Origin of the sequence: Streptomyces pilosus (assembly GCF_014649835.1) — a bacterium.
In the GTDB taxonomy this organism is placed as follows: domain Bacteria; phylum Actinomycetota; class Actinomycetes; order Streptomycetales; family Streptomycetaceae; genus Streptomyces; species Streptomyces pilosus.
This window is the reverse complement of record NZ_BMTU01000003.1, coordinates 1-113,996: the sequence shown is the minus strand read 5'-3', so window position 1 is coordinate 113,996 and position 113,996 is coordinate 1. Positions and strand designations below refer to the sequence as shown.

The window sequence follows — 113,996 nt, the reverse complement described above, 5'->3', positions numbered from 1 at the left end:
TCAGGGGCGGGATGACCATGCCCGGACGGACGCCGGGGACGGACAGCAGCACCCGCACGACCTGCCGCAGCAGCATGAGCGCGATCAGCGTCAGCGCGAGGCAGAAGAGCACCCAGCTCAGGACCGGGCGGTGCGGCCCGAGACCGTGGAGGGGGAGCAGGAAGTAGGCGGCGACCATCACCACCACCCCGGCCACCTGGGCCAGCCAGGGCCACAGGGTGCCCCAGGCCGTGGGCGCGCGCCCTACGCCCGGCTCTCGCGGCGGGGTGCGCACAGGGCCCAGATGATGAAGCCGTCGATGATGATGAGGACGATCGACCACACCGGGTAGTACGGCAGCCACACGAAGTTGGCGATCATGCTGAGCCCGGCCAGGGCCACGCCCACCATCCTGGCCCACGTGGCCCCCTGGAACAGGGCGATGCCGGCGGCGGTCACCAGCGCGCCGAGGATCAGGTGGACCCAGCCCCAGCCGGTCAGGCTGAACTCGTAGGTGAAGTTCCGGGTGCTGACGAAGACGTCGTCCTCGGCGATGGCGGCGATCCCCTGGAAGATCGCCATGATGCCGCCGAAGGTCATCAGGACCGCCGCGGCGACCGTCCAGCTCGTCGCCCAGGTGCTCTCCGCCCGCGTCCCGGTCCCGTGGTGGCGCGTACCGCTGACATTGCTCGCCATGTGTTCGGCCTTTCGGACATCCCCGAGCCGTGCCATGCCTCAGAGATCAGAGTGGCACCGCCGGCCGGGCCCGGCACCTCGGCGGACCCGTGCCGTCGCGGGGCGCCCCCGGCGTCAGCCGGTCCCGCGCCGCTCCTCCATGAAGGAGCCGGCGAGGGAGGTCGCACGGGTGAACCAGTCGTGGAGGACGGCCAGCTCGTCGGCGGAGTAGTCCGCGAAGAGCCCGGCGAGACGGGCGTAGTACGGCTCGTAGAGCTCCCGGACGCGGGCCACGGCCTCCGGCCGTGCGGCCACGCGGACGCGGCGGCGGTCGGCGGGATCGGGGCGGCGGGTGACGTAGCCCGCGCGTTCGAGGCGGTTGAGGATCCCCGTCATCGCGCCCGTCGTGACGTGCACGCGCTCCGCCAGCTCGCCCGCCGTGAGCAGGTCCTCCCCGGCCGCGATGACGAAGCCGAAGCAGGTGATGTCGGTGACGTTCAGCCCCACCAGCTGGGCCATCTCCTGCTGGCCGACCAGATGGGTGGCGATGAGCTGGTCCATCGCCCACATCGCCTGTTCCTGTGTGGCGGGCGGGCGCGGAGTGGCGTGCATCCCGGGGTTCCCCTTTTCCCTTAGCTCATGAGAGATTTCTGTAGTAAATTGCTCACGACGTGAGACATCACGTCGTGGGAACGCCGACTGCGCGAAGGGGCAGACATGAGCGCGCATCCATATGACCACGGGCACACGGTCGCCGGCTGGACCGGTTTCGCCGTCGCCATCGCCGGTACCACCGTGCTGGGCGTGGGCGTCTGCGCCGGGTCCGGACCGCTGCTGATCGCGGGCGCGGGCGTCGTGGTGGTCTCCCTCCTCGTCACCTGGGGACTGCACCTGGCCGGGTGGGGCAAACCGTCGGGGCCGCGGCCGAGGGACCAGTGGGACTGGCGGGTGCGGGACGCGGGCGCCCGCGAGGGGCACACGGAGTGCGTCGGGTGCCTGCTGGCGGGCCGCGGACGGAAGCCGGCGGCCCCGGCTCCCGTACGGAACGCCAGGCCCGCCGCCCGCGGTGAGGCCCGGGCCGCCGCCGGGACCGCGGCGGCCGGGGGCTGAGCCGCCGGGCGGGAGCGTTGTCAGTGGGTCCCCCTACGCTCGGCGTGATGGCACAGGCATGGAGGTGTACGGGGCTGCGGTGGACGGCGGACGGGCCCGTGCTGATCTGGGACGGCGGCCGGCGCTCGGTGCTGACCCGGGGCAGGCGGGTGGCCTTCGGCGTCGCGGAGGGGGACGTGCGGACCTGCGTGGGGGCGCGGGGACACGCGTGTCCGCTCGGGGCGGCGGTGCCCGGGCGCAGTACGGGGGCGCGCTGCGAGGAGTGCGCCCGGCTGGACCGGGCGCACTCGGTGGCCGCCGACACCCTCGCGGACGATCCGCGGCCCTACCGCGTGTACCTGGCCTGGTTCGGGCCCGGGATGGCCAAGGCCGGGATCACCGCGGTGCAGCGGGGGCGGGCCCGGCTGCTGGAGCAGGGCGCGGTCTGTTTCACCTGGCTGGGCAGCGGGCCGCTGATGGCGGCGCGCCGCACCGAGGAGCTGCTGCGCTCCGCGCTCGGTGTGCCCGACCGGATCCCCTACGCCGCCAAGCGGGCGGCGAGGGCGGTGCTCCCGGCGACGGCCGGGGAGCGCGCGGAGGAGATCGCCGGGTTGCACGAGCGGGCCCGCGCCCTCAGCGGGTGGCCGGAGTCGCTCACCCCCGCCCCGTTCGAACCCGTCGACCACGTCGGCGTGTTCGGGCTGACGGAGGGGCCGGCCGCGGTGGGGGAGGTCCGCGAGCTGGTCGCCGGGGGCGCGGTGAGCGGTGAGCTGGTGGCCGCCGCCGGACCCGATCTGCACCTGCTGACGGGCGGCGGGGTGGTGGTCCTGGACACCAGGCTGCTCACCGGGTGGGACCTGCTCCCGGCCACCGGGAGGGAAGGTGCGGTGCCGGTCGGTCCGCTGAAGGAGAAGCCGGCCGCGCAGGACGGGCTGTTCTGACCCCGCCCCTGGACCGGCGGCGCGTCCGCGGGTGATCGTGTCGGCATGAGCGATCACCGCGTGACCCGAGCCGAAGCCGGCGACGTGCGGCGTTTCTGGGAGGGACTCGGGCTGCCGGGGCTCGTCGACGTGCACACGCACTTCATGCCGGAACGGGTGCTGCGCAAGGTGTGGGCCTATTTCGACGCGCTGGGACCGCTGACCGGCGGCGTCGAGTGGCCGATCACCTACCGCGCGGAGGAGGGCGAACGGGCCGCGATCCTGCGGGCGTTCGGCGTGCGGGCGTTCACCGCGATGCTCTACCCGCACAAGCCGGGCATGGCGCGCTGGCTCAACGCGTGGGCGGCCGGTTTCGCCCGGCGCACGCCCGACTGCCTGCACACCGCGACGCTGTTCCCCGAGCCGGACGTCGCGGACTACGTCGCGGAGGCGGTGGACGCGGGTGCGCGCGTCTTCAAGGCACACGTGCAGGTGGGCGCGTACGACCCGGCCGACGAGGCGCTCGACGCGGCCTGGGGCCTGCTCGCCGACGCGGGGGTGCCGGTGGTGATCCACTGCGGGTCGGGTCCCGCGCCGGGCAAGCACACCGGCCCCGGGCCGGTCGCCCGGGTGCTGGCCCGCCACCCCCGACTGCGACTGGTGGTGGCCCACCTCGGGATGCCCGAGTACGAGGACTTCCTGGACCTCGCCGAGCGGTACGGGGAGGTGCGGCTGGACACCACGATGGCGCTCACCGACTTCAGCGAGCGCATGGCGCCGTTCCCCCGGCGGGCGCTGCCCCGGCTGGACGCCCTCGGGGACCGGGTCCTGCTGGGTACGGACTTCCCCAACATCCCCTATCCGTACGTGCACCAGCTGCACGCGCTGGAGCGGCTGGGGCTCGGTGAGGCGTGGCTGCGGGGGGTGTGTCACGACAACGCGGCACGGCTCTTCGGGCTGCCGGGGCGGTGAGGGCGGGGGACCGGGGGTTTCTCAGGGAAAACACAGGCGGGGGAAAGAGTGTTCTCAGAGGTGCCCCCCATCGTGTGCGGTATGACCACGACCTCGCCCCAGGGGCGCACCGCACTGCTCAGGCCGGACGGGAGCCCCGTCCGCGTGCTCGTGGTGGACGACGAGCAGTCGATCACCGAGCTGCTGTCCATGGCCCTGCGCTACGAGGGCTGGCAGATCCGCAGCGCCGGGGACGGACAGGGCGCCCTGCGCGCCGCCCGTGACTTCCGGCCCGACGCCGTCGTCCTGGACATGATGCTGCCGGACATGGACGGGCTGGCCGTCCTCGGGCGGCTGCGCCGCGACCTGCCCGACGTGCCCGTGCTGTTCCTGACCGCCAAGGACGCCGTCGAGGACCGGATCGCCGGACTGACGGCCGGCGGGGACGACTACGTCACCAAGCCGTTCAGCCTGGAGGAGGTCGTCGCCCGGCTGCGCGGACTGATCCGCCGCTCCGGCGCCGCCGACCGCCGCCCCGGCTCCGTGCTGGTCGTCGGCGATCTCACCCTCGACGAGGACAGCCACGAGGTCACCCGGGCCGGTCAGGGCATCCACCTCACCGCCACCGAGTTCGAACTGCTGCGCTTCCTCATGCGCAACCCGCGGCGCGTGCTCAGCAAGGCCCAGATCCTCGACCGGGTCTGGTCCTACGACTTCGGCGGCCAGGCGAACGTCGTCGAGCTGTACATCTCCTACCTGCGCCGGAAGATCGACGCCGGCCGGGAGCCGATGATCCACACCCGGCGCGGCGCCGGCTACCTGATCAAGCCCGCGGTGTCGTGAACGGGCGGCGGCGACCGCGCCCACGGACCCTGCGGACGCGGCTCGTCGTCGCGTCCGTGGCGCTGATCGCGGTGGTGTGCGCGGTCATCGGCACGGTGACGACACTGGCGCTGCGGTCCCATCTGTACGCGCAACTGGACGGCCAGGTGCGCGAGGTGGCCATGCGGGCGGCGGGCGGCCCGGCCGGCGGCCGGCCGCTCCCCGAACCGCTGCGCCAGGACGACCCCCTCGGCTTCGTCACCAAGGGCCCTCAGGGCTTCGGCGTCATCGGCGCGACCGTCGAGGACGGCCGGGTGACCGGGGGCGTGGTGAGCAACGAGAAGGTCGTGAACGAGGTCACCGCGCCCGAGGCCGGTGACCTCACCGACGCCCAGCTGGCGGCCCTCGGCACCGTCCCGCGCGACCACGACGAGCACACCGCGGACATCCCCGGACTGGGGAGTTACCGGGTCGCCCACCAGGTCGGCACCAACGGCGCCTTCTACGTCGCCCTCCCCACGGCCGATGTGGACAGCACGATCAACACCCTGATCCTCGTGGAGATCAGCGTCACCGCCGCCGGTCTCGTCGCGGCCTCGCTGGCCGGTGCCGTCCTCATCGGCGTCGCCACCCGCCCCCTGCGCAGGGTCGCGGCCACCGCCACCCGCGTCTCCGAACTCCCCCTGCACCGCGGCGAGGTCACCCTCGAGGAGCGCGTCCCCCCGTCCGAGTGCGACCCGCACACCGAGGTCGGCCGGGTCGGGGCCGCGCTGAACCGGATGCTCGACCACGTCCACGGCGCCCTGCACGCCCGCCAGGAGAGCGAGACACGGGTACGGCAGTTCGTCGCGGACGCCGGCCACGAGCTGCGCACACCGCTCGCCTCGATCCGCGGGTACGCCGAGCTCACCCGCCGCGGCCGGGAGGAGGTCGGCCCCGACACCCGGCACGCGCTCGGCCGGATCGAGTCCGAGGCGGGCCGGATGTCCCTGCTGGTCGAGGACCTGCTGCTGCTGGCCCGGCTGGACGCGGGCCGCCCCCTGCAGTGCGGGCCGACCGACCTCGTACCGCTCGTCGTGGACACCGTCAGCGACGCCCGCGCCGCAGGTCAGGACCATGTCTGGCGACTGGAACTACCCGATGGCCCCGCCCCGGTGACCGGTGACGCGGCCCGGCTCCAGCAGGTCCTCGTCAACCTGCTCGGCAACGCCCGCACCCACACCCCGCCGGGCACCACCGTCACCGCGCGGGTGCGCCGCGACGGTCCCTGGCTCCGGGTGGACGTCGCGGACGACGGTCCCGGCATCCCGCCCGCCCTGCTCCCCCACGTCTTCGAACGGTTCGCGCGCGGCGACTCGGCGCGCACCCGGTCCACCGGGTCGACCGGCCTGGGCCTGGCCATCGTGCAGGCCGTCGCCGCCGCGCACGGCGGAGCGGTGACCGTCGACAGCGCCCCCGGGCGCACCGTGTTCAGCCTCCACCTGCCCGCCGTGGACGCCCGGCCGGCGCCGCCGTACTCACAGTCGGGGCACAGCCTCACCACACGGGTACGACAGGGCGCCTGACGAGAGTCGGTTCCATGCGAACCGATTCCTCTCCCGGCACCCTGCCGGCACGGGAGCACCTCCCGGCCGCCGGGGCCGGCACGCCGGTCCTGGACGTCGTGATCCCCGTCCACAACGAGGAGAAGGACCTCCGGCCGTGCGTCCGCAGACTGCACGAGCACCTCCGCCGCACCTTCCCCTACGCGTTCCGCATCACGATCGCCGACAACGCCTCCACCGACGGCACCCCGCAGGTGGCCGGCGAGCTGGCGGAGCGGATCGCGGAGGTCCGGGCCGTCCGCCTGGAGCAGAAGGGCCGCGGCCGGGCGCTGCGGACGGTCTGGGAGGACTCCGACGCCCCCGTCCTCGCCTACATGGACGTCGACCTCTCCACCGACCTCAACGCCCTGCTGCCGCTGGTCGCCCCGCTGATCTCCGGCCACTCCGACCTCGCCATCGGCTCCCGGCTGAGCCGCAGCGCGCGGGTGGTGCGCGGCGCCAAGCGGGAGTTCATCAGCCGCGCCTACAACCTGATCCTGCGCGGCTCCCTCCAGGCCCGCTTCTCCCCTCACGTTCGGGGTGCGCGGGCGTGCCGGGGCCGTCCGGCACCAGGCGCAGGGGCTGGTCGTCTTCGGCATCGGTCTCGCGCTGACCAGCGGCTCGCTCGCCGCGCTGAACACGGCCGGCGGCGACCCCGCCCACGCCACCGAACTCGCGGTGCTCGTCGCCGCGAACCTCGCGGCCACCGTGCTGCGGTTCCTGCTGTTCCGGGCGTGGGTCTTCCCCGACGGAGCCGAGGGCACGACCGCTGCCCACACCCCGGCCGTCCCCGCTCCCCACACCCCGGCCGTCCCCGCCCCCCGCACCCCTTCCGACCCCGCCGACCACGACCCGAGGGACTTCCGATGACCACGCAGTACGACCGGACGCGCCCCCCGGCCGATCCGTCCCTCCCGGACACCGCGCCCGTGCCGCCCGGCCCGGCGACGCCCGGCACCACGCGGGATCCGCGCTGGGCACGCCCCGCCCTGCTCGCCCTGCTGCTGGTGACCGGCGCGCTCTACCTGTACAACCTGAGCGCCTCCGGCTACGCCAACTCCTTCTACTCGGCGGCCGTGCAGGCCGGCAGCGAGTCGTGGAAGGCGTTCTTCTTCGGTTCCCTGGACGCGGCGAACGCCATCACCGTCGACAAGCCCCCGGCCTCCCTGTGGCCGATGGAGCTGTCGGTGCGGATCTTCGGCCTGAACTCCTGGGCGATCCTCGTGCCGGAGGTGCTGATGGGTGTCGGCACGGTCGCCGTCGTGTACGCGTCCGTCCGCCGCCGCTTCGGCGCGGTGGCCGGTCTGATCGCGGGCGCGGTCCTCGCGCTCACCCCGGTCGCGGCGCTGATGTTCCGGTTCAACAACCCGGACGCGATGCTGGCGCTGCTGATGTCCCTCGCCTGCTACCTCGTCCTGCGGGCCGTCGAGGACGGCCGTACCAAGTGGCTGGTGTGGGCCGGGGCCGTGATCGGCTTCGCCTTCCTCACCAAGACGCTGCAGGCGTTCCTGATCCTTCCTCCCCTCGCGCTCGTCCACGGTGTCTGCGCGCCGGTGCGGGTGCGGAAGCGGCTGGTGCAACTCGCCCTGGCGACGGCCGCGCTGGTCGTGTCCGGGGGCTGGTGGGTGGCGGTCGTGGAACTCTGGCCCGCGTCCTCGCGGCCGTACATCGGCGGCTCGCAGAACAACAGCTTCCTGGAACTGACCTTCGGCTACAACGGCCTCGGCCGGCTCAACGGCGACGAGACGGGCAGCGTCGGGGGCGGCGGCATGGGCGGTGGCGGCGGCCAGTGGGGGGAGACCGGCTGGGACCGGATGTTCGACTCCGAGGTCGGCGGCCAGATCTCCTGGCTGCTGCCGGCCGCGCTGATCCTGCTCGCCGGGGGCCTGGTCCTCACCCGCAAGGCCGCACGGACCGACCCCGCCCGGGCGTCGTTCCTGGTGTGGGGCGGCTCGCTGCTGATGACCACGGCCGTCTTCAGCTACATGGCCGGCATCTTCCACCAGTACTACACGGTGGCCCTCGCCCCCTACCTCGCGGCCGTGACCGGCATGGGCACGGTGGCCCTGTGGGAGAGGCGGCGGGAGCCGTGGGCGGCGCTCACCCTGGCCGCGGCCGGCACGGCGACGGCGGCCTGGGGGTACGTCCTGCTCGACCGCACGCCCGACTACCTGCCCTGGTTGAAGTGGCCGGTCCTGGTGGGCGGGCTGGTCGCCGCGCTCGGCCTGGTCCTCGCGGGCCGGGTGGGGCGCCGGGTGGCGCTCGGCGCGGCGGGCCTCGCCCTGGCGGCGGCGCTGGCCGGTCCGACGGCGTACACGCTGAGCACCGTCCAGCAGGGGCACTCCGGTTCGATCGTCACGGCCGGTCCGGCGGGGGCCGGCATGGGCGGCGGCGGACGGCCCGGAGGCGGCGGCGGTCCCGGCGGTTTCCCCGGCGGCGGGCAGAACCAGCGGGGCCAGGCACCGCCCGGAGGCGCCACGGACGGCGACGGCGGCAACGGCGGCTTCCCCGGCGGCGGACCGACGGGCCAGGACGGCCAGGACGGCCAGGACGGCGGAGGGAACGGACAACTCCCCGGCCGGACCCAGCGGAACACCCCCGGCGGCGGCGCCGAGGCCGGCGGGATGCCCGGCGCCGGCGGCACGGGCGGCCTCCTCGGCGGTACGAACGTCGGCGCGGAGGCGAAGGAACTGCTGGAGACGGACGCCGGCGACCACACCTGGGCCGCCGCCGCCGTCGGCGCCCAGAACGCCGCCGCCTACCAGCTCGCCACCGGAGCACCCGTCATGGCCATCGGCGGCTTCAACGGCACCGACCCCTCGCCGACACTCGCGCAGTTCCAGGAGTACGTGGCGGACGGGAGGATCCACTACTTCGTCGCCGGCGGCGGCATGGGCGGCGGCGGCCGCGACTCCGGCACCTCCGCGCAGATCACGGCCTGGGTGGAGGAGAACTTCACGGAGGTGACGGCCGGCACGGCGACCTTCTACGACCTCACCCGCGAGCGGACCGGCGGCTGACCTCCCGCCGGCCCGGGGACGAGCCTGCTGGTGGGGGCGGCGGCCGTGCTGCTCGGCGGAACCGTCCGGTCCCGGCCGGGAGCGGGGCCGCCCCCTCAGTCCCGCTCGGCGAGGCGCGCGGGGAAACCGCCGGTGGCCACCGGCCCCCAGCGCTCCGGGGTGATCCGGATGATCGACTTGCCCTGCCCGACCATCGCCGCCCGGTACTCGTCCCAGTCGGGGTGCTCACCGGCGATGTTCCGGTAGTACTCCACCAGCGGCTCCACGGACTCGGGCGCGTCCAGCACCTCGGCGGTGCCGTCGATCTGCACCCACGGCCCGTTCCACTCGTCGCTCAGGACGATCAGGCTCACCCGGTCGTCCCTCTTGGCGTTCCGCGTCTTGGCGCGCTCCGGGTACGTGGAGACCACGATGCGTCCCGAGTCGTCGACCCCGCAGGTCAGCGGCGAGCCCTGGGGGCCGCCGTCCGCCCGCCGGGTCAGCAGGACGGCCCGGTGGCGGGGCCGTACGAAGTCCAGCAGCTCGTCCAGGGAGACACGGGTGTTCGTCGCGATGTTCGGTGCCATGGCGTCAGGCTAGGCCCTGGGCCGCCATCGCCTCGGGGAGGTTGTCGAAGACCGGGATGTCGCGGCGCACGCCGGTCAGTTCCAGTACGCGGCTCGCCAGGCCGTCCGGGCGGGCCACCACGTGGACCACGGTCTCCGGGCGCAGCAGCCGGTTCACGTCGTTGATGAGACGGACGCCCTGGGAGTCCATGAACTCCGTGGCGGTGAGGTCGAGGACCAGGAGCGGCGCCGGCCGGCCGGGGCGGGGCAGGGCGCGGGCCATGATCCGCGGCAGCAGCCCGTCCGCGTTGGAGAAGTCGATCTCGGGTGGGAACGGGAACCGTGCGGGTGCGGTGGGTGCGTGTTCCCCGGAGGGATCGGGAGGGAAGGTCACGACAGTCACCTGGCAGACGTGCGTCCGGGATTCCGGCAAGGCCTCTTCCTGACCCGCACCCATTGCACCACGTAGGAGCGCGTCGCAGGAAGCGGCTAAAATTCTGTCCGTCCTGTGCTCGCAGTCGGGAATGTGCTGCGGAGCTCTCCTGCGCACGGCCGGTTCGGTCGTGCTCGCCGAAGAGGTTCGTGGTGGCTGCGTCCCGGTTTTCTGATTTGCCCCGTTTCCCTGCCGGTCACGACCTGGCGGAAGCGCTGACGGACGCAGCCCGCCGACTGCACGAGACCTCCACCACCGACAGCACCCTGGACACGGCGGTCCGGCTCACCGTGGACCTGGTGCCGGGTGCCGAGCACGCGGGCATCTCCGTCATCGAGCGCGACAACCGCAGACAGACCCTCGCCTGGACCGACGAGGTGGTGCGCACCGCCGAGGACGGCCTGCCCGCGCCGGGGAAGCAGCCGTACTGGCAGCGGCTGTGGACCGCCCCGGTGGCCGGGGTCGAGGACAGCGAGGGTGACGAGGGCGCGGACGACCTGTCCGGCCTCGGCCTGCGTTCCGTGCTCTCGCTGCGGCTGCGCGCCGACCGGCGCCGGCTGACCGTGCTCACCGCATACGCCCGCAAACCGCGCGCCTTCGACGAGTCCGCGCTGCGGGTCGGCCGGCTGTTCACCGCGCACGTGGGCATCGCCCTGGACTCCGCCACCGTGCGCGAGCAGCTCACCGAGGCCATGCGGACCCGGGACCTGATCGGCCAGGCCACCGGCATCCTCATGGAGCGCATGGACATCGACGCGGCCGGCGCCTTCGACAGCCTGGTTCGGGCCTCGCAGCGGGAGAACGTGAAGCTGCGGGACCTCGCCCGCCGCATCGTCGACGCCCAGGAAGCGCCCTGACGGGTTCTCAGAGGGCCGGGAGCGACTCGCCCCGCACCGCCTGGACGTCCAGTTCCACCCGCAGCGTCGTGCCGATGGCCGCGACACCGGCCTGGACGACCTGGTTGTAGTGCATCGCGAAGTCCTCGCGCCGCAGTTCGGCCGTGGCACGGAAGGCCGCCCGGGTGCCGCCCCAGGGGTCCGCGCCGGTGCCGAGGTGGGTCAGGTCCAGGTCGACGGGGCGGACGACCCCGCGCAGGGACAGCTCGCCGTGGACCGTCCAGCGGTCGGGACCCGTCCCGGTCAGGCCGGTGGACCGGTAGGTGATCTCGGGGTGGCGCTCGGCGTCCAGGAAGTCCGCGGACCGCAGGTGCGTGTCGCGGGTGCCGTTGCCGGTGTCGATGGACGCGGCCCGGATCACCGCCTCCACCCGGGACTTCGCGATGTCGTCCGGCGCGACCTCCACCACGGCGGTGAAGTCGGTGAACCGGCCCCGCACGCTGGAGATGCCCAGGTGCTGGGCGACGGCGGCCACGCTCGAGTGCGCCGGGTCCACGGTCCACGGCCCCGGCGGCGGCAGCTCGGCACCGCCCTGACGGGCCAGGGTGACCGCCCCCACCTCGGCGCGTCCACGGGCGGTGACGAGGGCGCTGGCGGCGGCGGGCGCGTACCCGACCGCGGTGACGATCACGGTGTACGCCCCCGGCGCGAGCGCGGTGGAGTCCCGTACGGCGCCCTCGGTGTCCGCCGCGGCGCGCAGCACCTGCGTTCCGGTGGCGTCGGTGAGGGTGACGACCGCGTGCGGCACGGCCCACCCGTCCCGGGTGCGGATTCTCGCGGTCAGTGGCATTGCGTTCGCTCCCTCGAGTCCCTCGCGGACCCGTCGTCGTGGGACCGGCCCGCGGCGGGGCGCGTCTCCGCTACAGGACGCGCGGCCCGCCACGGGCCGGGGTTCTCGGTCACTCGTCCGGGTGGGCGAGCTCGATGTCGTGGCCGTCGGTTCCGCCGCCGCTGACGGTCAGCGTGGTGGCGACCGGCGGATAGCCGGCGGCGATGACGGTGTACTCGCCACCGTCCAGGTCGGCGAAGGCGTACGCGCCGTCCGCACCCGTCGTCGCCGTGCCGGTCACGTTGCCCGCCGCGTCGACCAGGGTGACCCGGGCGTCGGCCAGCGGCCCGTGCGGGGTGCGGACCACGCCCAGCAGCCGGGCGCCCGTCTCCAGGCCGACCTCGACGCGGGTCGTCCCGGCGCCGCCGACCTCCACGGGCAGCGCGCGCGGCCGGTACCCGTCGGCGTTCACCGCGAGGGTCACCGTGCCGGGCACCAGCTCGGCGAAGGAGAACTCGCCCTGCTCACCGGTGCTCCCGGTGGCCAGCAGGTCGCCGCGCACGTCGGTGACGATCACCATGGCGTCCGGCACCGGCTCCCCGGTGGCGTCGGCGTGCACCGAGCCGGCCAGCCCGCCGGTACCGCTGAGCAGGATGTCGTGGGCGACGCTCGCGCCGTCCACCACGACCGTGGACGCCTGCGGCTGGTGGCCGTCGGCCGCGGCGATCAGGACGTACGACCCGGCTCCGGGCGCGTCCACCGTGTAGCCGCCGTCGGCCCGGGCCACCGAGCGGCCCAGCTGGCGCCCGCCGAGCGAGATCAGCGTGACGGCCGCCTGCGGCACGGGGCCGCCGTCGGCGCCGCGCACCACGCCGCGCACCGGGACGCCTCCCGCGGCGTGCTCCTCCGCGGGGGCGGCCGGAGCCGGGGCGGCGGCCGCCGCAGGGGTGGCGGTGTCCTCCTCGGCGCGGGCTGGGACGCTCCCGGCGGCCGGGGTCACCGCTCCGGCCTGCTCCTCCGCCGCCTGGGCCAGCGCGCCGGTGGTCCGCAGCGGGACCTCCTTGATGAACAGGGTCACCAGGAAGGCGAGCAGGGCGACCGGGGTGACGTACAGGAAGATGTCGGCGATGCCGTGCCCGTAGGCGCTCTCCAGCCAGGTGCGGATGGGCGGGGGCAGCAGGTCCATGTCGGGGATCGCGCCGCTGCCGGAGGCCTTGGCGGCCGCCGCCTGCTCCTGCGGTGCGAGCTGTCCGACGGTGTCCTGGGCGTAGTGGCTGATCCGGGTCGACATGACCGAGCCGAGGACGGAGACGCCGACCGCGCCGCCGAGGGACCGGAAGAAGGTCACGACGGAGGAGGCGGAGCCCAGGTCGCTCGGGGCCACCTGGTTCTGTGTGCACAGCACCAGGTTCTGCATCATCATGCCGACGCCGAGACCCAGCAGCGCCATGAAGAGGGCGATGTGCCAGTACGGGGTGTCGTAACGCATGGTGCCGAGCAGGCCCAGGCCCGCCGTGAGCAGCACGCCGCCGGCCAGCAGCCAGGCCTTCCACCGGCCGGTCCGGGTGATGACGATGCCGGAGACCGTGGACGACACGAAGATGCCGCCGATCATCGGGATGGTCATGACGCCCGACATGGTCGGGGACTTGTCCCGGGCCAGCTGGAAGTACTGGCTGAAGTAGACGGTGCCGGCGAACATCGCGATGCCGACGAACAGCGAGGCCAGCGAGGCCAGGGTGATGGTGCGGTTGCGGAACAGGCGCAGCGGGATGATCGGCTCGGCGGCCCTGCTCTCGACGAACAGGAAGACCAGCGTCAGCAGGACCGAGCCGCCGACCATGACGCCCGTCTGCCAGGACAGCCAGTCGTACTTGTCGTCGGCGAAGGTGACCCAGACGAGCAGCAGGCTGACGGCGGCGGTGACGAAGAAGGCGCCGGCCCAGTCGACCTCGACCCGGCGCTTGGCCAGGGGAAGGTGCAGCGTCTTCTGCAGGACGACGAGCGCGATCAGCGCGAAGGGCACACCGACGTAGAGGCACCAGCGCCAGCCGAGCCAGCTGGTGTCGGTGATGACACCGCCGAGCAGCGGGCCGCCGACGGTGGCGACGGCGAAGGTGGCGCCGAGGTATCCGGAGTAGCGGCCGCGTTCCCGCGGGGAGATCATCGCGGCCATGATGATCTGGGCGAGGGCAGCCAGACCGCCGGCGCCCAGGCCCTGGATGGCACGCGCGCTGATGAGCATCGCCGGGTTCTGCGCCAGTCCGGCCACGACGGAGCCGAGGACGAAGACGCAGAGGGCTATCTGGACCAGGACCTTCTTGCTGAACAGGTCGGCGAGCTTGCCCCACAGCGGGGTGGAGGCGGTCATCGTCAGCAGCGAGGCCGTGACGACCCAGGTGTAGGCGCTCTGGCCGCCGCCGAGGTCACCGACTATCTCGGGCAGCGCGTTGGTGACGATGGTCGACGACAGGATGGCGGCGAACATGCCGAGCAGCAGCCCGGACAGTGCCTCCATGATCTGCCGGTGGGTCATCGGAGCGTCTGCGGAGGAGCCTCCCCCGTGCTTGGCATGAGCCCGCACACCGGATGGTGTGGTCGTTGCCATGGGCGTCCTTCTCTTAAGTGCTTGCGGGTGTACGGGTGGTCTGTTCGCGTGCGGGAGGCGCCGGCCGGGGCACGGTGCGGCACTCGCCGAAGCTGTCCCTGAGCCGGGCCATCAGCTGGGTGAGGCGTCCGACCTCCTCGTCGGACCAGTCGTCCAGGCGCTCGGCGAGCAGCCGGGTGGTCCGCCGGAACAGCTCGTCGAGCTGCGTCCGCCCGGCGGGGGTGAGGCGCAGGATGCGGGACCGTTTGTCGGCGGGGTCAGGGGAGCGCTCGATCCAGCCGCGCTCGGCCAGGTGGGCGACGTGGCGGCTGGTGACCGACATGTCCACGGAGAGCAGCTCGGCGAGCCTGCTCATGCGCATGGGGCCGTGCCGGCCGAGGAGCGTCAGCACGGACGCGGAGCCGCCGGGGCAGCCGGCCGGCATGATCCGGTTCATCTCCCGCTTGACGACGCCGAAGGCGCTGAACTGCCGGACCAGTTCCTCGTACCGCGCCGTCCCGGCCATGGCACCTCCCGTTTCGTTGCTCGAAGCAACCGTAGGGTTCGATGGTTGCTACAGGCAAGCAAAAAAGGCGCGGACGGCTCAAAAACTTGGCAAAGGCAAGTAATCGCGACAGTAAACGCGCAGGTCGCGGGGGTCGCGGGGCTTCCGTACCGAGCTGCCGCCGGGCTCCGTGCGGCCTGTCCCCGCCCCGCTTGGGCCGCCCGCCGGGCATTCGCTAGGGTCTCGTGACATGGCTAACACCCAGGGCCCGCAGGGCAATCACGACCCCGCCGGCAGCACCCAGATGTTCCGCGCGTTCGTCGACGAGGCCCCCCAGGGCCGGCAGGCCGCGTCCACCGGCGGCGGACCCCGCGTCGGCCTGATCATCGGCGTCGTCCTCGCCGTGGCGGTCGTCGCCGCGGTGGCCTGGCTGGCGCTGAAGTAGCGCGAGCGGCCGGAGAAACGCGGCGGGCCGCCGTGGCGCCCTCGACAGGCGCCCCGGCGGCCACGCGTCCGTTTCCACCCGCGGAGCCGCTCGCTCCGCGGTGTGCGGTGCCTCAGTCCGAGATCAGGCCCTCGCGCAGCTGGGCTAGGGTCCGCGTGAGCAGCCGCGAGACGTGCATCTGGGAGATGCCGACCTCCTCGCCGATCTGCGACTGCGTCATGTTGGCGAAGAAGCGCAGCATGATGATCCGCCGCTCCCGGGGCGGCAGCTTGGCCAGCAGCGGCTTGAGCGACTCCCGGTACTCCACGCCCTCCAGCGCCGTGTCCTCGTAGCCGAGGCGGTCCGCGAGCGACCCCTCGCCGCCGTCGTCCTCGGGGGCCGGGGAGTCGAGCGAGGACGCCGTGTAGGCGTTGCCGACGGCGAGCCCGTCGACCACGTCCTCCTCCGACACGCCCAGCACGGCGGCGAGTTCGGCGACCGTCGGGGAGCGGTCCAGCTTCTGTGAGAGCTCGTCGCCGGCCTTGGTCAGCGCCAGGCGCAGTTCCTGGAGCCGGCGCGGCACCCGCACCGACCACGACGTGTCCCGGAAGAACCGCTTGATCTCGCCGACCACCGTCGGCATCGCGAACGTCGGGAACTCCACGCCCCGTTCGCAGTCGAAACGGTCGATCGCCTTGATCAGCCCGATGGTGCCGACCTGGACGATGTCCTCCATCGGCTCGTTGCGCGAGCGGAACCGAGCCGCCGCGTAGCGCACCAGGGGGAGGTTGAGCTCGATCAGCGTGTCCCGGACGTAGGCACGCTCCGGGCTGTCCTCCTCGAGTACGGCGAGCCGCAGGAACAGGGAGCGGGACAGGGTGCGGGTGTCGAGGGCCGCCGTGTCCGGCAGTTCAGCCGTCTCCGGGAGCTGCGCCTGGTCCGGGAGCTCCGGAGCCGGTGTGGCCGGGCCTTGGTCGATGGGGCCGAGTGCGTCGAGAGCATGGGGAGCTGTTTCGCTCTCCGCGAGCGTGAGCACCTTCGAGCTGCCCTGTTCTGCGGACATGCCACCCCCTTTGGGTCGCGGGACGGTCGCGGCGGACGTTCCCGATCTGAGGAACGCAGCCTTCACCTGAATACCGGCGCCGGAGCTCCGGCAAACGCGCTTCCGGCAGAATGTCACATGTCGGCAACGCGCTGTAGTGACATGTCGACATCCAAGTGACGAAACAGCCCTGCAAACAAGGGGTCTGACGGACTTTCGGCTGAGAAAGGCGCGTAGCGGCGCTTCTGTGAGATTCGCTCGTTCCGGTTACGCGTCGATCCTGTTTGCGGACCGCAGCCGCTGGAAGCTGCGCGCCAGCAGGCGCGACACGTGCATCTGCGAGACGCCGAGCTCCGCACTGATCTGGGACTGGGTGAGATTGCTGTAGTAACGCAGCAGCAGGATGCGCTGCTCCCGTTCGGGCAACTGGACGAGGAGGTGCCGGACCAGGTCGCGGTGCTCGACGCCGTCGAGGGCGGGGTCCTCGTAGCCGAGCCGGTCCAGCAGCCCGGGCATCCCGTCGCCCTCCTGTGCGGCCTCCAGGGAGGTGGCGTGGTACGAGCGTCCGGCCTCGATGCAGGACAGCACCTCGTCCTCGGAGATGCGCAGCCGTTCGGCGATCTCGGCGGTCGTGGGGAGCCGCCCGAAGGCGGTCGTGAGGTCCTCCGTCGCGCTGTTGACCTGGACCCACAGCTCGTGCAGCCGGCGCGGTACGTGGACGGTGCGGACGTTGTCGCGGAAGTAGCGCTTGATCTCGCCGACCACCGTGGGCATCGCGAACGTCGGGAACTGCACCCCCCGCTCCGGGTCGAAGCGGTCGATGGCGTTGATGAGCCCGATGGTGCCGACCTGGACGACGTCCTCCATCGGCTCGTTGCGGGAGCGGAAGCGGGCGGCCGCGTAGCGCACGAGCGGGAGATTCGCCTCGATCAGCGCCGCGCGCACGCGGGCGTGCTCCGGCGTGCCCGGCTCCATCTCCTTGAGCTGTCCGAAGAGCAGTTGGGTCAGGGCCCGGGTGTCGGCGCCCCGCCGCTTGGCGGGGGTCTGGACCGCGTCGGGGGACACGTCGTCCTGGGGCGGCGCAGTACTGGCCGGCACGGTCAACGCCACCTCGTCATCGTTCTCATGTCCGTCAACACATCCGTCAAAAGCGGTCATAGCATCACAAGACTGACTCACTGTGTGCAAGCACCGCATATTCCGTGTTGAGCGGTGAGCGTGGGGCGGGCACGAGAAAACCCCCCGCCGGCACGGCGGGGGGCGCGGACGGACGGAGGGTCAGAACTCGTAGTCGGCGATCACCCAGGTGGCGAACTCGCGCCACATGTCCACGCCCGCCCGGTGCTCCGGGTGCTCCACGTACCGGCGCAGCGCCTCGGCGTCGTCGAACGCGGAGTTGATGGCGAAGTCGTAGGCGATGGGGCGGTCGCTGATGTTCCAGGCGCACTCCCAGAAGCGGATCTCCGGGATCCTGCCGTCGAGCGAGCGGAAGGCCTCCTCGCCCCGGACGACCCTCGGGTCGTCGCGCCCGACGCCCTCGTTCAGCCGGAAGAGCACCAGGTGGCGGATCATCACTTACCTCCGTTGGCGAGCCAGGTCATGAAGTCCCCGATGGCCTTGGCGGCCTCGGAGATGCCCTCGAACCCCACCTGGACGTACTCGGCGGCTTTCTCGGGGTCCGTGATGATCAGGTACAGCACGAAGACCACGAGCAGGTAGACGACGGCCTTCTTCGCGTTCACCGCCATCGCGGCCCTCCCCTGTCACTGCTGTGCACCGGTGTCACATGCGTCGAGCGGGCCCATGATCGCACGAAGGGCCCCGTCTGACGACGAGGCCCTTCACCAGCGGTAGCGGAGGGATTTGAACCCTCGGTGACTTGCGCCACACTCGCTTTCGAGGCGAGCTCCTTCGGCCGCTCGGACACGCTACCGAGGGAGACCTTACAGCACAGTGCGGTGTGGTTTGAAATCAATCATCAGCGGTTCCGGAAGAACTCCGTGAGCTGCCGGGAGCACTCCTCGGCGAGCACTCCGCCGATCACCTCGGGCCGGTGGTTGAGCCGCCGGTCGCGGACGAGGTCCCACAGGGAGCCGACCGCGCCCGCCTTCTCGTCCCGGGCGCCGTAGACGACGCGGTCGACGCGGGACTGCTGGAGGGCGCCCGCGCACATCGTGCACGGTTCCAGCGTCACCACCAGGGTGCAGCCGGTCAGCCGCCACTCCCCGAGCGCGGCGGCGGCCCGCCGGACGGCGAGGACCTCCGCGTGCGCCGTGGGGTCGCCGGCCGCCTCGCGTTCGTTGTGGGCGGCGGCCAGCACGGTGGTGCCGTCCGGTGCCAGCACGACGGCGCCGACGGGGACGTCCCCGCCCCGGACGGCCCGTGCGGCCTCGTCCAGGGCGAGTCGCATCGCCGCCCGCCAGCGGTCGCGTACCGGGTCCGGCGGTCCGGACGCGGTGGTGGTGGTCGGCACGGTCAGCGGACGGTCTCCAGTACTTCCGAGGCGCCGAGGGCGTCGGCGATCTCGTTGACGGCGTCCCCGGCCAGGGAACGCAGCTCCTTCTCGGTGACGCCGAGGTCCTCCAGGACCTGCGCGTCGCCGACCGGCCCGTGCGGTACGGCGTCGGCGGAACCGGCGGCCGCGGGGCCGTCGTCGGCGTCCTCGTCGTCCGGTTCACCGTCCTCCGTGCCGTCGAGGTCGAGGGCGTCCAGGTCGGCGGCGTCGGCTCCGGGGGCGCGGCCGAGCAGTTCGTCGGTGAGCAGGATCTCGCCGTAGCTGCTGCGGGAGGCCGCGGCGGCGTCGGAGACGTAGACCCGGGGATCCTCCTCGCCGTCCACGCGGACGACGCCGAACCACCCCTCCTCCTGCTCGATCAGCACGAGCACCGTGTCGTCGTCCGGAGAGGCCTCCCGGGCCAGGTCGGCCAGATCGGACAGGGTCTCCACATCGTCGAGCTCCGTGTCGCTCGCTTCCCACCCGTCTTCGGTGCGCGCGAGCAGTGCGGCGAAGTACACCGTGACTCTCCCACTGGTCATAGGCGTGCCGGTTGGGAATCCCCCCGGCGGAGGCAGCGGGCGGGGGTCCGTGTCGCCGGCCCCGCCCACTCGGAATCGTGGCAGAAACACGGCCGTAGGGGGACGTCTTCGGCTCCCTGTGTCCGGCAGTTTTGATCGCACCGCGCCGAGTGCGCCCCCGGAGGGACCCACCAGCGCACTCGCTGCCGCTGTCGCTGCCACGTGCGGATCGTACGCGGCCGGGACCGCCGTGGAGGTGCGCCGCTCGGAACGGGAAGTTCCACCGCGGGAACAGTGGTTGAGGGCTGAACCGGATCGGTGCTACCAGCGGAAGGTGCGCATGCGCATCGCGTGGCGCAGCCGGGCGGCCTTGGCGCGGCGCGGCTGGACCCGGTCGCGCAGCGCGCGGGCCTCGGCGAGTTCGCGCAGGAACCGGGCGCGGCGCCGTCGTCGTTCGGTCTCCGTCTCGCCCTCCGTGCCGCCCCTGTTGCGGAAGAGGGCGGCCGTTTCGCGCAGCGACGGATCGTCTCGGTGGTCCTGGTCAGGCATCGGTTGCATCACTCCCGTCCGTCCCTCCCACCTTCCCCCCGACGGCCGGTTTGACGCCAGCGAACGAGTGAGGGGCGGCCCGGAGCGCTTGCCGGGCCGCGGGGACACCGGGCCCCGGGGCCCGGTTACTGTTGACGGCATGCGTCTCCACGTCGTCGACCACCCCCTGGTCGCCCACAAGCTCACCACTCTGCGCGACCGTCGCACCGACTCCGCGACCTTCCGCCGTCTCGCCGACGAACTGGTCACCCTGCTCGCCTACGAGGCCACGCGCGACGTGCGCACCGAGCAGGTCGACATCCGGACGCCGGTGGAGCCGACCACGGGCGTCAAGCTCTCCCACCCGCGCCCGCTGGTGGTGCCGATCCTGCGCGCCGGGCTCGGCATGCTGGACGGCATGGTCCGGCTGCTGCCGACCGCCGAGGTGGGCTTCCTCGGCATGATCCGCAACGAGGAGACGCTGCAGGCCTCGACGTACGCCACCCGGATGCCGGAGGACCTCTCCGGGCGTCAGGTGTACGTGCTGGACCCGATGCTCGCCACCGGCGGCACGCTGGTCGCGGCGATCCAGGAGCTGATCAAGCGCGGTGCGGACGACGTCACCGCCGTGGTGCTGCTGGCCGCGCCGGAGGGCGTGGAGGTCATGGAGCGGGAGCTGGCCGGCACGCCGGTGACCGTGGTGACGGCGTCGGTCGACGAGCGGCTCAACGAGCAGGGGTACATCGTGCCGGGCCTCGGCGACGCGGGGGACCGGATGTACGGGGCGGCCGAGTAGCCGGCGGTCCTCTCCGCCCCCGCGTGCTCAGCAGTTCTTCTTCGAGGCGGGCGTCGGCTCCGGTGCGGCCAGTGCGGTCAGCGCCCGGTCGGCGTCCGCCTTCTTCGTCAGCTCACTGAACGCGTCGCCGATGACGAGGTCGATCTCGGCGCCCTTGCGCGCGGGGTCGGTGCGGCGTTCGGCACCGGCGAGCTGGGTGCCGAGCACCGGCAGCGAGGTGTCGAGGGCGGTGGCGGGCCCGATCAGCACCCCGGTGCCCTTCACCTTCTTGTCGTACTCCTTGGTCGCGTTGGCGACCTCGCCGATCCTGAAGCCGCGCTTCTTCAGCTCGTCGGCGGTCTTCTGGGCCAGGCCGCCCTTGGTGGTGGCGTTGAGGACGTTGACCGTGATGGTTCCGGGCACGGGGAACGCCCTGGGCGCGGTCGCGGGGGTCGCCTTGGTGGCGCAGGCCGCCTTCGTGCCGACCGCGGAGGCGGAGTCGCCGCCGGTGAACACGTCGATGAGCTGCAGGGTGCCCCAGCCGCCGACACCCAGGACGGCCGCGGAGGCGACGGACAGCGCGACGAGCTTCCCGCGCCGCCGGGGCCGGCGCATCCGCGGGTATCGGTCGCCCGTGATCCGGTACTGGCCGCCCATGCCGGGTGGGGTGAGCATGCTCATGAGCGCAGACTAGTGCGCCCGGGCTGCAATGCCTACTAGATGATCATTCGACTGGGTGCAGTGCGGGAGCAGTCCAACCCGAAAGGGCGAAAACCCGGCTGTGGGAAGGGCTTCGGCCGGGTGTCAGCCGAGCTCGAGCACGCGGGCGTGCAGCACCTGGCGCTGCTGGAGCGCGGCGCGCACGGCGCGGTGCAGCCCGTCCTCCAGGTACAGGTCGCCCTGCCACTTCACGACGTGCGCGAAGAGGTCGCCGTAGAAGGTCGAGTCCTCGGCGAGGAGCGTCTCGAGGTCCAGCTGCTGCTTGGTCGTCACGAGCTGATCGAGGCGGACCGGGCGCGGCGCGACGTCCGCCCACTGCCGGGTGCTTTCCCGGCCGTGGTCGGGGTACGGCCGGCCGTTTCCGATGCGCTTGAAGATCACACGGAAAGCCTACCGGTCAAGGCGTTCCGGGCGCAGCCATGGCGACGCAGTGCGACACCGGAAAAAGCGGGGCGAACGCGGAGCAGGCGGGCTTCCCGGGTGGGCGGCGTCCGCCGTCCGGCGCCCCGTACGAGGTGCAGCGACCCGTGTCACGCACTCCCGGCCACCCGATTCCCCCGAAAGTGTCCCCACCCGCGCCTCCGCGAACGGCCATCCGGCACGCGCCCGGGCGACCGCGCCGGGCGTGCGTGCGGGTGGTGGCGCGCGCAGCGCGGATGCGGGTCGGCGGGGGTGCCTGATCAGGCGCTGCCCGTGGGCGCGGGCGGGAGCGCGGACGGGCCGGGTGCCGGCCGGCCGGGGTGGGAAGCCGGTCGGGCCGTCCCGGCGGGGTGGGGAGTCATGCGGACGGCTTCTTCGCGGACTTGGCCGCCTTGGCCGACTTGGCCGCTGCCTTCATCTCCTGCTTGTGGGCCCGGACCTTGGTCAGGGACTCCGGACCGGTGATGTCGGCGACGGAGCGGAAGGACTTCTCCTCGCCGTAGGCACCCGCGGCCTCGCGCCAGCCGGTGGGGCGGACCCCGAGCTGCTTGCCCAGCAGGGCGAGGAAGATCTGGGCCTTCTGCTTGCCGAACCCGGGCAGGTCCTCCAGCCGCTTCAGCAGTTCCCCGCCGTCGCCGACGTCCCGCCACACGGCCTCGGCATCACCGTCGTAGTGCTCGACGAGGTACCGGCACAGCTGCTGGATGCGGCCCGCCATCGAGCCCGGGTAACGGTGCACGGCCGGCTTGTCGGAGAGCACCGCGGCGAACGCCTCGGGGTCGTACGCGGCGATCAGGTGCGCGTCCAGGTCGTCCGCGCCGAGCCGCCGGGCGATCGTCGCCGGACCCTTGAACGCCCACTCCATGGGGATCTGCTGGTCCAGCAGCATCCCGGTCAGCGCGGCGAGCGGACTGCGGCCCAGCAGCCGGTCGGCCTCGGGGTCCTGGGCGAGGTGAAGAGTGACGTCCATGCCCCCGATGATCGCGCGTCGCGGCTCAGCTCGCGCGCCAGTACCCCAGCGCCTGCATCCGCTGCTTGGGCACACCCAGATCCTTGCGCAGGAACGCCGAGAGGGTGCGGGTGGTGGCGGTGTCGCAGGCGATCCAGACGTACGGGTCGGGGCCGGCCCGCAGCAGTGCGGGCAGCTCGGCCCGGACCCGCTCGACCAGTGCCGCGCCCGCGTCCCTGCGGGGGACCTCGCGCACCTCGTGCCGGCCGGGGTCGGCGAGGCAGGGCAGGCCGTCGAGGGTGCCCTCGAACCAGATGGTCGCCGGGGCGTCGCCCAGCGCGCCGAGCAGGGAGTTGATGGCCGGCAGCGAGGCCGGGTCGCCCACCACGAAGACGTGGGAGGGGGCGGGGGAGGGGTCCTCGAACCCGGTGCCCTGCACGGTCGCCTCGATGGTGTCCCCGGGCTCCGCCGTCCGGGCCCAGTCGCTGGCACACCCCTCGTGCAGGGCGAACTCCAGGGCGAAGGTGCCGGCCGCCGGGTCCGGGTCGACCAGGGTGTACGCGCGCTGGTGCGGCCTGCCCGCGTTGTCGAACCACAGCCGCACCCACATCGTCGGGTGCACGCCGGCCGCCGCCAGCAGTCCGCCGTCGGTGAAGCGCACCCGCCGGTAGTCGGCGGTGACGTCCTCGCTCCCCGTCACGGTGAACATGAAGTCCTTGGCGCGCATCAATTTGAGGACCGCGCCCTCCCAACCCCGCCCCTGCCCCATCGCGCCCTCACCCTTCGCGTACGATTCCGCCACGATTACTTAGGGGAGCCTAACCTAAAGGGAAATGAGGGCACAGTGACCGGCGAGATCTTTCGCGATCCCTGGGGCATCCCGCACCTGCGCGCGGACGGTGCGCACGAACTCGCGCGTCTCCAGGGCCGGGTCACCGCCCGCGACCGGGCCTGGCAGATCGAGGTCGAACGCCACCGCGCCCAGGGCACCTCGGCCGCCTTCCTCGGCGCGGAGGCGCTCCCCTGGGACCGCTTCGCCCGCCGCGTCCGCCTGGCGGACACCGCCCGCCGCTGCTTCACCGCACTGGAGCGGGAGGACCCCGAGTCGGCGGCATGGGTGCGGGCGTACGTGGCGGGGGTCAACGACGTCCTGGCGTCCGACGGCACCGTGCGCGCCCCCGAGTTCGCGCGGGCCGGGCTCTCCCCCGGCCGCTGGGAGCCGTGGACCCCGCTCGCGGTCTGGCTCGGCACGCACATCCTCTTCGCCGGGTTCCCCGCCAAGCTGTGGCGCGAGCACGTCACCACGCGGCTCGGAGCCGGCGCCGTCGGCCTGTTCGCCGCCGACGGGCCCGGCACCTCCGGCAGCAACGGCTGGCTGGTCGCCGGGGAGCGCACGGTGACCGGGCACGCGGTGATCGCCGGCGACCCGCACCGGTTCATCGAGGACCCGGGCGTGTACCAGCAGATCCGGCTCTCCTGCCCGGAGTTCGACGTCGTCGGCCTCGCCGTGCCCGGTGTCCCCGGCATCGCCCACTTCGGCCACACCGGCACGGTCGCCTGGGCCATCACCAACGCCATGGCCGACTACCAGGACCTGTACCGCGAGCGGCTGCGGCGCACCGGCGCCGGCGTGGAGGCGCTCGGCCCGGACGGCACCTGGCGGCGGGCCGCCCGGCACACGGAGACCATCGAGGTGGCGGGCGAGGATCCCGTCGAGATCGAGGTCGTCGAGACCGACCGCGGCCCCGTCGTCATCGGCGGCCCCGAGGGCCTCGACGACGGGGTGACGGACCCCGGCGGGCCCCCGCTCGCCGTCGCCCTGCGCTACCCGCCCCGTGTCACCGCCGACCTGGGCTTCGGCGCGCTGCTGCCCCTGCTGCGGGCCCGCCGGGTGGCCGACGTGGACCGGGCCGCCGACCGGTGGGCCGAGCCGGTCAACGTGCTCGTGGCCGCCGACACCGACGGCGACACCCTGCACCGGGTCGCCGGCCGCGTCCCGGTCCGCGCCGAGGCCAACCGGACCCGGCTGGTCCCCGCGTGGGACCCGGAGTACGCCTGGCGGGGCTGGCACGAACCCCCGCGGGACGGACTGACCGACGGCATCGCCGTCATGGCCAACCAGCGCGGCCCGGCCGCCCCCCTCGGCGTCGAGTTCGCCCCGCCGCACCGCGCGCGCCGCATCGCCACCCTGCTGGGCCGGCGGCCCCGCTGGTCCGCCGCCGACATGGCCGCGATCCACACGGACACCCACCTCGCCTCGGCCGCCCCCCTCCTGGAGCACCTCGCCGCGCTCGGCACCGAGGACCTCACCGGGCCCGCCGCCACCCTGCGCGACCGCCTGCTGCGGTGGGACCGCCACATGGACGCGGACAGCGCCGACGCGGCCGCCTTCGCCGCGGTGCGCACCGCGCTCGTCCGCCGCCTCGCCGCCCACCCCGCCCTCGCGACGGCGGCCACACCCCCGCCCTACCCGGAGGTGTTCCGTCCCTGGCTCGCGCTGCTCCCCCGGGTCGGCTACGCCCTCGAACACCTGCTCACGGCCGAGGACCTGTTCGGCATCGACCGGCCGGCGGCCGTCCGCGCGGCGCTGGAGGAGGTCGCCGCCGAACCGCCCGCCGGGACCTGGGGCGACACCCACCGCCTCGCCCCCTGGCGGGCCCTGCCGCCGTCCGGGACGCCGCACGACGAACCCCGCCTCTCCGGTGACCACGACTGCGTGCTGTGCACCTCCCCCGTGCCCGGTCTCACCGACCTCGCCGCGCGCGGTCCCGCCGCCCGCTACGTCTGGGACCTGGCCCGCCGCGAGGACAGCCGCTGGGTGGTGCCGCACGGCGCCTCGGGCGTGCCCGGCTCACCCCACCACCGCGACCAGCAGCCCCTGTGGCTCGCCGGCGACCTGGCCCCGGTCCTCACCGACTGGGCGCAGCTGACGAAGGAGACCGATGTCTGACCCGTACGCCTCCCGCACGGCCGTCCACGAGCAGGAGGTCGACGGCTTCGGCGCCGTACGCGTCCTGCCGCTGGACCCGGCCGCCGACGCCCCCCTGCTGCACCGCTGGGTGAGCGAGGAACGCGCCGCCTTCTGGGGCATGAACAGCCTGACCGAGCAGCGGGTCGCCGAGATCTACGCCCACATGGACACCCTCGACACCCACCATGCCTACCTGGTCCTCAAGGACGGCACCCCGGCCGCGCTGCTCCAGACGTACGAGCCGGAGGCCGACCGCGTCGGCGCCTGTTACCCCGTCGAACCCGGCGACATCGGCATCCACCTGCTCCTCGCCCCCGCCGAGCCCGGTGAGGCCCGGTCCGGCTGGACCGGCAGGCTGACGGCCGCTCTCGTCACCTACGTGCTGCGGGTGCTGGACCGCCGGCGGGTGGTGGTCGACCCGGACGTCGCCAACGTGAAGGCGGTCGCCCGCTTCGCGCGGCAGGGCTTCACCACCGGACCGGTGGTCGTGCTGCCGGAGGTCGACCTGCCCGACGTGTACATCCCGGAGAAGAAGGCCCAGCTCGCCTTCCTCACCCGCGAGGTAGCGTTCGGCGGGTGACCCCGGACGAACTCGTCGCGCACTACGGTCTGGAGCCGCTGCCCCGTGAGGGCGGGCGGTTCCGGCAGACCTGGGCGGGCCCGCCGCGCCCGGACGGCCGGCCGGCGGGCACCGCCATCGTCGCCCTGCTCACCGACGCCCCCGGCGACTTCTCCGCCCTGCACCGCCTGCCCGCCGACGAGATCTGGCACCACTACCTCGGCGACCCGCTCCAGTTGCTCCTGCTCGCCCCCGACGGCACCTCCCGCACCCCCGTCCTCGGTCCGGACGTGCTCGGCGGCCAGCACGTCCAGCTGACCGTCCCCGCCGGCACCTGGATGGGCGCGCGGGTCGCCGCGGGCGGCGCCTGGACGCTGTTCGGCTGCACCATGGCGCCCGGCTTCACCTACGAGGGCTACGAGCACGGCGAGGCCGGTGAACTGACGGCGCGCCACCCCGGACGGGCGGCGCTCATCCGGGACCTGTGCCGCCCGTGAGCCGGCCGGGTCTCCTCGACGGCCAGGCCGCCCTGATCACCGGTGCGGGCGGCGGCATCGGCCGGGGCATCGCACGGCGGTTCGCCGAGGAGGGCGCGGCCGTCGCCCTGCACTGCCGGACCGCGCTCGACTCCGCGCGGGACACCGCCGGCCGCATCCGGGAGGCGGGCGGCGCGGCCGTCGTCCTCCGGGGCGACCTCACCGACGAGGACGCCTGCCACCGCGTGGTGGCCGAGGCGGCCGAACGGTTCGGCGGACGGCTGACCGCGCTGGTCAACAACGCCGGGATCCAGCCCGTGCGGCACCTCCCCGCGACGACCGCCGCCGAGTGGCGCGCGGTCGTGGACACCAACCTCACCGGTGTCTTCGCCTGCACCCGTGCCGCGGCGGAGCTGATGCGGGACACCGGCGGCACCGTCACCCACATCGCCTCGGTCGAGGCCCACCACCCGCCCCCCGGCCACGCCCACTACGCCGCCTCCAAGGCGGCGGTGGTGGCGCACGCCCGCGCGGCCGCCCAGGAGTACGGACCGTGGGGCGTCCGCGTCAACACCGTCTCGCCCGGCCTGATCGACCGGGAGGGCCTGGCCGACGCCTGGCCGGAGGGCGTGCGCCGGTGGCGCGAGGCGTCCGCCGTGGGCCGGCTCGGCCGCCCGGAGGACATCGGCGACGCCTGCGTGTTCCTGGCCTCCCGGCTCGCCTCCTGGGTCACCGGCCACGACCTGGTGGTGGACGGGGGAGTGACCGCCCGGCCCACCTGGTGAGCAGACCGGGCCCCTCGTCCGTACCTACCGTGAAGCCGGACGGCCGGGGAGTGGGGTAGGACGTGGAGCGAGGGCGCGGCGGGGCGGCGGGCGGCACCGGGCGGAGCAGGGCTCCCGGCGGCGGGACCCGGCGGCTGCGGGGGCTGGTGCTGCTGGGCAGCATGCTGGTGCTGCTCGTCCTCGGCAGCGCCGCCCCGGCGAGCGCCCACGCCGCCCTCCGCGCCAGCGACCCCGGGGCCGGCAGCGTCGTGAAGACCGCGCCCCGGCACATCACCCTGACGTTCACCGAGTCCGTCGGACTGCTCGACGACTCCTTCCGCGTCTACAGCCCGGACAACCACCGTGTCGAGCTGGGCGAACCGCAGCACGCGGACGGCGCCTCCGACACCGCCCGCGCGGCCCTGCCGGCCGGCCTCGCCGAAGGCACCTACACGGTGGCCTGGCGGGTGGTATCCGCCGACAGCCACCCGGTCTCCGGCGCCTTCACCTTCTCCCTCGGCGCCCCCTCGCCGACCCCGCCCGCCGCCCCCGGGGACCACGCCGAACACCCCGTCACCAAGAGCCTCTACGACACCGGCCGCTACCTCGCCTACATCGCCGCCGCCCTGCTGATCGGCACGGCCGCGTTCGCCGCCCTGTGCCGCCCGCCCGACACGGCCCCGCTGCGGCTGCCGCTGCTCACCGGCTGGTGGACCCTGCTGATCGCCACGTCCACGCTGCTCGTGCTGCGCGCTCCCTACGAGAACGGCACGTCCCCCACGACCGCCCTCGACCTCGGAGCCTTCACCGGCACCCTCAGCGGCCGCCCGGGCCTCGCCCTGCTGACCCGGCTGGCGCTGCTCCTGCTGACGGCGGCCGTCCTGCTCCCGCTCGCCCGGCGCGGCGGTCCCCGGGCCCGCCTGGCGGCCGGCGCCGCCGTCTCCGTCGCCTTCGCCCTCACCTGGGCGGCCGCCGAGCACGCCTCCGCGGGCATCCAGGTCCCGGCGGCGATGACGTCGTCCGTCCTGCACCTGCTGGCGACGGCCTGCTGGCTCGGCGGACTCACGGCCCTGCTCCTCACCCTGTACCGCGCGAAGACCCCGCCCCCGCCGGAGACGGTCGCCCGCTTCTCCCGCCTGGCCTTCCTCTCGGTGACCGTCCTGGTCGTCACCGGTCTCTACCAGTCCTGGCGGGGCCTCGGCTCCTGGTCGGCGCTCACCGACTCCCCGTACGGCCGCACCCTGACGGCCAAGCTCGCGGCGGCCGTCTTCCTGCTGGCGGCGGCGGGCCTCTCCCGGCGCTGGACGACCCTGCTGGTGACGCGGGCGGCGGCACCGGCGACGGTGGACGCACGGGTACCGGAGCCGGTGGGAGCGCCGGTCGGGGCCGGGCCCGGGGGACCGGCGGCGGACGCGGCGGACGGGGCGGACGTGCCGAAAGCGGCGGACACGGCGGACGTGCCGGAGGTGCCGAACGCGGCGGACGTGCCGGGCGAGCCCGCCATGCCCCCGCCGCCCACCGCCGACCACTACCGGCGTGCCCTGCGCCGTTCCGTGCTGGCGGAGGTGATGGTGGCCGTCGTCGTCCTGCTGATCACCACGGTGCTGACCGGCACCCTCCCCGCCCGCGCCGAGGCCGAGGCCGCCCGGGCGCCCCGCCCGCAGGTGGCCGGGCTGCCCGGGGCGGAGGCGTTCACCATCCCCTACGACGTCGGCACACCCGACGGCCGCGGCACGGTGCAGATCCAGATGGACCCGGGCCGGGTGGGCGAGAACGGCCTCCAGGCGGTGGTCTTCGGCCCCCGTGGCGCCCTGACCTTCGTCCCCGAACTGCGCGTCTCCTTCACCCTCGCCGCCGAGGACATCGGCCCCATCGACGCCAGGCTCACCGACCGCGGCGGCTACTGGGCCACCAGCGACCTCACCCTCCCCCTCGAAGGCACCTGGACGATGAAGCTGACGATCCGCGTCTCCGACCTGGACCAGGTGACGGAGACCCGGCAGGTGGAGATCACCCGCTGAGCACCGCGCCGGACCCGCGGCTCGTGCGAGGCGTAAGAATTCCGTCATCCGCAGGCTGTTCCGGACGCACGGCCCGCCCCCGTTGAATGAACCGCACCTGCTGACACGCGGAGAGGCGAGTGACATGGGACGGATGCGGAGCGCACTGGTCAGGCCCTGGACGGCCGTGGTGCTGGTGGTGGCGGTCGCCGGAGGAGCGTTCGGCCTGTACTGGTTCCAGCCGTGGAAGCTGTGGCAGGACGAGACGGTGCGGGAGGAGCTCCCCGGGGCCGCGGCGGCCGCCTCGACACCGCCCGCCGCCCCGTCCCCCGGGGCGAGCGCCGGCACGCCCCCGGCCGGCCCGACGACGCTGGCGAGCGGCGAGTTCATCAGCCACGAGCACGCGACGTCCGGCACGGTCCGGTTCGTGCGGCTGGCCGACGGCAGCCACGTGGTGCGCCTGGAGGGGCTCGACACCAGCAACGGCCCCGACCTGCACGTGTGGCTGACCGACGCGCCGGTGAAGGAGGGCCGCGCCGGCTGGCACGTCTTCGACGACGGCGCGCACGTCAGCCTCGGCAAGCTGAAGGGCAACAAGGGCAGCCAGAACTACACCGTGCCCGCGGACGTCGACCCGTCCCGCTTCAGCAGCGTCAGCATCTGGTGCGACCGTTTCGACGTGTCCTTCGGGGCGGCGGAACTCGCGGCCGTCTGACGGTCGCGGGTCCCCGTCACCGGGGGAGCGCGCAGCGACCGCGGAGGATCTCCACACCGTCGCCCACGAGGTCGTCGCAGTAGATCGCCCGCCCGGTCATGGCCATGATCAGGGCCACGGTGGGTCCGGACACGAGCGGTCCGGACCCGCTCGCGAACGGACCGTCGTCCGCCGCCAGCCGCAGACCGCCGACGCGGCCCCTGGCGACGACCGTGAGGTCCGAGCCCCGGAAGTACTCGGCCGTGCGCGTGACGACTCCGACCGGATGGCGGCGGCGGATGCCCAGCGGGCGCCGGATGTCCTCCCCGTGCACGATCGCCTCGCCCAGCATGGCGAGGGCGGGCAGCGGAGGCTTGGTGGTGCTCGTCACGACGCGCCGGAACCGGTCGAGGGTGTCGCCCGGCCGCGCGCCCAGCTGCTGGGCCAGCCGCAGCGCCACCTGCCGGTCGAAGTCGAACCGGCAGCGGATCACCCCCGCCAGCCAGCTCACGCTGTTGAGGCTCGCCCCCGCGGTCAGGTGCGCCAGCACCTCGCGCACGGTGAGGCCGGCACAGAGCGACGGCGTCGCCCACTGCTCGTCGGTCAGGTCGGCGAGGTCGGCCGCCAGCGCCGCTCGTTCGGCGTGGATCAGGGACCAGACCCCGCCCTCGCGACGGCGTCCGGCCGCCGTCGGTGCCGCATCAGTCATCGGGGCTGCACTCCTGTCAGGGAAGGGACATTCCCCAAGGGGACCGCTGCCGCGCGGCAAAGTCATCGCCGGTGATCGCGTGGGGGCGCGCGCCACGGGAACGTCGAAGGGCCCCCTGTTTCCAGGGGGCCCTTCGACTTCGTGCCCGGTGAGGCACTGGCGGAGGATACGAGATTCGAACTCGTGAGGGGTTGCCCCCAACACGCTTTCCAAGCGTGCGCCCTAGGCCTCTAGGCGAATCCTCCGCTGGGAACATTACATGACCGAGAGGAGTGCTCGCGAACTCGTTCCCCGCCCCCGACATGGGGTAGCCTCTGCGTAGCCCCTCACGCGGCGCTATCTGACTGAACTCCCCCAGGGCCGGAAGGCAGCAAGGGTAGGTCGGCTCTGGCGGGTGCGTGGGGGGCGCTTGCGTTCCCGAGCGGCCGGTCCGGTTGTCGGTGGCCGCCTATAACCTCGTATGCGTGTCGTCTCTCGCGTTGTACCGCCGCTATCGCCCGGAGTCGTTCGCCGAGGTCATTGGGCAGGAGCATGTCACCGACCCGTTGCAGCAGGCGCTGCGGAACAACCGGGTCAATCACGCGTACCTGTTCAGCGGTCCGCGCGGCTGCGGCAAGACGACCAGCGCCCGCATCCTCGCGCGGTGCCTGAACTGCGAGCAGGGGCCGACGCCGACGCCGTGCGGCACCTGCCAGTCCTGCCAGGACCTCGCGCGCAACGGACCGGGATCGATCGACGTCATCGAGATCGACGCCGCTTCCCACGGTGGTGTGGACGACGCCCGTGACCTGCGCGAGAAGGCGTTCTTCGGGCCCGCGGGCAGCCGCTACAAGATCTACATCATCGACGAGGCCCACATGGTCACGTCGGCCGGTTTCAACGCGCTGCTCAAGGTCGTCGAGGAGCCCCCGGAGCATCTGAAGTTCATCTTCGCCACCACGGAGCCCGAGAAGGTCATCGGGACCATCCGGTCGCGCACGCACCACTACCCGTTCCGGCTGGTGCCGCCCGGCACCCTGCGGGACTACCTCGGCGAGGTGTGCGGCAAGGAGGACATCCCGGTCGAGGAGGGTGTGCTGCCGCTCGTCGTGCGGGCCGGCGCCGGGTCCGTGCGTGACTCGATGTCCGTCATGGACCAGCTGCTCGCCGGCGCCGGTGAGCAGGGTGTGACGTACGCCATGGCGACCTCCCTGCTCGGGTACACCGACGGCTCGCTGCTCGACTCCGTCGTCGAGGCCTTCGCGACCGGTGACGGGGCCGCCGCCTTCGAGGTCGTCGACCGGGTGATCGAGGGGGGCAACGATCCGCGCCGGTTCGTCGCCGACCTGCTGGAGCGGCTGCGGGACCTCGTCATCCTGGCCGCGGTGCCCGACGCCGCCGAGAAGGGGCTCATCGACGCCCCCGCCGACGTCATCGAGCGGATGCAGGCCCAGGCGGGCACCTTCGGCCCCGCCGAGCTCACCCGTGCCGCCGACATCGTCAACGAGGGGCTCACCGAGATGCGCGGCGCCACCTCGCCGCGGCTCCAGCTCGAGCTGATCTGCGCGCGCGTGATGCTCCCCGCCGCGTACGGCGACGAGCGCTCGGTGATGGCCCGGCTGGACCGCATCGAGCGCGGGGTGAACTTCACCCCGGGGGCGGCCGGCGCCGTCGGGACGCCCGCGGCCGGGTACGTGCCCGGTCCCGAGGCGCACGGGGGAGGAGCAGCGCCGGATCAGGGCTCCGTCGGGCCGGGAGGCGGGCCCGCCGCGGCCCGGGCCGCCGTCCGCGGTCCGGGACCGGCCGCGCCCGCCCCCACGCCACCCGCTCCCGCTCCGGTCCGGGCCGCCCCGTCCCCGGCCGCCGCACCCGCACCGGCCGCACCCGCGCCCGCCGCCGAGCAACCGGTCGCACCTGCGGCAGCCGCACCCGGCGCCCCGGCCGCGGCGCCCGGAGCCTGGCCCACCGCGGCCCCCGCGGGGGGTGCGGCCGGCCGCCGGCCCGGCGGCTGGCCCACGGCCGCCCCGACGGGAGGCGGCGGACGGCCGCCGGCGCCGAGCGCCCCCGCACCCACGTCCGCCCCCGCGCCCGCTCCGGCCCCCGCTCCCGCGGCCCAGGCGGCAGCGGCGCCGGCCCCCACGGCCCCGGCCGGTGGGGGTCCCGACCCCCGCACGCTCTGGCCGAACATCCTGGAGACGGTCAAGAACCGCCGCCGCTTCACCTGGATCCTGCTCAGCCAGAACGCCCAGGTGACCGGCTTCGACGGCACCACCCTCCAGCTCGGCTTCGTCAACGCGGGCGCGCGGGACAACTTCCTCAGCAGCGGCAGCGAGGACGTGCTGCGCCAGGCGCTGGCCGAGCAGTTCCACGTGCAGTGGAAGATCGAGGCGGTCGTCGATCCCTCCGGCGGCGGCGCGGTGGCCCCCGCTCCCGCCGGGCCGCCCGGCGGTTACGGCGGCGGTGGTGGCGGCTACGGGTCCCCCGAGGCCGCTCCGCGCCCGTCCGCACCCCGGCCGAGCGCGCCGACGGCCGACCGGCCGGCGGGACCGCCCGGTCCGGCCGCCCCCGCCCCGGCTCCCCGCCCGCCCGCGCCGGAGCCGCCGGCCCCGGTCTCACCCGAGGACGACATCCCGGAGGACGACGACCCCGACCTGGACGAGTCCGCCCTGTCCGGGAAGGAACTGCTCGTGCGGGAGCTGGGCGCGACGGTCGTCGAGGAGATCACGAACGAGTAGCCCGGAGGGCCCCGTGACGGGCCGGGGACGGCCCGTGCCGGGCTCGCTCATGGAGGAACGTACGAACCGCTCCCGCCCTTCCCTTCGGAAGCCCGTACAAGGGGACGCGCCGTCTCCCGTTAGGCTGACCCCCGTGAAGGTCCTCGTCATCGGCAGCGGCGCCCGCGAACACGCCCTGTGCCACTCCCTGTCCCTCGATCCCGACGTCACCGCGCTGCACTGCGCGCCCGGCAACGCAGGCATCGCCGAGGTCGCCGAGCTGCACCAGGTCGACGCCCTCGACGGCGCCGCCGTGTCCGCGCTGGCCAAGCGGCTCGACGCGGACCTCGTGGTGGTCGGCCCGGAGGCGCCCCTGGTCGCCGGTGTCGCCGACGCCATGCGCGACGCGGGCATCCCGGTCTTCGGCCCCTCCAAGGAGGCCGCGCAGCTCGAGGGCTCCAAGGCCTTCGCCAAGGACGTCATGGCGGGGGCCGGGGTGCCCACCGCCCGCTCGTACGTCTGCGTGACGCCCGAGGAGGCCGACGCGGCCCTCCAGGCGTTCGGCGCCCCCTACGTCGTCAAGGACGACGGACTCGCGGCCGGCAAGGGCGTCGTCGTCACCGCCGACATCGAGGCGGCCCGGGCCCACGCCCGCGGCTGCGAGCGCGTGGTCATCGAGGAGTTCCTCGACGGCCCCGAGGTCTCCCTCTTCGCCATCACCGACGGCGAGACCGTCGTGCCCCTCCAGCCCGCCCAGGACTTCAAGCGCGCGCTGGACGGCGACGAGGGCCCGAACACCGGCGGCATGGGGGCGTACTCCCCGCTCCCGTGGGCCGACCCCAAGCTGGTCGACGAGGTCGTGGAGACGGTCCTCCAGCCGACCGTGGACGAGATGCGGCGCCGCGGCACCCCGTTCTCCGGACTGCTCTACGCCGGTCTGGCGATCACCTCGCGCGGGGTCCGCGTGATCGAGTTCAACGCCCGCTTCGGCGACCCCGAGACCCAGGTCGTCCTGGCCCGGCTGAAGACCCCGCTCGGCGGCGTCCTGATGGCCGCGGCCACCGGCAACCTCGCCCACCTGGAGCCGACGCGCTGGAGCGACGAGGCCGCGGTCACCGTGGTCGTCGCCTCGCACAACTACCCCGGCACCCCGCGCACCGGCGACCCGATCACCGGCCTGGACGAGGTCGCCGCCCAGGACGCCCCGCACGCGTACGTCCTGCACGCCGGGACGCGGCGCGAGGGCGACGCCGTCGTCAGCGCTGGCGGGCGCGTGCTGTCCGTCACGGCGACCGGCAAGGACCTCACCGAGGCCCGCGACCGCGCCTACCGTGCCGTCTCCCGGATCGGCCTCGACGGCTCCCGGCACCGCACGGACATCGCGGCGAAGGCGGCACGGGACGCGCGGGACGCGTAGCGCGCCGGGCCGGACACCGATGAACCCCGCAGGCCCCGGATCCGTCTCAGGATCCGGGGCCTGACCCTTGCCGTCCGTCGTCCAGCTCTCCCCAAAGCCATTCCATCGAGTGACCGATAGGCCATCCGGCTGACGTGAACCGGGGCCCCAACTAGGGTGCCGCGCAAGCGTTCCGGACCCGGTTCCGGCACTTGGCCCATCGGCATTGCGATGTCAGTGGCGGGTGCCACAGTGGGGGGATGGGCAATGCCAGGACCGGGTCCGGAGCCGGGAGGGGGTGACGTCGGATCATGAGCGGAAGCCGCATGGGAGCAGGCGAGTCGGGGGGACCGAGCGCGCGGTCCCGGGCGCTGTCCGTGCTGCGGGTCCGCAGCCGGGCGCTGGCCGTCGCGCTGCTGCCGGCCGCCTGCGCCGTGATCCTCCTCGTCGGTGGCTCCGCCGGCCACCTCACGGGCGCCGGCTGGGACCTCGCCCGCCGGGTGCTCACCCCCCTCGCGGTGCTCGTCCTGCTCCTCGCCGCCGGAGTCGCCCTGGTCGTCGCCCGGGCCCGGCCCGCCATGAGTCCCACGGTGCCGGTCGCCGAGGAGGCGGCCCCCGATCTGTACCGGATGGTGCGTGACCTGGCGGACCGGCTCGACGTCCCGGCACCGTCGGCGATAGCGCTCACCCCGGACTGCGACAGCTGGCTGGAGGACCGCACCCACCCGGCCCACGGTCCGCCGCCCGCCGAGGAGCACGACGACGTGGCGGGCGCGGGCCGGCCCCCGCGCGGAGCCCCCGCGGCGCCCGTGCTGGTGATCGGCTCGCCGTTCCTGTGGTGGATGCGGGTGGGTGAGCTGCGCGCGGTCCTCGCCCCGGTCGTCGCCGGTACGGGACCCTCGGCGCACCCGGACATAGCCGCCGCCCGGCGGTTCGTGCAGGGGCTGGACGCCGCGGTGGCCGTGGCCTCGGCGCCGCGGCGCGGACCGGTGGCCCGCGGGGTGCTCGCGGTCGTCGGTTGGGCGGCCCGGCTGCTGCTGTCCGGGTGCCGGGTGCACGCGGCCGAGATGGAGCGCGGGGTCGCGGCGGCCGCCGCCGACCGTGCACAGGCTGTGGACTACGGGCTGCGGATCGTCGCCCAGGAGCAGGTGGGCCTGGCGTACGCGGGCTGGGACCGGCTGCTCACCCGGGTCGCGCTGCCCGCCTGGCGGATGGGCCGCTGGCCGTCGCGGCTGAACGCGGGCGTGGTGGCGGCGCTCACCGAGCTCTCGCGCCGGGACCGGCTGGCGGAGGGCTTCGCCTCCCGCCTCGGCGAGCGTCCCGCCTGTGACCTGCTCGAAGAGCCCGGCACCGTGGACGAGGCCACCTCGCTGCTCGCCGCCCGTCTCTTCCACGGGGGGCCCGCGCAGACCGGGCCCGCCTGGTCCCCGGTCCCCTGGGGCGACTATCCGGAGGAGGTCGTCGACCGCAAGTGGCGGACCGACGCCGCCCGCCTCCATCGCGTCCTGGACGCCCTCCACGTCCCCCCGGCCCACATCGACCCCGCCGCCCCGGACGGGCCGACCCTGACCCGCGTGCTGGTCCACCTGGCCACCCGGGAGGCACCCGCAGAACCGCCCCCGCCGTACCCGGTCGCCGTCCCCGTCCCCGCCCCCGCCCTCGCCTCCGCCCCGGCCGACGGCGAGACCGGCGGCAGGACCGGCGGCGAGGAGGACGACGACCTGTCCGGCACCACCGCGCGCAGTGCCGCTCTGGCCGCCCGGCTGAGCGCCGAGCTCGCACGCGAGGAGAGGGCCCCGGCCTCCGCCGCCCGGTCCTCCCCGGCGGCCGGTCAGGAAGGCGCCGTACCGTCCGCCGGCCCGGACGCGGCCGCCCCCCTCCGGGACGACCGGCCGCTGCCCCTGTTCCCGCTCCAGTCGCCGCGCACCGCGCGGGAGCTGCTCGCCGACCACATCACGGCGATGGTCTGCTGCGCGGCGATGGACACCGCGGGCGCCGTCCCCGGGCTCGACTGGCTGGACGGGCCGACGCTGCTCGTCGACGGTGTGCGGGCGGCGGACCTGTCGCCCCAGGTCCTGGCCCTGATCGAGGACGGCGACCCGGCCGGCCTCCGCCTCTGGCTGACCCGGCACGGCATACGCCCCGAGAAGCCGGTACGGCTCGTCTGAGGCCGGCGGCCCCGCCGGTCTCCCCACCCCCTGGAGTCCACCCCTCCGCTTTCGGTCAATTCAAAACGAACGGTGACGGACTGCGCGCGTTATGTGATGTGCTTGGACCGTTCGAGTTCGCTGGCAAGAGCAAGCGACATACGACAAACACATAACTGGCGCCACGCCTCACCCGTCCGGTGACTGCCGGACAGCACCACGCACCGCATCGCAACCGGGGCACGAGGGAGGGGAGCGATCATGGGCTCGGAGCAGATTCGCCGCTGGGAGTCGGGAGCGCTGGCGCACGCCGTGAACGACCCCTTCGGGCAGGGGCCGCTCCCGTGGCTGCGCGGCAGCGAGACGTACTTCGGCGACAGCGGCCAGGTCGTCCCCTGGTACGTGGACCCGGACACGGACCTGGACCCGGCACCGCACACCGACCGGGCGGCCCGTCTGCCCCGGCAGGGCGGCCGCAGGGTCCCCGCCCCCCGCTCCTCCGTCGGCCCCCGCGCCGCCGACGACGTGCGCCGCCAGATCAAGGGGTTCACCTCGGCCGGCGCCGTCGCCCCCGGCGAGTCCATCGACTTCCACGTCACCGTCGACCCGCCCCAGGAGTTCGGCGTCGACGTCTACCGCATCGGCCACTACAGCGGCGACGGTGCCACGAAGATCACCTCGAGCCCCCGCCTGTCCGGCATCGTGCAGCCCCCGCCGCTCACCGCCGACCGCACCGTCTCCTGCCACCACTGGTGGCTCTCCTGGCGGCTGCCCGTCCCGTCGTACTGGAGTGTCGGCGCGTACGTCGCCGTGCTCACCACGGCCGACGGCCACCGCTCCCACATCCCGTTCACCGTCCGCGACGACCGCCCCGCCGACCTCCTCCTCGTCCTGCCCGACGTCACCTGGCAGGCGTACAACCTCTACCCGGAGGACGGCCGCACCGGTGCGAGCCTCTACCACGCCTGGGACGAGCAGGGCAGGCTCCTCGGCGAGTCCGACGCCGCCACTACCGTCTCCTTCGACCGCCCCTACGCGGGCGCGGGCCTGCCGCTGCACGTGGGTCACGCCTACGACGTCATCCGCTGGGCCGAGCGCTACGGCTACGACCTCGCCTACGCCGACGCCCGCGACCTGCACGCCGGCCGGGTCGACCCCACCCGCTACCGGGGCCTGATCTTCCCCGGCCACGACGAGTACTGGTCGGTGCCCATGCGGGCCGCGGTGGAGCGCGCCCGCGCCCACGGCACGTCCCTGGTCTTCCTGTCCGCCAACACGCTGTACTGGCAGGTCGAGCTCGCCCCCTCACCCTCCGGCCCCGACCGCCTGCTGACCTGCCGCAAGCGACGGGGCCCGGGCAAACCGGTGCTGTGGCGGGAGATCGACCGCGCCGAACAGCAACTGCTCGGCATCCAGTACGCCGGTCAGGTCCCGCACCCGCACCCGCTGATCGTGCGCAACGCGGACCACTGGATGTGGGAGGCGACCGGCGCCCACGAGGGCGACGGCATCGAGGGCCTGGTCGCGGGCGAGGCCGACCGCTACTACCCGCGCACCCCGCTGCCCGGGCACGAGGAGCGGGTGCTGCTCGCGCATTCCCCCTACACCGACCGGGCGGGCACCCGGCGACACCAGGAGACCTCCCTCTACCGGGCCCCCTCCGGCGCCTGGGTCTTCGCCGCCGGCACCTTCGCCTGGTCACCGGCCCTGGACCGCCCGGGTCACGTCGACCCCCGCGTCCAGCGCGCCACCGCCAACCTCCTGGACCGCATCTGCAAACGCGACTGACCCGCGGCCGCGGCCGATCGCCCCGTACGGGACAATCGAGCCATTGGACCAAACCACGGGGAGGAACCGTGTCCGGATTCGTAGAGAAGCCCGAACCGATCCAGGTTCCGGGCCTGGTGCACCTGCACACCGGCAAGGTGCGCGAGCTGTACCGGAACGAGGCGGGCGAGCTCGTGATGGTCGCCAGTGACCGCATCTCCGCCTACGACTGGGTGCTGCCCACCGAGATCCCCGACAAGGGCCGGGTCCTCACCCAGCTGTCCCTGTGGTGGTTCGACCAGCTCGCCGACCTGCTGCCGCACCACGTCCTCGGCACCGAGCCCCCGGCCGGCGCCCCCGCCGACTGGGCCGGCCGCACCCTCGTCTGCAAGTCGCTGGACATGGTCCCCGTGGAGTGCGTGGCCCGCGGCTACCTCACCGGCTCCGGACTGACCGAGTACGCCGAGACGCGCACGGTGTGCGGCCTCGCCCTCCCCGAGGGCCTGGTCGACGGCTCGGAACTGCCCGCCCCCATCTTCACCCCGGCCACCAAGGCCGCCGTCGGCGAGCACGACGAGAACGTCTCCTACGAGGAGGTCGCCCGCCAGGTCGGCGCGGAGACCGCCGCCCAGCTGCGCCAGGCGACCCTCGCCGCCTACTCCCGCGCCCGGAACATCGCGCGCGAGCGGGGCATCGTCCTCGCCGACACCAAGTTCGAGTTCGGCTTCGACGGCGAGACCCTGGTCGTCGCCGACGAGGTGCTCACCCCGGACTCCTCCCGCTTCTGGCCGGCCGACCGGTGGGAGCCGGGCCACGCCCAGCCCTCGTACGACAAGCAGTTCGTACGGGACTGGCTCACCTCGGCCGAGTCGGGCTGGGACCGCCGGAGCGAGCAGCCCCCGCCGGCGCTGCCGCAGCACGTGGTGGACGCCACCCGGGCCAAGTACGTGGAGGCGTACGAGCGGTTGACCGGCACCACCTGGAGCTGACCGCTGGGCGGCCGGGCCCCTCGGGGCCCGGCCGCCCACGGCGGACGCGCACGACAAGGGCCCCGGTCGATGACCGGGGCCCTTGATGCCGAGCGAACGACGAGGTTCGAACTCGCGACCTCAACCTTGGCAAGGTTGCGCTCTACCAACTGAGCTACGTTCGCATGCGCCGTGGCGCGAGACCCACTATACCCAACCTCGCTCCCGCGCGAGGCGCACCGCGGCATGGCGGTTCTCGGCACCGAGCTTCGAGACGGCGGAGGAGAGGTAGTTCCGCACGGTCCCCTGGGACAGCGCGGCCCGCTCCGCGATCTCCGCGACCGGCGCGCCGTCCGCCGCCAGCTCCAGCACCTCGGCCTCGCGCACGGTCAGCGGGGAGTCGCCGGCGGCGATCGCGTCGGCGGCCAACTCGGGGTCGACGTAACGGTTTCCCGCGTGCACCGTGCGGATGATCTCGGCGAGGCGCTGTGCGCTGACGGTCTTGGGGACGAACCCGCGCACACCGGCCGCAAGCGCCCGCTTCAGGTGTCCCGGACGTCCGTGACTGGTCACGATCAGCACCCGGCAGCCGGGCAGCTCGGTCCGCAGGGATGTGGCGACCTTCACACCGTCGGCGCCCGGCATCTGCAGGTCCAGCACGGCCACGTCGGGTGCGTGCGCCCGGGCCATCGCCAGCGCCTCCGGCCCGGAGGCCGCCTCGGCGACGACCGTCAGATCGTCCTCGAGCGACAGCAGCGCGGCCAGCGCGCCCCGGATCAGGTGCTCGTCGTCGGCCAGCAGCAGCCGCACGGGCCGGGGGCCGGTCACGGTGCCGCCTCACCCGCGGGCGCGGGGGTGGCGGCCTCACCGGAGTGCGCGGGCAGCGGGACCTCGGCGGTCAGCAGGAACCGTCCCTCCCCGGCCGGCCCGGCCCGCAGCGTCCCGCCGATCTCCGCGAGCCGCTCGCGCAGCCCGACGAGTCCGGCCCCGCCGCCCGGACCACCGGACTGCGGCACCCCGTCGTTCTCCACCGTCAGCACCACACGCCCCTCCCGTACCTTCAGTTCCATGGCGCACCGCCGCGCGTCCCCGTGCCGCAGCACGTTCGTGGCGGCCTCCCGTACCACCCACCCGAGCGCGGACTGGACCGGCGCCGGGTATCCGGTCACCGGCCCGGTGACCGTGCAGTCGATGCCGGCGGCCGTCAGCACCCCCTGCGCGCCCGCCAGCTCACTGCCGAGATCGGCCTCCCGGTAGCCGCGGACCACCTCGCGCACCTCCCGCTGCGCCTCGTGCGCGAGGCGCTGCACCTCCACCATCTGGGTCACCGCCTCCGGCCGTTCCCGCTGGGCCAGCTGGACCGCCAGCTCGCTCTTCAGCGCGATCACCGCCAGGTTCCGCCCCATCACGTCGTGCAGGTCCCGCCCGAACCGCAGCCGTTCCTCGGCGACGGCGAGCCGGGCGCGGGTCTCGCGGGCCTCGTCCAGCTCGTAGACGGCGTTGACCAGCCAGACGGAGAAGGAGTAGGTGAAGGCGAAGAAGCCCCCGACGAGGAACACCAGCGGGGTCACCACCAGTGCGGAGAGCCAGGGGAGTCCGACGAGCAGGTACATCAGCCCGGCCGTCACCGCGAAGGCCACCACCATGACGAACACCCGCCGCCGCCCGCGCAGGACGACCGCGGTCGCGCCGGCACCGAAGATCATGACGGTGGAGAAGGTCGCGGCGGCGGCCGTGGTGTCGTCACCGCCCCGGTCGTGCCGGGCGACGACGAGCGCGGTGACGGCCACCACCGCGGTGGTGACGCCGAACGCCCACAGGGTCCGCAGTGGCCGCTCCCGCCGGCCGAGCCGCCAGTCCAGGGCCCGGGAGGTGGTCACGCCGCAGACCAGGCCGTGCACGACCACCAGGGAGGTGAGCAGCGCGGCCGGTCCCGTTCCGACCGGTCCGAGCAGCGGCCCGGCGACCACCGAGAGCTCGGTGAGCGCGATGAAGTGGAACGACCACCGGGTGTACGTCTCGAACTTGGCGGGGGTGCTCTTGCGCCCCCACCAGCCGCCCGGCCTGCTCATCCTCGCGCTCCCCGTCCCGCCGTACGTCAGCGCCTCGGCTCCCAGCGGAACCAGCGCCGTACAGCAAACACCGTGAACGCCGTCCAGGCCACCGCGACGGCCACGGCGCCCAGCACCTCGCCCGCCGACAGGTCACCGGTGAAGCCGCCGCGCACCAGGGTCATGACGGGGGTCAGCGGCAGGAACTCGCAGACGGCGGCGACCTTCTCGGGGAGGATCTCCAGGGGGACCATCATCCCGGAGGCCATCACCGACAGGAACATCAGCGGGATCGGGGTGACCTGGGCGCTCTCACTCGTCCGGGTGAAACTCGCGGTGACGGTCGCGAGTCCCACGCACATCACCAGCCCCAAAAGCAGGCCCAGCACCGACAGGTACACGGCCGGCGGGGCCGACATGTCGAGCAGGACGAAACAGCCGGCCGCCAGCAGGAGCGACTGCACCAGGCCCGTCGCGGCCGCCGGCAGCGCGGAGCCGGCGAGGATCTCGCCGTCCCGGAGCTCGCCGGTGCGCAGCCGCTTGAGGACGAGTTCCTCGCGTCGGGCGACGAGGGAGCCGACGAGCGCCGAGTAGACCGCGAACAGCAGGGAGAAGCCGATCGCGGCCGGCAGCACGACGGTGCCGATGGTGAGGCCGGCCCCGGCGAGATCCATCTCCCCGGCCGCCTCACGGGCGCTCACCGGCAGCACCAGTGGCACGAACAGGGCGGCGAAGAGGGTTCCCTTGGTCCGGCCCAGCAGGGTCAGTTCGGCCCGGGCGAGCGCGGTCATCCGGCTCATCGGGGTGGTGACGGTGGTGCTCATGCCGCGTACTCCTTCGTCGGCGCCGCCCCCGCGGCCGCCTCCTTGGCGATCCCGAGGAACGCCTCCTCCAGGGACGCCGAACGCACGTCCAGCCGGTGCAGTTCCACTCCGGCGCGTTCGGCCCACACCAGCAGCCCGGTGGCGGCGCGCTGCAGTTCGTGGGTGCGCAGCCGGACCGTCCGGCCGTCGACCGTGTGGTCGCTCACGCCCAGTTCGGCGAGCGGCGGCAGATCGCCCACGAAGTAGCCCTCGGGCAGTTCGAAGGAGATCCGGGACGGTTCGGAGGCGGTCACCTCGGCCGGGGTGCCGGTGACGGCGATGCGGCCCTCATGCATGATCGCGAGCCGGTCGGCGAGGAACTCGGCTTCCTCGAGGTAGTGCGTGGTGAGCAGCACGGTCGTGCCGCGGTCGCGCAGGGCGCTCACCAACTCCCAGGTCTCACGGCGGCCTTCGGGGTCGAGTCCGGTGGTCGGCTCGTCGAGGAAGAGCACCTCGGGGTCGCCGAGCAGGGCGAGCGCGAGGTCCAGACGGCGCCGCTGTCCGCCGGAGAGCTGCTTCACACGGACGCCGGTCTTCGTCTTCAGACCGACCAGCGTGAGCACTTCCAGCTCGGGGCGTGCCCCGCTGACGCAGCCCGCCCACATCCGCGCGGTCTCCGCGACGGTCAGCTCGGAGGGAAAGCCTCCCTCCTGGAGCATCACGCCGGTGCGGGGGCGTACGGCGGCGCGCTCGGTGTACGGGTCGTGGCCGAGGACCCGGATGCGTCCGCCGGCCGGGGCGGCGAGCCCTTCCAGCAGTTCGACGGTGGAGGTCTTGCCCGCGCCGTTGGTCCCCAGCAGCGCGAAGATCTCGCCGCGCCGCACGGAGAAGTCGACGCCGCGCACCGCTTCGAACCCGCCCCCGTAGACACGCCGCAGGTCGGTGACCTCAATCACGTGTTCGTGTTCGTTCGCTTCCATGCCTCGATCATCGCCGCAGCGGAGAGGCTGGGGCAGTGCGGGCTGTCATCGCCGGACATGACAAATGTCAGACGGGTCCGGGCATGCGAAAGACCCCGGTCCGTGGGACCGGGGTCTCATTCTGAGCGGACGACGAGGCTCGAACTCGCGACCTCAACCTTGGCAAGGTTGCGCTCTACCAACTGAGCTACGTCCGCATTGCCTCCGACCGGCTCTCACCGATCGGCGCGGGCACCAGCCTACCTGATCGGCAACGATGATCGGTACGGCGGTGCAGAGCGGGTGACAGGAATTGCACACTGCGCCTTCCCCCTGGAAGGGGGATGTTCTACTACTGAACTACACCCGCATGTACTCCGTGGGCCGGGCCTTCTCGGCCTTGCCCCTCGGCGTGCTCCAGACTCTAGCTGATCAGCGGGGGTGCTGCGCAAGTCGGTTGCCGGGAGGGCCGGGTGACCGGCCGTCGGCCGGGTCGCCCCGGCGGCCCCCGGGACCCGTCACCCGACCGGGCTCCCGGTGCGTCAGGCCGCCGCACCCGGCGTCACCCGATCGAGCCCCGGGACCGCGCGGGCGACGGGCTCACCGCGCCGCGGCGAACGCCTCGTAGACCTTCTTGGGGATCCGTCCCCGCGCGGGGACGTCCATCCGGTTCGCCTGGGCCCAGGCGCGCACGGCGGCCGGGTCGGGGGCGACCTCCGTCTGCTGATACGCCCTGCCGGAGCGCGACCGCTTGCGGCCGGCGTCCACGTAGGGCTCGAGAGCCTGCCGCAGTTTCCTGGCATTGGCTTCATTGAGGTCGATCTCGTACGACTTGCCGTCCAGGCCGAAGGCGATCGTTTCCGCCGCTTCCGAGCCGTCGATGTCGTCAAAGAGAGTGACCACGACCTTCTGCGCCACGAATATCGGTCCCTTCGTGCGACACCTCTCGTCCGTACGTCCGTGATGACGTGCCGGTACGTCGCCGAGATGTCGGCTGTTCGCCTGTAATCGGGCAAAGTATCTGCTAATGACAATTCATTTGTACAGTGCCCGGCAAAGCATTGTGAAGACCGACTAAATCTGTCCGCGTGTCCGTGGCGCAATAGAGATGTGGGAGGGAACACGGATCTTTCCCGGATCTTTTCCCAAGAGCCTCCCGGCGATGCCGGATCGTGATGGGGCTCACGTAGATTCCTACAACTCTACCCGCGTAGAAATTTTGTGCGGGTAGTCTGAAGGAACCTGCTCAGCACCACACACCGGGAGTGCCAGTGGCACGCGTCGTAGTCGACGTCATGCTCAAGCCGGAGATCCTCGACCCCCAGGGCCAGGCGGTGCAGCGCGCACTGCCGCGACTGGGTTTCGAGGGGATCTCGGACGTCCGTCAGGGAAAGCGATTCGAACTGGAAGTTGACGGGCCGGTCGACGAGGCCGCGCTCGCCCGTATCCACGATCTTGCGGAATCCTTCCTCGCCAACACCGTGATCGAGGACTTCACCGTACGGGTCGAGGAAGTCGCGGAGGCCGCGAAGTGACCGCTCGTATTGGCGTCGTCACTTTCCCGGGCAGCCTCGACGACCGGGACACGCAGCGCGCGATCCGTGTCGCCGGCGCCGAACCGGTCGCCCTCTGGCACAAGGACAAGGACCTCAAGCAGGTCGACGCCGTGGTGCTCTGCGGCGGTTTCTCCTACGGCGACTATCTGCGCGCCGGCGCCATCGCGCGCTTCTCGCCGGTGATGGACACCGTCATCGACCAGGCCAGGGCGGGCATGCCCGTGCTCGGCATCTGCAACGGCTTCCAGATCCTCACCGAGGCGCACCTGCTCCCCGGCGGCATGCTGGGCAACGACCACCTGCACTTCATCTGCCGCGACCAGAAGCTGCGGGTGGAGAACGCGGACACCGCCTGGACCGCCGACTACACGGCCGGGCAGGAGATCCACATCCCGCTGAAGAACATGGACGGCCGCTACGTCGCCGACCGGCGGACGCTGGACGAGCTGGAGGCCGAGGGCCGGGTCGCCTTCCGCTACCTGGACCTCAACCCCAACGGCTCGCTCAACGACATCGCGGGCATCACCAACGCCGCGGGCAACGTCGTCGGCCTGATGCCGCACCCGGAGCACGCCGTCGAGCCGCTGATCGGCACGGGCCGTACCGACGGTCTCCCCTTCTTCACCTCGATCCTCAAGAAGCTGGTCAACGCATGAGCCGGACGCCTCTGGACACGGTCGAGCACGCGGCCGCGACCCCCGACGTCGAGCTGCCCTGGGCCGAACTGGGCCTGAAGAAGGACGAGTACGAGCGGGTGGTGGAGATCCTCGGCCGCCGCCCGACCGGTGCCGAGCTCGCCATGTACTCGGTGATGTGGTCCGAGCACTGCTCGTACAAGAGCAGCAAGGTCCACCTGCGCCAGTTCGGCGAGAAGGCCCCCGAGTCCGACGCCCTCCTCGTGGGCATCGGCGAGAACGCCGGCGTGGTCGACGTCGGCCAGGGCTACGCGGTCACCTTCAAGGTCGAGTCGCACAATCACCCCTCCTACGTCGAGCCCTACCAGGGCGCGGCCACGGGCGTCGGCGGCATCGTCCGCGACATCATCGCGATGGGCGCCCGCCCGGTCGCCGTGGTGGACCCGCTGCGCTTCGGTGCCGCCGACCACCCCGACACCAAGCGCGTCCTCCCGGGCGTCGTCGCCGGCATCGGCGGCTACGGCAACTGCCTGGGCCTGCCCAACATCGGCGGCGAGGTCGTCTTCGACTCCTGCTACCAGGGCAACCCGCTGGTCAACGCCGGAGCCATCGGGGTGATGCGGCACGAGGACATCCACCTCGCCAAGGCGTCCGGCGCGGGCAACAAGGTCATCCTGTACGGCGCCCGCACCGGCGGCGACGGCATTGGCGGTGCCTCGATCCTGGCCTCCGAGACCTTCGACGACGCCAAGCCCTCCAAGCGTCCGGCCGTCCAGGTCGGCGACCCCTTCCAGGAGAAGCTGCTCATCGAGTGCACCCTGGAGGCGTTCGCCGAGAAGCTGGTCGTCGGCATCCAGGACCTCGGCGCGGCCGGCCTGTCCTGCGCCACCTCCGAGCTGGCCTCCAACGGCTCCGGAGGCATGCGCGTCACCCTCGACGACGTGCCGCTGCGCGACTCGACGCTCTCGCCCGAGGAGATCCTCATGAGCGAGTCGCAGGAGCGCATGTGCGCGGTCGTCGAGCCGGAGAAGGTCGACCGGTTCCTCGAGATCTGCGACAAGTGGGACGTCATCGCCACCGTCATCGGTGAGGTGACCGACGGCGACCGCCTGGAGATCTTCTGGCACGGCGGCAAGATCGTCGACGTCGACCCGCGCACGGTCGCCCACGACGGCCCGGTCTACGAGCGCCCCTACGCCCGCCCGTCCTGGCAGGACGAACTCCAGGCGGACGACGCGAACAAGCTGCCCCGCCCGGAGACCTCCGCCGAGCTGAAGGACCAGGTCCTGAAGCTGGTGGGATCGCCCAACCAGGCGTCCAAGCAGTGGATCACCCAGCAGTACGACCACTTCGTGCAGGGCAACACCGTCCTCGCCCAGCCCGAGGACTCCGGCATGATCCGCATCGACGAGGCGTCCGGCCTCGGCGTCGCGATCGCCACCGACGGCAACGGGCGCTACGCCAAGCTCGACCCGTACGCCGGCGCCCAGCTGGCCCTCGCCGAGGCCTACCGCAACGTGGCGACGACCGGCGCCAAGCCGCTGGCCGTCTCCGACTGCCTGAACTTCGGCTCGCCGGAGGACCCGGCGGTCATGTGGCAGTTCGCCGAGGCCGTGCGCGGCCTGGCGGACGGCTGCCGGCAGCTCGGCACCCCGGTGACCGGCGGCAACGTCTCCCTCTACAACCAGACGGGCGAGGCCGCCATCCACCCGACCCCGGTGGTCGCGGTCCTCGGCGTCATCGACGACGTGGCCCGCCGCACGCCGGTCGCCTTCCGGGAGGAGGGGCAGCTGGTCTACCTCCTCGGCGACACCCGTGAGGAGTTCGGCGGCTCGGCCTGGTCCCAGGTCGTCCACGACCACCTCGGCGGCCTGCCGCCCATGGTCGACCTGGAGCGCGAGCGGCTGCTCGGCGAGATCCTGATCTCCGCCTCCCGCGACGGCATGATCGACGCCGCGCACGACCTGTCGGACGGCGGTCTGGTCCAGGCGGTCGTCGAGTCGGCGCTGCTCGGCGGGAAGGGCGTGCGTCTGGTCGTCCCGGACGGGCTGGACGCCTTCACCTTCCTGTTCTCCGAGTCGGCCGGCCGGGCGATCGTCGCCGTGCCGCGCTCGGAGGAGGTCCGCTTCACCGACATGTGCGGTGCGCGCGGCCTCCCGGCCACCCGCATCGGCGTCGTGGACGGCGACACGGTCGAGGTCCAGGGCGAGTTCGCGCTGACCCTGACCGAGCTGCGCGAGGCCCACGAGGGGACCATCCCGGCGCTGCTGGCCTGATCTCCCCGCCCCTTCCGCACGAAGCCCCCGCCCGGTCCGCCGGGCGGGGGCTTCGTCGTGCCACGGGCACCGGGTCCCCTCGTGCGGATCACCTCTTGCGCGGGATTACGTAGTTACGTAATCTCGAAGGCGTGGAACTCGAAGAGCGCATGACCGACCTCGAGCGCCGGCTCGCCGCACTGGAGGCTGCCGACCGCGCCGCACCCGGCCTCGGCGAGGGCGACTTCTGGGCCCTCGAAGGCCTCAAGCAGCAGCTCGCCGAGCTGCGGGCGGCCGACGGGGGCGTGCTGTTCACCGGTTCGGTCCGGATGCCGACCGGCGAGCAGTACGCGTGGCAGCACGGCGCGCTCACCGAGGGGCTGCTGGCCTACGCATGGCCGGACGCCGCCGAGGCGCTCGCCGCGCTCGGCCATCCGGTCCGCCTCCGGCTGCTGCGCGAGATAGTCGGCGGCCGGCGCACCGCGGCCGAACTGGCGGAGCTGGAGGGGATCGGCACGACCGGCCAGATCTACCACCACCTGCGCCAGCTCACCGGCGCCGGCTGGCTGCACACCACGGGCCGGGGCCGCTACGAGGTACCGCCCGGCAGGGTCGTTCCCCTGCTGGTGACGCTGTCGGCGGCACGGCCCTGACCACCGCCCGCCACCGAGGACACAGGGGGAGACATGTCCGCACGCAAGACCGCCATGACCGCCTTCCGGGGTCTCCAGCTCGGCTTCCTCGCGCTGGTCGCCGCCTACATCGCCTTCGACTGGGACTACGGCCTGTGGTGGAACCTGACGCCGCTGGCCCTGGCGTACGCCGTGGTCATCACGGTGAACCGGTGGGGCGGAACACCGGACGCCCCGGGTGTCGCCCGTGAGCCCGTCGAGACCGCCCCGCCCGTCACCGGCCGCTGGTCCGCGCTGAACAGCCCGGCCGACCGCACCCCGAGCCACGGCATCCACGCCTACGGGCAGACCTACGCGATCGACGTCGTGGCCGAACCCGGGCCGGGCGCCCGCCCGGGCTTCACCGCGCTGTGGCCGCTCGCCCGCCGCCCGGCCCGCTACCCGGCGTACGGCGCCCCGCTGCGCGCCGTCGCCGACGCCCGCGTCGTAAGGGCGCACGACCGGCAGCGCGACCACCTCAGCCGCACCTCGCTGCCCGCCCTGCTCTACCTGATACTGATCGAGGGCTCGGTGCGCGAGATGGGGGGAGTCCACCGGATCCTCGGCAACCACCTCGTCCTCGACCTCGGCGACGGCGTCCACGCGGCCTACGCCCATCTGAAGCGCGGCTCCCTCACGGTCCGCGAGGGCGACCGGGTGCGCGCCGGGCAGGTGGTCGCCGCCTGCGGGAACTCCGGCAACTCCAGCGAGCCCCACCTGCACTTCCAGCTGATGGACGGCCCCGACCCGGACACCGCGCGCGGCATCCCCTTCACCTGGCGGGGCACCGGCGTCCCCCGCAATGGAGAGGTGTTCGAGACCCCGGAACCGGCACCGGCCGGCCCCGCATAGGCTGCCGCCATGCCTCCGGCCAAGAAGCGCACCCGCACCTACGACCCCGCGAAGACCCGCGCCGCCGTCCTGGCCCAGTTCGGGAACGTCCGGGCGGCGGTCCGCACGCTCACCCCGGACCAGCTCGCCCTGCCCACCCGGCTCGGCGACTGGACCGTACGGGAGCTGGTGGCGCACATCGGGACGGCACTGACGGCCGTGGACCGGCTGCTCGACGAGCCCGAGCCCGCGCGGCAGGACGGGCACCTGCTCGACTGGCCGTCCGCCATCGCCGCCGACGCGGACACCATCGCTTCCACCGCGCGACGGCTCGCGGCCGACCACCCCGACCCCGACGCCCACCTCTCCGACGCCGAGCGGCGCTTCACCGCCCGGCTCGACACCCACCCGGGCAGCCGGCTGCTCCCCACCAGCGCGGGTGCGCTGCCGCTGGCCGACTACGTCGTCACCCGCGCCGTGGAACTCGTCGTCCACACCGACGACCTGAACGCCGCCGTCCCCGGCCTCGGCATACCCCACGACCGGCAGGCCCTCGCCGCCTGCGTCCGGCTGCTCGCCGACGCCCTCGCCGCCCGGGCCCCCGGTGGCTCGACGGAGGTGCGGATCCCGCCGTACGCGGTCGTGCAGTGCGTCGAGGGACCCCGGCACACCCGGGGCACCCCGCCGAACGTGGTCGAGACCGACCCGCTGACCTGGATCCGCCTGGCCGGCGGGCGGACGGCCTGGCAGGACGCCGTGGCCCGGGCCGAGGTGAGCGCGAGCGGGGAGCGGGCGGATCTGGGGCCGTACCTGCCGCTGCTCGGGTGAGCCGGCGCCGGAGGGGGAACCAGCCGCTCCCCGTCCCCGTCGCATCCGCATGGACAGGCAGAGGCACCAGCAGCGCATCACCCTGACGGCCGCCGCCGTGCTCGTCGTCCCGCTCGCGGCGGCCTGCGGCAGTGAGAAGGCGGGCACCGGCAGCGCCACCGCCGAGGCAGCGGAACCGGTCACCGGCATCCGCTGGACCATCGACAGCGTCACCGTCGACGGCACCACCCACCGTGCCCCCGGCGGCGCGCACCTGACCCTCGACGAGGACGGCCGGGCCACCGGCAACTACGGCTGCAACCTCTTCAGGGGCCGGGTCACCTTCGACGGCGACCGGATCCGGCTGGACGAGCGGGAGACCACCCTCAAGGCCTGCCCCGAGAACATCATGGACGTCGAGAGCGCCGTGGCCCGCGCCCTCGGCGACGGCGGACTGAGAACCGAGGCGCGCGACGGCCGGCTGACCCTGACGACCGCCTCCGGCGACACCGTGCGGCTCCGCGAGACCGCGGACAGCCCGCTGTACGGCACGAAGTGGACCGTCACCTCCCCCGCCACCGGCGCCCGCGCCCACCTCACCTTCGACGAGAAGGGAGGGAACGTCGCCGGCAGCCTCGGCTGCAACCGCGTGAACGCCGACGCCACCGTGCGCGACGGCAGTATCACGCTCGGCGCGCCGGGCCTGACCCGAATGGTGTGCGAAGACTCACTCATGGACGGCGAGAAGGCCCTGACGAAGCTGTTCGACGGAACCGCGGGCTACCGCATCGACGGTCGGACCCTCACGCTGACCAGCGAGAACGGCACCCGTGTCCGGGCCGTCGCCCAGCCCTGATCCACCCGGGGCGCCGTATCCCGCATTCGGACCAGTGGTCGATCTCGCCTACACTCGGTGGCGTGCCACGTGGTGACGGACGACTCAACCACGACCTGCTCCCCGGCGAGAAGGGCCCCCAGGACGCTTGCGGCGTCTTCGGAGTCTGGGCCCCGGGCGAAGAGGTCGCCAAGCTCACGTACTTCGGGCTCTACGCCCTCCAGCATCGGGGCCAGGAATCCGCGGGTATCGCGGTCAGCAACGGCTCCCAGATCCTCGTCTTCAAGGACATGGGCCTGGTCTCCCAGGTCTTCGACGAGACCTCGCTCGGTTCGCTCCAGGGTCATATCGCGGTCGGACACGCCCGCTACTCGACCACCGGTGCCTCCGTGTGGGAGAACGCCCAGCCGACGTTCCGTGCCACCGCGCACGGGTCCATCGCGCTCGGTCACAACGGCAACCTGGTCAACACCGCCCAGCTCGCCGAGATGGTCGCCGAGCTCCCCAAGGAGAACGGCCGCGCCCCCAAGGTGGCGGCCACCAACGACACCGACCTGATCACCGCCCTGCTGGCCGGCCAGCGCGCCGCCGACGGCGAGCCGGTGACCGTGGAGCAGGCAGCGCACGCGGTCCTCCCCAAGGTCAGGGGTGCCTTCAGCCTCGTCTTCATGGACGAGAACACCCTCTACGCGGCCCGCGACCCGCAGGGCATCCGCCCGCTGGTCCTCGGCCGGCTGGAGCGCGGCTGGGTCGTCGCCTCCGAGTCCGCCGCCCTCGACATCTGCGGCGCGAGCTTCGTGCGCGAGATCGAGCCGGGCGAGTTCGTCGCCATCGACGAGAACGGACTGCGAACCTCCCGATTCGCGGAAGCGAAGCCCAAGGGCTGTGTCTTCGAGTACGTGTACCTGGCCCGCCCGGACACCGACATCGCCGGCCGGAACGTCTACCTCTCGCGCGTCGAGATGGGCCGCAAGCTCGCGAAGGAAGCCCCGGTCGAGGCCGACCTCGTCATAGCGACCCCGGAATCGGGCACCCCGGCCGCCATCGGCTACGCGGAGGCCTCCGGCATTCCCTTCGGCGCCGGCCTGGTCAAGAACGCGTACGTCGGACGCACGTTCATCCAGCCGTCCCAGACCATCCGCCAGCTCGGCATCCGTCTGAAGCTGAACCCCCTGAAGGAAGTCATCAAGGGCAAGCGGCTGGTCGTGGTCGACGACTCCATCGTCCGCGGCAACACCCAGCGCGCCCTGGTCCGCATGCTCCGTGAGGCGGGCGCCGCCGAGGTCCACATCCGGATCTCCTCGCCGCCGGTGAAGTGGCCCTGCTTCTTCGGCATCGACTTCGCCACCCGCGCCGAGCTCATCGCGAACGGCATGACCATCGACGAGATCGGCACCTCGCTGGGCGCCGACTCCCTGTCGTACATCTCCATAGACGGCATGATCGAGGCGACCACCATCGCCAAGCCGAACCTGTGCCGCGCCTGCTTCGACGGCGAGTACCCGATGGAGCTGCCCGACCCCGAGCTCCTCGGCAAGCAGCTCCTGGAGACCGAACTGGCCGCCGGCACCGCCGCCCCGGCCGCGGTCGACGCGATCCGCCGCCCGTAAGCCCTGACGGACGACACGAAAGCTCTCACAGTCATGTCCCAGAACACTGGTGCCAGCTACGCAGCGGCGGGCGTCGACATCGAGGCGGGCGACCGCGCGGTCGAGCTGATGAAGGAGTGGGTGAAGAAGACCCGGCGCCCCGAGGTCCTCGGCGGCCTCGGCGGCTTCGCCGGCCTCTTCGACGCCTCCGCCCTGAAGAACTACGAGCGGCCCCTGCTGGCCTCCGCCACGGACGGCGTCGGCACCAAGGTCGACATCGCGCGGCAGATGGGCGTCTACGACTCCATCGGCCACGACCTGGTCGCGATGGTCATGGACGACATCGTGGTGTGCGGTGCCGAGCCGCTGTTCATGACCGACTACATCTGCGTCGGCAAGGTCCACCCCGAGCGGGTCGCCGCCATCGTCAAGGGCATCGCCGAGGGCTGTGTGCTGGCCGGCTGCGCCCTGGTCGGCGGTGAGACGGCCGAACACCCCGGTCTGCTGGGTCCGGACGACTTCGACGTCGCCGGCGCCGGTACGGGCGTCGTGGAGGCCGACCGGCTGCTCGGCCCGGACCGCATCCGCTCGGGTGACGCGGTGATCGCCATGGCGGCCTCCGGTCTTCACTCCAACGGCTACTCGCTCGTCCGGCACGTCCTGCTGGAGCGCGCCGGGCTGGCCCTGGACGCCCGCATCGACGAGCTGGGCCGCACGCTCGGCGAGGAGCTGCTGGAGCCCACCAAGATCTACTCGCTGGACTGCCTGGCCCTGATGCGCACCACCGACGTGCACGCCTTCAGCCACGTCACCGGCGGCGGACTCGCGGCCAACCTGGCCCGTGTCATCCCCGACGGGCTGCACGCGACGGTGGACCGCTCCACGTGGACGCCCGCCCCGGTGTTCGACCTCGTCGGACGGACCGGTTCGGTCGAGCGGCTGGAGCTGGAGAAGACCCTGAACATGGGCGTCGGCATGATCGCGATCGTGCCGGAGGAGTCCGCCGACGTGGCGCTGGCGACGCTGGCCGACCGTGGGGTGGACGCCTGGGTGGCCGGTGAGATCACCGACCGCGGCGAGCACGGCACGGGCGCGGCGCTCGTCGGTGACTACGCGAACTGAGCACGAGGACGCTGCCCGCGCGGTGACCGGGCGGGCAGCGTGCCGGGTGCTGCGTGCTGCCCGGTGGTCCCGGGCAGCACTGAACCCGGCCGGTGACCGAGGTCACCCACCGGGTTCGAGCTCAGCGCAAGGTCAAGCGCCGCGACGTTGAGAGGACGGGCCGTCCTCGTCCTCGTCGTCGTCCTCATAGAGGTCGGCGTACCGTGCGTACAGGTCGTCGTCTTGCTCATCGTCCTCGAAACGCTCACCGTTCGGTGGCTGATTCGACGGCGATGCACCCAGCTCCTCGGCCAGGCGTGAGAGATCAGTCCCACCGCTGTTGTACTTCAGCTGGCGGGCGACCTTCGTCTGCTTGGCCTTGGCCCGGCCGCGCCCCATGGCTCGACCCCCTCAACGACGGGGCTCGACGGCCCCAGAGTCTTGACACGCGTTCATGGTCCGGAACGGGCTCTCCGTGGAGAGACCGGTCCGTAGGGCTCCCACGGTACCTGAGCCCACGCCCATACGGTACGTCGCCCGCATGACGTGCCCGTGCCCAGGACCGCCGAGGCACCCTGTCCTCGCTGGTCAAACGCGATTTTAACCACTTATCGGTGGTCGACCCGCCGGGAGAAGTGAGAGTTGTCTCCACGTGCCCGCCGGCGGGTACCGCTCACTTGTACGAGGGCGGCCCGATCCGGGCCGCCCCGCACGCCTCAACGGACCGGACGAGCTTCCGCCATCCGCTGCTCGGCGATCCGGTCGGCCGCGGCGGCCGGCGGGATACCGTCCTCCTTCGCACGTGCGAATATGGCGAGCGTGGTGTCGAAGATCTTCGATGCCTTCGCCTTGCACCGGTCGAAGTCGAAGCCGTGCAGTTCGTCGGCGACCTGGATGACACCGCCGGCGTTCACCACGTAGTCCGGGGCGTAGAGGATCCCGCGGTCGGCGAGGTCCTTCTCGACACCCGGGTGGGCGAGCTGGTTGTTGGCCGCGCCGCAGACCACCTTCGCGGTCAGCACCGGCACGGTGTCGTCGTCCAGCGCGCCGCCGAGCGCGCACGGGGCGTAGATGTCCAGGCCCTCGGTGCGGATCAGCGCCTCGGTGTCGGCAACGGCCGAGACGCCCTCGGGGTGCCGGTCGAGGATGCGCCGCACGGCGTCCTCGCGCACGTCCGTGATCACGACCTCGGCGCCCTCGGCACGCAGGTGCTCCACCAGGTGGTGGCCGACCTTGCCGACCCCCGCGACGCCGACCTTGCGGTCGCGCAGCGAGGGGTCGCCCCACAGGTGCTGGGCGGCGGCCCGCATGCCCTGGTAGACGCCGTAGGAGGTGAGGACGGAGGAGTCGCCCGCGCCGCCGTTCTCGGGGGAGCGGCCGGTGGTCCAGCGGCACTCGCGGGCCACGACGTCCATGTCGGCGACGTAGGTGCCGACGTCGCAGGCGGTGACGTACCGGCCGCCGAGCGAGGCGACGAACCGGCCGTAGGCCAGCAGCAGCTCCTCGCTCTTGATCTGCTCCGGGTCGCCGATGATCACGGCCTTGCCGCCGCCGTGGTCGAGGCCGGCCATGGCGTTCTTGTACGACATCCCGCGCGCGAGGTTCAGCGCGTCGGCGACGGCCTCCTCCTCGGAGGCGTACGGGTAGAAGCGCGTGCCGCCGAGGGCGGGGCCCAGGGCGGTGGAGTGGAGGGCGATGACGGCCTTGAGGCCGGTGGCACGGTCCTGACAGAGCACGACTTGCTCGTGGCCCCCCTGGTCCGAGCGGAACAGGGTGTGCAGGACGCCGTCAGATACGTCGGTCACTGTGGTGACTCCTGAGTAAGAAGCGGCGGGTGGGGTCGGCTCCCGTGAAGGTGGCGGGGGCTGTGGCACGAGAGTAGATCCTCCCGCGTCCGGCGGTGGCACCGTGTTCCAGATCACCTCCGTCCGGAGTACCGCGTGGGGCGGTTTGCCAGGGTTTCCCACCCGTCCGGGCGGGGCCCCGGCAGGTTTTCGCGGCGGTCGGCGGGGGAGGGAGCAGGCGTGCCCAAGGTGTCCTCGGTGATCGTCCCCTACGCGACGTACTTGCGCGTGTACGAACCGCTGGCCGCCTTCCCCGAGCCGGAACGCGGTCACTGGGCCCGTTACGCCCGGCGCTCCGACCGTCCCTCCTACCAGGACGAACTGCGCCGGTCCCTGGCGGACCTGGCGCCCACCCCGCCGGTGCCGGTGCCGGTGCACGAGAGCGACGACGCGTTCGTCCTGGAGGCCGACGGCGTGGTCTGCGTCTGCCCCTGGCGCACCCGGCTGCGCGGCTGGCAGGCCCTGGGCGAGCTCGCCGAGGACTTCCCGCTGCCGGTGCTGGACGCACTGCTCCCCCCGGTCGTACGGCACCAGGCGACCCGGGACTACGAGCGCTGGCTGTCCGGCCACCCCGACGCCCGGCCCTGGATCCGCACGGCCACCTGGCACGTCCCGATCAACTGGTTCGTGCTGTTCGAGGACGGGGAGCGGGAGTACGGCAAGGGGTCCGCGGGCGAGGCGCCCGTCCTGCGCTACCGCACGCCCATGGTCCAGGCCCGGCGGAGGGTGGCGCGCGGGCTGCGCGCCCTGCGGGACGCCATGGAGGAGAGCCTGCTGATCGACGGGCTGGTGGACGTGGGGCGCTGGCTGGAGGAGTTCCACCCGCGCTCGCTGGTCGAGCTGGACTACGGCGGACTGGTGCACGCCCTGCCGGCCGGCTCCCTGGAGGGCGACCACTCCGCGGCGGACGTGGCCGAGGGGATCGGTGCGCTGCGGCGCGGTGACGAGGAGGGTGCCGGGGCGGCCTACGGGCGTCTCGTGGAGCGCTGGCGGGCGGTACGCGACCTGCGCTCGGCGAACTGACGTTTGACCAAACGCCCTTCTTGGGGTTTTGTCTTCGCCCTGGGGGTCCTGAGATTCCGTCAGCGCGGGCCCGGCAACGGCGGACGTAGCTGCCGATCCGGGCGTATGCCCCAAGCGTGTCAAGCGTGATGGACCGCACTTACGCGGCCCTTGCGCCCCTTGCCCACCCTCATGCCAAAATAGGACAAGGAGTCCGGGGAGGGCTCCTCCGTCCTGTTGTGCTCGACTATGGGCGGAATCTTCGCATTGCACGCTTTGGGGGGTCGTGGTGACTCCTGATCGCTGCTGTGACTGATCGTCACAGTGGCGTGACTGTCCGCTATGGCATGGTCCATCGGCTTCCGCGGCTGATGAACACCTGGGAGGGCAATTCCATCGGTTTGGCCGACGTGGCTGGACAGATGGTGTAGTTGTAGTGCCGAGGACAAGCCGTTCGTCCTATAACCGACTCGACTCGCGTCCGCCATTTCGGGCAACGCGGGTCAAGGTGCAGAATTTAGAGGAATGAACCGAGAAGGTTCGGTTCTCCCGAGGAGGCCGCTCATGACCGCTCGCACCCCTGATGCCGAGCCGCTGCTGACCCCGGCTGAGGTCGCCACCATGTTCCGCGTCGACCCCAAGACGGTCACGCGCTGGGCGAAGGCAGGCAAGCTCACGTCGATCCGCACGCTCGGCGGGCATCGCCGCTACCGCGAAGCCGAGGTCCGCGCACTGCTCGCGGGCATTCCGCAGCAGCGCAGCGAGGCCTGAACAACCGTATGAACCGGGCAGCACCGGCTGGTCCCCCACCGGCCGAGACGCCCGGGAACACTGGCTCCAAGCGACGCGGGGACTGCCCCAACAGGCCCTTCGCCCAAGCCGATCACAGCTTTCCAGGCAACTGAACATCGGGTGCGTCGTCGATCGCGCTGGACTCCGCCGGGTCCAGCGCGATCTTTTTTGTGCGCTGCTGATGGGCCGGCGCCGTCCGGACCGGGGACCGGAGGTGCCCGGTGCGCGGGCCTGTCGGAGTCTGGGGGCGGGTGGGGGGATCGCCCGGGTACCGCCCGGTGCGGACCTCTCCGGAGAGTGCAATGGCACATATTAAATTGACTGGTTGTAGGACGGGTGTAAGTACCGCACTTCCTGAAACTCATGCGGTGACACCCGTCACATACCAGTCGGCTTGTTGAGCCTGTGGCATATGCGCTAGAGAGAACGCCCGTTGGGGGCGGGTTGTTCCTCGGGTTGTTCCTCGGCGGGCTCCGACGGACCGGGCGGGGCCTCCAGCGCCAGCCGCAACAGGCGGTGGCAGATGGGGCAGTGGCGTGTCAGGTGCCGGTACGACGAGGCGGCCGACAGGTGCGCGCGGAGCAGGGCCCGCGTCTCGTGCCTGGCCGCCGCCGCCATGAGCCACCTCCAGGGGGCCTCAGGGAGTCGGGCCCTGCTTCCTGGGGTACCGGGGGGCGCCGGGCCCGTCAAGACGGCGTGGAGCGCCGGAGGAGCCGCACAGGAGCCCGGGGTCCGGGGTCCGGGGCGGTGGGGTGCGGGACCTGGGCCGCTCCACGCGGAAGGCCCGCATCTCCGGGAGATGCGGGCCTTCTCGACTGCGGTCCTGACGGGATTTGAACCCGCGGCCTCCACCTTGACAGGGTGGCGAGCACTCCAAACTGCTCCACAGGACCTGGTTCGCAGAGCCATTCGTGCGTTGCGCTGCGAGAAGGACTGTACAGGAGGGGGAGCCCGCTGGTCGAACTCACCCGCTGTGCGGGCACGGTCACGGAACCGCCGCGTCGATCGCCTTCACGATCCGCTTGTCCGACACGGGGTACGCCGTGCCGAGCGCGTGGGCGAAGTAGCTGACCCGCAGCTCCTCGATCATCCAGCGGATGTCCAGCACCTCACGCGGGACGGGCCGCCCCTGCGGCATCTGCTCCAGCAGCCACGCGTACTCGTCCTGCATCTCGTGGACCTTCGCCATCCGCGTGGTGTCCCGCTGCGCGTTCGAGGGCATCTGCTGGAGCCGGCGGTCCGCGGCCACCAGATACCGCATCAGGTCCGGCAGCCGCCGCAGCCCCGCCGCCGTCACGAAGCCGGGCCGTACGAGCCCGTCCAGCTGCGTCCGAACGTCCTGGAGGTTCGCCAGCAGCGCGGGGCTGCGTACGGCCTTCAGACGGCGCTCACAGGCCTGCCAGGCGGCCAGCACCTGCTGCACCTGGCCGACGGCCCGGACCGTCGTGTCGACGATCTCCGCCCGCACCTTGTCGAACAGCTTCCGGAACGACTCCTCGTCCCAGACCGGTCCGCCGAAGTCCGCGATCAGCTTGTCCGCCGCGGCCGTCGCGCAGTCGTCGAACAGGGCCTGCACGGAACCGTGCGGATTGGCGGACAGCGCCAGTTTCTGCGGGTTGGTCAGCTTCTCGGAAGCGAACTTCGCCGGGTTCACCGGGATCCCGCTCAGGATCAGCCTCCGGGTGCCCTTCCACATGGCCTCCGCCTGCTCGGCCTCCGAGTCGAAGAGCCGCACGGAGACCGTGTCGCCGTCGTCCACCAGCGCCGGGTACGCCTTCACCGGCTGGCCGGCCCGGCGGGTCTCGAACACCCGGGTGAGGGAACCGATCGTCCAGTCCGTCAGGCCCGTGCGCTCCAGCGACTCCCCGCCCTGCCGCTGCGCCGTCGCCGCGGCCGCCTGGGAGAGCGCCTTGCGCGCCTTCGGCCGCAGCCGGAGCTTCAGCGCCTCCAGGTCCTTGTCCTCGGCGAGGGTGCGGCGCCGCTCGTCGACGATCCGGAACGTCACCTTCAAGTGGTCGGGAACGCGGGACCAGTCGAAGTCCTCCGCATCGAACGGCACGCCGACCATGCGCTTGAGCTCACGGGCCATCGTGACCGTCAGCGGCTCCTGCAGGGGCACGGCCCGCTCCAGGAACGCCTTGGCGAAGTTCGGCGCCGGCACGTAGTTACGGCGGACCGGCTTGGGCAGCGACCGGATCAGCTCCGTGACGACGTCCTCCCGCAGGCCCGGGATCTGCCAGTCGAAGCCCTCGTCCGTCACCTGGTTCAGCACCTGGAGCGGGATGTGGACGGTCACCCCGTCGGCGTCCGCGCCCGGTTCGAACTGGTACGTCACCCGGAACTTGAGCGGACCCTGCCGCCACGAATCGGGATAGTCGGCCTTGGTGACCGCCTCCGCCGACTCCCGGATCAGCATCTCGCGCTCGAAGTCGAGGAAGTCCGGCTGCTCCTGCCGCTTGTGCTTCCACCACGAGTCGAAGTGCGCCCCGGACACCACATGTTCGGGGATCCGCTGCTCGTAGAAGTCGAACAGGGTCTCGTCGTCGACCATGATGTCCCGGCGCCGGGCGCGGTGCTCCAGCTCCTCGACCTCGGTCAGCAGCTTCCGGTTGTCGGCGTAGAACTTGTGGTGGGTGCGCCAGTCGCCCTCGACCAGCGCGTTGCGGATGAACAGCTCGCGGCTGACCTCCGGGTCGATCCGCCCGTAGTTCACCTTGCGCTGCGCCACGATCGGCACGCCGTAGAGGGTGACCTTCTCGTACGCCATCACGGCCGCCTGGTCCTTCTCCCAGTGCGGCTCGCTGTAGGTGCGCTTGAGCAGGTGCTCCGCGAGCGGCTCCACCCACTCCGGCTCGATCTTCGCGTTGACCCGCGCCCACAGCCGGGACGTCTCCACCAGCTCGGCCGACATCACGAACCGCGGCGGCTTCTTGAACAGGGCCGACCCCGGGAAGATCGCGAACTTGGCGTTGCGCGCGCCCAGGTACTCGTTGCGGCCGCCGTCCTTGCGGCCGCCGCCCTGACCGGAGTCCTTGGACTCCTTCACGTCCTTCATGCCGATGTGCGAGAGCAGGCCGGACAGCAGCGACACGTGGATGCGATCCTCGGGGGCGTCCTCCTCGTTCAGGTGGATGCCCATCTGCCGGGCGACCGTGCGCAGCTGGGTGTAGATGTCCTGCCACTCGCGGATGCGCAGGAAGTTCAGGTACTCCTGCTTGCACATCCGCCGGAACGACGACGAGCCGCGCTCCTTCTGCTGCTCGCGGATGTACCGCCAGAGGTTGAGGAAGGCGAGGAAGTCGCTGGACTCGTCCCGGAAACGGGCGTGCTGCTGGTCGGCCTGCGTCTGCTTGTCCGCCGGCCGCTCGCGCGGGTCCTGGATCGACAGGGCCGCCGCGATGACCATGACCTCGCGGGCGCAGCCGTTGCGGTCCGCCTCCAGCACCATGCGGGCAAGCCGGGGGTCGACCGGCAGCTGCGCCAGCTTGCGCCCGGTCTGCGTGAGCCGCTTGCGCGGGTCCTTCTGCGCCGCGTCCAGTGCCCCCAGCTCCTGGAGCAGCTGGACGCCGTCGCGGATGTTGCGGTGGTCCGGCGGGTCGATGAAGGGGAACTTCTCGATCTCGCCCAGGCCGGCCGCCGTCATCTGGAGGATGACCGAGGCGAGGTTGGTCCGCAGGATCTCCGCGTCGGTGAACTCGGGACGGCTCAGGAAGTCGTCCTCGCTGTAGAGCCGGATGCAGATGCCGTCCGAGGTACGGCCGCAGCGGCCCTTGCGCTGGTTGGCACTGGCCTGCGACACCGGTTCGATCGGCAGCCGCTGCACCTTCGTGCGGTGGCTGTAGCGGGAGACACGGGCGAATCCGGGGTCGATGACGTACTTGATGCCCGGCACGGTGAGGGACGTCTCGGCCACGTTGGTCGCCAGAACGATCCTGCGTCCGGTGTGCTGCTGGAACACCCGGTGCTGTTCGGCGTGCGACAGCCGCGCGTACAGGGGCAGGACCTCGGTCGACCGGTACCGCTTCTTCGTCAGCGCGTCCGCCGTGTCGCGGATCTCCCGCTCACCGGAGAGGAAGACCAGGATGTCGCCGGGTCCCTCCGCCATCAGCTCCTCGACCGCGTCGGTGATCGCGGTGATCTGGTCCCGGTCGGCGTCGTCGGAGTCCTCCTCCAGCAGCGGCCGGTAGCGGACCTCCACCGGATACGTCCGCCCGCTGACCTCGATGATCGGCGCGTCGCCGAAGTGCCGGGAGAAGCGCTCCGGGTCGATGGTCGCCGACGTGATGACGACCTTGAGGTCCGGGCGCTTGGGCAGCAGCTGCGCGAGGTAGCCGAGCAGGAAGTCGATGTTGAGCGACCGCTCGTGCGCCTCGTCGATGATGATCGTGTCGTAGGCGCGCAGCTCGCGGTCGGTCTGGATCTCCGCGAGCAGGATGCCGTCGGTCATCAGCTTCACGAACGTGGCGTCCGGGTTCACCTGGTCGGTGAAGCGGACCTTCCAGCCGACGGCCTCGCCGAGCGGCGTGTCCAGTTCCTCGGCGACCCGCTCGGCCACCGTGCGGGCGGCGATGCGCCGGGGCTGGGTGTGCCCGATCATGCCCCGGACGCCCCGGCCCAGCTCCATGCAGATCTTGGGGATCTGCGTGGTCTTGCCGGAGCCCGTCTCGCCGGCGACGATCACGACCTGGTGATCACGGATCGCCTCGGCGATCGCGTCCTTCTTCTGGCTGACGGGCAGCTGCTCCGGGTAGCGCACCTCCGGTACCCGGGCGCGGCGGCCCGTCATCCGCTCCTCGGCCGCGGCGATCTCCGCCCCGATCTCGGTGAGCACGGCGGAGCGGGCCTCCGGCTTACGGATCCTGCGGGCACCCTCGAGGCGCCGCCCGAGCCGGTGCGCGTCGCGCAGCGAGAGCTCGGTGAGACGGGAGGCGAGGGAGTCGAGAGCGGGGGCAGAGTGCGTAGACATACGGACTCCAGGATCTCATCCCGCGAAAATTCGCGGCCAACGATTTTGCCGGGGCGCGTTGCCGGGGCACACAACAAGGCCCCGATCGATGATCGGGGCCTTTGCTGTGGCTGGGGCCGGGGTCGAACCGGCGACCTATCGCTTTTCAGGCGATCGCTCGTACCAACTGAGCTACCCAGCCGCGGTGTTTCACGTGAAACACCAGCGGTCCTGACGGGATTTGAACCCGCGGCCTCCACCTTGACAGGGTGGCGAGCACTCCAAACTGCTCCACAGGACCAAGCGTGTCGTACGACAGTGTCGCACAGGGTGGTGCGTGCCCCCAACGGGATTCGAACCCGTGCTACCGCCTTGAAAGGGCGGCGTCCTAGGCCGCTAGACGATGAGGGCTATCGGCCCGCCTGGGCGCTTCTCAGCGCGTCGGGGACGTGAGAAGCATATGGGATGGCGGGAGAGATCGCCAAAACGGTTTACGGAGCGGGCGTCGAGCGGCTCCCCGGGGAGGGGGACGGCGGGCTGGCCGCGGGCGGGCCGGAGGGGGAGGACGAGGGGCTGCCCGAGGGCGTGGGCGAGGTGTTCGCGCCCGGCTGGTTCTCCTCCGGCAGGTGACGGCTGACCTCCGCCGTGGTGAGTCCGAGCCCGCCCAGTTCGATGGAGTCCCAGGCCTGGAGGCGGCGGCTGTCGCGGTCGAAGTACAGGATCGAGGTCTCGATGGGGTCGGGGTACTTGCCCTCGATGGCGCGCAGGCCGCTGCCGCCGGTGGAGCCCTCGACGCGCAGCCGGGTGCCGTAGCGCATCACCTCGGTCTCCTCGCGGTGGATGTGGCCGGCCAGCACCAGGGGCACGGTGCCGTCGACCTCGCGCGCGGCGGACGGTTCGTGGGCGAGCGCGACGTCCACGGGGGTGCCGGCGGCGCGCTGGTCGCGCAGGGCGGAGGCGAGGCGGGCGCCCGCCAGTTCCTGCGACTGCTCGGCGCCGGTCCTGGCGGAGCGGTCGGGGGTGAACTGCGGGTCGCCGATCCCGGCGAAGCGCAGGCCGGCCACGGTCTTCGCCCTGCCGTCGTCGAGGACGTGGACGTTCTCCAGGCCCTCCAGGTAGCGCTGGGTGACGCGGGAGTCGTGGTTGCCGCGGACCCACACGTAGGGGGCGCCGAGGTCCTCGATGGGGTCCAGGAAGCCGTTCTCGGCGGCGGTGCCGTGGTCCATGGTGTCGCCGGTGTCGACGATCACGTCCACCCGGTACTGCTCCACCAGCGAGGCGATGATCTTCCAGCTGGCCGGGTTGAGGTGGATGTCCGAGACGTGCAGGACGCGCAGGGTGGTCGGGTCGGGCTGGTAGGCGGGGAGGGTGGAGGTGGCGTCGTAGAGCTTGGTCACGTTGGTGACGAGGCGGGCCAGCTCCTTCTGGTAGACGTCGAACTCGGTGACGATGCTGCGCGCGTCGCCGACCAGGGACGGGGCGGAGGAGAGCAGGCCGGAGAACCTGGGTTCCAGGACGGAGTCGGGGTTCCAGGTGGCGTAGGCGGTGCCGCCGGAGGCGGCCAGCAGGGTGAGGGCGAGGCCGCCGACGGCGAGGGCGCGCCGGGGACGGCGGTAGACCAGCAGGCCGAGCGCCGTGGCGCCGGTGACGACGGCGACGCAGGAGCGCACGGCGAGGTCCGCGGTGCCGTGGGCGATGTCCCGGGTGACCTCGTCCTGGAGGCCGGAGAGGCGTTCGGGGTGGTCGACGAGGGCCTGGGAACGCTCCGGGTCGAGCTGGTCGACGTTGACGTCCAGACGCACGGGGGCGGTGTGGCTGTCCAGTTGGAGCGCGCCCAGCGGAGAGACGTTGATCTTGGTGCCGCCGGTGAAGGAGGGGCGCAGGGTCATCGTGGTGTTCATGGGGCCGACGGGGACGCGCACGTTGCCGACCACGAGCAGTCCGAGCCAGGCGCCGAGCACGACCACGGCGACGAGACCGGCGGCGCGTGTCCAGGGGCGGGCCGCCGGCACGAGGCCGGCCGTCGCGGGTGCGGGCCGTCGTGAGCGGTGGCGCCGGGTGAGGGCCCGCGGGGCTTGGCGGATGCGGTGGACGGCGTTCGTGACGGCGGAGGGGGCGCGGGCCATTGATCCCGTATGCCCAAGCCTCGTGCGGGATATGCGGGTGTCCCGCGCATCTCGTACGGACGGCCCGTACCCGACAATGGCTCTGTGCTGGAGATGACGCGCGAGATGTTCGAGGAGCTGGTCTCCGAGGCGCTGGACCGGATTCCGCCGGAGCTGATGCGGCTGATGGACAACGTCGCGGTGTTCGTCGAGGACGAGCCGCCGGCGGACGATCCGGAGCTGCTCGGGCTGTACGAGGGGACGCCCCTGACCGAGCGGGGCGAGTGGTACGCCGGGGTGCTGCCGGACCGCATCACCATCTACCGGGGGCCGACGCTGCGCATGTGCGAGTCCCGGGAGGACGTGGTCGCCGAGACGGAGATCACGGTGGTGCACGAGATCGCCCACCACTTCGGGATCGACGACGCCCGGCTGCACGCGCTCGGGTACGGCTAGGCCGTACGCGCCCGGCGCGGTGGGGCCGTGCGCGTGTCTTCTTGCGGGTGGCGGGAGTTGGTGTGGTTGACCCTGCACTCCCCACGGAGGTGGCCCCGTGCGCCGCTTGTACGTACCCGTCCGCCTGGCCGTCACCGTCGCCGCCGTCGCAGCCGCCGCCGGCTGTGTGAGCGTGGGTGAGGACGCGGGCGGGGCCGCGGGGCCGTCGCGCCCGGCGGGCCGGACCGGCGGTCAGGCGCCGGACGGAGGCGCGGCCGGCCCCGGCGGCGGGTCCGGGTACGGTGCCGCGGCCGCCGACGGCGAGCGCCCGGACGGCGGCGAGGGCGAGCGGCGCAAGGGCGGGGGCGGGAAGGACGGGTCCGGGAGACCGGCGTCGGCCGAGGCCTCCCCGTCCCCGGGGGCGAGCCGGTCCGCGCCGGCCGACGGCGGGCCCGGCGGTGTCCCGGGCCCGGCCCCCGACCAGGGCCCCGCCGTGTCGGAGCCCACACGGACCCCTGAGCCGGAGCCCACACCGACCCCGCCCGAACCGTCGCAGCAGCCGGAGCCGACCGAGGCGGAGCCGTCCTCCTCGGCGCACGAGCCGCCCGGGCCCCAGCTGGAGCGGCGGGAACCGGCGCCGGAAGCGGGGGTGCCGGCCTGAGGTCCCCTCCCGGGCGCCCCCGCGTCCGACACCTGCGTCCCACCCCCGCGCTCACCTGCGGATTTGCGTCCGGGGTGCCTGGGTGCGTATGGTGGCAGATCGTTTGATCCTATTTGCCCGGCGCCACTGCAGAGCGCGCCGTGTGGCGCGTACTCTCTCCCTTGCCGTGGTGGACCGCATCGAGGCGGTCGTAATTGCGAACTGCGAATCACGGAGTTGACGGGCGCGTGCCGAAGAGACTCCGGAAGGTTTCGCATTCGTATGCCCATCGCCAGTACTGATCACGTCGTCGTGCCCGAGAACGCCGAGAACGCGGCGGACACCGACATCGCCGTCACCACCGAGGTGACGGCTCCCGAGACCACGTTCGCCGACCTGGGCCTGCCCGAGGGCGTGGTCCGCAAGCTCGCGCAGAACGGCGTGACCACCCCCTTCCCGATCCAGGCCGCGACCATCCCGGACGCCCTGGCCGGCAAGGACATCCTCGGCCGTGGCCGCACCGGCTCCGGCAAGACCCTCTCCTTCGGTCTGCCGACCCTGGCCACGCTGGCCGGCGGCCGCACCGAGAAGCACAAGCCGCGCGCCGTCATCCTGACACCCACGCGTGAGCTCGCCATGCAGGTCGCCGACGCGCTCCAGCCGTACGGGGACGTCATGGGCCTGAAGATGAAGGTCGTCTGCGGCGGCACGTCGATGGGCAACCAGATCTACGCCCTCGAACGCGGCGTCGACATCCTGGTCGCCACCCCGGGCCGGCTGCGCGACATCATCAACCGCGGCGCCTGCTCGCTGGAGAACGTGCAGATCACCGTTCTCGACGAGGCCGACCAGATGTCCGACCTGGGCTTCCTGCCCGAGGTCACCGAGCTGCTCGACCAGGTCCCGGCGGGCGGCCAGCGCATGCTGTTCTCCGCGACCATGGAGAACGAGATCAAGACCCTCGTCGACCGCTACCTCAACGCCCCGGCGACCCACGAGGTCGACGCGGCGCAGGGCGCGGTGACGACCATGTCGCACCACATCCTCGTCGTGAAGCCCAAGGACAAGGCGCCGGTCACCGCGGCCATCGCCTCCCGCAAGGGCCGCACCATCATCTTCGTCCGCACCCAGCTGGGCGCCGACCGCGTCGCCGAGCAGCTGCGCGACGCGGGCGTGAAGGCGGACGCGCTGCACGGCGGCATGACCCAGGGCGCCCGCACCCGCACGCTGGCGGACTTCAAGGACGGCTACGTCAACGTCCTGGTCGCCACCGACGTCGCGGCGCGCGGCATCCACGTCGACGGCATCGACCTGGTCCTGAACGTGGACCCGGCGGGCGACCACAAGGACTACCTGCACCGCGCGGGCCGCACGGCGCGGGCCGGCCGCACCGGCACCGTCGTCTCCCTGTCCCTGCCGCACCAGCGGCGACAGATCTTCCGGCTGATGGAGGACGCGGGCGTCGACGCCACGCGCCACATCATCCAGGGCGGCGCGGCCTTCGACCCGGAGGTCGCCGAGATCACCGGTGCCCGGTCGATGACCGAGGTCCAGGCCGAGTCGGCGGGCAACGCGGCCCAGCAGGCCGAGCGCGAGGTCGCGCAGCTCACCAAGGAGCTGGAGCGGGCCCAGCGCCGCGCCACCGAACTGCGCGACGAGGCCGACCGCCTGGTCGCCCGGGTCGCCCGGGAGCGCGGCGAGGACGTCGGGACGGTGGTGGCCGAGACGGCCGCCGTCGCGCCGGCCGGTGCCGAGACCGAGGTGACCCTGCCGGAGCAGCCGACCGCGCAGGACGTCGAGCGGACCGAGCGCGTGGAGCGCCCGGAGGCCGCCGCCGCGCCGTACGAGCGGCGCGAGCGTCGTGACGACCGGGGCGACCGGGGCGACCGTGGTGGTTTCCGCCGGGACGACCGTCGTGACGGTGACCGTGGCGGGCGTTCCTTCGAGCGCCGTGACGACCGGGGTGGTTTCAACCGCGACCGTGACCGCGACCGCGGCGGCTTCCGCCGGGACGACCGGGGCGACCGCGGTGACCGGGGTGACCGTGGTGGGTTCCGCCGGGACGACCGTCGTGACGGTGACCGCGGTGGGCGTTCCTTCGAGCGCCGTGACGACCGGGGCGGCTTCAACCGCGACCGTGACGACCGCGGCGGCTTCCGCCGGGACGACCGGGGCGACCGCGGTGACCGTGGTGGTTTCCGCCGGGACGACCGTCGTGACGGTGACCGTGGCGGGCGTTCCTTCGAGCGTCGTGACGACCGGGGCGGCTTCAACCGCGACCGCGACCGTGACCGCGACCGCGGCGGCTTCCGCCGGGACGACCGGAGCGGCCACCGCGGCAGCGACCGCCCGTTCAACCGCGACCGCCAGGGCGACCGCCCGGGCTTCCGCAGCGGCGCTCACGACCGCCCGTACGGCCGTCGTGACGACCACCGCACCGGCGGCTCCTTCGGCCGCCGCGAGGACAAGCCGCGCTGGAAGCGCAACGGCTGACACGTCCTCACCCGATCGACCGGAAGGGCCCGCGCGACACCTGCTCGCGCGGGCCCTTCCGCGTGCACGCGGGGGACACGTCCGCACCCGCCTCACCGATACCCGATCGGAGACGCGGCGACGTCCCGCTATGCTCGGGGAGGCAACATCGCCACGGGCCCTTAGCTCAATTGGCAGAGCAGTGGACTTTTAATCCATTGGTTGTGGGTTCGAGTCCCACAGGGCCTACCGACGGCGGGCGGGAGCACGGCTTCCGGCCGCAGGACGACGCCCCGACCGGTCACGACCGGCCGGGGCGTCCGTCGTTCCCGCCGCGGGCGTCAGCGCCTGGGGCCCGCGGGATTGGCCTGCCCCTGCGTCCGCGCCGCCACGGCGGGCGCGGAGGGCTGGGAGTTCGTGCCGCGCGTGTGCGCCTGCGCGGGGTTCAGCGTCGCCCGGGCGGCCTTCGCCGTGCGGACCCGTGTGGCGTCCTCGATCAGATGGTTCATGCCCGAGAGGAACTGGCGCCGGTAGGTGTTCTTGAGGCTCGTCAGGTCGCGGGCGGCGGCCCCCTGCCCGCCGCCGAGGCGGGGGCTGCCCTCCGGGCTGGGGGACGGGCTCTGCTTGAAGGGCCGCTGCGCGTCGATCGCGTGGGCGAAGTCGATGAGCCGGGCGTCCACCCTGGTCTCGCCGTTCTGCGTGCCGTGCACCGAGAAGACGCTGGCCGCGACGAAGCCCAGGTCGGAGTTCTGCGCGGCGTCGCGGATGGCCTGCATCCTGGTGATCAGCCCGTCCCACACCGCGGGGTCGTCGGAGAACCTGCTGAGGATCTCCGACGACTGCGCTCCGTCCAGGACGCGGTTCCCGCTCGCGTCCGAGCCCGCGACGACGCGCCATCCGCGCCCGGTCGAACCGGTGGCCAGGTCGGCGAAGACGAACTTGAAGCTCTTGAACCCGGCCTCCATGACGGACTTGTCCTGCTGGGCCCTGTTCTCCCGGTAGCTGGTGGTCGACCTGCCGATCTTGGTGTCCAGGGTCTTCTGACCGTCCAGGCCGGCCGTGATGTTCTCGATGTAGATGTTCCGGCGGTCGTCCAGTGCGGCGCTGTCCGCGGGGCTCAGTTCGTCACCCAGCGCCGCGCGCACCTGCTCGGCCGTGTACGAGGCCGGGACGACCGGTGTGAAGTGCGGGTACTCCCCGGCACGCACCCTCCGGTAGAACTCGTTCTCGACGGCGTCGTACGGGGCGGGCTTCTCCAGGATCTGCCGGGCGTCGCCGAGCGGCCTGATGCCGCCGTGCCCGCCCTGGTTGACGTTCGGCTCCGGGGAGGCGGACCGCCGGCCCTCGCGGGCCGCCGCCGCCTCGGCCTCGGCGATGGTCGGGAACGTCTGCTCCTCGTAGGTGAAATCCGCCGGCGTGGTCATACGGGTCTCCTGCCTGTCGCTGCGCTTGCGCGCACTACGTCGACAGCACTACGGGCGCCCGCGCGGGGCGGGTTCAACGCGCGGAGACCGACCGGCGTGCGCCGCGTGTCGCGGGTCACACCGTGAGGCGGACGGCCTCCAGCCAGGAGTCGTTGGTGAGCGTGCCGCCGAAGAGGAAGCCGGGACGGGGGTCGGCGCAGCTCTGCTTGCCCCAGTCGGCGCCGCGCACCCGGGCGGTGTGGCAGATCCGGCCGCTGCCGACGTTGACCGCGAAGCCCAGCATCCTCGGGGCGTCGCTCTTCGTGCTGCCGATGTAGTTGTTCCGGCCGTCGGCTTCGACGGCCGTCCACTTCGGCTTCCACACGCCCTTGCCGTCCGTGGAGCCCGGACGGTGCACGAAGGCGTTCGCGGCGGATCCGCCGGCGCCGTGCACCGCGATGTTCAGGGCCTTGATCGGGCGGCCCTGCCCCGTCGTCCCGGCCATGGTGCCGTCGCACACCGGCTTCTGCCAGCCCTTCCCGGTGACGTAGGCGCGGTAGCAGATGTGCCGGCCCGAGGGGTCGTTCGCGACGAGGCTCCGCAGGGCGTCGGCGGCGGTCTCCCGGGCCGGTTTCGCCGTCACCGTGGCGGTGGCCCGGGGCGGCCGCGCGGTCACGGTGACGGTGCTCCTCACGTCGGGCCTCGCGGTCTTCTTCGGCTTGGGCGTCGCGCTGGGGGAGGCCGACTCGGTGGGCGGGGGCGGCGGGACGGTGCGGGAGGACACCGAGACGGTCGGCAGCGGCTCACCGGCGGCAGGGGAGGCCGGCGTCTCGCGGCTGGAGCGTGCGTTCTCCTTCCGGTCCTCCTCGCCGCCCGATCCGCCGCTGCCCAGCACGACCAGCGGGGTGATGACCAGCGCCGCCACGACCAGCGCCACCGGGCCGACGACCAGCGGACGGTTCAGCAGGCGGGGCGGCGCGTACTCGTCGTCCGACTGGCGCGCCCCGTCCTTGCGGCCGGCCCTCGCCCCCGGAGCCGGGCGGGGGACGGACCGGGCGGGCGACGGCACGACGGGCCGCCGCCCAGGCGATGCCGCCCCGGCGGCGGAACCACCGGGACCGCCGGAGCCGCCCGGACCGCCGTCACGGCCGGGACCGCCGGCCCCGCCGCCACCGCGGGGACTGCTGGGGCCACCGGGAACGCTGGGGCCGCCGGCCCCGGTCGCGGCGCCGGCCGGTCCGCCCGGCCGGTCCGCCGAAGGCGCCGGCGGGGGCGGGGGCGGCGGGGATGCCGGGGCGTCCTCGGCCGGCTGCTCCACGAGCCTGCTGGAACCGTCCGGCGCCACCTCGACCAGGGCCACGTAGTCCGCCGAGGGATCGGATATGGACGCCGTGACGGTGGTGTTCCGGCGGCCGGCGTGCGCGTGCAGGGCGTCGAGGATCGCCGCGTCGAGCGCCTCCCCCTCCGCCACCGGTACGGGCTGCCCGTCGATGGACGCCGAGCCGTCGGCGGAGATGACCACGGCGAAGCGCGGCGCCGGCCCGGGCAGCCCCGGGGCCGCCTCCGTGCCGTCCGTGCCCCCCGGCCCGCCGGGCCGGCCGGGTCCGTCCCCCGGCCTCGGCTCGACCGTTCCCTCGTCCCGGCTCATGCGTCTGTCCCTTCGTCGGCGAACGGTTCCGGTACCGCGTGCGGCCGCCCATGGGCCCTGCGCCGCGCGGTCCCCGCGTACCGCAACGGACGCCGGGCCCGGCCCGGTTCAGTCCCGCCGTCCGAGCCGGGCGGAGCGGGGCGGCACGGTCGTGAGGAACGGCCGGAAACGAGGGGAAGAAGAGGGGAGGAGGCCGACAGGAGGGTGTGTTCGGTACGGAACGGCACGTTCCGCCAAGCCGTAGGTGACGGGAAGGCCGCGTACTAGAGTTCGAGAAGTGAACGCAACTGATATTCCGCTGCGTTTCGCCGTGCTGGGGCCCGTCCGTGCCTGGCGCGGGGAACAGGAGCTCGACCTCGGCTCGCCGCAGCAGCGGGCGGTGCTGACCGCCCTCCTGTTACGCGGGGGGCGTCCCGCGACCCTGGGTGAGCTCGTCGACGGCGTCTGGGGCGAGCGGCCCCCCGCCGCGGCCGTGTCCGTCCTGCGGACCTATGTCTCCCGGCTGCGCAAGGTGCTGGAACCCGGCAGGAACGCGGCCGGAGGCCACCGGGTGGTGGTCTCGGTGGGCGACGGATACCTCGTGCGCACCCCCCGGGACGCCCTGGACCTGACGGTCGCCCGGGAACAGGCCGCCCGCGCCCGCGCGTTACGCGCCGAGGGCGATCCGTCCGCCGCCGCCGGCCTGCTGCACGCCGCGCTCGACGGCTGGCAGGGGACGGCGCTGGCCGGGATCCCCGGCCCGCTGGCCGAGGCGGAGCGCGCCCGCCTCGACGAGGAGCGGCTGGCCGTGCTCGAGTGCCGGATCGAGAACGACCTCGACCTCGGCCGGCACGCCGAAGTCATCGCGGAACTCATGTCGTTGACCCGCGCCCACCCGATGAAGGAAGAGCTGAGCCGGCTGCTCATGCTGGCGCTGTACCGCTCGGGGCGGCAGGCCGACGCGCTGACGGTCTACCGCACGGCCCGCCGGACCCTCGTGGACCAGCTGGGCATCGAGCCCGGCACCGCGCTGCGGGAGCTGCACGACCGCATCCTCGCGGCCGACGGGTCCCTCGGCCCCGTACCGCCCCGGCAGCGGGCCGAGCCGCCGCCCGCCCGGCCGCCCGCACCGGCCACCCGTCCGGCACAACTGCCCGCCGATCTCCCGACGTTCGTGGGCCGGCACGCCGAACTCGACCGCGTCCGCGCCCTCCTCCCCGAGAACGGGCGGACACCCACCACGGTGGTCATCGGCGCGATCGGCGGGATGGGCGGCATCGGCAAGACCACCCTGGCCGTCCACTGGGCCCACGAGGTCGCCGACCGCTTCCCCGACGGACAGCTCTGCGTCAACCTGCGCGGCTTCGACCCGACCGGCACCGTGGTGGCGCCGGGAGAGGCGATCCGCGTCTTCCTCGACGCCCTCGGCGTTCCCCCCGCGAACATCCCCGCCGGCCTGGAGGCCCAGGCGGCCCTGTACCGCAGCATGCTGGCCGAGCGGCGGGTGCTGATCCTCCTCGACAACGCCCGCGACGCCGACCAGGTGCGCCCGCTGCTTCCGGGCTCGCCCGGATCGCTGGTCATCGTCACCAGCCGCAGCCGGCTCACCGGTCTGGTGGTCGGCGAGGGGGCGTTCCCGCTGACCCTGGACCAGCTTCCCTTCTCCGAGGCCCACGACCTGCTGGCCCGGCGCATCGGCGCCGACCGCCTCGCCGCGGAACCGGAGGCGGCGGACGAGATCATCACCCGGTGCGCCCGGCTGCCGCTGGCGCTGGCCATCGTCGCCGCCCACGCCGTCGGCCACCCCGGGTTCCCGCTCGCCACCATCGCCGAGGAGGTGCGCGAGTGCCACGGCAGCCTCGACGCCTTCACCGGGGGCGACGACCTCACCACCGACGTACGGGCCGTCTTCTCCTGGTCGTACCGGGCGCTGTCCGCCCCGGCCGCGCGCCTGTTCCGCCTGCTCGGCCTGCACTCCGGCCCCGACGTCTCCGCGCCCGCCGTGGCCGCCCTCGCCGGGCTCCAGGCGCGGGAGACCCGCTCCCTGCTGGCCGAGCTCATCCGCGCCCACCTGGTCATCGAGCGGCTGCCCGGCCGCTACAGCCTGCACGACCTGCTGCGGGTCTACGCCGGGGAGCGGGTCCGGGCGGAGGACCCGCCCGAGGAGCGGGACCGGGCCGTCGAGCGGCTGCTCGCCTGGTACCTGCACTCCGCCGACGCGACCTGCCCCCTCATCACCCCGAACCGCTCCCGCGTCCCGCTGCCCGACCTGCCTCCGTCGTGCCGGCCGCTGGAGTTCACCGAGCACGAGCAGGCCCTCGACTGGTGCGAGAGCGAACGCGCCAATCTGGTCAGCGCCGTGCACCAGGCCGCCGCGTGCGGACGGCCGGACCTCGCCTGGCGGCTGCCGGCCGTCCTGTGGGGCTTCTTCTACCTGCGCAGTCACCTGCGCGACTGGCTCGACACCGCGCAGACGGGCCTGTCCGCCGCCCGCGCCGCCGGCGACCTCCCGGGGGTGGCTCAGGGCCTGTCGGACACCGCCGCCGCGCTGCGTTTCGTGGGCAGGATCGACGAGTCCATCGAGCACCAGCGCGAGGCGCTGTCCCTCTACCGCCGGCTCGGGGACCTGGCGGGCAGGTCGAGGGCGGTGGGCAACCTCGGTGACGCCTACCTCCAGGCCGGCCGGCTCGAGGAGTCCGTCGAGTACAGCCGCCGGGCCCTGGCCATCGACCGGGCGCTCGGCAGCGTCTGGGGCGAGGGCATCATGCTGACCAACCTGGGCGACGCCTACCAGCGGCTCGGCCGGTTCCAGGAGGCCGTCTCCTGCCTGGAGCAGGCGCTGACCGTCCTGCGCGCGGGCGACAACCGCTGGGTCGAGGGAGTCGCACTCGACATCCTCGGCACCGTCCACCACCGGCTGCGCCGCCACGACGACGCGGTCGCGTACTACCACCGGGCGCTGGAGACCCACCGGATCATCGCCAACCGGTGGGGGGAGGGGCACTCGTTGAGCAACCTCGGCGACGTCCAGCTCGACGCCGGCCGGGAGGAGGAGGCCCGCACCAGCTGGCGGCGGGCCCTGGAGATTTTCGTGGAACTCGGTCATCCGGACGCGGAGAAGGCCCGCGAGCGGCTGACCCGCCCACCGGGCCGCGCGCGGCGCGCGGCCGGCGAGGGGAGCGCGTCCGCGCGGACCGCCTGACATGGATCTCCTCCGATCGCCGAACGGGGCGTCGCCCCGGCCCCGGACGGACCCGGCGAGGCTGTCCCCGGTACAACGGGCGGGCCGCGCGGACGGTTCAACGCACCCTCATCCGGCCTCCCGGTAGGCCTGCCCGGAGGCGTTCGCCGTGGTCCCGTCGTACAGGCCGGTCGGGCTGGTCGCGGTGGACAGCGCGAACCAGGCGTACCGCTCCACGAAGCCGAGGCCGTTCAGCATCGCCGTCGAGGACCTGACGAAGTCGGTCTGCTGCCGCTGGTCCGGGTGACGCGGAGTGGGCCCCGAGAAGTCCGTCAGCGCGTACTCGGTCAGCCAGACGGGCTTGCCGTAGCGGTCGTGGACGGCCTGGAGGTAGCGGCGCAGCTGCTCGGGGGCGTCGGGGCCGAAGTCGCCGCCGTACCAGTGCAGGGGGATGAAGTCGACCCGCAGGCCCCGCTCGGCCGCGCCCCGCATGAAGCGGTCCAGCCAGCCGCCCTCCACGTCGCCGCCGAACGCGACCGCCGGTGCGCCCAGGCGCAGGCCGGTGGCCTCCAGCCGGGGCCACAGGTCCAGGGCCTGCTCGACCGTCATGTCGGCCTGGCCCGGCAGGTCGGGCTCGTTGAAGCCGAGCAGGTGCGTGCCCTCCGCGGCGGCCCGGCCCAGTTCGGCGTCGGTGACCGAGCCGGGGCCCCAGATCATCGGGACGAACTCGGCGCCTTCCGGTCCGGCGAAGGTGCCCTTCGAGGAGGCCCAGTTGTAGTACCAGGACGCCCCGGAGTCGGCGAGCGCCCGGTCCGCGCCGTCGACGGGGTTGAGGGCGACGCCCCGGCGGCCCGGGGCGGCCTCGGCCCGGTCGTCCTGACCTGCCGGCTGGGCGGTGGGGGCGGGGGCGGGCGCGGGGGTTCCGCCGCCGTGGAAGGTGACCGTCAGACCGCTGCACCGGGCGCACTGGCGCACGACCCGGTTGCCCGGCTCGGTGTCGTGCTTGGACCAGGCGTAGGCGGTGGGGCACTGCCGGCTCATCGCGTCGCTGTAGGGCGTCCTGGCGTCCCGGTCCGGGTTGACGCAGACCAGCCCCCGGCCCGTCGCCGGGTCCTTGACCAGGTTGTCGGCCGGGCAGGCGGACAGCAGGTCCCCGGCGCAGCCGACGTCCGCGCACTCGCCGTCGGCGGGCGCGTCGACCCCGTCCGGGGCGATGGTGACGGCCGCCGACACGGCGTTGACGTAGCTGACGTTGTACCAGGGGGCGAGGGCGTCGGCGGGGTCGAAGTTGAACTCCGCCAGGCTGACCGGCTGCTCACCGGTGGAACAGTGGCCGGCGTACGGTCCGCAGTCGCCCACGGCACAGTGGAAGGTGCTGCCCTCCTCACCGGCGCAGCCCTGGCGGGCGAAGAACGTGCCGCGCCAGTGCCCGGCACCCTGGTGCTCGGGGACGGTGATGGTGGCGGACCCGCCCGGATCCACCACCGGCAGTCCGGTCAGCGCGGCCGAGCCGTCGGCGTTCACGGTGCTGCCGACCCAGATCCGGCTGTCCGTGCGGTTCACGAAGGTGACGGTGTGGTCGGCGGTGCCGGCGACGTTCCCGCCGTCGATGTCCGTGCCGGCGGACCGCTGCGCCTGGACCGCGACGACGGTGCCCGTCACACCGGCGATCACCAGTAACAGGGCCAGCAGGAACGATGTGCGTCTGCGCATGAGATGTGGCTCTCCCTCTTCTCCCACGGGTCCGGCGAACGGGGCGCCGGCGGCGGTGGTCCGCGCAGGCACGACGGATGCGCGCGCCGGACGGTTCACCGCGGGGCCGCGCCGGACGCCCGGCCGTTGAACCGCTCGCGGGGGCCGGACCGTCGTGTGGGGTGCCGAGAGGAAGGGCGACCATGGCAGACGCCACCCCCGCTCCCCGCCGACGGAACCGGCTGACCAGGGAGAGCCCGGAGGCCGGGCTGGCACGGGAGCTGATCAGCACCGAGTACCGCCGGAGGAACGAGCGCCGCCGGCGCGCGGAGGGACCGGCCCTCGCGACGCGTGCCTGGCGGGCGCTGCGGGACATGTGGCGGGACCTCACCGGCCGCTCGCGGGGCGTGCCGCCGTCGTACGGGGCGGACACCGGCTTCCCCGACGGGGCGGCGCAGGAGGTCCGGCCGGTGCCCGGCCCGCCCGGACCCGGACCCGGACCCGTACCCGGACCGCCCGCCGGTCCGCCGCCTCCCCCGCGGGAGGGCCGGGACCGGGCGCTGGAGGGCATCGTCGAGCGGATCGACCGGCTGCCCCAGGAGCGGCGGGAGGCCTTCGAGGACGCGGTCCTGCACCTGCTCAGGACCGACCGGAAGTGGCGCAGGGCGTACGACGAGGATCCCGCGGGCATGCCGTGGGCGGCACGCTGCGCCAACCACGCCTACGAGCGGGAGGTGCTGCGGGAGGCACCGGGGGCCGCCGGTCCCGGCCCGGCGCGGCGGGGGGAGGCGCCCTCACGCGGTTCCGCGGACCCGGACGCGGGGCCGCCGCTGCCGGACGGCGACGCGCCGTGGACCGTCGCGGAGGCCTTCGACCGGGCCGGGAGCCGGATCAGGGCCGCCGACGCCGAGCAGTTCGCCGCCTTCCGGGAACGCTTCGTCCGTCCGGCGGCCGGCGCCCGGGAGACCCCCGAGCCGTCGTCGCCCGACGCCGTGCTCCGCGGCCCGGGCGGGAACGAGGCGGTGTACGACGGGCACGCCTTCACCACGGTCGAAGAGGCGTCGCGCGCGGCCGGTCCCGCACCGGCCGAGCCGCTGTCGCGTCCGGTGAGCCCCGCGCCGAGTCCGCCGAGTCCTCCGCCGAGTCCGCTGAGCCGGCCGGCCGACGCCGTGAGTCCGCCGTCGAGTCCGGTGAGCCGGCCGGTTGACGCCGTGAGTCCGCCGTCGAGTCCGGTGAGCCGGCCGGTTGACGCCGTGAGTCCGCCGTCGAGTCCGGTGAGCCGGCCGGTCGACGCCGTGAGTCCGCCGTCGAGTCCGGTGAGTTCCCCGGCAGGGCCGGTGAGCCCCCCGTCCGGTCCGGTGCCCGTGCCGGTCCGGCCGGTGGGCTCCGCGTCCCCGGCCGCGGAGTCCGCCGCGCCCTCCCTGCTCGGTCCCGAGGGGCTCCGCGCCGCGCGTCTCCCGGCCGCGACCACCACCCCGTCCCCGGACGCGCGGAACGCGGGCTCCCGGCCGTCGCCCGCCGCCGTGAAGCCCGCTGCCGCACCGGTGCGGAACCGGCTCAAGTGACCGCCGCCGGGCCCGCCGCGGGCGTCCCGCGGGACGGCCCCGCTGAACCGGGGCGGACACCGAACCCGTTGTGAGGCCGACAGCCTCACCCAGTGGACGGAGAGTTCGTCATGACAACCCCTCCGCAGGACGTCGAGCGGGGCCCCTCCCGCTCGCCCTCCCCGCCTCCCGCCGACTTCGCCTCGGAGCAGTGGTACAGCCCCGTGACCCGGGCCTACCACTACATCGCCGGCTCCCAGCTGATGACCCACGCCGGTGACGCCGCCGGGTGGGTGGCGGAGCACCGCGGCCAGATCGTCTCCGCGGCCGTCGACGGACTGGCACCGGCCTCCGTCGCCCTGCAGAGCATCGGCACCGGGCTGAACGACTCGGCGCAGGGCGCCCGGTCGGCCTACAACTGGGGCGTCGTGCTCAGCGGCGCCGACGGGCTGCGGACCGTCCTCATCCAGGGCTCCAGGGCCTTCCGGCCCCACCCGAGCGACCCGCCCGACGTGCTGGCGGGTGTCCTCGGCGCGGCCCGGGTTGCCGGCGCCGCCGCCTACGGGCTGGCGCCGACGCCCGAGGGACGTGCCGTGGGCGCCGGGGTCCAGGCGCTGGGCATGGCGGGCGAGTACGCCCTGAACCGGCACCGGGCGTCACAGCAGCCGCAGCAGGCCACGCCCGTGCCCGCGGTGGCCCCGCAGCTGCCGGCCCAGCAGTTCCCGAGCACGCTGTCGGTCAACCGGATGTGGGACGCGGCCAACGCCCACGCCACCGACCAGCAGTCCCCGCCTCCGACCCCCCAGAACCCGACGACCCAGACACCCACCCACGCGCCCGAGTCCTCCCGGGGCGGCGGGCGCGGCCGCGGACAGGACGCGTCCGCCACCACGACCGGTACGTCCAGCCGCGCCCACAAGGCGGACCAGAACAACACGAGGCGGGGCAGGAGGGGCTGACGCCCGCCCCCCCCGCAGGCGTCCGCGTGGTGCGCCGGTGTTTCCCGCCGGCGCACCGCGCGTGCGGCCGCACGGACCGGAGGACCATCCATGCACAGCCGACCGAGGGAGCGGACATGACCGCCGACACCGTGTCCGCCGGGGAGCGGGACGAGACGTCGCAGGAGGCGACCGCGGCCCCCGCCCCCCTGTTCATCCTCTACATGGAGGGGGCCGAGTACGCCGACACGCTGCGCCGGCTGACCCTGTGGACCCACCACGTGCTGCTGCCGGTCTACGGCAGGGAGGTCACGTCCACGGCCCCCTGGTGCGGCCGCTGGTGGGAGCACGGGGAGGCGGTCGCCCAGCTGCACGGGCTGTGGCTGGCCTGGCAGGAGCTGACCGGGCCGGACGCCGGGGCGTGCGGGCCCGCCAACTGGCACCGCGACTACCTGCTTCCGGTGCTGGGCTCGCTCCGGGACCCCTCGGGGCCCTTCTCCGGGTGCAAGCCCGGAGGCCACCGGCCGAAGGAGGCTCCGACCGTCGAGGCCCTCGACCCGTTCGGCCCGCCCCCGCCCCGGCCCTGAGAACCGGTCCCGAGGACCGCCCCCGAGCCCCGGGCCGGCCCCGACTTTCCGGCCGGCTCCGGCTCCCGGGCCGGCCCGGACTTTCCGGCCGGCCCCGGCTCCCGGGGCCGGCCCCGGCCTCACGCGTCGGGCCGCACCACGCCCAGGATCTCCATCGACCCCGCCGGAGCCACCGTCACCGAGCGGCCCGGCCGGGGGGCGTGGACCATCTCGCCGTCACCGGCGTAGATGCCGACGTGGCTGGCGTCCGGGAAGTAGATGATCAGGTCGCCGGGGCGCATGTCCGCCACGGGGACGCGGTCCAGCAGGCGCCACTGCTCCTGGGAGGTGCGCGGGACGACGGTGCCCGCGGCCAGCCAGGCCTGGGAGGTGAGGCCGGAACAGTCGAAGGAGTCCGGGCCCTCGGCGCCCCAGACGTAGGGTTTGCCGATCTGCCGGGTGGCGTAGGCGAGGGCCTTGCGGCCGGCGGCCGTCGCCTCGGTGCCGACCTGGTCGAGGATGCCGGTGTCCACCCACTCCGCCTGCGCCTCGGCGGTCTCCTCCCGCTCCAGCTCCGCCAGTTCCCTGCGCTGCTCCTCCGCCAGCCGGGCCTCCATCCGCTCGGCGGCGGAGATGCGCTTCTCGATCTTCTCCCGCTGGGTGTCCATGGACCTGCGGTTCTTCCGCAGGTCCTCCAGCGACGCGACCGCCCTGTCCCGGTGCCCGCCCAGCTCCTCGCGGGTGCCGACCAGGGCGGTGAGCAGGTTCCGGGTGGAGAGGTGCGCCTGACGGGTCCGGGCGGCACCGTCCAGGGCGCGTTCGGGCCGGCCGGCGAAGACGAACTGCACCTCGGCGGGCAGGTCACCGCCCCCGCGGTACTGGGCGCGGGCGGCCGCCCCGGCCCGCTCGGTCAGTGCGGCGAGCCGCGCCTCGGTCGTCTCCACCCGGCCGTTGAGGGAGCGGACACGCTTCTGCTGCTGTGTCACCTTCTCCTCGGCGGCGTTGTACCGGTCCGTGGCGACGGCCGCCTCGCGGTACAGGCGCTGGAGTTCGGCGCGTACCCCGGCGAGGGTCTGCGGCGCCGGCGCCGGCGCCGGTGCCGGTGCCGGGTCGGCGCCGGCCGGGGACCGGGCCGTGAGCGTCAGCGCACAGGCCAGCGCGACGGCCGCCGCCGTCCGGAGTCGGTGCGGGCTCGGTGCGGGTCTCATCCGGGCCGCGGCTCCTTTCGCGGGTGGGGACCAGGGCATCGGTACAACGGGGCCGCCGGGCGCGCCGGTTCAACGCGGGCCCCTGAACCGCGGCGGTCCGCGGCCCGTTGTGCGTGCCGAGGACCCGGGACGGGGCAGGGCGGAAGGGGCGGTATGGACGCGGAACTGCTGGTGCCGGCGCTGTGCACGGGCTTCGGCCTCGGCGCCCTGGCGGCCGCGGTCCGGGCACTGACGGTGGCGGTCCGCCTGTGGGCGGGCGGCGAACGGGTGCCGGGGGTGGTGATCCCCCGCGCGGCCTTCGACCGGCGGCCCGGCGCGCTGGTGGCGTACACCGACCGCCTCGGCCGGGCCTTCGTCCTCGACCCGGGCCGGTACGGGTCGTTCCACGGGCTCCCGCAGGCCGGCGCGACGGTGCCCGTGGTGCACGCCAGGAACCGGCCGGAGCAGGCCCGGGTGTGGTCGGTGCGCGCCCTGCTGGCGCCCTCGTTCGGCTGGTTCCTGACCTCGGCGCTGGCCTGCGGCACCGCCCTCGCGGTGCTGCCGTGAGCCCACCGGGCGGGGAGCCGCGGCGGCTCGTCGAGCTGGACGTCCTGCGCGGGTTCGCCCTGTCCGGCATCCTGCTGGTCAACGCCCTGCTGATGGCGGGCCCCGACGTGGTGCACGGGGGCGGCCCCGGGGCGCCGGCGGTCGACCGGGTGGCCGCCTGGGCGGTCACCGCGCTGGTCACCACCAAGTTCTACCTGCTGTTCTCCTTCCTCTTCGGCTGCTCCTTCGTGTTCCAGGCGCGGTCCGCCCGGCGGGCCGGCGCCGCGTTCGCGCCACGCCATCTGCGCCGTACGGCCGCCCTGTTCGTGATCGGCCTGCTGCACGCCGTCCTGCTCTTCCCGGGCGACATCCTCACCACGTACGCGATGCTGGGGCTGGTGCTGTACGGGCTGCGCGGGCTGCGTCCGCGGGCCGCGCTGCGGCTGGCGGCGGTCCTGCTGGCGGCGGTGGCGGCCGTCCTGCTCGGCTACGGGCTGCTGACCGCGGCCCTCACCGCTCCGGCCGCCCCCGGCCCGGTCCCGGCGGGCGGCACGGCCGCGTACCGGGGCGGTGCCGCCTCGGTCGTCGCCGCCCACCTCGGCGACCTGCCGGCGGCGCTCGCCGCGAACCTGCTGTACGCGCCCGACATGCTGGCCGCCTTCCTGGCGGGTCTGGCGGCGGCCCGGTCCGGTCTCGTGGAGCGGCGCGGCAGGGACAGGGCGTGGCTGCGCGGGGCCGTCGTCCGGCTGCTGCCGGCCGGACTGGCCGGCGGCGTGGTCGCCGCGTGCTGCGCGAACGGGCCGCTGGACGGACGGTGGTTCCTGACCGGCCGGGCGGTGGCGGTGCTGACCGCGCCGGCGCTGACCGCGGCGTACGCGTGCGGGCTGCTCCTGCTGCTCGACCCCCGGGGCCCGGCGGCGCGGGTGCTCGCGTCCGCCGGGCGCATGGCGCTCAGCCACTACCTCGCCCAGTCGCTGGTCCTCGCCTGCGTGTTCACCGGGTACGGCTTCGCGCTGTACGGGCGGCTGGGCACGGCCGCCGTCCTCGCGGGCTGCGTCCCCCTCTACGGCGCGCAGCTCGCGCTCGGCGCGCTGTGGGCGGGGCGGGCCCGGTACGGTCCGGCCGAACTGCTGCTGCGGACGGTCACACGGGGCCGGCGTCCCGGGCGGGACGGTTCCACTTCTCCAGGGCCACGACCGGCGCGGCCGGCAGCCGGGCCGCGGCCCGCTCCGTGATGGCCGCCGTCTCCGCCTTGGCCGCCGCCGAGATGGCGCCGGCACCGGGCTCCTTGTACCAGGGGCGCAGCCGGATCAGGGCGGGGCGCACCCCGGTGGCCAGGAGCAGGGCGGTGCCCTTGGGCAGGGCCCGGATCCGGTCCGGCGGCAGCACGGCCTCCTGCCGGTAGGAGTACGAGCGGGAGGTGCCCTCCTTGCCGCGGTTGACCGTGGGGGTGCGCACGTCGTGCTGGCCGACCAGCGTGGAGATCTTCTGGACGAAGTCCGCGTCGTCCAGGCCGGCCCCGAGGAGCTTGACGGTCGCCGCGCTCCACAGGGCGTCCATGCCCACCTCGCCCCACACCCGGGCGCCCTGCCGGTAGCTCTGGAGCAGGGTGACGACGTTGATGCCGCGCGAGCCGAAGTGGGAGTAGAGGTCGGGCAGGTCGGCGATGCGGCACACGTTGGCGGCCTCGTCGAGGACCGCGGTCAGCGGCGGGTCGAGCCGCCCGCCCATGCGCTCGGCGGCGACCACGCCCGCCCGCATCGTCGCGTCCGCGATGCCCGCGATGACACCCGCCGCGGAACCGCCGCCGTCCTTGGAGAGCAGGTAGAGCGTGTCCTTGCCGAGGACGTGCCGGTCGGGGCGGAACTCGGGCAGCACGGGGTCCGGGGTGACCCAGGCGAGGATCTCGGGGTCCAGCAGGCAGGACACGGTCTGCCGCGCCGTCTCATAGATGCCGTCCCTGGTCTCCACCGCGCCGCGCACGGTGCCCTGGAGCTGCTCCGCCATCGCGATGAGCTGCGCCTCCCGGAGCAGGTCGACCGGGGTGCGGTCGGCGGGGTCGGCGAGCCAGCCGAGCAGGTCGCGGACCGAGGCCCCGCCGCGGGCGGCGGCCAGGAACAGCGCGGTGAGCGTGTTCTGGGCGGCGGAGATCCAAAAGTCCTTCTTCGCGCTGTCGTCGTTGACGGAGGCGACGAAGTGGCCGGCCAGGCGGCGGGCGCCCTCGATGGTGTGGCACTCGCCCAGCAGGTTCCACCACATGGCGCGCGGCGTGTGGGCGATGCCCTGCGGGTCGAACGTCCAGACCCGGCCCGCCTGCGCGCGGGCGGCGCGGGTGACGGCGTACACGTCGGACTTGTTGGAGGTGAGCAGCACCGCGCCCTGGGCGCGCAGCACCCGGGGGACGGCGATGCCGGTGGACTTGCCGGCCCGGGGCGCCATGAGGTCGAGTTCGACGTCCTCGTAACTGCTGCGCAGCTCGGGCCCGTTCGGAGCGAGGTCGCCGAGCAGGTTGCCGGTCTCGTCCGGGTGCAGCTGCTCGCGGCCCTCCAGGCTGGGCCGTAGCTCGCGGGCGCGGGCGGTGATGCCCTTCGGGCACATCGCGGCGAGTTCCCGGCGCCCTGCCAGCCCCTTCGGCCGCGCGGAACGGCTCACGAGGAGACGTACGGCGACGGCGACGGGCACCAGGAGGAGCGTCAGCAGCGCGAGCATGCCGCCGTAGACGGCACCGGCCGGGGCGCCGGGCCACAGGGTGCCCGGGCCCTCGCCGGCCAGGGTGGTCGCCGTGGACAGGGCGAACGGCGGGGCCTGCCAGCCGTGCCCGGTGACACCGGCGCCGAGGGTGCCGCCGGTCCAGGCGACGGCGAACAGCCCCAGGCCGCCCGCGGCCAGCGCGGCCACGGCCCAGGGCAGTTGCTCGTGCAGGTCGCCGGAGCGGGCGCCGCTCATGCCGGCCACCCCCCGGGGCCCCTCTGCCCGGCGGCCCGCGCGACGTCCCGGGCGGCCCGCGCCGCCGCCTGCTCGATGGCCTCCTCGTCGGTGGTCCAGCGGGTGTTGGTGTTGTGCAGCCGGCGCTCGGCGTCGGTGATGGCGACCTTGATGGGGATGCCGGGCCGTCCGCCGACCTTGATGAGGAAGCGGCCCCGGCCGGGCGGCTCCTCGTGCTCGCCGGTCATTCCCCAGCCGGGCGGCGAGGACCAGGACGAGACGAGTTCGATCTCGCGCTGGGACAGGCCCACCACCTTGCCGAGCTCCTCCATCTCGGTCCGGGGCAGGCCCGCGCACACCACCATCCCGGCCCGCTCGACGAAGCCGCGCGCCTTGGCCCGGTCGGCGTCGGTGCCGAGCGCCTCGGCGTCCTTCAGGGTGTGGGTGATCTTCGCGTCGCCCAGGCCGAGGGAGCGGTTGAGGCGGGTGAGCGCGTCGATGCGGTCGACGATGCCGGAGGCGGCGCGCAGCGGCCGCCACAGTTCGTCCAGCACGGTGAAGAACCAGCGCCGCGGGGCGAGTCCCGCGTCCGCGAGGGCGTGCGAGGCGGCCACCGTGCCCAGTCCGTCGGACCAGGCGGCGAGCATCGCGGCGGCGGTCAGCTGGGTGTCGGCCTCGCCGATGCCGGAGATGTCGATGCACACCGCGGGCGCGTTCGGGTCGATGCGGGTGGACGTCTCGGAGGTGAAGGTGTCGCCGAGGGGCCCGTCGAGGATGCCGAGCAGGGAGCGGTGCAGCGGGTCCACGGCGTCGCGGTAGCGGGTCTCGTTGCCGCGGTCCAGGGTGACCGCGCGCACCCGGTCGGGGCCCTCGGTCAGTACCCGCAGCAGGTCGGGCAGGAGCGGGGCGCGGCCGGGCGCGGTGCGCTCGCGCAGGTGGTGCAGGACGGCGGAGAGCACGGACTGCTCGTGGTCGTCCATCGGACGCCCCCGCACGATGGTGATCAGGGCGGCCACCATGTTCAGCACCCGGCCGTGCGTCTCGGCCTTCAGCACCTCGCCCGCCTCACCGCCGATCCGCACCGCCGCCTCGCCCATGGCGCCCGGGTCCAGGACGTTGATGCCGCCCCGGCCGCGGCCGATGGAGATCACCTGCCCGCCCAGCGCGCGCACGGTGTCGGCGTAGTCCGGCTTGAGGTCACCGAGCACCAGCGGGACCACGCCGGTCGCGGCGAGCCCGATCAGCATCCGGTTGACCAGGGTGGACTTGCCCAGGCCGGGCATGCCGAGCATGAACAGGGACGGGTTGGAGATGTAGCGGGCCCGGGTGAACCAGTTCAGCGGGTCGCCGCAGACCGTGGCCCCGGTGAACAGGTGCTGTCCCAGCGGCACACCCGTCATCGGCGACCCGGAACCGGCCGCGAACGGCCACATGCCGCAGGCCTGCACGGTGGTCGCCCGCCACATGGTGGGCGGGTCCAGGTAGCCGACGCGTCCGCCGCCGGCGCCGTGCCAGCCGCGCGGGGGGACGTAGGGCTCCCGCGGGCGGGCGGGCGCACCGTCGCCGCGGGCGGGCCGGGCGGCGGACCGCCGTCCGGACGTGTCACGGACGCCGTCACGGGCGCCGTCCGGGTCCCGCCGCCCGGCGCGGTCACCGCCTGCCTGCCCGGCACCGCCGTGCGGCCCGAACCGTTCCCGGGTCCCGCCGTTCGCGCCGGACCGCCCGCCGGACCGGTCGCCGGACCGGTCGCCGGACCGTCCGCCGGACCGGGCGTCGCCACCGTCGCCGTCCTCGCCGGACCGCCGGGCCGCGAGCGCCGCGCGCGACCGCTGCTCGGCCAGCCGGTCCTCGCGCTCGGCCCTCTTCTCCTCGCGCCGGCTCACAGCGCCTCCTGCAGTTCGTGCGGGACCAGGGTCTGCTCCCACGGGAGGATCCCGGCGGGCAGGGTGCAGGTGAAGGCGGCGGCCTGCATCCGGTCGGCGGGCCGCATCAGCACCCGGGAGGCGGCGGTCAGGTTGCGGACGGTGACGTCGGCGTCGGCGAGCTGGTCGGCGTCGTCGACGGTGACCGTCAGCATCAGGGAGAACTCCACGAGCCCGGCGCCCGACGCCTCCTCCGCCGCGGTCTGCTCCGCCGCCCGCACCTCGGAGGCCGCCCGGGCCTGCACCGTGCCCCGGCCGGAGGTGGCCATGAACTGGGCGGCGCGGCGGTCGGCCTCGACGATCCGGGCCGAGGTGGCCGGGTCGATGGGCCGGTAGATCAGCGCGACCCGCTTGCGGCGGGTGGAGGTGTCCGCCTCCAGCATGGACCGCAGGACCGAGGACCGTACCGTGCCGCGGGGCGCCAGCGTCATCAGCCAGGTGCGGGAGACCCCCGAGTCGTGCTGGTAGCTGTTGACGGTCTCGACGGCGGCGGCCGGACCGGCGTCCTCCCACTCCAGGCCCGTCCCGCCGTGCTGGGCGCGGGCGTCGAGGACGTCGGCGGCGACCGCGGGGTCGTAGGCGACGCGGACCACCTCGGCGATCCGCTCGGCCGACAGCGGGTACGCCGCCCCGCCGCCGGCCGAGACCAGGCCGCTGAGCAGCCCCGGGATGCGGATGGCCAGGTCGGAGATCACGTCCTCCTTCGGGCGCCGCTTGCCCGGGGGGACGCCGTAGGTGAGCGTGACGTAGGTGTGCATCTCGGAGGACGCGGTCGGGTAGCGCTCGACGACCTCCTCCATCACCGCGCGGGCGGCGGGCGGGGCGTCGGCGTGGATGCGGGGCAGCACCTCGTGGGCGAGCCGGGTCCCCGGGTCGGGGGCGGTCTCCACGATCACCGACGCGCCCCGCAGCCCGGGCTCGTGCGCCAGCCGGGACAGCCACTCGCCCCACAGCGCGACCCAGACGTCGACCTGGTCGGGATCGATCAGGGCGCCGCCGTCCGGTTCGCAGCCCAGCACCACGGTGTACAGGTTGCGGCCCGGGTGGTGCAGCACGCCGAAGGGACGGTCGTAGGCGTCCCGGCCCTCGCTCGCCGTGACCTTGTTGAGCAGCCCGGGCGGGCGGAACCGTCCGCCGGGGCGGGGGGACAGCGGGCCCGACACGTACAAGTGGGCGCCCTTGGCCCTGCGGCGCCGCCAGCCGATGCGCAGTGCGATCAGCTGGTAGACGTTGCGCCCGTCCTGGGTGCGCACGGCCAGTGGCAGCAGGACCACGGCGAGCGGGACGAACACGACCAGCGCCGCGTAGAGCGAGATCAGCGAGGCGAGCAGGGTGAGGACGAGCCCGCCGAAGACACCGAAGGTGCCGACGAGGCCGAGCGGTCCGAGCCCCGGCCGCCGGGGCCGGCGCCAGTTGCCGTAGGTCGGGCGGGTGGCGGCTTCCGTGGACATGAGGGTCCGGTTTCCCTTCGAGAGGCGTGGGGGTGGGGATGGCGGGTGCGGGAGCGGGGCTCCCGGGGGAGAGGGGTCGCCGGGCTTCTCTCATCGGGCGGTCACCGGCTCCCCGGGGGCCGGGCCGCCGGCGCCCGGCGGTGGGTCGCCGGGTCTCCTCCGCAGGGGGCCGGATCACCGGGCTCCCCCGGGGGCAGGGGGAGCCCGGCGACGGCCCGGGTCAGGTGTTGTGCCCCCGCTCGCCGTCGGCGTCGTCCACGGCTCCGGACGCGACCCGGCCGGCGGTCTGGGCCGCGGTGATCGCCGCGGCGACGGCCAGGCCGGCCGGCCCGCCCGCGGCCGCCGCGGCCCGCGTGGCCCCGCTCGCCGCCCCGGCCCCGCCCGCGGCCGAGCCGCCGGCACCCGCGGCGCCCGCGCCCGGGGCGCCGGCACCGCCCGGCGAGCCGTTGCCGCCGGAGAAGCCGGACGGACCCGACGTGCCCGCCGCGCCGCCGGCACCGCTCCCTCCGGACGTGCCCGCCGCTCCGGACGGTCCCGCCCGGCCGACCTGCCCGCCGCCCCCGCCGACGCTCCGGCCGGCGATCGAGCGGGCGCCGGACGCCAGCGCCCCGCCCGCCTGGGACATCGCGCCGGACATGGCGGCGGACCCGCCGAGGGCCGCGGTGGCCGGCATGACGAGCTTCAGCAGCGCCGGCAGGGCGACGGCGGACAGCAGCATGACGCCGATACCGGCGATGCGTTCGGTGGACTCGCTGCCCGCCTCATTGGAGTTGATCATGGCCGTGCCCGCGTACATCACGAGCGCCGCCGCGGGTTTGTACAGCAGCCAGGCGATCATCCAGCCGATGTGCTTGCGCCACCAGCCGTTGCCCCAGTCCGTCATCGACGCCGCGGCGGCCATCGGCAGGGTGCCCAGCAGCACGATCAGCACGCCGAGCCGGATGTAGAGCAGGATCGTGTGGATGATGGCGGAGATCAGCAGCAGGAACGCGATGATCAGCAGCAGGAACGACTTGCCGAGGCTCGTGTCGCTGTCGCAGCCGACGTCCGTCAGCAGCCGCTCCGCACCGGCGGCGAACAGGTGGTCGGAGTAGCCCTCCGACACCCTGGCGGCGGCCGCGAAGACCGTGGTGGCGGCGCCGGAGACGAGGATCACCCGGGCGATGCCCTTCAGCGCGGTCACCCCGGCGTCGCCGCGCCGTTCGACGGCCATGCGGGCGGACGCGAACAGCAGCGACCCCACCGCCAGGTAGACCACGATCCACTGCGACTGGTTGTTGACCTCCTTGGCCGTCGTCGTCCCCGTCAGCCCCGGGACGCTGCTGACCAGGTCGCCGAAGACGGTGACCGCACCGGCCAGGATGGACTTCGCGATCAGGTCGATGATGGTGCCCACCGGGTCGCCGAGGAACTCGAAGAACCCCTTGAACAGGTTGGTGGCGGGATTACCCGTGCTGCACGCCATGTCAGCGCCCCCAGAGGACGTAGCCGCGGGGGTTCTGCACCACCGACACCGGTGTGTGCAGGTCACCCCCGTCGGAGGGCCGGATCTTCCAGTCGCCGCCGCTCCAGCGCAGGTCGATGCTGGTCGTCGCGTAGCCGGAGCCGGTCCGCATGAGCAGGTCCACCGTCGCGTCCGAGCCCTCGTACGAGGCGACGGAGAAACCCGTGTACGTCGCGACGGAGCCGTCGGACCGGCCCGCCGAGGAGTCCCGGACGAGACCGCGCTGGAACTCGAACCGGTCGCGCCCCGGCCCGGCGACGACCTGCTGGTCGAGCACCTCGCGCCAGCCGGGCTCGCTCAGCTGGGACGGGATGACGTGGGCGGCCAGCACGGCGCCGACGGGCGTGTGCGCGAAGCACCACCGCATGCCCCCGTCGGTGCGGGTCGGACCGGCGGCGGGGGAGACCGGCACGCGCACCACGCCGATGGTGCGCCACTCGACGCCCCGCGGCGCGGTGGTGGGCACCGCGTCGTCGCCGTCGTCGGTACGGCACCCCTGCGGCCGGCTGTCCCCGCCGGCGGCCCGCCCCGACAGCGGACCGTCGGGGGCGGGCTTTCGTGCCCGGTCCTCGCCGGCCGTCAGCGCGATGGTGCCGCCCAGGACGAACACGACGGCGACGAAGCCAGCCGACAGCTGCCAGCCGCGCTGACGCCAGTAGGGGCCGGAGGGCTCGTCCCGCCGTCTGCTGCGTGTGAACATCTCGGCCGCCCGCGGGGTCAGGCGAACACGAACTGGACCAGCGGGCCCGCGGTGGCCACCAGGACGCAGCCGCCGAGCACCATGCCGAGGCGGCTCATGTGCTCGGAGCTCTCACCCCGCTTCACGGAGATGGCCATCATCGCGCCGGTGATCAGCACCCCGGCCACGCCGGCGGCGGTGCCGGCCCAGGCGGCTATGCCGAGCACCGTGTTGACCTTCTCCGTCAGGTCGCCGGGTGCCTGCCGCTCGGGCTGGGGCACGCCGGCGGCCAGGAACCTGGAGGTCTCGAGGAGCAGTGAGGACATGGAGGTCTCCGAAAGGTAGGCGCCCACCGGGAGCGACGGGCGGGGAAGGGGGACGGAAGGGTCCGTGCGCTCAGGGGCCCAGGAGCTCCAGGCTCCCCAGGGCTCCCACGAGCGGGCGGGCGGTCGAGGCGACCAGACAGGCGAGGACGACGAAGAAGACACCTCGGAAGTGCGACGAACCCTCGCCCGGATCGCCGCGGTTGAGCTGGATCGCCATGTTGATGCCGACCACGATCAGCCCGAAGACACCGCCCGCCGAGACGCACCAGGCGAGCAGGTTGATGATCGTCTGGGCGTCGCCGCCCGGGACGTAGGGGGCGGCCAGGAACCGGGCGCCGTGCGGGAAGGGGATCACGACACCGCTTCTTCGGCGTACGGCTCGCTGCCCACCAGGTCGGCGAGCGTGACGAGCTGACGGGGGAGGGTCCTGGGCCGGCGGTCCATGCGCCACGCCGGTATCCACGGCACCCGGTGCACGTGGACGACGGAGCGCAGCACCCGGATGCGGCCCAGCAGGCCGAGCGGCAGCCGGCCCGGGGCGTCGGCGACCAGGACGACGGCCAGCAGGTCCAGGCCCCGCGGCCCGTCCTCCCCGCGCAGTTCGCCGAGCGCCCGGGAGACGGACCGCAGTCCCCGCGCGCTGGTCCTGCCGACCAGGACGACCCGGTGCGGCTCCCCCCGGGAGGGGTCCGGCCAGCGCGCGCCGACCTCCACACCGCCGAGGACACCGGCCAGCGAGGTCGCCCCGGCGCCGCCGTGCGCCTTGACCCAGGCGACCGCGTCCCGTCCCTTCCCCCGGCCGGCGCCGGTCCGCCGCGGTTCGCCCCAGCTCGGCTCGCCGGACGAGGAGGCGGGACGGCGCAGGGGGGTGGTACGGCGAGGAGCGGGCCGCTTCGGCCGTGCGCCGGAGCCCTCGGCCACCCGCGTGTTCCCGGCCGGTCCCGCCGGGGCCGGGGCCGTAGCGTGCTCGGTGGGTGCGGGCGTCCGCCCGTCGGTCCCCGCCGCCGGCCCGCCCGTGCCCCCGTCCGTGGCGGGCCGCGTGTCCGGGCCCGTGGGCGGTGCGGACTTCGGGCCCCGTACCCACGCCTGCGGGACCGACGGCCTGGCCGAAGGAGTGCTCATGCGTACCCGCCTCCCTCTTCGCTCGTGCTCGCGCTGCTCTGGATCATCTGATTCCGGCCGGTTTTGAACCTGTTCGCCCGGCAGTCCGTTGCGTCTGCCGAGCCCGTCGGACAGCACAACGGTCCGCCCGGCGACAGCGGTTCAAGACGAGGGGAAGAAGGCGGGAGCCGATGGGCGCAGGTTCGGATCGCGGCACGGAGGACGGTGTCTCGGCCGCCACCAGGAACACGGTCCTGGCCGGCACGGGCTGCGGCTGTCTGCTGTCCCCGGTCGTGGTGGCCGGCGGCGCGATCGTGGTGATCATCATCTGCGGGTTCGGTGTCCTGCTGGCCCCGCTCATCGCGCTGATCCTGCTCTTCGGCGGTGGCGGTGGCGGCGGGGGTGACGGCGCGTCGAACGAGGAGATCGCCGAGCAGGTCATGGACGCGTTCGAGGGCGACGGCAAGGGCGAACTCGAGGAGTCCACCGTCCCCGAGGACCTGGTGGAGCCCATCAAGGACGCCGGGGCCGTGTGCGAGGCGATCGGACCGATCGTCATCGCCGCCCAGATCGAGTACGAGTCCGGCTTCGACGCGTCGCTGGTCGGTTCCGGCGGCGAGCGGGGCCTGTCGCAGCTGCCCCCCGAGGTGTTCGAGGAGTACGGCGAGGACGACGACGACAACGACGAGGTCTCGGCGCTGGACGCGGAGGACTCGGTCATGGCCCAGGGCCGCTACCTGTGCGCCCTCGCGGGCCAGGTCCAGCAGGCCGTCGACGACGGCCGCGCCGAGGGCGGAGTCCTGGACCTCACGCTGGCCGCCTACCACGTGGGGATCGACACCGTCCTCGCGGCCGGGGGCCTGCCCCGCACGAACGAGGCCCAGGGCTACGTCGCCGCCGTGCGCGCCCAGTTCGCCAAGTACGCCGGTGTCGCCGCCCCGCCGGCCGGCGCCACCCCCGGTGTCACCCCCGACCCCGCCGCTTCCCCCGCCTGAGGAGATGAGCCATGTCCCACTTCCGGGTACGCATCACCGACGAGCAACTCGCCGAGATCGACGGGACCCCCCTCGTCCCCGCCCCGGGCGAGTCCGTCCACGACGCCGTACTGGACCGGTTGCAGCGGTACGCCCAGGAGCGCGACGCAGCGGTCCGGGCGACGGTGAACGACGGCCCCGACACCGGCCACTTCCTTCTCGAGATCTCCCCGGACGGCTCCAGCCGCCTCCTCGACGCCACCACCCCGGCCCCACCCGCCCCCTCCGCTCCGGCCCCCGCGCCTCCTTCCGGCGCCGCCATGCCGGTCCCCGCGCCTCCTTCCGGCGCCGCCATGCCGGTCCCCGCGCCTCCTTCCGGCACCTCCGCTCCGGTCCCCGCGCCTCCTTCCGGCACCTCCGCCCCGGTCCTCGGATCCCCCTCCGGCGTCTCGGTTCCGGCCCCCGCGACGCCTACCGATCCCCCGCAGGCTTCGGCCTCCGGTCCTGCGGTGCCGGCCCCGGCTCCCACCACGGTGCCGACTCCGGCTCCCGCCGAGCCGACCCCCGGCCAGGCGGCGCCGCCCTTCGGCTCCGCCGTGTCGTCTTCCGGTCCCGCGGTGCCGGCCTCGGGCCCGGCCGCGGTACCGGCACCCGGTCCTGCCGTGCCGGCCTCCGCTCCCGCCGCACCGGTCTCCGCTTCCGCCGTGTCCGCCCCCCACCCCGCCGCCGCGTCCGCTTCCGGTTCCCGTTCCGCAGCGTCGCCCCCGGGTCCCGCCGCCGTGCCGGCTCAGGGTTCCGCCCCCCGGCCGGCGCCCGTCGCCTCGGCTCTCAGCGCCGTGGTCACCCGGGCCCGCGCCACCGCCGCGTCGCACGCTGCCGCCGCCGACGACGCGAAGGTCCCCGCCCCCGCGCCGCGGGCAACCCCCGCCTCCGCGGCTCCGGAAACCCCCACCCCCGTAACCGCGCCGCAGGCACCCCCCGTGCTCACCGGTGACGTCGCCGAGCGGATCGGGCGTATCAACGCCGACGCGGCGGCCGGCCGGCTCGACGAGGCGTACGCCGACGCCGCCGCGCTCCGCGAGGGCCTCGCCGAGACGGTCGGCGCCGACCACCCGCACGCGGTGGAGGCCCGGGCGCTGGAGGCGTACCTCGCCCACCTGTGCGGCGACCACCGCGAGGCCACCGTGCTGGCCCTCGGCGTCGCCCGCATCCGCTGCGTGAACGGGGACGAGCGGGCCGCGTCCGACGTGGCCCGGGCGGCGGCGGCCTGGCAGCACATCGAGGACGACCGGGCCGCGGCGGTGCACGGCACGGAACTGCTGCACATGTGGGACACCCTCCGCGACCTGGGCGCGCTCACCGCCGACCAGGCGGAACTCGCCGAACGGACCCGCGAACAGGTCGAGGCGCTCCTCACACACGTCTGAAACGCCCGCTCACCCCCCTTCCGGCCTGCGCGTCCATCGCAGCGCACACCGGACGTCAAACGAACGTGGAACGCCCCTCGGAACACTCCGTTCCGCCAAGAGCTCCGGCCCCGGCGCACGCCGCGCCGGGGCCGGTCGGCCCAAGGAGCGGGAGCAACCATGAACGTGACAGTCATCGGATCGGCGAGTGCCGCCTCCACCGAGGAGCGGGCGCTGCGCGACCTCTACCTCGAACACGGCCCGGCACTGTACGCGTACGTGCTGCGCATGCTGGGCGGGGACACCCACCGCACGGAGGACGTCGTCCAGGAGACGCTGCTGCGCTGCTGGAACAAGCAGAACCTGGCCGACGACGAGGGCATGGCGGTGCGGCCCTGGATGTTCCGGGTCGCCCGCAACCTCGTCATCGACGCGCACCGCGCCCGCACCGCCCGCCCACTGGAGATAGGCGGCGCCACCTGGCTGACGGAGCTGGGCACGGAGTCGGACGACATCGAACGGATGCTGTCGTCCATCGTGGTCAACGACGCCCTGGAGACGCTGACCCCCGCGCACCGCGACGCGCTGCGGGCGACCTTCCTCGCGGACCGCACCACCCAGCAGGCGGCCGTCGCCCTGGGCGTCCCGCAGGGGACGGTGAAGTCCCGCGTGTACTACGCCCTGCGCAGCCTGAAGGCGGCGCTGGCGGAGCGCGGGGTGCGGTGAGAGGAAGGGACGGGGCCCGCGGCGGCGCGGCGTGCGGTCAGCGCGGCGTACGCGGTGGACGCGGCGTACGCGGCACGCGCGGCGCCCGTGAGCCGCGGGGCGTGTGACGGCGGTCGGGGTCGAGGAGCTGCACGGCGATGCCGGAGAGGACCAGGCCCGCCGCGATGAGCAGTCCGTCGGGGACGGTCACTCCCCCGATCAGCATCAGCACCCCGATGACCAGCGCCCACCAGGCGCCGGTGCGCCGGTACTCACGGGGGCGGGTCGGCTGCCCGGTGGACAGCGAACGGGCGAACCGGGGATCCTCGTGCTCGACTCGGGCCGCGAGGGCGACCAGGCGATCGTCGTGGGGCCGGGGCACGGCTCCTCCTTCCCAGTGGCGGGCCGCACGGTGTCAAGCCGGCGGCCGTCGTCCCGGTACCGCGGGACGGGTCAGGGGTCCGCCGGCCTGTGGCGAACTCGGGCCGCTGTGAAGGGGATCGCCCGTGTGCCGACGCCTCGTCCCGTCCGGTACCGGCAGTCTCCAGGCTCTCGTGACAGCCCCGGCCGGGGCCATCGGTCGCGGGCCCCATCCCCGCCCCGGCGGGGCCCCATTTCCGTTCAGGGACGCCGCGCACGCGGAGCGTCGCCCGGCCGGCCCCGCCGGGAAAAAATGGGGGTTGTCACGGATGGCGCGAGGGCCGGTCACGGCACAGGCTGGACCATGACGGCCCGCGCCGCGCCCCCGGTCCGCGGGCCCGTCGCGGGCTCCCGCCGCACCGGGAGCCCGGGTGGGCGGCCATGGCGAGGAGGCGGTAACGGGTGCCTCTGTTCTGGCGGATCTTCATGCTGAACGCCGTCGTGCTCATCGTCGCCACGGCCCTCCTGCTGGGACCGGTCACCGTATCCACCCCCGTACTGCTCACCGAGGCCGCGGTCCTCACCGTGGGCCTGGCCGCCATGCTGATCGCCAACGCGCTGCTGCTGCGGGTCGGCCTCGCGCCGCTCCAGCGCCTGACCCGCGCGATGACCACCACCGACCTGCTCCGTCCGGGACACCGTCCCGCCGTCGGCGGGCGCGGTGAGATCGCCGAACTGATCACCACGTTCAACACCATGCTCGACCGCCTGGAGGACGAGCGCGCCACCAGCAGTGCCCGCGCCCTGTCCGCGCAGGAGGGGGAGCGCCGCCGCGTCGCCCAGGAACTGCACGACGAGGTCGGCCAGTCCCTGACCGCCGTCCTGCTCCAGCTCAAGCGCGCCGCCGACCACGCCCCGCCCGAGCTGCGCGAGGAGCTGCGGTCGGTGCAGGAGACCACCCGCGCGAGCCTGGAGGAGATCCGGCGCATCGCCCGCCGGCTGCGCCCCGGTGTGCTCGACGAGCTGGGCCTGGCCAGCGCCCTCAAGGCCCTCGCCACCGAGTTCGGCGGCCCCGGCCTGAGCGTCCAGCACAGCCTCGCCCCGGACCTGCCGGAGCTGGACCGGGAGACGGAGCTGGTCATCTACCGGGTCGCCCAGGAGGGCCTCACCAACACCGCCCGGCACTCCGGCGCCCGCCGCGCCGAGGTCGCCCTCTACCGCACCGCCGGCGGTGTGGAGCTGCGCGTCCGCGACGACGGGCGGGGCATCGGCCGGGCGGAGGAGGGCGCCGGCCTGCGCGGGATGCGGGAGCGCGCCCTGCTCGTCGGCGCCGTGGTCGCCGTGGAGTCCCGCCCCTCCGGCGGCACCGAGGTGCGCCTCGCCGTCCCCGTCCCCGCCCGCTTCCCCGCGCACGCCCTCGTCCCCCTGCGGGGTCCGTCCTCGCCCGCGCACGCTCCACCCCCGTGACCGACGTCCCCCGACCGGAAACGCTGACATGACCGAGCAGGCCCCCACCCGTATCCTCCTCGCCGACGACCACGCGCTGGTCCGCCGGGGAGTCCGCCTCATCCTGGACGGCGAACCGGACCTGACCGTCGTGGCCGAGGCCGCGGACGGCGCCGAAGCCCTCGAACAGGCTCGTGAGCACCGCCCCGACCTGGCCATCCTCGACATCGCCATGCCCCGCCTGACCGGCCTCCAGGCGGCCCGCGAGCTCTCCCGCACCCTGCCGGGGACGCGCATCCTCATCCTGACCATGTACGACAACGAGCAGTTCTTCTTCGAGGCGCTCGCCGCCGGCGCCTCCGGCTACGTCCTGAAGTCCGTCGCCGACCAGGACCTCGTGGAGGCCTGCCACGCCACCATGCGCGGGGAGCCGTTCCTCTACCCCGGTGCCGTCAACGCCCTCATCCACAACTACCTCGACCTCGCCCGGGAGGGCCGGACCCTGCCGGCCAAGGCCATCACCGACCGCGAGGAGGAGATCCTCAAGCTCGTCGCCGAGGGCAACACCTCGCAGCAGATCGCCGACCTGCTGGTGATCAGTCCCAAGACGGTCGAGCGGCACCGCGCCAACCTGCTGGCCAAGCTCGGCCTGAAGGACCGCCTGGAGCTGACCCGGTACGCCATCCGCGTGGGCCTCATCGAACCCTGACCGGCCGGGGGCCGCGGGCGTCCGGCCGTCCGCCGGGTTGTCAGACTGGGGCCGGCCGCACCCGGCCGCGCCCGCCGCCGACCTTCACCCGGAGTACGCCGATGCACCGTCCGTACGTCCTGCTGTCCGCCGCCGTCTCCCTCGACGGTTACCTGGACGACACCGGCCCCGACCGGCTGCTGCTGTCCGGCCCGGCCGACTTCGACCGGGTCGACGAGGTACGGGCCGGGGTGGACGCCATCCTGGTCGGCGCCGGCACGATCCGCGCGGACAACCCCCGACTGCTGGTCAACTCGCCCGGGCGGCGCGCCGCCCGGATCCGCGAGGGCAGGCCCGAGTACCCGCTCAAGGTCACCGTCAGCGGCACCGGCGACCTCGACCCGGCGGCGCGGTTCTGGCACACCGGCGGGGAGAAGGTCCTGTACACCACCGACCGGGGCGCCGAACGGGCCCGCGCCCTGGGCCTGGCCACCGACGTCGTCCCGCTCGGTGCCGAACTGGACTGGCGGCGGCTCCTGGAGCACCTGCACGCCGTGCGCGGGGTGCGGCGGCTGATGGTGGAGGGCGGCGGCCTGATCCACACCCAGCTGATCACCCAGGGTCTCGCCGACGAGCTCCAGCTGGTGCTCGCCCCGCTGTTCGTCGGCGACCCGGACGCCCCCCGCCTCTTCGGCCCCGGTTCCTACCAGGGCGGCCGGCTGCGGCTGGTGGAGACCCGCCCGGTCGGCGACGTCGTCCTGATGCGCTACGAGCCCACCGCGCCCGGCACCGGTGCGCTGCCCTCCGCGGCCGACCACCACTGGCTGGCCCTCGCCTGCGCGCTCGCCGCCGAATGCCCGCCCTCCCGCACCGCGTTCAGCGTGGGCGCGGTGGTGGTGGCCGCCGACGGCACGGAACTGGCGCGCGGGCACTCCCGGGAGGGCGCGGACCCGGTGGCGCACGCGGAGGAGGCCGCGCTCGCGAAAACCGATCCGGCGGACCCCCGACTGGCCGGCGCCACCGTGTACTCCAGCCTGGAGCCGTGCGCCCGGCGCGCGTCCCGTCCGGTGCCGTGCGCCCGGCTGATCCTGGACGCGGGGGTGCGGCGGGTGGTCACGGCCTGGCGGGAGCCGGACACGTTCGTGGCGGGGGCCGACGGCAGCGGCGTACTGGAGGAGGGGGGCGCCACCGTCGTCGTCCTGCCGGAGTACGAGGAGCGCGCCAAGGCACCGAACCGGCACCTGACCGGGGCGTGACACCGGGCCGTCCGCAACGGGTGTGCGGCATGTCCCGCAGATGGCGTACACTGGTCTCAACGACGCGGGGTGGAGCAGCTCGGTAGCTCGCTGGGCTCATAACCCAGAGGTCGCAGGTTCAAATCCTGTCCCCGCTACTGAAGGCCGAGGGCCGGAATCCGAAAAGGATTCCGGCCCTCGGTGTTTTCCGCCGTCCGCCCGCTTCTTCACTCACCGTGAACGGGCCGTCCCGCACCGCATAACGACTGACGCACCGTCAGGAATGTCCCCGGAGCTGAAGCGCGGTCAACTCGCCCGTTTTCGCCCCCTCGTGGCGGGTAAGTCCACCCGGGATTCGTTAATGATCAAGAGGAACGGCTTGGAATCCGGCCCTCGCGTCTATTAACGTTCGATAACGCAGCGCGGTCGTCCCAGCCGTCACAGAAGGCGGCTCCGTGCGCACGCGCCGAATCCCGCGAGGGAACCGGGGAACCACCACTTGGGGTGAATCGCGTCGATGCGGTCGTGGAGACACGACTCGTATACGCGCGTAGGAGACCTTCCTGCTCCGAACCCGTCAGCTAACCCGGTAGGCGAGAAGGAAGGAAAGGAGCGCGCCCACGTGGCGTCCAACCCGCCTGCCCCCGAGGCCCCGTTCATGCCGAGCGACACCTTCGCCTACGGCACGGACCGCACCGACGAGGGCCCCTTCGAGGAGTGGAACCCCACCGCGGAGTCCATTCGCCCCGTCCGGGGCCGGCACCGCGTCTCCAAGCAGCGCGGCGGAGGACTCGCCCGCAGCTCCACCGTCCTCGGTGTCGGCGTCATAGCCGCGGTCGGCGCCGGCGGCATGGCCACCGCGCAGACCGGCAAGCCGCCGGTCTCGATCTCCATGCCCGACCTCCCCAACGTGGGTTCCCTCATCTCCGACGAGGAAACACCCAAGGGTTCCGCCACTCCGCTCAGCACCCTCGGCATGAGCGAGACCGGCGCCGAGGAGGGCACCGCCGGTGCCGGTGAGGCGCTCCGCTCGCGGATCATGGCCCAGGTCGAGCAGCAGCAGAGCCAGGCCGAGACCAAGGCCGCCGCCGAAGCCCTCGCCGCCGCCGAGAAGCAGGCCGCCGAGGCCGCCGCCAAGGCGGAGAAGGAGGCCAAGGCCAAGGCCGAGGCCGCGAAGAAGAAGGCGGAGGAGGAGGCCGCGAAGGCCGCCGAGGCCAAGCGCCTTGCCGAGCTGGCCAAGCAGTACACGCTGCCGACCTCCTCGTACACCATCTCCTCGACCTTCGGTCAGTCCGGCGCCTACTGGTCCTCCGGCCAGCACACCGGCCTCGACTTCGCCGCCCCCACCGGCACCCTGATCAAGGCGGTCCACACCGGCACGATCACCTCCGCCGGCTGGGACGGTTCCTACGGCTACAAGACCGTGCTCACCCTCGACGACGGCACCGAGATCTGGTACGCCCACCAGTCCTCCATCAGCGTCAGCGTCGGTCAGAAGGTCAACACCGGCGACGTGATCGGCCGCGTCGGCTCCACCGGCAACTCCACCGGCGCCCACCTCCACCTGGAGGTCCACACCGGCGGCTCCTCGTCGGGCATCGACCCGATGGCGTGGCTGCAGAGCAAGGGTCTCAACCCCTGAGCCCCACCCCCGGCTGAGCCGGACCGCCCACGAACCCCGGCAGTCCCGACGACGACCCCCCGACGTCAGGGCTGCCGGTCAGGTGTGCCGGCCGTGGGGCGGGTTCCCCGGCGCGGGACGCGCGTACGGCGGATATCCGTACGTCCCGTACGGGAGCGCTCCGTGCGGCCGCGGCCCGTACGGCGGATGTCCGTACGGCGGCGGCCACGGAGCGGCGGCGACCGGAGCGGGCGGTGCGGTGAGCCGGGCCGCGTGGTCCAGCGCCGGGCGGGCCGCCCCCCGCCGGTGCCACAGCTCCAGCAGCAGCTCCCGCTCCCGGACCACGAAGTCCGTCCCCGCCCTCCCCCGCCGGCCCCGGTGCCGCAGAAACGCCAGCGACGTCGCGTACGCCTCGTACTGGGCGACCGCGCGCGCCGCCGGCCTCCCGCCGCACCGGCGCGCCCGGCGGCGGGCCAGCCGCCGCGCCCGCATCGAGCCCAGGGCGAACGGTTCGGCCGGGGTCAGCCAGCCGGCCGCCACGTACGCGGGCAGCTCGGTGCGCACCGTCCGCAGCTCACGCTGCCGGGTCCACACCACCAGCCAGGTCAGCAGGCCGAACGCCGGCACCATGAACGCCGCGTACACGGCGAAGAACCCGAAGTGGCCGAGTGTGGCGGAGCCGTTCCACAGGGCGTGCATGCCCATCGCGAGGAGCAGCCCGCACAGCGGCAGCAGGATCCGCCGCAGCCGCTGCCGGTCCGCCGACAGCGCGGCGACGCCGAAGCCGATCCCGGTGAGCACCGTGAACAGCGGGTGCGCGAACGGGGACATCACGATGCGCACGAAGAAGGTCGCCGCGGTGACCGAGGCCACGCCGCTGCCGCCGGTGAGCTGGTCGGTGCCGAAAGCCGTGCCCAGGTAGAGGATGTTCTCGGTGAACGCGAAGCCGGTGGCGGTGACCCCGGCTATCACCACGCCGTCGAGGATCCCGGTGAAGTCGCGTCTGCGGAAGAGGAAGACCAGCAGGACGGCCGCCGCCTTCGCGGACTCCTCCACGACCGGCGCTATGACCGTGGCCCCCAGGGTGTCGGCGCCGGCCGGGTCGGCCGTCGCCGTGGCTATCCACTGCGTGGCGAAGCTGTTGGCGACGATCGCCATCAGCGCCGCCGCGCACGCCCCCCAGGCGAAGGCGAACACCAGGTTCCGCCACGGTCCGGGTTCGACCCGGTCCAGCCAGCGGAAGGCGGCCAGCAGCAGCGGCACCGGCAGCACGGCGAGGCCCAGCCCGACCAGGAACCCCTCGGTCCCCGTCTGCTCGCGGACCAGGGCGAGGATAACCAGGCCGGACAGCGTGAGCAGGGCGATCAGCGCGCCGTAGCGCACCCAGGGACGCTGCCACCAGTGCGCGTGCCGCAGCGTCCCGCCGGGGTCGTCGCCGGGGTGCGCCGGGTACGGGGGGCTGGTGGCCACGGAATCGACCCTAACGAGAAGGGGGCAGGACGGCGTGCGGTCTCAGGCTGGGTGCCCGGCCCGCTCCCCGTGCGGTACGCGGCGGAAGAGCAGGTCGTTCACGACATGACCCTTCTCCAGCCCCTGCCCCTCGAAACGGGTGCGCGGCCGGAACGCGGGACGCGGCGCGAAACCGCCGTCCGCCCGCGTGTTCTCGAAGGCGGGGTGCGCGGTGAGCACCTCCAGCATCTGCTCCGCGTACGGCTCCCAGTCGGTGGCGCAGTGCACGACCGCCCCCGGCCGCAGCCGGGCCGCGGCGAGGGTGAGGAACTCCTCCTGGATCAGCCGCCGCTTGTGGTGCCGCTTCTTCGGCCACGGGTCGGGGAAGTAGACGCGCAGCCCGTCCAGGGAGTCGGGGGCGAGCATCTCGCGCAGCAGGATGATCGCGTCCCCGTTGCCCACCCGGACGTTGGTGAGCCCCCGCTGGTCGGCGAGGCCCAGCAGGTGGCCCTGGCCGGGGGTGTGGACGTCGACCGCGAGGAGGTTGGTGTCCGGGTCGGCGGCGGCCATCGCCGCGGTGGCCTCGCCCATGCCGAAGCCGATCTCCAGCACGACCGGGTTGCCGTTGCCGAAGAACTCGGCGAGATCCAGCCGCCGGCTGCCGTCGATGTCGAAGCCCCACGCCGGCCACAGCCGCTGCAGCGCGTCCGCCTGCCCGGCGGTGACACGGCTGCGGCGCGGCTGGAAACTGCGGATGCGCCGCTCGAAGTGCGAACCGGCGGGGTCGGCCTTCGGCCCGTCCGGGAAGCGGGGCTCGCCCTTGGCCCGGGCAGGGCGGACCGGCTCACCGGGCACGGGTGCCGGGCGGGGTGTTTCGTGGGTGCTCACGGAGTCAGACACAGTGCTCCCGATTTTACGGGGGCGCGGCCGGCGGACGGCGTGCCCTCATCCCGTCGCCGCCGTGAGCTGCGCCATCGTCCGCCGCGCGATCTCCCGCCCGATCGGCAGGGACGCCGTCGCCGCGGGCGAGGGAGCGTTCAGCACGTGCACCGCGCGGGGGGTCTCCTGGATCAGGAAGTCGTCGGCCGGTGTACCGTCCCGCAGCACCGCCTGCGCCCGCACCCCGGCCGGCGCCGGCACCAGGTCGTCCTCCCGGACGGCGGGCAGCAGCCGGCGCACCGCCCGGGTGAAGGCCGCCTTGGACAGGGAGCGGTGCAGTTCGCCGGTGCCGTAGCGCCAGTGGCGGCGGGCCAGCTGCCAGGAGCCCGGCCAGGCCAGGGTCGCCCCCAGCTCGCGCGGGCGCACGGTGCGCCAGTCGTAGCCCTCGCGGGCCAGCGCCAGGACCGCGTTGGGGCCGACGTGGACGCCGCCGTCGATGCCGCGTGTGAGGTGGACGCCGAGGAAGGGGAACGCCGGATCGGGCACCGGATAGACCAGGCCGCGCACCAGCTCCGGGCGGGCCAGCTCGTAGTACTCGCCGCGGAACGGCACGATCCGCACGTCCGGGTCGTCCCCGGTGGCGCGCGCGATCTCGTCGCAGTGCAGCCCCGCACAGTTCACCAGCACCCGGCCGCGCACGACGTCCCCGCCCGCCGTCAGGACGGCGACCCCCCGGCCGGGGCGGCGGTCGACGCGCACGACCCGCGTCCCGTAGCGGATCTCCGCGCCGGACGCCTCCGCGAGACGGCGGGCGACCGCCGCGAAGTCGCAGATGCCGGTCGTGCCGACGTGGATGGCCGCCAGGCCCTCCACCTCCGGCTCGTACTCCCCGATCTGGCCGCCGCACAGCTCACGGACCGTGATGCCGTTCTCCCGGCCGCGCTGGACCAGGGCGTGCAGCCTCGGCAGCTCCTCGCGGGACGTGGCGACGATCAGCTTGCCCGTCACCGCGTGCGCGATGTCGTACTCCGCGCAGAACTTGACCATCTCCGCCGCGCCCCGCACCGCGTACCGCGCCTTCAGCGAGCCGGGGCGGTAGTAGACACCGCTGTGGATGACCCCGCTGTTGCGGCCCGTCTGGTGCCGGGCCGGGCCCGGCTCCTTCTCCAGCACCGTCACCCGGGTGCCCGGAGCCGCACGGCCGATCGCGTACGCCGTCGACAGGCCGACGATCCCGCCGCCCACCACCAGCACGTCACAGTCGTACGACCGTGCCACCACCTGCACCACCTCCGGCATCGATAGTGCACCGTGCCACTGACAACGGCCGCTCGCCCCGCGGTGCGGGTCAGGCCGTGGTCATCAGCAGCGGCCGGGCGCGTTCCCTCAGTTCCACCACGCGCGGCTCGTCGCCGTAGGGCTCCAGACGGTGCAGGAGGTCCCTGACGTACTCGGTGGTGCGCGCCGACGAGATGCGGCCCGCCACCTCCACCGCGCGCACGCCCTGCTCGCAGGCCGCGTCCAGGTTCCCCGACTCCAGTTCGGCGACCGCCGAGACGACCAGGCGCAGTCCGTGCGAGCGCACGAACTCCTCCGTCGGCCGCGACAGCGCCTGCTCGGTGAAGCGGCGCACCTGCCGGGGCGCCTTCAGGTCGCGGTAGCACTCCGCGGCGTCGGCGGCGAACCGGTCGTAGGAGTAGAAGCCGAGCCACACCGGGTCGCTGTCCCCGGGACGGGACCGCTCCAGCCAGCTCTCCGCCGACTTCAGCGCGGCACCGGCCGCCTGGGCGTCCCCGGCGCGGGCGTGCGCGCGGGCCTCCACCAGGCGGAAGAAGCTCAGGGTGCGGGCGGTGGCCAGGCCGCGGTTGCGCTCCAGGGCGGCCTGGGCGAGGTCCACGCCCTCGTCGCCGAAACCGCGGTAGGTCGCCTGGAGGGACATCGAGGCGAGGACGTAGCCGCCCAGCGGGACGTCGGCCGCCGCGCGGGCCAGCCGCAGGGCCTGGATGTAGTAGCGCTGGGCCGCCTCCTGCTGGCCGGTGTCGAAGGCCATCCAGCCGGCCAGGCGGGTCAGCTCCGCCGCCGCGCCGAACAGCGAGCGGCCCACGTCGTCGGAGTAGGAGCCGAGCAGCAGCGGGGCCGCCTCGACCCGGAGGCACTCGGGCACCATGGACGAACGCCAGTCGCCGCCGCCGTACTTGGAGTCCCAGCGCCGGGCGTCGTCGGCGGCCTCCCGCAGTTTCTGCACGTCGCTGTGGCCGACTTTGAGCGGTGCGCCGGAGCCGTCCGCCGGGTTCACCTCCCGCGCCACCGAACTGTCGGCCGGGGTTATCAGCCAGCGCGAGGCGGGCGTCGCGTACGCGCTCACCGCGAACGAACCGGCGAGCGACTGCCAGATGCCGCCGGAGCCGGCCCTGCGTCCCGCGAGGTCCAGCCGGTACAGCTCGGTCGCGGAGCGCACCGCCTGTCCCACGTCGCGCGGGAAGGCGAGGCCCACCTCCGGTGCCGGGTCCGCGTCCGCCAGGCCGATCTCGTGCAGCGGTACGGGCCGGCCCAGCTTCTGGCCGATGGCGGCGGCGATCAGATGGGGCGCCGCGCCCTGCGGCACCATTCCCTTCGACACCCAGCGCGCCACCGACGTCTTGTCGTAGCGCAGCGTCAGTCCCCGCTGCGCGCCGAGGTCGTTGACGCGCCGCGCGAGGCCCGCGTTGGAGATGCCCGCGAGGGCGAGAACGGCGCCGAGCTTCTCGTTCGGCCCGCGTTGCTCCCTGGACATGCGCCACCCCTCGACACAGACGGCTGCCGTGCTGGCATAACCACGCGGCATTCGTAAACCCAGCGTAGTTCGCCGCATCCCAAGCGTTAAGGGGCATTCTTCCGGATGGCGGGATTGTGGTCCGTACTGAAGTGCGGGTCCGATACGCGCAGTTGCGGCGTGCTCCGGATGTGTGGCCGTGCGCCCGTCCGTGCGCTCTTCTCCGGCCGTCGCGGGAGCGGTTCCATGGGCGGTGCGTGGGTCGGCCCGCTGTACTGGATCCAGTGGGCTGGGGGACACCGCCGCCTACATCCCCGCGGGCGGCGGAACGGTCCGGGAGGCGTGCACCGTCTCCCGGACTGCGCGACCGCCGAGCGGTGCGCAGAGCCTGTACGGAGCGTGTTCGAGGTGGGTCTCACCGCTCCGATTTGGCCGAAAAACGACGCCGCTCTTTCGGGTGTATCGGCGCTTCTACCCTGGTGATTGACGGCGCGTTGAGGGTTACGGGGGCGCGCCCTGGGGGCGCATTCGCGTCGCGATCATACGGCCCGCCCTGGGTCGCCGCCATGATGACGGAACGGCACTCCGGTGGTGACGAGCGCGTGTTCGGCTCGGGGTGTGTTCAGGCTAGGTGGATCCGCCGGGGCGCATTCGACGGAGCGCAGAGGGCTCCGGCACCGGTACCGAGCGCCTTCTTCATGGCAGCATGGGGAACCGGTTCGTGCGGTGCACTGGTTGTCCACAGCCTGTGGAGGCGGCGATGCGGTGGTTGGTGGGGTGGAGCAGCACCGCCGCCGGAGCGATGGGGTTCGGCCCCAGCGGCTCCGCCGGCGCCACCGGGGTCGACGGCGAGACCCTGCAGCCCGTGGGATCCCAGCCGCTGTGGGGCGACCCCGACCCGTTGTGGGCGGTCGGCGACTGGCGCCCCGACGAGATCCGCGTCGTCCAGGCCGACGCACAGACCCGCATCGCCGTCCTCGGCACCTGCGGCGCCAGCGACGAGCAGCTGCGCGTCGCCCTGTTCGCCGCGCGCGGCGGAGCGCTGCGCCACCTGACCGCCTGGCCCGGGAGCTACACGGCGGTGGTACAGGTGGGGCGCCGCGTCACCGTGTGCGGCGACCTCGCCGGCGCCCGGCCCGTGTTCCACACCCCGTGGGCGGGCGGCACGGCGTACGCCACCGCCGCGCTGCCGCTGGCCGACCTCGTCGAGGCCAACCTCGACTTCGGACACCTCGCCGCGCTGCTCGCCGCCCCCGACGTGCCGGCCGCCCTCCACGACTCCACCCCGTACGACGGCGTGAAACGCGTCCCGCCGGGGCACGCGCTGATCCTGCGCGCGGGGGCACGCGAGGTCGCCGGGTACGAACCCGTCGCCTCGCTCGTCGTCGCCGCGCCGCCGGCCGACCCCGGCCACGCGGTGGACGGCGTGCGCGACGCGCTGGTCGAAGCCGTACGGACCCGGCTGGCGGCCCCCCGGCACGTGCCGGGCACCGACATCGACCCCGGGCCCGTGCCGGGTATGGGCCCCGCCGAACGGCGGGCCGCCCGGGGCACACCGGTGCCGGGCATCGGTGCGGACCTGTCCGGCGGACCGGCGTCCGGGGCGCTGGCCCTGCTCGCGGCGGGACTGCCGGGGATGCCGGGGACCGTGCTGGGACACGGGACCGGGGCGGGGGAGCGGCTGCTGGCCGTCACCTTCAACGACCTGGCCGCCGGTTCCGCCGGGGGGCGCGACGAGGGCGAACTGGAGCGTGCGGGGGCGCTGGCGGCCAATCCGCGACTGCACCACGTGGTCGTCGCCGGCGGGGAGTCGACGCTTCCCTACGTCGAACTGGACGGGCCGCTGACGGACGAACCGGGGCCCTCACTGGTGTCCGCCGCCCGGCACCGGGCGCGGCTGGCCGCCGGGAGCGCGGACCACTTCACCGGATACGGGGCCAGGCAGGTGCTCGACGCGCATCCGGCGCGGCTGGCCGATCTGCTGATGGACCGCAAGCGGCGGCACCTGGTGCGGCCGGTCGCCGCGCTGGCCAAGGCGGACGGGTCCGTGATGGTGCCGGCGCGGGTGTACGCGGCGGCTCGCCGGCTGGCGCGCACGCCCTACCGAACGGGGCTGGAGAACCTCGCCGAGCGGCTGCTGCACCGGCGGCTGGACGACGACGGGCCGGGGGCCGCGGACGCCTCGCTCGCGGCGCTGACCTGGGGGAGACCGGGCCCGGCCGCGCGCTGGCTGACCGGGGAGGCACTGGCTGAAGTATCGGTTCGCCTCCAGGCGTCGACGCCGCGGTCCGACGTCGGGCCGGGCCAGCGGCCGGGTGACTTCAGGGCCCGCGCGGCACTGGCACGGCACGCGGCGGACCTGCGGGTCCTCGAGCAGGCCGCCGAGATCCGCTCGCAGCGGCTGCACGCGCCGTTCCTCGACAACCAGGTGGTGCGGGCGTGCCGGGCCCTGCCGGAGGCGCTGCGGGTGCAGCCGGGGGCCAGGGCCTCCATCCTGCGGTCGGTGCTGGAGGGGGCGGGGGTGCGGGAGCTGCCGGCGGGGTGGGGGGCGCCGGGCACGGCCACCCCGGCGGCCGCGACGCGGTCGGGGCTGCGGGTGGCTTCGGGCACGCTGATGTCGCTGTTCGACACGCCGCTGCTGGCGGAGGCGGGTCTGGTGGAGGCGCGGGTGGTGCGCAAGGCGCTGCGGAGCGCGGCGGAGGGCGAGCCGCTGCCGCTGGACGGCCTGGCGGACCTGGTCGCCCTGGAGGTGTGGCTGCGCCGTCTGCTGGCCCGCCGGGGCACCTGCTGGACGGGCACCCCGGCCCGGCAGCGAGCGGTCCCGGCGGGCATCGCCCCCCGACGAGGCGCCCTCGGCGCCGGCGCGACCACCCGCTGACCCCTCGGTCACCTCCGGCCTCCGCCCGCCGCGGGCAGTCGTGCCGCGGGGCGGCACGGACGGGCACGACGGCACCCCGTGGGCGCCGGGCTGCGCGACCACCCCGCGGCCCGCACCCACGCGGGGCACCAGGGCGACACCGGGCAAGCCGTGCCGCGCAGCCCACCGGGCGCCGATCACATGCGGCAGGCCGCGAGCGTCAGCCGGAGCAACCGACCTCCGACGCCACCGGAATGCGCGGCCCCGGCTACGCCGGACGCGAGCGCAGCCCCTCCAGCAGGATGTCCAGCAACCGCGCCGACGCCGCCGCCTGCTGCGCGGCATCCGGCAGGGACGGCGCCGCCGTGGCGATCACCAGCAGCACGTCCGACACGGACACGTCCGGCCGCAGTTCCCCCGCCGTCCGCGCCCGCTCCACCAGCCGGCCCACCACGTCGAGCAGCTGCGCCGCCCCCGCGTCGTCCGCCACGCCGCCCACCGGCTGCTCCGGCACCAGCCGCAGCTCACCCGCGCCCGCCGTCTGCGTCCGCTGCTGCGGCAGCCGCCGCGCGTGGTCCGCCGGGTCGTGCTCCTCGGCCACGCCCACCCGCAGGACCTGCGGCGGCAGCAGCCGGCCCGCGCCGGAGGCGACCGAGGTGCGCAGGAAGCGGGAGAGCGCCGACCACGGCTCGTCCTCCTGGCCCAGCGCCGTCCGTGCCTGCTCCGTCAGCCGGGACGTCTCCTCCTCGGCTATCCGCCGCACCAGGACGTCCTTGCTCGGGAAGCGCCGGTACACCGTGCCCACGCCGACCCGCGCCCGGCGGGCCACGTCCTCCATCGGCGCGCCGTACCCCAGCTCGCCGAACACCTCACGCGCGGCCCGCAGCACGTGCTCCAGATTGCGCTGTGCGTCCACGCGCAGCGGCGCCGTCCGCACGCCGTCACCACGCGCGCCGCCCGCGGGAGCGCTCAGCGCGCCACCCGTCGCGACGGCGGAAGACCAATGAGAGTCCTGAACATGCATATGTATTCCCCCGGTAATGACGTCTCCCCCCGGAGACTCCTCCCGGCCATTCGACGGCCGTGACGTGGGGAAGAGGCCCGGCCTGCCGGTCCGCCCGTCGCGGACCCGTCGGCACACCCCCTGCACCCCGTCGACACACGAACATAGTTGAGTGGGGGTCAATTCAGAAGGGGCAGGTTCCGCACGGAGCGCCCCTCGATCGGAGCACGGGTCGTATACGTCCTGAATGCGCCCCCCTGGGACCCCGGGCAAGGGGCGTATGACCTGCGGATATGACATCGAGGGCGATGAATCGGCCAACCCCGGGGTGCGTGGCCTCCCGGTCACACAATTCGTCGGGGCTGTGGACAAACGCAAGCGGTGGGTGCGTCATGGGATGGTGAAGGAACGTGCGCGCATTCTCGTTGTCGGCGGCGGCTACGTCGGGATGTACACGGCCCTGCGTCTCCAGCGGAAGCTGAAACGGGAACTCGGGCGGGGCGAGGCCGAGATCACGGTGGTCACCCCGGACCCCTACATGACGTACCAGCCCTTCCTGCCCGAAGCGGCCGCCGGTGCCATCTCTCCTCGTCATGTCGTCGTACCGCTGCGTCGTGTCCTGGACCGGTGCCGCATCGTCATCGGCGAGGTCACCCACATCGCCCACGAGAAACGCACCGCCACCGTCAGCACCCTCGCGACCGAGGAGGAGGGCACCGGCGGCCGGCGGATCGCCTACGACGAACTGGTGCTCGCGCCCGGTTCCGTGTCGCGCGCCCTGCCGATCCCCGGCCTCGCCGACCACGCCATCGGGTTCAAGACCGTCGAGGAGGCCATCGGGCTGCGCAACCACGTCCTCGAACAGATGGACATCGCCTCGTCGACCCGTGACCCGGCGATCCGTGACGCGGCCCTGACCTTCGTCTTCGTCGGCGGCGGCTACGCGGGCGTCGAGGCGCTCGGCGAGCTGGAGGACATGGCCCGCTACGCCGCCCGCTACTACCACAACATCCGGCCCGAGGACATGAAGTGGATCCTCGTCGAGGCCTCCGGGCGGATCCTGCCCGAGGTCGGCGAGGAGATGGGCCGGTACACGGTCACCGAACTGCGCCGCCGCAACATCGACGTCCGTCTGGAGACGCGGCTCGAGTCCTGCGCCGACCGGGTCGCCGTGCTGAGCGACGGGTCGCGCTTCCCCACCCGTACGGTCGTGTGGACCGCCGGGGTCAAGCCGCACCCCGTGCTCGCCGCCACCGGCCTGCCGCTGAACGGGCGCGGACGGCTGAAGTGCACCGCCGAGCTGGCCGTCGACGGCGCCCCGCACGCCTGGGCCGCCGGGGACGCCGCCGCCGTCCCCGACGTCACCGCGCGGGAGCCGGGACGGGAGTGCGCCCCCAACGCGCAGCACGCGCTCCGTCAGGCACGGGTCCTCGGGAACAACGTCGTCCACTCCCTGCGGGGCGAACCGCTGGAGACGTACGCGTACAAGTACGCCGGGTCCGTCGCCTCCCTGGGGCTGCACAAGGGGGTCGCGCAGGTGTACGGGCGCAGGCTCAAGGGCTTCCCCGCCTGGTTCATGCACCGCACCTACCACCTCAGCCGGGTCCCCACCTTCAACCGCAAGGCGCGGGTGGCCGCCGAATGGACCCTCGCGGGGCTCTTCAAGCGGGAGATCGTCTCCCTCGGGTCACTCGAGCACCCGCGTGCGGAGTTCGAACTGGCGGCCGGTGGAAAACCACCCCAGGACCCCCCGCGCGACACGAAGGGGTCGTCCTGACGGGAGTCAGGAACTCCTGCGGCCGGCCCGGCGTCTGACGGATGTCGGCCCGGTCGGCACCCTGCCAGACTGGTCCACCACCGCGGGCGGGTCCCCGCCCACCCTGGTGCGGCCCTCCGGGGTCCCGGCCGGTCCCGGTTTCCGGCCGCCGACAACTACACGAGGCAAGGATTCGTGAACTTCACGCGCTGGAGCGCCCGGCTCCCCGGAACGCAGCGCCGCGCGGCGGCGCGGACCGAGCAGGCGGTCTCCCCGGACCGGCGGGGAGAGGGCTCCGTGCCCGCGGCCCGCGCCGGACGACTCCCCGACGACGCGGATCCCGTGCCCGCCGTCGACGAGCTCGGAGTGCGCGAGGTCCTGGACCGCGTCCCCTCCCTCGTCGCCCTCGTCCGCGGCCCCGACCACCGCATCGCCTACCTCAACGACGCCTACACGGCGGCCTTCGGCGCCCGCCCGGCCGGCGCCCCCGCCCGCGGCGCCCTCCCCGAACTCGACGAACTCGGTCTGCTGCCCCTCCTCGACCAGGTCCTGCGCAGCGGCAAGCCCCGGACGCTGAAGTCCCGCAAGGCCCCCGACGGCCGCTCCTACACCTTCACCTGCACCCCCGTCAGCGAGGGGGAGAGCCGCGGGGTGCTGATCTTCGCCACGGACGTCACCGACCACGCCGAGGCCGCCGAACGACTGCGCGCCAGCGAGCGCCGGCAGCGCGAGACCGCCGTCACCCTCCAGCGCTCCCTCCTCCCGCAGGAGCTCGAGGAGCCCGACGACCTGCGCATCGCCGCCACCTACCACCCCGGCGGCACCGAGGCCGCCGTCGGCGGCGATTGGTATGACGTGATCACCCTGGGTGGCGGCCGCACCGCCCTGGTCATCGGTGACGTGATGGGCCGAGGGGTGCGGGCCGCCGCCGTCATGGGCCAGCTCCGCACGGCCGTACGGGCCTACGCGCGGCTCGACCTCCCGCCGCACGAGGTCCTCCAGCTGCTCGACGGCCTCGCCATGGAGATCGACGCCAACCAGATCGCCACCTGCGCCTACGCCATCCACGATCCCAACGAGGGCCGCCTGGTGTACGCCTCCGCCGGCCACCTGCCCATCCTGGTCCGCGACGAGAACGGCACCGTCCGGCGCACCGACGAACCGACCGGCCCCCCGCTCGGCACCGGCGGCTGGATGCACTCCTCCGGTTCCGTCCCCCTCGGCCCCGGCGCCACCGCCGTCCTCTACACGGACGGCCTGGTCGAGCGGAGGAACGAGGACCTGGACGAGGGCATCGCCGCCCTGGAGCGCGCCCTGGCCGGAGCCACCGGCAGCCCGCAGGTCGTCTGCGACCGCCTGGTCCGCTCGGCCGGGGTGACCCCGGACCACGACGACGACGTCGCCGTCCTGGTCCTCCAGCACCCCGCCCGCAAGGGAGCGGAGAGCGAACTCTTCCGCAACGCCGCGCTGGAACTGCTCGGCGGCGTCGAGGCGGCGCCCCGCGCGCGTGCCTTCGCGTCGGGCGTGCTGACCAGCTGGCGCTTCCCCGTCGAACTGCACGACCTGGGCGTCCTGGCGACCAGCGAACTGGTCGCCAACTCCCTCCAGCACGGCACCCCGCCCATGCGGCTGCGCCTGCGCCGCACCGACCGGCGTCTGATCATCGAGGTCACCGACGGCGACGACCACCTGCCCCGACGCCGCCGCGCGGAGCCCGGCGACGAGTCCGGCCGGGGCATCGCCATCGTCGCGACGATCGCCTCCGGCTGGGGCAGCAGACGCACCCCGGGCGGCGGCAAGGCGGTCTGGTGCGAGTTCCTCCTGCCGAGGACCGCCGGCTCCTAGCCGGCGGCCCGGGAGCCGGCGGGGATCAGACGTGCGCCGGGGCCTGGCCCGCCGCCGCGCCGCTCTGCGCCACGACCCGGCTCCGCGCGGCGGACGGGTGGTTCTGCACCTCGGTGAGCTGCCGCCCCAGCCGCACCGCGAGCACGGTGATCCCGAGCGAGAACAACAGGAAGACGACGATGTACGGCGCGTGCAGCGAGGCACCCATCGGCCCGCCCACCGCCGGACCCACGGCCAGCGCGAGCTGTTTCACCAGGGCGAAAGCCGAGTTGTACTGACCGGCCATGCCGGTCGGCGCGAGATCGGCGACCAGCGGCGCGAGCGTCGGCGACAGCAGCGCCTCGCCGAGCCCGAACAGCGCGTACGTCGAGATGAAAGCGGCGGTCGCCATCGCCTGGCTGCCGTCGCCCAGACCGGCGTAACCGGCCACGGCCCACGCCACGGCCCAGATCAGCCCCACGGACGCGATGACGCGCGAGCGCTTGCGCCGCTCCACGAACCGCAGCACCGCGAACTGCGCCACCACGATCATCAGCGTGTTCGCCGCCAGTGCCGTGCCGAGCGCGGAGGTGGAGATCCCGGCCGCCTCGACGCCGTACGCGCTCAGCCCCGACTCGAACTGCCCGTAGCAGGCGAAGAACAGCACGAAGCCCAGCACGCAGAGCTGCACCATGGCCCGGTTGCCCAGCAGCTGCTTCCAGCTCGCCCCGGCCGACTGATGCGGCGCGTCCGCCAGACGCGGCGCGCGCGGCATCCGCACCGTCGCCATCACCACGACTAGCAGCAGGAACATCACCGCCTCGATCGAGAAGAGGAGGGTGAACGAACCGGCTTCGGTCGGGTCCACCAGGTGACCGCCGATGAGACCGCCGACACCGAGCCCGAGGTTCTGCAGGAAGAACTGCATGGCGAACGCGCGGGACCGGGTCTCCGTGGTGGAACAGTCCACGATCATCGTGGCGAGGGCCGGCTGCATCACCGCCTGCCCGGCACCGAGCGCCGACGCCGACAGCAGCACGGTCGCCGCACTGTTCGACAGGCCCAGGCTCAGCGCCCCGACCGCGGCCGTGACCAGGGCGACGAGCAGGACCGGCAGCGGACCCCGCCGGACGATGGCCCGACCGGCGAACGGCAGCACGATCAGCGCGGCCACGGCGAACACGGCGAGCACCAGCCCCGCCGTCATGGCCCCCAGCCCGCGCACCTGCGCCACATAGACGTACAGGTACGGAACCGTGAAGCCCAGCCCGAACGCACTGAGCGCGTTGCCCACGTGGATCCGGCGCATCGCCGCGCCCATCGCCCTGGTCACGTTCACCTCACTCACTAGTTAGATCTGAAGACTTAGAAGCTAAAGTTCGAGGCTAAAGAGTACACATCGAAGGACTTCAAGGCAAAGGGCGGGCGTGCCATACTGCGGGCATGGGCGACACCTCCGGCCTCGGCGAGCCGACACTCGAAGAGCAGATCGCCGCGTACCAGCGCGAGTTCCGGGACCTGGACCCCCAGGTCGAGAAGATCGTCAACGCGCTGTCCCGGCTGAACCGGCGGATGAACGTCGCCTACGGCCGGCAGACCGCCGAGCTCGGCATCACCAACGCCGACTGGGAGGTCCTGAAGGCCCTCGTCCTGTCCGGCGCCCCGTACCGGATGGGTCCCAGTGACCTCGCCAAGCGCCTCGGGCTGACTCCGGCCGCCATGACCCACCGGATCGACCGCATGGTCGCCGAGGGTCTGGTGACCAGGGAGAGGGACGAGGCCAACCGGGTCCGCGTCATCGTGGAGCTCACCCCGGCCGGGCGGGAGAAGTGGCAGGAGGCCATGCGTATGGCCACCGTCTTCGAGAGCGACCTCCTCCAGGACCTCGACCAGGACGAGCGGACCGCGCTCGGTGAGGTCCTCACCCGCCTGCTGCGCAGGGTGGAGGACGCCCAGCCGGACGCCGGCGGACGCCTCACCGACCTGGACTGAAAGATCTTGGCCAGAGGTGGTTGACAGTCACCTCGTCGATCCGTAGAGTTCTTCGGGTTGCCACGGAGCCGTAACGGTTCACCGGCAACACCTCCCGCCGCACCTGCGGCACTCAAAACCCCAGCACGACCTCCCAGTGAAAACGATTTCGGCATGCCCGAATTCGAATTCACGCCCCCGATTTGGGAAACACGGAGAGAGCCGCTAAGGTTTGAGACGTCGGAACGGCCCAACGGCCGGGAAGACAAACCCCGCTGACTGGGGGTCAGGTCGAGAAAAAGATCTGATAGAGTCGGAAACGCAAGACCGAAGGGAAGCGCCCGGAGGAAAGCCCGAGA

101 protein-coding genes, 11 tRNA genes, 1 other RNA gene, 1 pseudogene and 1 riboswitch (1 of these 115 running past the window's edge) are annotated in these 113,996 nt (G+C 73.6%); of the genes and pseudogenes, 56 read left to right on the top strand and 58 right to left on the bottom strand.

Going from position 1 to position 113,996, the window contains the following annotated elements; all coding sequences use genetic code 11:
• The 3 genes from IE118_RS08830 to IE118_RS08820 form a co-directional block, all read right to left on the bottom strand.
• On the bottom strand, nt 1–178 hold the start of the coding sequence (locus IE118_RS08830; RefSeq protein ID WP_189557604.1) for a potassium channel family protein. Its footprint begins 284 nt before the window's first position; only the first 178 of its 462 coding nucleotides appear in the window; it begins with the start codon at nt 176–178; the stop codon falls past the left edge of the window.
• Nucleotides 179–243: 65 nt separating this feature from the next.
• A complete protein-coding gene (locus IE118_RS08825) occupies nt 244–675 on the bottom strand; it encodes a DUF7144 family membrane protein (RefSeq protein ID WP_189557167.1) in 432 nt (143 codons plus the stop codon).
• A 114-nt stretch (nt 676–789) separates the two neighbouring features.
• Nucleotides 790–1,266, bottom strand: coding sequence for a MarR family transcriptional regulator (locus IE118_RS08820; RefSeq protein WP_189557165.1), 477 nt, complete (start codon nt 1,264–1,266; stop codon nt 790–792).
• Between the two features lie 105 nt (nt 1,267–1,371).
• Between IE118_RS08820 and IE118_RS08815 the strand changes: the two genes are divergently transcribed.
• The 8 genes and pseudogenes from IE118_RS08815 (at nt 1,372) to IE118_RS08785 (ending at nt 9,039) form a co-directional block, all read left to right on the top strand.
• Nucleotides 1,372–1,764, top strand: a complete 393-nt coding sequence (locus IE118_RS08815) for an HGxxPAAW family protein (protein WP_189557162.1) — start codon at nt 1,372–1,374, stop codon at nt 1,762–1,764.
• Between the two features lie 47 nt (nt 1,765–1,811).
• Nucleotides 1,812–2,684, top strand: a complete 873-nt coding sequence (locus IE118_RS08810) for a DUF2797 domain-containing protein (RefSeq protein WP_189557160.1) — start codon at nt 1,812–1,814, stop codon at nt 2,682–2,684.
• 45 nt (nt 2,685–2,729) lie between these two features.
• On the top strand, nt 2,730–3,635 hold the full coding sequence (locus IE118_RS08805; RefSeq protein WP_189557158.1) for an amidohydrolase family protein: 906 nt from the start codon (nt 2,730–2,732) through the stop codon (nt 3,633–3,635).
• Nucleotides 3,636–3,716: 81 nt separating this feature from the next.
• Nucleotides 3,717–4,457, top strand: a complete 741-nt coding sequence (locus IE118_RS08800) for a response regulator transcription factor (RefSeq protein WP_229846725.1) — start codon at nt 3,717–3,719, stop codon at nt 4,455–4,457.
• Nucleotides 4,454–6,001, top strand: a complete 1,548-nt coding sequence (locus tag IE118_RS08795; RefSeq protein WP_189557156.1) for a sensor histidine kinase — start codon at nt 4,454–4,456, stop codon at nt 5,999–6,001. The genes IE118_RS08800 and IE118_RS08795 overlap by 4 nt, the downstream gene beginning before the upstream one ends.
• A 14-nt stretch (nt 6,002–6,015) precedes the next feature.
• Nucleotides 6,016–6,447: pseudogene (locus tag IE118_RS34715) on the top strand (glycosyltransferase); the annotation flags it as partial.
• A 112-nt stretch (nt 6,448–6,559) separates the two neighbouring features.
• Nucleotides 6,560–6,889 carry a GtrA domain-containing protein gene (locus IE118_RS34710; protein WP_373303177.1) on the top strand — a complete coding sequence of 110 codons (330 nt, stop codon included), beginning with the start codon at nt 6,560–6,562 and terminating at the stop codon, nt 6,887–6,889.
• Nucleotides 6,886–9,039, top strand: a complete 2,154-nt coding sequence (locus tag IE118_RS08785; protein WP_189557154.1) for a glycosyltransferase family 39 protein — start codon at nt 6,886–6,888, stop codon at nt 9,037–9,039. Before IE118_RS34710 ends, IE118_RS08785 begins: the two co-directional genes overlap by 4 nt.
• Before the next feature lie 95 nt (nt 9,040–9,134).
• Here the strand turns inward: IE118_RS08785 and IE118_RS08780 are convergent, their stop codons facing one another.
• Both IE118_RS08780 and IE118_RS08775 read right to left on the bottom strand, forming a co-directional pair.
• Complete coding sequence (locus IE118_RS08780) at nt 9,135–9,605, bottom strand: PPOX class F420-dependent oxidoreductase (RefSeq protein WP_189557153.1); 471 nt, start codon at nt 9,603–9,605, stop codon at nt 9,135–9,137.
• Nucleotides 9,606–9,609: 4 nt separating this feature from the next.
• Nucleotides 9,610–9,978, bottom strand: coding sequence for an STAS domain-containing protein (locus IE118_RS08775; protein ID WP_229846724.1), 369 nt, complete (start codon nt 9,976–9,978; stop codon nt 9,610–9,612).
• Between the two features lie 215 nt (nt 9,979–10,193).
• Here IE118_RS08775 and IE118_RS08770 point away from each other — a divergent pair, with 215 nt between their 5' ends.
• Nucleotides 10,194–10,874 (top strand): ANTAR domain-containing protein, encoded by a 681-nt coding sequence (locus IE118_RS08770; RefSeq protein WP_189557149.1) that lies wholly within the window; start codon nt 10,194–10,196, stop codon nt 10,872–10,874.
• Between the two features lie 7 nt (nt 10,875–10,881).
• Here the strand turns inward: IE118_RS08770 and IE118_RS08765 are convergent, their stop codons facing one another.
• From IE118_RS08765 to IE118_RS08755, 3 genes are all read right to left on the bottom strand, one after another.
• A complete protein-coding gene (locus IE118_RS08765; protein WP_189557147.1) occupies nt 10,882–11,703 on the bottom strand; it encodes a YceI family protein in 822 nt (273 codons plus the stop codon).
• Nucleotides 11,704–11,812: 109 nt separating this feature from the next.
• Entirely contained in the window at nt 11,813–14,218 is a 2,406-nt protein-coding gene (locus IE118_RS08760; protein ID WP_491591186.1) for an MFS transporter, read from the bottom strand.
• An 85-nt stretch (nt 14,219–14,303) separates the two neighbouring features.
• Nucleotides 14,304–14,795 carry a MarR family winged helix-turn-helix transcriptional regulator gene (locus IE118_RS08755; protein WP_189557144.1) on the bottom strand — a complete coding sequence of 164 codons (492 nt, stop codon included), beginning with the start codon at nt 14,793–14,795 and terminating at the stop codon, nt 14,304–14,306.
• 229 nt (nt 14,796–15,024) lie between these two features.
• On the opposite strand from IE118_RS08755, the gene IE118_RS08750 reads away from it, so the two are divergent.
• A complete protein-coding gene (locus IE118_RS08750) occupies nt 15,025–15,219 on the top strand; it encodes a hypothetical protein (RefSeq protein ID WP_189557142.1) in 195 nt (64 codons plus the stop codon).
• A gap of 112 nt (nt 15,220–15,331) precedes the next feature.
• Here the strand turns inward: IE118_RS08750 and IE118_RS08745 are convergent, their stop codons facing one another.
• From IE118_RS08745 to IE118_RS08710, 8 genes are all read right to left on the bottom strand, one after another.
• Nucleotides 15,332–16,261, bottom strand: coding sequence for an RNA polymerase sigma factor SigF (locus tag IE118_RS08745; protein WP_189557140.1), 930 nt, complete (start codon nt 16,259–16,261; stop codon nt 15,332–15,334).
• Nucleotides 16,262–16,507: 246 nt separating this feature from the next.
• Nucleotides 16,508–17,398, bottom strand: a complete 891-nt coding sequence (locus IE118_RS08740) for an RNA polymerase sigma factor SigF (protein ID WP_189557138.1) — start codon at nt 17,396–17,398, stop codon at nt 16,508–16,510.
• 120 nt (nt 17,399–17,518) lie between these two features.
• The gene (locus IE118_RS08735) at nt 17,519–17,812 is read right to left on the bottom strand and encodes a Dabb family protein (protein WP_189557136.1); all 294 of its coding nucleotides are present in this window, start codon (nt 17,810–17,812) and stop codon (nt 17,519–17,521) included.
• Nucleotides 17,812–17,988: a hypothetical protein gene (locus IE118_RS08730; protein WP_189557134.1), complete on the bottom strand. Its 177-nt coding sequence runs from the start codon at nt 17,986–17,988 to the stop codon at nt 17,812–17,814. Before IE118_RS08730 ends, IE118_RS08735 begins: the two co-directional genes overlap by 1 nt.
• Nucleotides 17,989–18,088: 100 nt before the next feature.
• Nucleotides 18,089–18,173 (bottom strand) — tRNA-Ser (locus tag IE118_RS08725).
• A 45-nt stretch (nt 18,174–18,218) separates the two neighbouring features.
• Nucleotides 18,219–18,650 carry a tRNA adenosine(34) deaminase TadA gene (gene tadA, locus IE118_RS08720; RefSeq protein WP_189557602.1) on the bottom strand — a complete coding sequence of 144 codons (432 nt, stop codon included), beginning with the start codon at nt 18,648–18,650 and terminating at the stop codon, nt 18,219–18,221.
• A 65-nt stretch (nt 18,651–18,715) separates the two neighbouring features.
• Nucleotides 18,716–19,255: a tRNA adenosine deaminase-associated protein gene (locus tag IE118_RS08715; protein WP_189557601.1), complete on the bottom strand. Its 540-nt coding sequence runs from the start codon at nt 19,253–19,255 to the stop codon at nt 18,716–18,718.
• 321 nt (nt 19,256–19,576) lie between these two features.
• Nucleotides 19,577–19,804, bottom strand: coding sequence for a hypothetical protein (locus tag IE118_RS08710; RefSeq protein WP_189557132.1), 228 nt, complete (start codon nt 19,802–19,804; stop codon nt 19,577–19,579).
• A 139-nt stretch (nt 19,805–19,943) separates the two neighbouring features.
• On the opposite strand from IE118_RS08710, the gene upp reads away from it, so the two are divergent.
• Entirely contained in the window at nt 19,944–20,579 is a 636-nt protein-coding gene (gene upp, locus IE118_RS08705; RefSeq protein ID WP_189557130.1) for a uracil phosphoribosyltransferase, read from the top strand.
• Nucleotides 20,580–20,606: 27 nt separating this feature from the next.
• Here the strand turns inward: upp and IE118_RS08700 are convergent, their stop codons facing one another.
• The 4 genes from IE118_RS08700 to IE118_RS08685 form a co-directional block, all read right to left on the bottom strand.
• Nucleotides 20,607–21,215, bottom strand: coding sequence for a LytR C-terminal domain-containing protein (locus tag IE118_RS08700; RefSeq protein ID WP_189557600.1), 609 nt, complete (start codon nt 21,213–21,215; stop codon nt 20,607–20,609).
• Between the two features lie 147 nt (nt 21,216–21,362).
• A complete protein-coding gene (locus tag IE118_RS08695; protein ID WP_003986294.1) occupies nt 21,363–21,659 on the bottom strand; it encodes a type II toxin-antitoxin system VapB family antitoxin in 297 nt (98 codons plus the stop codon).
• A 397-nt stretch (nt 21,660–22,056) separates the two neighbouring features.
• Complete coding sequence (locus IE118_RS08690; RefSeq protein WP_189557128.1) at nt 22,057–22,668, bottom strand: HhH-GPD-type base excision DNA repair protein; 612 nt, start codon at nt 22,666–22,668, stop codon at nt 22,057–22,059.
• Nucleotides 22,669–22,693: 25 nt separating this feature from the next.
• Nucleotides 22,694–23,416 carry a siderophore-interacting protein gene (locus tag IE118_RS08685; protein ID WP_189557599.1) on the bottom strand — a complete coding sequence of 241 codons (723 nt, stop codon included), beginning with the start codon at nt 23,414–23,416 and terminating at the stop codon, nt 22,694–22,696.
• A gap of 75 nt (nt 23,417–23,491) precedes the next feature.
• Between IE118_RS08685 and IE118_RS08680 the strand changes: the two genes are divergently transcribed.
• From IE118_RS08680 to IE118_RS08655, 6 genes are all read left to right on the top strand, one after another.
• Complete coding sequence (locus IE118_RS08680; protein ID WP_189557126.1) at nt 23,492–25,597, top strand: penicillin acylase family protein; 2,106 nt, start codon at nt 23,492–23,494, stop codon at nt 25,595–25,597.
• The gene (locus IE118_RS08675) at nt 25,590–26,198 is read left to right on the top strand and encodes a GNAT family N-acetyltransferase (protein ID WP_189557124.1); all 609 of its coding nucleotides are present in this window, start codon (nt 25,590–25,592) and stop codon (nt 26,196–26,198) included. Before IE118_RS08680 ends, IE118_RS08675 begins: the two co-directional genes overlap by 8 nt.
• Nucleotides 26,195–26,674: a cupin domain-containing protein gene (locus IE118_RS08670; RefSeq protein WP_189557122.1), complete on the top strand. Its 480-nt coding sequence runs from the start codon at nt 26,195–26,197 to the stop codon at nt 26,672–26,674. The genes IE118_RS08675 and IE118_RS08670 overlap by 4 nt, the downstream gene beginning before the upstream one ends.
• Nucleotides 26,671–27,438: an SDR family NAD(P)-dependent oxidoreductase gene (locus tag IE118_RS08665; protein ID WP_189557120.1), complete on the top strand. Its 768-nt coding sequence runs from the start codon at nt 26,671–26,673 to the stop codon at nt 27,436–27,438. The genes IE118_RS08670 and IE118_RS08665 overlap by 4 nt, the downstream gene beginning before the upstream one ends.
• Before the next feature lie 146 nt (nt 27,439–27,584).
• The gene (locus tag IE118_RS08660) at nt 27,585–29,438 is read left to right on the top strand and encodes a copper resistance CopC/CopD family protein (protein WP_189557598.1); all 1,854 of its coding nucleotides are present in this window, start codon (nt 27,585–27,587) and stop codon (nt 29,436–29,438) included.
• A 124-nt stretch (nt 29,439–29,562) separates the two neighbouring features.
• Nucleotides 29,563–30,132 carry a DM13 domain-containing protein gene (locus tag IE118_RS08655; RefSeq protein WP_189557118.1) on the top strand — a complete coding sequence of 190 codons (570 nt, stop codon included), beginning with the start codon at nt 29,563–29,565 and terminating at the stop codon, nt 30,130–30,132.
• 16 nt (nt 30,133–30,148) lie between these two features.
• Here the strand turns inward: IE118_RS08655 and IE118_RS08650 are convergent, their stop codons facing one another.
• On the bottom strand, nt 30,149–30,820 hold the full coding sequence (locus IE118_RS08650; RefSeq protein WP_189557116.1) for a maleylpyruvate isomerase family mycothiol-dependent enzyme: 672 nt from the start codon (nt 30,818–30,820) through the stop codon (nt 30,149–30,151).
• Between the two features lie 157 nt (nt 30,821–30,977).
• A tRNA-Ser gene (locus IE118_RS08645) sits at nt 30,978–31,065 on the bottom strand.
• Between the two features lie 72 nt (nt 31,066–31,137).
• Between IE118_RS08645 and ffs the strand changes: the two genes are divergently transcribed.
• The 6 genes from ffs (at nt 31,138) to IE118_RS08615 (ending at nt 39,812) form a co-directional block, all read left to right on the top strand.
• Nucleotides 31,138–31,236: signal recognition particle sRNA small type (gene ffs / locus IE118_RS08640), an RNA gene on the top strand.
• 48 nt (nt 31,237–31,284) lie between these two features.
• A complete protein-coding gene (locus IE118_RS08635; protein WP_189557115.1) occupies nt 31,285–33,534 on the top strand; it encodes a DNA polymerase III subunit gamma and tau in 2,250 nt (749 codons plus the stop codon).
• Nucleotides 33,535–33,667: 133 nt separating this feature from the next.
• Entirely contained in the window at nt 33,668–34,930 is a 1,263-nt protein-coding gene (purD, locus tag IE118_RS08630) for a phosphoribosylamine--glycine ligase (RefSeq protein ID WP_189557113.1), read from the top strand.
• A 290-nt stretch (nt 34,931–35,220) separates the two neighbouring features.
• Nucleotides 35,221–37,077, top strand: a complete 1,857-nt coding sequence (locus IE118_RS08625) for a M48 family metalloprotease (protein WP_189557111.1) — start codon at nt 35,221–35,223, stop codon at nt 37,075–37,077.
• A 240-nt stretch (nt 37,078–37,317) separates the two neighbouring features.
• Nucleotides 37,318–38,844, top strand: coding sequence for a N,N-dimethylformamidase beta subunit family domain-containing protein (locus IE118_RS08620; RefSeq protein ID WP_189557109.1), 1,527 nt, complete (start codon nt 37,318–37,320; stop codon nt 38,842–38,844).
• A gap of 68 nt (nt 38,845–38,912) precedes the next feature.
• Nucleotides 38,913–39,812, top strand: coding sequence for a phosphoribosylaminoimidazolesuccinocarboxamide synthase (locus tag IE118_RS08615; protein ID WP_189557107.1), 900 nt, complete (start codon nt 38,913–38,915; stop codon nt 39,810–39,812).
• Between the two features lie 91 nt (nt 39,813–39,903).
• Here the strand turns inward: IE118_RS08615 and IE118_RS08610 are convergent.
• The 8 genes from IE118_RS08610 to IE118_RS08575 form a co-directional block, all read right to left on the bottom strand.
• Nucleotides 39,904–39,976 (bottom strand) — tRNA-Gly (locus tag IE118_RS08610).
• 22 nt (nt 39,977–39,998) lie between these two features.
• Nucleotides 39,999–40,619: a response regulator transcription factor gene (locus IE118_RS08605; RefSeq protein ID WP_189557105.1), complete on the bottom strand. Its 621-nt coding sequence runs from the start codon at nt 40,617–40,619 to the stop codon at nt 39,999–40,001.
• Nucleotides 40,616–41,863 carry a sensor histidine kinase gene (locus IE118_RS08600; RefSeq protein WP_189557103.1) on the bottom strand — a complete coding sequence of 416 codons (1,248 nt, stop codon included), beginning with the start codon at nt 41,861–41,863 and terminating at the stop codon, nt 40,616–40,618. Before IE118_RS08600 ends, IE118_RS08605 begins: the two co-directional genes overlap by 4 nt.
• Before the next feature lie 26 nt (nt 41,864–41,889).
• Entirely contained in the window at nt 41,890–42,666 is a 777-nt protein-coding gene (locus IE118_RS08595) for an ABC transporter permease (RefSeq protein ID WP_189557101.1), read from the bottom strand.
• Nucleotides 42,663–43,625, bottom strand: a complete 963-nt coding sequence (locus IE118_RS08590) for an ABC transporter ATP-binding protein (protein WP_189557099.1) — start codon at nt 43,623–43,625, stop codon at nt 42,663–42,665. Before IE118_RS08590 ends, IE118_RS08595 begins: the two co-directional genes overlap by 4 nt.
• A gap of 124 nt (nt 43,626–43,749) precedes the next feature.
• Nucleotides 43,750–43,822 (bottom strand) — tRNA-Gly (locus IE118_RS08585).
• A gap of 80 nt (nt 43,823–43,902) precedes the next feature.
• Nucleotides 43,903–43,974, bottom strand: a tRNA-Gly gene (locus tag IE118_RS08580).
• 230 nt (nt 43,975–44,204) lie between these two features.
• Nucleotides 44,205–44,522 (bottom strand): histone-like nucleoid-structuring protein Lsr2, encoded by a 318-nt coding sequence (locus tag IE118_RS08575; protein WP_189557097.1) that lies wholly within the window; start codon nt 44,520–44,522, stop codon nt 44,205–44,207.
• 353 nt (nt 44,523–44,875) lie between these two features.
• Here IE118_RS08575 and purS point away from each other — a divergent pair, with 353 nt between their 5' ends.
• From purS to purM, 9 genes are all read left to right on the top strand, one after another.
• A complete protein-coding gene (gene purS / locus IE118_RS08570) occupies nt 44,876–45,139 on the top strand; it encodes a phosphoribosylformylglycinamidine synthase subunit PurS (protein WP_006133353.1) in 264 nt (87 codons plus the stop codon).
• Complete coding sequence (gene purQ / locus IE118_RS08565) at nt 45,136–45,816, top strand: phosphoribosylformylglycinamidine synthase subunit PurQ (RefSeq protein WP_189557095.1); 681 nt, start codon at nt 45,136–45,138, stop codon at nt 45,814–45,816. The genes purS and purQ overlap by 4 nt, the downstream gene beginning before the upstream one ends.
• Nucleotides 45,813–48,071, top strand: a complete 2,259-nt coding sequence (gene purL / locus IE118_RS08560; RefSeq protein WP_189557093.1) for a phosphoribosylformylglycinamidine synthase subunit PurL — start codon at nt 45,813–45,815, stop codon at nt 48,069–48,071. Before purQ ends, purL begins: the two co-directional genes overlap by 4 nt.
• 149 nt (nt 48,072–48,220) lie before the next feature.
• Nucleotides 48,221–48,703 (top strand): ArsR/SmtB family transcription factor, encoded by a 483-nt coding sequence (locus tag IE118_RS08555; RefSeq protein ID WP_189557597.1) that lies wholly within the window; start codon nt 48,221–48,223, stop codon nt 48,701–48,703.
• A gap of 33 nt (nt 48,704–48,736) precedes the next feature.
• Nucleotides 48,737–49,573, top strand: coding sequence for a M23 family metallopeptidase (locus tag IE118_RS08550; RefSeq protein ID WP_189557091.1), 837 nt, complete (start codon nt 48,737–48,739; stop codon nt 49,571–49,573).
• 9 nt (nt 49,574–49,582) lie between these two features.
• The gene (locus tag IE118_RS08545; protein WP_189557089.1) at nt 49,583–50,380 is read left to right on the top strand and encodes a maleylpyruvate isomerase family mycothiol-dependent enzyme; all 798 of its coding nucleotides are present in this window, start codon (nt 49,583–49,585) and stop codon (nt 50,378–50,380) included.
• Between the two features lie 49 nt (nt 50,381–50,429).
• On the top strand, nt 50,430–51,215 hold the full coding sequence (locus IE118_RS08540; RefSeq protein ID WP_189557087.1) for an META domain-containing protein: 786 nt from the start codon (nt 50,430–50,432) through the stop codon (nt 51,213–51,215).
• A 62-nt stretch (nt 51,216–51,277) separates the two neighbouring features.
• A complete protein-coding gene (purF, locus tag IE118_RS08535) occupies nt 51,278–52,804 on the top strand; it encodes an amidophosphoribosyltransferase (protein ID WP_189557085.1) in 1,527 nt (508 codons plus the stop codon).
• A 33-nt stretch (nt 52,805–52,837) separates the two neighbouring features.
• Nucleotides 52,838–53,905, top strand: coding sequence for a phosphoribosylformylglycinamidine cyclo-ligase (gene purM, locus IE118_RS08530; protein ID WP_189557083.1), 1,068 nt, complete (start codon nt 52,838–52,840; stop codon nt 53,903–53,905).
• A 132-nt stretch (nt 53,906–54,037) separates the two neighbouring features.
• Here the strand turns inward: purM and IE118_RS08525 are convergent, their stop codons facing one another.
• On the bottom strand, nt 54,038–54,283 hold the full coding sequence (locus IE118_RS08525; protein ID WP_078541017.1) for a DUF3073 domain-containing protein: 246 nt from the start codon (nt 54,281–54,283) through the stop codon (nt 54,038–54,040).
• Nucleotides 54,284–54,600: 317 nt separating this feature from the next.
• Complete coding sequence (locus IE118_RS08520) at nt 54,601–55,689, bottom strand: Leu/Phe/Val dehydrogenase (RefSeq protein WP_189557081.1); 1,089 nt, start codon at nt 55,687–55,689, stop codon at nt 54,601–54,603.
• A 219-nt stretch (nt 55,690–55,908) separates the two neighbouring features.
• Here IE118_RS08520 and IE118_RS08515 point away from each other — a divergent pair, with 219 nt between their 5' ends.
• Together IE118_RS08515 and bldC are read left to right on the top strand one after the other, a co-directional pair.
• Nucleotides 55,909–56,751 carry a DUF8083 family protein gene (locus IE118_RS08515; protein WP_189557079.1) on the top strand — a complete coding sequence of 281 codons (843 nt, stop codon included), beginning with the start codon at nt 55,909–55,911 and terminating at the stop codon, nt 56,749–56,751.
• Between the two features lie 543 nt (nt 56,752–57,294).
• Nucleotides 57,295–57,501 (top strand): developmental transcriptional regulator BldC, encoded by a 207-nt coding sequence (gene bldC / locus IE118_RS08510; protein ID WP_003949541.1) that lies wholly within the window; start codon nt 57,295–57,297, stop codon nt 57,499–57,501.
• Nucleotides 57,502–57,939: 438 nt separating this feature from the next.
• Here the strand turns inward: bldC and IE118_RS08505 are convergent, their stop codons facing one another.
• From IE118_RS08505 to IE118_RS08475, 7 genes are all read right to left on the bottom strand, one after another.
• Nucleotides 57,940–58,140 (bottom strand): DUF6274 family protein, encoded by a 201-nt coding sequence (locus tag IE118_RS08505; protein WP_189557077.1) that lies wholly within the window; start codon nt 58,138–58,140, stop codon nt 57,940–57,942.
• Between the two features lie 200 nt (nt 58,141–58,340).
• Nucleotides 58,341–58,415: transfer RNA gene (locus IE118_RS08500), tRNA-Asp, on the bottom strand.
• Nucleotides 58,416–58,507: 92 nt separating this feature from the next.
• Nucleotides 58,508–62,488: an ATP-dependent RNA helicase HrpA gene (hrpA, locus tag IE118_RS08495; RefSeq protein WP_189557076.1), complete on the bottom strand. Its 3,981-nt coding sequence runs from the start codon at nt 62,486–62,488 to the stop codon at nt 58,508–58,510.
• Nucleotides 62,489–62,595: 107 nt separating this feature from the next.
• Nucleotides 62,596–62,669 (bottom strand) — tRNA-Phe (locus IE118_RS08490).
• A gap of 24 nt (nt 62,670–62,693) precedes the next feature.
• Nucleotides 62,694–62,768 (bottom strand) — tRNA-Asp (locus tag IE118_RS08485).
• A 37-nt stretch (nt 62,769–62,805) separates the two neighbouring features.
• Nucleotides 62,806–62,878, bottom strand: a tRNA-Glu gene (locus tag IE118_RS08480).
• A gap of 80 nt (nt 62,879–62,958) precedes the next feature.
• Nucleotides 62,959–64,593 carry a metallophosphoesterase family protein gene (locus IE118_RS08475; protein ID WP_189557074.1) on the bottom strand — a complete coding sequence of 545 codons (1,635 nt, stop codon included), beginning with the start codon at nt 64,591–64,593 and terminating at the stop codon, nt 62,959–62,961.
• A gap of 84 nt (nt 64,594–64,677) precedes the next feature.
• Between IE118_RS08475 and IE118_RS08470 the strand changes: the two genes are divergently transcribed.
• From IE118_RS08470 to IE118_RS08455, 4 genes are all read left to right on the top strand, one after another.
• Nucleotides 64,678–65,028, top strand: coding sequence for a metallopeptidase family protein (locus IE118_RS08470; protein ID WP_189557072.1), 351 nt, complete (start codon nt 64,678–64,680; stop codon nt 65,026–65,028).
• Between the two features lie 97 nt (nt 65,029–65,125).
• Nucleotides 65,126–65,668 carry a hypothetical protein gene (locus IE118_RS08465; RefSeq protein WP_189557069.1) on the top strand — a complete coding sequence of 181 codons (543 nt, stop codon included), beginning with the start codon at nt 65,126–65,128 and terminating at the stop codon, nt 65,666–65,668.
• A 261-nt stretch (nt 65,669–65,929) separates the two neighbouring features.
• Nucleotides 65,930–68,140: a DEAD/DEAH box helicase gene (locus tag IE118_RS08460; RefSeq protein ID WP_189557067.1), complete on the top strand. Its 2,211-nt coding sequence runs from the start codon at nt 65,930–65,932 to the stop codon at nt 68,138–68,140.
• A 155-nt stretch (nt 68,141–68,295) separates the two neighbouring features.
• Nucleotides 68,296–68,368: transfer RNA gene (locus tag IE118_RS08455), tRNA-Lys, on the top strand.
• A gap of 92 nt (nt 68,369–68,460) precedes the next feature.
• Here IE118_RS08455 and IE118_RS08450 read toward each other — a convergent pair.
• On the bottom strand, nt 68,461–69,543 hold the full coding sequence (locus tag IE118_RS08450; protein ID WP_189557065.1) for an inositol polyphosphate kinase family protein: 1,083 nt from the start codon (nt 69,541–69,543) through the stop codon (nt 68,461–68,463).
• Between the two features lie 115 nt (nt 69,544–69,658).
• A complete protein-coding gene (locus IE118_RS08445; RefSeq protein ID WP_189557063.1) occupies nt 69,659–71,170 on the bottom strand; it encodes a hydrogenase expression protein HypA in 1,512 nt (503 codons plus the stop codon).
• 277 nt (nt 71,171–71,447) lie between these two features.
• Here IE118_RS08445 and IE118_RS08440 point away from each other — a divergent pair, with 277 nt between their 5' ends.
• On the top strand, nt 71,448–74,351 hold the full coding sequence (locus IE118_RS08440; protein ID WP_189557061.1) for an AfsR/SARP family transcriptional regulator: 2,904 nt from the start codon (nt 71,448–71,450) through the stop codon (nt 74,349–74,351).
• Between the two features lie 108 nt (nt 74,352–74,459).
• Here the strand turns inward: IE118_RS08440 and IE118_RS08435 are convergent, their stop codons facing one another.
• Nucleotides 74,460–76,043 carry a glycosyl hydrolase gene (locus IE118_RS08435; RefSeq protein ID WP_189557059.1) on the bottom strand — a complete coding sequence of 528 codons (1,584 nt, stop codon included), beginning with the start codon at nt 76,041–76,043 and terminating at the stop codon, nt 74,460–74,462.
• Between the two features lie 182 nt (nt 76,044–76,225).
• Here IE118_RS08435 and IE118_RS08430 point away from each other — a divergent pair, with 182 nt between their 5' ends.
• From IE118_RS08430 to IE118_RS08420, 3 genes are all read left to right on the top strand, one after another.
• Nucleotides 76,226–77,587, top strand: a complete 1,362-nt coding sequence (locus IE118_RS08430; RefSeq protein WP_189557058.1) for a hypothetical protein — start codon at nt 76,226–76,228, stop codon at nt 77,585–77,587.
• Between the two features lie 110 nt (nt 77,588–77,697).
• On the top strand, nt 77,698–78,525 hold the full coding sequence (locus IE118_RS08425) for a hypothetical protein (protein ID WP_189557056.1): 828 nt from the start codon (nt 77,698–77,700) through the stop codon (nt 78,523–78,525).
• A 116-nt stretch (nt 78,526–78,641) separates the two neighbouring features.
• A complete protein-coding gene (locus IE118_RS08420; protein WP_189557054.1) occupies nt 78,642–79,091 on the top strand; it encodes a DUF4913 domain-containing protein in 450 nt (149 codons plus the stop codon).
• Between the two features lie 119 nt (nt 79,092–79,210).
• On the opposite strand, the gene IE118_RS08415 is transcribed toward IE118_RS08420, so the two are convergent.
• Nucleotides 79,211–80,278, bottom strand: coding sequence for a C40 family peptidase (locus IE118_RS08415; RefSeq protein ID WP_189557052.1), 1,068 nt, complete (start codon nt 80,276–80,278; stop codon nt 79,211–79,213).
• 153 nt (nt 80,279–80,431) lie between these two features.
• Between IE118_RS08415 and IE118_RS08410 the strand changes: the two genes are divergently transcribed.
• Entirely contained in the window at nt 80,432–80,824 is a 393-nt protein-coding gene (locus tag IE118_RS08410; RefSeq protein ID WP_189557050.1) for a hypothetical protein, read from the top strand.
• Nucleotides 80,821–82,038, top strand: a complete 1,218-nt coding sequence (locus IE118_RS08405; RefSeq protein ID WP_229846723.1) for a DUF418 domain-containing protein — start codon at nt 80,821–80,823, stop codon at nt 82,036–82,038. Before IE118_RS08410 ends, IE118_RS08405 begins: the two co-directional genes overlap by 4 nt.
• Here the strand turns inward: IE118_RS08405 and IE118_RS08400 are convergent.
• From IE118_RS08400 to IE118_RS08365, 8 genes are all read right to left on the bottom strand, one after another.
• Nucleotides 81,947–83,749, bottom strand: a complete 1,803-nt coding sequence (locus IE118_RS08400) for a type IV secretory system conjugative DNA transfer family protein (protein ID WP_189557048.1) — start codon at nt 83,747–83,749, stop codon at nt 81,947–81,949. The genes IE118_RS08405 and IE118_RS08400 overlap by 92 nt on opposite strands.
• Complete coding sequence (locus IE118_RS08395; RefSeq protein WP_189557046.1) at nt 83,746–85,611, bottom strand: ATP/GTP-binding protein; 1,866 nt, start codon at nt 85,609–85,611, stop codon at nt 83,746–83,748. The genes IE118_RS08400 and IE118_RS08395 overlap by 4 nt, the downstream gene beginning before the upstream one ends.
• The gene (locus IE118_RS08390) at nt 85,608–87,101 is read right to left on the bottom strand and encodes an SCO6880 family protein (protein WP_189557044.1); all 1,494 of its coding nucleotides are present in this window, start codon (nt 87,099–87,101) and stop codon (nt 85,608–85,610) included. The genes IE118_RS08395 and IE118_RS08390 overlap by 4 nt, the downstream gene beginning before the upstream one ends.
• Before the next feature lie 220 nt (nt 87,102–87,321).
• The gene (locus IE118_RS08385; RefSeq protein WP_189557042.1) at nt 87,322–88,566 is read right to left on the bottom strand and encodes a hypothetical protein; all 1,245 of its coding nucleotides are present in this window, start codon (nt 88,564–88,566) and stop codon (nt 87,322–87,324) included.
• A gap of 1 nt (nt 88,567) precedes the next feature.
• Complete coding sequence (locus IE118_RS08380; protein WP_189557040.1) at nt 88,568–89,305, bottom strand: DUF8175 domain-containg protein; 738 nt, start codon at nt 89,303–89,305, stop codon at nt 88,568–88,570.
• Between the two features lie 17 nt (nt 89,306–89,322).
• Entirely contained in the window at nt 89,323–89,610 is a 288-nt protein-coding gene (locus IE118_RS08375) for a hypothetical protein (protein ID WP_189557038.1), read from the bottom strand.
• Nucleotides 89,611–89,680: 70 nt separating this feature from the next.
• Nucleotides 89,681–89,965, bottom strand: coding sequence for a hypothetical protein (locus IE118_RS08370; protein ID WP_229846722.1), 285 nt, complete (start codon nt 89,963–89,965; stop codon nt 89,681–89,683).
• A complete protein-coding gene (locus IE118_RS08365) occupies nt 89,962–90,732 on the bottom strand; it encodes a hypothetical protein (RefSeq protein WP_189557036.1) in 771 nt (256 codons plus the stop codon). The genes IE118_RS08370 and IE118_RS08365 overlap by 4 nt, the downstream gene beginning before the upstream one ends.
• A gap of 170 nt (nt 90,733–90,902) precedes the next feature.
• Between IE118_RS08365 and IE118_RS08360 the strand changes: the two genes are divergently transcribed.
• From IE118_RS08360 to IE118_RS08350, 3 genes are all read left to right on the top strand, one after another.
• A complete protein-coding gene (locus tag IE118_RS08360; protein WP_189557034.1) occupies nt 90,903–91,706 on the top strand; it encodes a lytic transglycosylase domain-containing protein in 804 nt (267 codons plus the stop codon).
• An 11-nt stretch (nt 91,707–91,717) separates the two neighbouring features.
• Entirely contained in the window at nt 91,718–93,112 is a 1,395-nt protein-coding gene (locus IE118_RS08355) for a hypothetical protein (RefSeq protein ID WP_189557032.1), read from the top strand.
• Between the two features lie 159 nt (nt 93,113–93,271).
• Nucleotides 93,272–93,817: a sigma-70 family RNA polymerase sigma factor gene (locus tag IE118_RS08350; RefSeq protein WP_189557030.1), complete on the top strand. Its 546-nt coding sequence runs from the start codon at nt 93,272–93,274 to the stop codon at nt 93,815–93,817.
• A 37-nt stretch (nt 93,818–93,854) separates the two neighbouring features.
• On the opposite strand, the gene IE118_RS08345 is transcribed toward IE118_RS08350, so the two are convergent.
• A complete protein-coding gene (locus IE118_RS08345) occupies nt 93,855–94,178 on the bottom strand; it encodes a DUF3040 domain-containing protein (protein ID WP_189557028.1) in 324 nt (107 codons plus the stop codon).
• A 440-nt stretch (nt 94,179–94,618) separates the two neighbouring features.
• On the opposite strand from IE118_RS08345, the gene IE118_RS08340 reads away from it, so the two are divergent.
• From IE118_RS08340 to IE118_RS08320, 5 genes are all read left to right on the top strand, one after another.
• Nucleotides 94,619–95,623 (top strand): HAMP domain-containing sensor histidine kinase, encoded by a 1,005-nt coding sequence (locus IE118_RS08340; protein ID WP_189557026.1) that lies wholly within the window; start codon nt 94,619–94,621, stop codon nt 95,621–95,623.
• Nucleotides 95,624–95,651: 28 nt separating this feature from the next.
• Entirely contained in the window at nt 95,652–96,311 is a 660-nt protein-coding gene (locus IE118_RS08335) for a response regulator (RefSeq protein WP_189557024.1), read from the top strand.
• 101 nt (nt 96,312–96,412) lie between these two features.
• Entirely contained in the window at nt 96,413–97,546 is a 1,134-nt protein-coding gene (locus IE118_RS08330; protein WP_189557022.1) for a dihydrofolate reductase family protein, read from the top strand.
• A gap of 63 nt (nt 97,547–97,609) precedes the next feature.
• A tRNA-Met gene (locus IE118_RS08325) sits at nt 97,610–97,683 on the top strand.
• A gap of 296 nt (nt 97,684–97,979) precedes the next feature.
• Nucleotides 97,980–98,136, top strand: a riboswitch (cyclic di-AMP (ydaO/yuaA leader).
• 11 nt (nt 98,137–98,147) lie between these two features.
• Nucleotides 98,148–99,167, top strand: coding sequence for a M23 family metallopeptidase (locus IE118_RS08320; protein ID WP_189557020.1), 1,020 nt, complete (start codon nt 98,148–98,150; stop codon nt 99,165–99,167).
• 78 nt (nt 99,168–99,245) lie between these two features.
• Here the strand turns inward: IE118_RS08320 and IE118_RS08315 are convergent, their stop codons facing one another.
• The 4 genes from IE118_RS08315 to IE118_RS08300 are packed head-to-tail and all read right to left on the bottom strand — an operon-like array spanning nt 99,246 to nt 104,247.
• Nucleotides 99,246–100,616: a PrsW family intramembrane metalloprotease gene (locus IE118_RS08315; protein WP_189557018.1), complete on the bottom strand. Its 1,371-nt coding sequence runs from the start codon at nt 100,614–100,616 to the stop codon at nt 99,246–99,248.
• 42 nt (nt 100,617–100,658) lie between these two features.
• Entirely contained in the window at nt 100,659–101,483 is an 825-nt protein-coding gene (gene trmB, locus IE118_RS08310; protein WP_189557016.1) for a tRNA (guanosine(46)-N7)-methyltransferase TrmB, read from the bottom strand.
• A gap of 57 nt (nt 101,484–101,540) precedes the next feature.
• Nucleotides 101,541–102,773 (bottom strand): L-2-hydroxyglutarate dehydrogenase, encoded by a 1,233-nt coding sequence (gene lhgD / locus IE118_RS08305; RefSeq protein ID WP_229846721.1) that lies wholly within the window; start codon nt 102,771–102,773, stop codon nt 101,541–101,543.
• 49 nt (nt 102,774–102,822) lie between these two features.
• Nucleotides 102,823–104,247, bottom strand: a complete 1,425-nt coding sequence (locus IE118_RS08300) for an NsdA family TPR-like regulatory protein (protein ID WP_189557014.1) — start codon at nt 104,245–104,247, stop codon at nt 102,823–102,825.
• Nucleotides 104,248–104,986: 739 nt separating this feature from the next.
• On the opposite strand from IE118_RS08300, the gene IE118_RS08295 reads away from it, so the two are divergent.
• Entirely contained in the window at nt 104,987–107,104 is a 2,118-nt protein-coding gene (locus IE118_RS08295; protein ID WP_189557012.1) for an asparagine synthase-related protein, read from the top strand.
• A 247-nt stretch (nt 107,105–107,351) separates the two neighbouring features.
• Here IE118_RS08295 and IE118_RS08290 read toward each other — a convergent pair whose 3' ends face one another.
• A complete protein-coding gene (locus IE118_RS08290) occupies nt 107,352–108,107 on the bottom strand; it encodes a TetR/AcrR family transcriptional regulator (protein WP_189557010.1) in 756 nt (251 codons plus the stop codon).
• 376 nt (nt 108,108–108,483) lie between these two features.
• Between IE118_RS08290 and IE118_RS08285 the strand changes: the two genes are divergently transcribed.
• Complete coding sequence (locus IE118_RS08285) at nt 108,484–109,863, top strand: NAD(P)/FAD-dependent oxidoreductase (protein WP_189557008.1); 1,380 nt, start codon at nt 108,484–108,486, stop codon at nt 109,861–109,863.
• A gap of 174 nt (nt 109,864–110,037) precedes the next feature.
• The gene (locus IE118_RS08280) at nt 110,038–111,687 is read left to right on the top strand and encodes an ATP-binding SpoIIE family protein phosphatase (RefSeq protein WP_189557006.1); all 1,650 of its coding nucleotides are present in this window, start codon (nt 110,038–110,040) and stop codon (nt 111,685–111,687) included.
• Between the two features lie 25 nt (nt 111,688–111,712).
• On the opposite strand, the gene IE118_RS08275 is transcribed toward IE118_RS08280, so the two are convergent.
• Nucleotides 111,713–112,987 carry an MDR family MFS transporter gene (locus IE118_RS08275; RefSeq protein WP_189557593.1) on the bottom strand — a complete coding sequence of 425 codons (1,275 nt, stop codon included), beginning with the start codon at nt 112,985–112,987 and terminating at the stop codon, nt 111,713–111,715.
• A gap of 122 nt (nt 112,988–113,109) precedes the next feature.
• On the opposite strand from IE118_RS08275, the gene IE118_RS08270 reads away from it, so the two are divergent.
• Nucleotides 113,110–113,658, top strand: coding sequence for a MarR family winged helix-turn-helix transcriptional regulator (locus IE118_RS08270; protein ID WP_189557004.1), 549 nt, complete (start codon nt 113,110–113,112; stop codon nt 113,656–113,658).
• Nucleotides 113,659–113,996: the final 338 nt, after the last annotated feature.

Bases quoted from the DNA above. Each gene is read 5' to 3' on its own strand.
- IE118_RS08735 (WP_189557136.1), bottom strand. From the start codon at position 17,812: ATGATCCGCCACCTGGTGCTCTTCCGGCTGAACGAGGGCGTCGGGCGC.
- IE118_RS08550 (WP_189557091.1), top strand. From the start codon at position 48,737: ATGTCCGCACGCAAGACCGCCATGACCGCCTTCCGGGGTCTCCAGCTC.
- IE118_RS08415 (WP_189557052.1), bottom strand. From the start codon at position 80,278: ATGAGACCCGCACCGAGCCCGCACCGACTCCGGACGGCGGCGGCCGTC.
- IE118_RS08675 (WP_189557124.1), top strand. From the start codon at position 25,590: ATGTCTGACCCGTACGCCTCCCGCACGGCCGTCCACGAGCAGGAGGTC.
- IE118_RS08365 (WP_189557036.1), bottom strand. From the start codon at position 90,732: ATGAGCACTCCTTCGGCCAGGCCGTCGGTCCCGCAGGCGTGGGTACGG.
- IE118_RS08590 (WP_189557099.1), bottom strand. From the start codon at position 43,625: ATGGAAGCGAACGAACACGAACACGTGATTGAGGTCACCGACCTGCGG.
- upp (WP_189557130.1), top strand. From the start codon at position 19,944: ATGCGTCTCCACGTCGTCGACCACCCCCTGGTCGCCCACAAGCTCACC.
- IE118_RS08460 (WP_189557067.1), top strand. From the start codon at position 65,930: ATGCCCATCGCCAGTACTGATCACGTCGTCGTGCCCGAGAACGCCGAG.
- IE118_RS08380 (WP_189557040.1), bottom strand. From the start codon at position 89,305: ATGTTCACACGCAGCAGACGGCGGGACGAGCCCTCCGGCCCCTACTGG.
- tadA (WP_189557602.1), bottom strand. From the start codon at position 18,650: ATGCGACTCGCCCTGGACGAGGCCGCACGGGCCGTCCGGGGCGGGGAC.
- IE118_RS08655 (WP_189557118.1), top strand. From the start codon at position 29,563: ATGGGACGGATGCGGAGCGCACTGGTCAGGCCCTGGACGGCCGTGGTG.
- IE118_RS08710 (WP_189557132.1), bottom strand. From the start codon at position 19,804: ATGCCTGACCAGGACCACCGAGACGATCCGTCGCTGCGCGAAACGGCC.
- IE118_RS08290 (WP_189557010.1), bottom strand. From the start codon at position 108,107: ATGCATGTTCAGGACTCTCATTGGTCTTCCGCCGTCGCGACGGGTGGC.
- IE118_RS08755 (WP_189557144.1), bottom strand. From the start codon at position 14,795: ATGGCCGGGACGGCGCGGTACGAGGAACTGGTCCGGCAGTTCAGCGCC.
- IE118_RS08505 (WP_189557077.1), bottom strand. From the start codon at position 58,140: ATGGCGGCGGCGGCCAGGCACGAGACGCGGGCCCTGCTCCGCGCGCAC.
- IE118_RS08430 (WP_189557058.1), top strand. From the start codon at position 76,226: ATGGCAGACGCCACCCCCGCTCCCCGCCGACGGAACCGGCTGACCAGG.
- purL (WP_189557093.1), top strand. From the start codon at position 45,813: ATGAGCCGGACGCCTCTGGACACGGTCGAGCACGCGGCCGCGACCCCC.
- IE118_RS08690 (WP_189557128.1), bottom strand. From the start codon at position 22,668: ATGGACGTCACTCTTCACCTCGCCCAGGACCCCGAGGCCGACCGGCTG.
- IE118_RS08355 (WP_189557032.1), top strand. From the start codon at position 91,718: ATGTCCCACTTCCGGGTACGCATCACCGACGAGCAACTCGCCGAGATC.
- bldC (WP_003949541.1), top strand. From the start codon at position 57,295: ATGACCGCTCGCACCCCTGATGCCGAGCCGCTGCTGACCCCGGCTGAG.
- IE118_RS08740 (WP_189557138.1), bottom strand. From the start codon at position 17,398: ATGACCGCTTTTGACGGATGTGTTGACGGACATGAGAACGATGACGAG.
- IE118_RS08540 (WP_189557087.1), top strand. From the start codon at position 50,430: ATGGACAGGCAGAGGCACCAGCAGCGCATCACCCTGACGGCCGCCGCC.
- IE118_RS08805 (WP_189557158.1), top strand. From the start codon at position 2,730: ATGAGCGATCACCGCGTGACCCGAGCCGAAGCCGGCGACGTGCGGCGT.
- IE118_RS08730 (WP_189557134.1), bottom strand. From the start codon at position 17,988: ATGGCGGTGAACGCGAAGAAGGCCGTCGTCTACCTGCTCGTGGTCTTC.
- IE118_RS08685 (WP_189557599.1), bottom strand. From the start codon at position 23,416: ATGGGGCAGGGGCGGGGTTGGGAGGGCGCGGTCCTCAAATTGATGCGC.
- IE118_RS08360 (WP_189557034.1), top strand. From the start codon at position 90,903: ATGGGCGCAGGTTCGGATCGCGGCACGGAGGACGGTGTCTCGGCCGCC.
- IE118_RS08285 (WP_189557008.1), top strand. From the start codon at position 108,484: ATGGTGAAGGAACGTGCGCGCATTCTCGTTGTCGGCGGCGGCTACGTC.
- IE118_RS08300 (WP_189557014.1), bottom strand. From the start codon at position 104,247: ATGTCCAGGGAGCAACGCGGGCCGAACGAGAAGCTCGGCGCCGTTCTC.
- IE118_RS08475 (WP_189557074.1), bottom strand. From the start codon at position 64,593: ATGGCCCGCGCCCCCTCCGCCGTCACGAACGCCGTCCACCGCATCCGC.
- IE118_RS08385 (WP_189557042.1), bottom strand. From the start codon at position 88,566: ATGGCGTGCAGCACGGGTAATCCCGCCACCAACCTGTTCAAGGGGTTC.
- IE118_RS08650 (WP_189557116.1), bottom strand. From the start codon at position 30,820: ATGACTGATGCGGCACCGACGGCGGCCGGACGCCGTCGCGAGGGCGGG.
- IE118_RS08765 (WP_189557147.1), bottom strand. From the start codon at position 11,703: ATGCCACTGACCGCGAGAATCCGCACCCGGGACGGGTGGGCCGTGCCG.
- IE118_RS08820 (WP_189557165.1), bottom strand. From the start codon at position 1,266: ATGCACGCCACTCCGCGCCCGCCCGCCACACAGGAACAGGCGATGTGG.
- IE118_RS08745 (WP_189557140.1), bottom strand. From the start codon at position 16,261: ATGTCCGCAGAACAGGGCAGCTCGAAGGTGCTCACGCTCGCGGAGAGC.
- IE118_RS08410 (WP_189557050.1), top strand. From the start codon at position 80,432: ATGGACGCGGAACTGCTGGTGCCGGCGCTGTGCACGGGCTTCGGCCTC.
- IE118_RS08815 (WP_189557162.1), top strand. From the start codon at position 1,372: ATGAGCGCGCATCCATATGACCACGGGCACACGGTCGCCGGCTGGACC.
- IE118_RS08525 (WP_078541017.1), bottom strand. From the start codon at position 54,283: ATGGGGCGCGGCCGGGCCAAGGCCAAGCAGACGAAGGTCGCCCGCCAG.
- IE118_RS08445 (WP_189557063.1), bottom strand. From the start codon at position 71,170: ATGAGCCGGGACGAGGGAACGGTCGAGCCGAGGCCGGGGGACGGACCC.
- IE118_RS08825 (WP_189557167.1), bottom strand. From the start codon at position 675: ATGGCGAGCAATGTCAGCGGTACGCGCCACCACGGGACCGGGACGCGG.
- IE118_RS08545 (WP_189557089.1), top strand. From the start codon at position 49,583: ATGCCTCCGGCCAAGAAGCGCACCCGCACCTACGACCCCGCGAAGACC.
- IE118_RS08295 (WP_189557012.1), top strand. From the start codon at position 104,987: ATGCGGTGGTTGGTGGGGTGGAGCAGCACCGCCGCCGGAGCGATGGGG.
- IE118_RS08785 (WP_189557154.1), top strand. From the start codon at position 6,886: ATGACCACGCAGTACGACCGGACGCGCCCCCCGGCCGATCCGTCCCTC.
- IE118_RS08600 (WP_189557103.1), bottom strand. From the start codon at position 41,863: ATGAGCAGGCCGGGCGGCTGGTGGGGGCGCAAGAGCACCCCCGCCAAG.
- IE118_RS08750 (WP_189557142.1), top strand. From the start codon at position 15,025: ATGGCTAACACCCAGGGCCCGCAGGGCAATCACGACCCCGCCGGCAGC.
- lhgD (WP_229846721.1), bottom strand. From the start codon at position 102,773: ATGCCGGAGGTGGTGCAGGTGGTGGCACGGTCGTACGACTGTGACGTG.
- IE118_RS08625 (WP_189557111.1), top strand. From the start codon at position 35,221: ATGAGCGGAAGCCGCATGGGAGCAGGCGAGTCGGGGGGACCGAGCGCG.
- IE118_RS08420 (WP_189557054.1), top strand. From the start codon at position 78,642: ATGACCGCCGACACCGTGTCCGCCGGGGAGCGGGACGAGACGTCGCAG.
- IE118_RS08350 (WP_189557030.1), top strand. From the start codon at position 93,272: ATGAACGTGACAGTCATCGGATCGGCGAGTGCCGCCTCCACCGAGGAG.
- hrpA (WP_189557076.1), bottom strand. From the start codon at position 62,488: ATGTCTACGCACTCTGCCCCCGCTCTCGACTCCCTCGCCTCCCGTCTC.
- IE118_RS08425 (WP_189557056.1), top strand. From the start codon at position 77,698: ATGACAACCCCTCCGCAGGACGTCGAGCGGGGCCCCTCCCGCTCGCCC.
- IE118_RS08330 (WP_189557022.1), top strand. From the start codon at position 96,413: ATGCACCGTCCGTACGTCCTGCTGTCCGCCGCCGTCTCCCTCGACGGT.
- IE118_RS08800 (WP_229846725.1), top strand. From the start codon at position 3,717: ATGACCACGACCTCGCCCCAGGGGCGCACCGCACTGCTCAGGCCGGAC.
- IE118_RS08700 (WP_189557600.1), bottom strand. From the start codon at position 21,215: ATGGGCGGCCAGTACCGGATCACGGGCGACCGATACCCGCGGATGCGC.
- IE118_RS08400 (WP_189557048.1), bottom strand. From the start codon at position 83,749: ATGAGCGGCGCCCGCTCCGGCGACCTGCACGAGCAACTGCCCTGGGCC.
- IE118_RS08595 (WP_189557101.1), bottom strand. From the start codon at position 42,666: ATGAGCACCACCGTCACCACCCCGATGAGCCGGATGACCGCGCTCGCC.
- IE118_RS08270 (WP_189557004.1), top strand. From the start codon at position 113,110: ATGGGCGACACCTCCGGCCTCGGCGAGCCGACACTCGAAGAGCAGATC.
- IE118_RS08760 (WP_491591186.1), bottom strand. From the start codon at position 14,218: ATGACCCACCGGCAGATCATGGAGGCACTGTCCGGGCTGCTGCTCGGC.
- IE118_RS08275 (WP_189557593.1), bottom strand. From the start codon at position 112,987: ATGGGCGCGGCGATGCGCCGGATCCACGTGGGCAACGCGCTCAGTGCG.
- IE118_RS08780 (WP_189557153.1), bottom strand. From the start codon at position 9,605: ATGGCACCGAACATCGCGACGAACACCCGTGTCTCCCTGGACGAGCTG.
- IE118_RS08620 (WP_189557109.1), top strand. From the start codon at position 37,318: ATGGGCTCGGAGCAGATTCGCCGCTGGGAGTCGGGAGCGCTGGCGCAC.
- IE118_RS08555 (WP_189557597.1), top strand. From the start codon at position 48,221: ATGACCGACCTCGAGCGCCGGCTCGCCGCACTGGAGGCTGCCGACCGC.
- IE118_RS08435 (WP_189557059.1), bottom strand. From the start codon at position 76,043: ATGCGCAGACGCACATCGTTCCTGCTGGCCCTGTTACTGGTGATCGCC.
- IE118_RS08810 (WP_189557160.1), top strand. From the start codon at position 1,812: ATGGCACAGGCATGGAGGTGTACGGGGCTGCGGTGGACGGCGGACGGG.
- IE118_RS08335 (WP_189557024.1), top strand. From the start codon at position 95,652: ATGACCGAGCAGGCCCCCACCCGTATCCTCCTCGCCGACGACCACGCG.
- purM (WP_189557083.1), top strand. From the start codon at position 52,838: ATGTCCCAGAACACTGGTGCCAGCTACGCAGCGGCGGGCGTCGACATC.
- IE118_RS08450 (WP_189557065.1), bottom strand. From the start codon at position 69,543: ATGACCACGCCGGCGGATTTCACCTACGAGGAGCAGACGTTCCCGACC.
- IE118_RS08375 (WP_189557038.1), bottom strand. From the start codon at position 89,610: ATGTCCTCACTGCTCCTCGAGACCTCCAGGTTCCTGGCCGCCGGCGTG.
- IE118_RS08390 (WP_189557044.1), bottom strand. From the start codon at position 87,101: ATGTCCACGGAAGCCGCCACCCGCCCGACCTACGGCAACTGGCGCCGG.